At 48.5% G+C, this 112,528-nt stretch carries 125 protein-coding genes, 1 pseudogene and 1 riboswitch (2 of these 127 only partly in view); of the genes and pseudogenes, 22 read left to right on the plus strand and 104 right to left on the minus strand.

Features of this window, described 5'->3' with window-relative positions:
• From NSS95_RS08645 to NSS95_RS08740, 20 genes are all read right to left on the minus strand, one after another.
• A protein-coding gene (locus NSS95_RS08645) for a polyprenyl synthetase family protein (RefSeq protein WP_017550507.1) crosses the window boundary here: on the minus strand, positions 1-57 show its start. It extends 813 nt beyond the left edge of the window; only the first 57 of its 870 coding nucleotides appear in the window; it begins with the start codon at positions 55-57; its stop codon lies beyond the left edge, outside the window.
• A gap of 2 nt (positions 58-59) precedes the next feature.
• On the minus strand, positions 60-287 hold the full coding sequence (locus NSS95_RS08650) for an exodeoxyribonuclease VII small subunit (RefSeq protein ID WP_013859605.1): 228 nt from the start codon (positions 285-287) through the stop codon (positions 60-62).
• The gene (gene xseA, locus NSS95_RS08655; protein WP_340713854.1) at positions 265-1,620 is read right to left on the minus strand and encodes an exodeoxyribonuclease VII large subunit; all 1,356 of its coding nucleotides are present in this window, start codon (positions 1,618-1,620) and stop codon (positions 265-267) included. The genes NSS95_RS08650 and xseA overlap by 23 nt, the downstream gene beginning before the upstream one ends.
• Before the next feature lie 158 nt (positions 1,621-1,778).
• The gene (gene folD, locus NSS95_RS08660) at positions 1,779-2,630 is read right to left on the minus strand and encodes a bifunctional methylenetetrahydrofolate dehydrogenase/methenyltetrahydrofolate cyclohydrolase FolD (protein ID WP_340713855.1); all 852 of its coding nucleotides are present in this window, start codon (positions 2,628-2,630) and stop codon (positions 1,779-1,781) included.
• Between the two features lie 13 nt (positions 2,631-2,643).
• Entirely contained in the window at positions 2,644-3,039 is a 396-nt protein-coding gene (gene nusB, locus NSS95_RS08665) for a transcription antitermination factor NusB (RefSeq protein ID WP_026104520.1), read from the minus strand.
• A 106-nt stretch (positions 3,040-3,145) separates the two neighbouring features.
• Complete coding sequence (locus tag NSS95_RS08670) at positions 3,146-3,556, minus strand: Asp23/Gls24 family envelope stress response protein (protein WP_014098061.1); 411 nt, start codon at positions 3,554-3,556, stop codon at positions 3,146-3,148.
• Positions 3,557-3,581: 25 nt separating this feature from the next.
• Positions 3,582-4,931 (minus strand): acetyl-CoA carboxylase biotin carboxylase subunit, encoded by a 1,350-nt coding sequence (accC, locus tag NSS95_RS08675; protein WP_328229159.1) that lies wholly within the window; start codon positions 4,929-4,931, stop codon positions 3,582-3,584.
• 13 nt (positions 4,932-4,944) lie between these two features.
• On the minus strand, positions 4,945-5,427 hold the full coding sequence (gene accB, locus NSS95_RS08680) for an acetyl-CoA carboxylase biotin carboxyl carrier protein (protein WP_014098059.1): 483 nt from the start codon (positions 5,425-5,427) through the stop codon (positions 4,945-4,947).
• Between the two features lie 323 nt (positions 5,428-5,750).
• Positions 5,751-6,293, minus strand: coding sequence for a SpoIIIAH-like family protein (locus tag NSS95_RS08685; protein WP_013859613.1), 543 nt, complete (start codon positions 6,291-6,293; stop codon positions 5,751-5,753).
• 12 nt (positions 6,294-6,305) lie between these two features.
• Positions 6,306-6,959, minus strand: coding sequence for a stage III sporulation protein AG (gene spoIIIAG, locus NSS95_RS08690; protein WP_035188153.1), 654 nt, complete (start codon positions 6,957-6,959; stop codon positions 6,306-6,308).
• Positions 6,949-7,590 carry a stage III sporulation protein AF gene (gene spoIIIAF / locus NSS95_RS08695; protein ID WP_026683273.1) on the minus strand — a complete coding sequence of 214 codons (642 nt, stop codon included), beginning with the start codon at positions 7,588-7,590 and terminating at the stop codon, positions 6,949-6,951. Before spoIIIAF ends, spoIIIAG begins: the two co-directional genes overlap by 11 nt.
• Positions 7,591-7,602: 12 nt before the next feature.
• The gene (gene spoIIIAE / locus NSS95_RS08700; RefSeq protein WP_340713856.1) at positions 7,603-8,799 is read right to left on the minus strand and encodes a stage III sporulation protein AE; all 1,197 of its coding nucleotides are present in this window, start codon (positions 8,797-8,799) and stop codon (positions 7,603-7,605) included.
• A 4-nt stretch (positions 8,800-8,803) separates the two neighbouring features.
• Complete coding sequence (spoIIIAD, locus tag NSS95_RS08705) at positions 8,804-9,193, minus strand: stage III sporulation protein AD (RefSeq protein ID WP_014098055.1); 390 nt, start codon at positions 9,191-9,193, stop codon at positions 8,804-8,806.
• 34 nt (positions 9,194-9,227) lie between these two features.
• Positions 9,228-9,431 (minus strand): stage III sporulation protein AC, encoded by a 204-nt coding sequence (spoIIIAC, locus tag NSS95_RS08710; RefSeq protein ID WP_013859618.1) that lies wholly within the window; start codon positions 9,429-9,431, stop codon positions 9,228-9,230.
• Between the two features lie 31 nt (positions 9,432-9,462).
• Complete coding sequence (gene spoIIIAB, locus NSS95_RS08715; protein WP_014098054.1) at positions 9,463-9,978, minus strand: stage III sporulation protein SpoIIIAB; 516 nt, start codon at positions 9,976-9,978, stop codon at positions 9,463-9,465.
• Positions 9,971-10,897 carry a stage III sporulation protein AA gene (gene spoIIIAA, locus NSS95_RS08720; RefSeq protein WP_017550511.1) on the minus strand — a complete coding sequence of 309 codons (927 nt, stop codon included), beginning with the start codon at positions 10,895-10,897 and terminating at the stop codon, positions 9,971-9,973. Before spoIIIAA ends, spoIIIAB begins: the two co-directional genes overlap by 8 nt.
• A 209-nt stretch (positions 10,898-11,106) precedes the next feature.
• Positions 11,107-11,664 (minus strand): elongation factor P, encoded by a 558-nt coding sequence (gene efp, locus NSS95_RS08725; protein ID WP_017550512.1) that lies wholly within the window; start codon positions 11,662-11,664, stop codon positions 11,107-11,109.
• 49 nt (positions 11,665-11,713) lie between these two features.
• Positions 11,714-12,775 (minus strand): M24 family metallopeptidase, encoded by a 1,062-nt coding sequence (locus NSS95_RS08730; RefSeq protein WP_017550513.1) that lies wholly within the window; start codon positions 12,773-12,775, stop codon positions 11,714-11,716.
• Positions 12,769-13,224 (minus strand): type II 3-dehydroquinate dehydratase, encoded by a 456-nt coding sequence (gene aroQ, locus NSS95_RS08735; protein WP_017550514.1) that lies wholly within the window; start codon positions 13,222-13,224, stop codon positions 12,769-12,771. Before aroQ ends, NSS95_RS08730 begins: the two co-directional genes overlap by 7 nt.
• Positions 13,225-13,349: 125 nt before the next feature.
• Positions 13,350-13,868 carry a YqhR family membrane protein gene (locus NSS95_RS08740; RefSeq protein ID WP_035184604.1) on the minus strand — a complete coding sequence of 173 codons (519 nt, stop codon included), beginning with the start codon at positions 13,866-13,868 and terminating at the stop codon, positions 13,350-13,352.
• 177 nt (positions 13,869-14,045) lie between these two features.
• On the opposite strand from NSS95_RS08740, the gene NSS95_RS08745 reads away from it, so the two are divergent.
• Together NSS95_RS08745 and NSS95_RS08750 are read left to right on the plus strand one after the other, a co-directional pair.
• Positions 14,046-14,969, plus strand: coding sequence for a DUF1385 domain-containing protein (locus tag NSS95_RS08745; RefSeq protein ID WP_017550516.1), 924 nt, complete (start codon positions 14,046-14,048; stop codon positions 14,967-14,969).
• A gap of 158 nt (positions 14,970-15,127) precedes the next feature.
• Positions 15,128-15,493: an SA1362 family protein gene (locus tag NSS95_RS08750; protein ID WP_014098047.1), complete on the plus strand. Its 366-nt coding sequence runs from the start codon at positions 15,128-15,130 to the stop codon at positions 15,491-15,493.
• Positions 15,494-15,510: 17 nt separating this feature from the next.
• On the opposite strand, the gene NSS95_RS08755 is transcribed toward NSS95_RS08750, so the two are convergent.
• From NSS95_RS08755 to NSS95_RS08800, 10 genes and pseudogenes are all read right to left on the minus strand, one after another.
• Positions 15,511-16,395, minus strand: coding sequence for a patatin-like phospholipase family protein (locus tag NSS95_RS08755; RefSeq protein ID WP_017550518.1), 885 nt, complete (start codon positions 16,393-16,395; stop codon positions 15,511-15,513).
• A 158-nt stretch (positions 16,396-16,553) separates the two neighbouring features.
• Positions 16,554-17,504, minus strand: a complete 951-nt coding sequence (locus tag NSS95_RS08760; protein ID WP_328229160.1) for an NAD(P)H-dependent flavin oxidoreductase — start codon at positions 17,502-17,504, stop codon at positions 16,554-16,556.
• Between the two features lie 28 nt (positions 17,505-17,532).
• Complete coding sequence (gene paaX / locus NSS95_RS08765) at positions 17,533-18,426, minus strand: phenylacetic acid degradation operon negative regulatory protein PaaX (RefSeq protein WP_071451930.1); 894 nt, start codon at positions 18,424-18,426, stop codon at positions 17,533-17,535.
• Positions 18,427-18,468: 42 nt separating this feature from the next.
• Positions 18,469-19,668, minus strand: coding sequence for an acetyl-CoA C-acyltransferase (locus NSS95_RS08770; RefSeq protein ID WP_071451931.1), 1,200 nt, complete (start codon positions 19,666-19,668; stop codon positions 18,469-18,471).
• Positions 19,669-19,670: 2 nt separating this feature from the next.
• On the minus strand, positions 19,671-20,534 hold the full coding sequence (locus NSS95_RS08775; protein WP_026104521.1) for a 3-hydroxyacyl-CoA dehydrogenase: 864 nt from the start codon (positions 20,532-20,534) through the stop codon (positions 19,671-19,673).
• A gap of 161 nt (positions 20,535-20,695) precedes the next feature.
• The gene (locus NSS95_RS08780) at positions 20,696-22,213 is read right to left on the minus strand and encodes an aldehyde dehydrogenase family protein (RefSeq protein ID WP_035184602.1); all 1,518 of its coding nucleotides are present in this window, start codon (positions 22,211-22,213) and stop codon (positions 20,696-20,698) included.
• Positions 22,214-22,232: 19 nt separating this feature from the next.
• Positions 22,233-22,541 (minus strand): enoyl-CoA hydratase-related protein, encoded by a 309-nt coding sequence (locus tag NSS95_RS08785; protein WP_081092974.1) that lies wholly within the window; start codon positions 22,539-22,541, stop codon positions 22,233-22,235.
• Positions 22,471-22,974, minus strand: a pseudogene (locus NSS95_RS08790) (NAD(P)/FAD-dependent oxidoreductase); the annotation flags it as partial. The gene NSS95_RS08785 and the pseudogene NSS95_RS08790, both read right to left, overlap by 71 nt.
• Before the next feature lie 216 nt (positions 22,975-23,190).
• Entirely contained in the window at positions 23,191-25,749 is a 2,559-nt protein-coding gene (locus tag NSS95_RS08795; protein WP_046720743.1) for a vitamin B12-dependent ribonucleotide reductase, read from the minus strand.
• A gap of 346 nt (positions 25,750-26,095) precedes the next feature.
• On the minus strand, positions 26,096-26,932 hold the full coding sequence (locus NSS95_RS08800; protein ID WP_017550530.1) for a lipoate--protein ligase family protein: 837 nt from the start codon (positions 26,930-26,932) through the stop codon (positions 26,096-26,098).
• A gap of 246 nt (positions 26,933-27,178) precedes the next feature.
• On the opposite strand from NSS95_RS08800, the gene NSS95_RS08805 reads away from it, so the two are divergent.
• Positions 27,179-27,565: a rhodanese-like domain-containing protein gene (locus NSS95_RS08805; protein ID WP_014098035.1), complete on the plus strand. Its 387-nt coding sequence runs from the start codon at positions 27,179-27,181 to the stop codon at positions 27,563-27,565.
• Positions 27,566-27,599: 34 nt separating this feature from the next.
• Here the strand turns inward: NSS95_RS08805 and gcvPB are convergent, their stop codons facing one another.
• The 3 genes from gcvPB to gcvT are packed head-to-tail and all read right to left on the minus strand — an operon-like array spanning position 27,600 to position 31,520.
• Positions 27,600-29,060 (minus strand): aminomethyl-transferring glycine dehydrogenase subunit GcvPB, encoded by a 1,461-nt coding sequence (gene gcvPB / locus NSS95_RS08810; protein WP_014098034.1) that lies wholly within the window; start codon positions 29,058-29,060, stop codon positions 27,600-27,602.
• Positions 29,050-30,402 (minus strand): aminomethyl-transferring glycine dehydrogenase subunit GcvPA, encoded by a 1,353-nt coding sequence (gene gcvPA, locus NSS95_RS08815; protein ID WP_026104522.1) that lies wholly within the window; start codon positions 30,400-30,402, stop codon positions 29,050-29,052. The genes gcvPB and gcvPA overlap by 11 nt, the downstream gene beginning before the upstream one ends.
• Positions 30,399-31,520: a glycine cleavage system aminomethyltransferase GcvT gene (gene gcvT, locus NSS95_RS08820; protein WP_017550532.1), complete on the minus strand. Its 1,122-nt coding sequence runs from the start codon at positions 31,518-31,520 to the stop codon at positions 30,399-30,401. Before gcvT ends, gcvPA begins: the two co-directional genes overlap by 4 nt.
• Before the next feature lie 168 nt (positions 31,521-31,688).
• Positions 31,689-31,779, minus strand: a riboswitch (glycine riboswitch).
• A 218-nt stretch (positions 31,780-31,997) separates the two neighbouring features.
• Here gcvT and NSS95_RS08825 point away from each other — a divergent pair.
• Both NSS95_RS08825 and NSS95_RS08830 read left to right on the plus strand, forming a co-directional pair.
• A complete protein-coding gene (locus NSS95_RS08825; RefSeq protein ID WP_035184590.1) occupies positions 31,998-33,701 on the plus strand; it encodes a DEAD/DEAH box helicase in 1,704 nt (567 codons plus the stop codon).
• Positions 33,670-34,461, plus strand: coding sequence for a YqhG family protein (locus tag NSS95_RS08830; protein WP_014098030.1), 792 nt, complete (start codon positions 33,670-33,672; stop codon positions 34,459-34,461). The genes NSS95_RS08825 and NSS95_RS08830 overlap by 32 nt, the downstream gene beginning before the upstream one ends.
• 32 nt (positions 34,462-34,493) lie before the next feature.
• Here the strand turns inward: NSS95_RS08830 and NSS95_RS08835 are convergent, their stop codons facing one another.
• From NSS95_RS08835 to comGA, 9 genes are all read right to left on the minus strand, one after another.
• Positions 34,494-34,670: a YqzE family protein gene (locus tag NSS95_RS08835; RefSeq protein WP_014098029.1), complete on the minus strand. Its 177-nt coding sequence runs from the start codon at positions 34,668-34,670 to the stop codon at positions 34,494-34,496.
• The gene (locus tag NSS95_RS08840) at positions 34,657-35,214 is read right to left on the minus strand and encodes a shikimate kinase (protein ID WP_014098028.1); all 558 of its coding nucleotides are present in this window, start codon (positions 35,212-35,214) and stop codon (positions 34,657-34,659) included. Before NSS95_RS08840 ends, NSS95_RS08835 begins: the two co-directional genes overlap by 14 nt.
• Positions 35,211-35,579 (minus strand): competence type IV pilus minor pilin ComGG, encoded by a 369-nt coding sequence (gene comGG / locus NSS95_RS08845; protein ID WP_014098027.1) that lies wholly within the window; start codon positions 35,577-35,579, stop codon positions 35,211-35,213. Before comGG ends, NSS95_RS08840 begins: the two co-directional genes overlap by 4 nt.
• A complete protein-coding gene (gene comGF, locus NSS95_RS08850; protein ID WP_035184588.1) occupies positions 35,576-36,061 on the minus strand; it encodes a competence type IV pilus minor pilin ComGF in 486 nt (161 codons plus the stop codon). Before comGF ends, comGG begins: the two co-directional genes overlap by 4 nt.
• Positions 36,024-36,332, minus strand: coding sequence for a type II secretion system protein (locus NSS95_RS08855; RefSeq protein ID WP_014098025.1), 309 nt, complete (start codon positions 36,330-36,332; stop codon positions 36,024-36,026). Before NSS95_RS08855 ends, comGF begins: the two co-directional genes overlap by 38 nt.
• Positions 36,319-36,762, minus strand: a complete 444-nt coding sequence (gene comGD / locus NSS95_RS08860) for a competence type IV pilus minor pilin ComGD (RefSeq protein ID WP_014098024.1) — start codon at positions 36,760-36,762, stop codon at positions 36,319-36,321. The genes NSS95_RS08855 and comGD overlap by 14 nt, the downstream gene beginning before the upstream one ends.
• The gene (gene comGC / locus NSS95_RS08865) at positions 36,759-37,070 is read right to left on the minus strand and encodes a competence type IV pilus major pilin ComGC (protein ID WP_014098023.1); all 312 of its coding nucleotides are present in this window, start codon (positions 37,068-37,070) and stop codon (positions 36,759-36,761) included. The genes comGD and comGC overlap by 4 nt, the downstream gene beginning before the upstream one ends.
• Before the next feature lie 68 nt (positions 37,071-37,138).
• Positions 37,139-38,203 (minus strand): competence type IV pilus assembly protein ComGB, encoded by a 1,065-nt coding sequence (gene comGB, locus NSS95_RS08870; protein ID WP_230090458.1) that lies wholly within the window; start codon positions 38,201-38,203, stop codon positions 37,139-37,141.
• A complete protein-coding gene (comGA, locus tag NSS95_RS08875; protein WP_071451933.1) occupies positions 38,103-39,227 on the minus strand; it encodes a competence type IV pilus ATPase ComGA in 1,125 nt (374 codons plus the stop codon). The genes comGB and comGA overlap by 101 nt, the downstream gene beginning before the upstream one ends.
• Before the next feature lie 194 nt (positions 39,228-39,421).
• Between comGA and NSS95_RS08880 the strand changes: the two genes are divergently transcribed.
• Positions 39,422-40,129: a helix-turn-helix transcriptional regulator gene (locus tag NSS95_RS08880; protein ID WP_014098020.1), complete on the plus strand. Its 708-nt coding sequence runs from the start codon at positions 39,422-39,424 to the stop codon at positions 40,127-40,129.
• 77 nt (positions 40,130-40,206) lie between these two features.
• Positions 40,207-40,449 carry a DUF2626 domain-containing protein gene (locus NSS95_RS08885; protein ID WP_014098019.1) on the plus strand — a complete coding sequence of 81 codons (243 nt, stop codon included), beginning with the start codon at positions 40,207-40,209 and terminating at the stop codon, positions 40,447-40,449.
• 68 nt (positions 40,450-40,517) lie between these two features.
• On the opposite strand, the gene NSS95_RS08890 is transcribed toward NSS95_RS08885, so the two are convergent.
• Positions 40,518-41,147, minus strand: coding sequence for an MBL fold metallo-hydrolase (locus tag NSS95_RS08890; RefSeq protein ID WP_014098018.1), 630 nt, complete (start codon positions 41,145-41,147; stop codon positions 40,518-40,520).
• A 129-nt stretch (positions 41,148-41,276) separates the two neighbouring features.
• On the opposite strand from NSS95_RS08890, the gene NSS95_RS08895 reads away from it, so the two are divergent.
• Positions 41,277-41,450, plus strand: coding sequence for a DUF2759 domain-containing protein (locus NSS95_RS08895; RefSeq protein ID WP_014098017.1), 174 nt, complete (start codon positions 41,277-41,279; stop codon positions 41,448-41,450).
• Positions 41,451-41,754: 304 nt separating this feature from the next.
• Here NSS95_RS08895 and NSS95_RS08900 read toward each other — a convergent pair whose 3' ends face one another.
• From NSS95_RS08900 to rpmG, 5 genes are all read right to left on the minus strand, one after another.
• On the minus strand, positions 41,755-42,723 hold the full coding sequence (locus tag NSS95_RS08900) for an ROK family glucokinase (RefSeq protein WP_014098016.1): 969 nt from the start codon (positions 42,721-42,723) through the stop codon (positions 41,755-41,757).
• Positions 42,716-42,937 (minus strand): YqgQ family protein, encoded by a 222-nt coding sequence (locus NSS95_RS08905; RefSeq protein WP_013859652.1) that lies wholly within the window; start codon positions 42,935-42,937, stop codon positions 42,716-42,718. The genes NSS95_RS08900 and NSS95_RS08905 overlap by 8 nt, the downstream gene beginning before the upstream one ends.
• 281 nt (positions 42,938-43,218) lie before the next feature.
• Positions 43,219-44,373, minus strand: a complete 1,155-nt coding sequence (locus tag NSS95_RS08910) for a rhomboid family intramembrane serine protease (RefSeq protein WP_017550537.1) — start codon at positions 44,371-44,373, stop codon at positions 43,219-43,221.
• Positions 44,374-44,472: 99 nt separating this feature from the next.
• A complete protein-coding gene (locus NSS95_RS08915; RefSeq protein WP_168986044.1) occupies positions 44,473-44,649 on the minus strand; it encodes a hypothetical protein in 177 nt (58 codons plus the stop codon).
• Positions 44,650-44,869: 220 nt separating this feature from the next.
• Positions 44,870-45,019, minus strand: a complete 150-nt coding sequence (gene rpmG / locus NSS95_RS08920; protein ID WP_014098013.1) for a 50S ribosomal protein L33 — start codon at positions 45,017-45,019, stop codon at positions 44,870-44,872.
• A gap of 273 nt (positions 45,020-45,292) precedes the next feature.
• Here rpmG and NSS95_RS08925 point away from each other — a divergent pair, with 273 nt between their 5' ends.
• Positions 45,293-45,649, plus strand: coding sequence for a hypothetical protein (locus NSS95_RS08925; RefSeq protein WP_017550540.1), 357 nt, complete (start codon positions 45,293-45,295; stop codon positions 45,647-45,649).
• Positions 45,650-45,695: 46 nt separating this feature from the next.
• Here NSS95_RS08925 and NSS95_RS08930 read toward each other — a convergent pair whose 3' ends face one another.
• The 3 genes from NSS95_RS08930 to sodA form a co-directional block, all read right to left on the minus strand.
• A complete protein-coding gene (locus NSS95_RS08930; protein WP_340713857.1) occupies positions 45,696-47,873 on the minus strand; it encodes a peptidoglycan D,D-transpeptidase FtsI family protein in 2,178 nt (725 codons plus the stop codon).
• Between the two features lie 102 nt (positions 47,874-47,975).
• Entirely contained in the window at positions 47,976-49,190 is a 1,215-nt protein-coding gene (locus NSS95_RS08935; RefSeq protein ID WP_035187935.1) for an MFS transporter, read from the minus strand.
• Between the two features lie 122 nt (positions 49,191-49,312).
• A complete protein-coding gene (gene sodA / locus NSS95_RS08940; protein ID WP_014098009.1) occupies positions 49,313-49,921 on the minus strand; it encodes a superoxide dismutase SodA in 609 nt (202 codons plus the stop codon).
• A gap of 182 nt (positions 49,922-50,103) precedes the next feature.
• Between sodA and NSS95_RS08945 the strand changes: the two genes are divergently transcribed.
• The 3 genes from NSS95_RS08945 to NSS95_RS08955 all read left to right on the plus strand — a co-directional run bounded on the left by NSS95_RS08945 (position 50,104) and on the right by NSS95_RS08955 (position 52,361).
• Entirely contained in the window at positions 50,104-50,436 is a 333-nt protein-coding gene (locus tag NSS95_RS08945) for a hypothetical protein (protein WP_014098008.1), read from the plus strand.
• Between the two features lie 107 nt (positions 50,437-50,543).
• On the plus strand, positions 50,544-51,644 hold the full coding sequence (ispG, locus tag NSS95_RS08950) for a flavodoxin-dependent (E)-4-hydroxy-3-methylbut-2-enyl-diphosphate synthase (protein ID WP_128890997.1): 1,101 nt from the start codon (positions 50,544-50,546) through the stop codon (positions 51,642-51,644).
• 123 nt (positions 51,645-51,767) lie between these two features.
• On the plus strand, positions 51,768-52,361 hold the full coding sequence (locus NSS95_RS08955) for a 5' nucleotidase, NT5C type (RefSeq protein ID WP_014098006.1): 594 nt from the start codon (positions 51,768-51,770) through the stop codon (positions 52,359-52,361).
• A gap of 237 nt (positions 52,362-52,598) precedes the next feature.
• On the opposite strand, the gene NSS95_RS08960 is transcribed toward NSS95_RS08955, so the two are convergent.
• From NSS95_RS08960 to NSS95_RS08970, 3 genes are read right to left on the minus strand one after another with little or no spacing between them, the layout of a single operon-like run.
• Positions 52,599-53,030, minus strand: coding sequence for a Fur family transcriptional regulator (locus NSS95_RS08960; protein ID WP_014098005.1), 432 nt, complete (start codon positions 53,028-53,030; stop codon positions 52,599-52,601).
• Between the two features lie 2 nt (positions 53,031-53,032).
• Positions 53,033-53,890 carry a metal ABC transporter permease gene (locus NSS95_RS08965; protein WP_014098004.1) on the minus strand — a complete coding sequence of 286 codons (858 nt, stop codon included), beginning with the start codon at positions 53,888-53,890 and terminating at the stop codon, positions 53,033-53,035.
• A 14-nt stretch (positions 53,891-53,904) separates the two neighbouring features.
• Positions 53,905-54,663 carry a metal ABC transporter ATP-binding protein gene (locus NSS95_RS08970; RefSeq protein ID WP_026683238.1) on the minus strand — a complete coding sequence of 253 codons (759 nt, stop codon included), beginning with the start codon at positions 54,661-54,663 and terminating at the stop codon, positions 53,905-53,907.
• A gap of 208 nt (positions 54,664-54,871) precedes the next feature.
• Here NSS95_RS08970 and NSS95_RS08975 point away from each other — a divergent pair, with 208 nt between their 5' ends.
• A complete protein-coding gene (locus NSS95_RS08975) occupies positions 54,872-55,126 on the plus strand; it encodes a DUF2624 domain-containing protein (RefSeq protein WP_014098002.1) in 255 nt (84 codons plus the stop codon).
• A 41-nt stretch (positions 55,127-55,167) separates the two neighbouring features.
• Here NSS95_RS08975 and NSS95_RS08980 read toward each other — a convergent pair whose 3' ends face one another.
• The 3 genes from NSS95_RS08980 to NSS95_RS08990 all read right to left on the minus strand — a co-directional run bounded on the left by NSS95_RS08980 (position 55,168) and on the right by NSS95_RS08990 (position 59,027).
• Positions 55,168-56,538 carry a C40 family peptidase gene (locus NSS95_RS08980; protein ID WP_014098001.1) on the minus strand — a complete coding sequence of 457 codons (1,371 nt, stop codon included), beginning with the start codon at positions 56,536-56,538 and terminating at the stop codon, positions 55,168-55,170.
• Between the two features lie 263 nt (positions 56,539-56,801).
• Complete coding sequence (locus NSS95_RS08985; RefSeq protein WP_014098000.1) at positions 56,802-57,701, minus strand: deoxyribonuclease IV; 900 nt, start codon at positions 57,699-57,701, stop codon at positions 56,802-56,804.
• A gap of 15 nt (positions 57,702-57,716) precedes the next feature.
• Positions 57,717-59,027: a DEAD/DEAH box helicase gene (locus NSS95_RS08990; RefSeq protein ID WP_014097999.1), complete on the minus strand. Its 1,311-nt coding sequence runs from the start codon at positions 59,025-59,027 to the stop codon at positions 57,717-57,719.
• 211 nt (positions 59,028-59,238) lie between these two features.
• Between NSS95_RS08990 and vrrA the strand changes: the two genes are divergently transcribed.
• A complete protein-coding gene (gene vrrA / locus NSS95_RS08995; protein WP_017550547.1) occupies positions 59,239-59,877 on the plus strand; it encodes a VrrA/YqfQ family protein in 639 nt (212 codons plus the stop codon).
• A gap of 290 nt (positions 59,878-60,167) precedes the next feature.
• Positions 60,168-61,133, plus strand: a complete 966-nt coding sequence (locus tag NSS95_RS09000; protein ID WP_340713858.1) for a 4-hydroxy-3-methylbut-2-enyl diphosphate reductase — start codon at positions 60,168-60,170, stop codon at positions 61,131-61,133.
• 265 nt (positions 61,134-61,398) lie between these two features.
• Here the strand turns inward: NSS95_RS09000 and NSS95_RS09005 are convergent, their stop codons facing one another.
• The 19 genes from NSS95_RS09005 to rpsU form a co-directional block, all read right to left on the minus strand.
• Positions 61,399-62,517, minus strand: coding sequence for a Nif3-like dinuclear metal center hexameric protein (locus tag NSS95_RS09005; RefSeq protein WP_014097995.1), 1,119 nt, complete (start codon positions 62,515-62,517; stop codon positions 61,399-61,401).
• Positions 62,514-63,212: a tRNA (adenine(22)-N(1))-methyltransferase gene (locus tag NSS95_RS09010; RefSeq protein WP_340713859.1), complete on the minus strand. Its 699-nt coding sequence runs from the start codon at positions 63,210-63,212 to the stop codon at positions 62,514-62,516. The genes NSS95_RS09005 and NSS95_RS09010 overlap by 4 nt, the downstream gene beginning before the upstream one ends.
• Before the next feature lie 90 nt (positions 63,213-63,302).
• The gene (cccA, locus tag NSS95_RS09015) at positions 63,303-63,674 is read right to left on the minus strand and encodes a cytochrome c550 (protein ID WP_017550550.1); all 372 of its coding nucleotides are present in this window, start codon (positions 63,672-63,674) and stop codon (positions 63,303-63,305) included.
• A 218-nt stretch (positions 63,675-63,892) separates the two neighbouring features.
• Positions 63,893-64,429 (minus strand): hypothetical protein, encoded by a 537-nt coding sequence (locus tag NSS95_RS09020; RefSeq protein WP_026683231.1) that lies wholly within the window; start codon positions 64,427-64,429, stop codon positions 63,893-63,895.
• A 150-nt stretch (positions 64,430-64,579) separates the two neighbouring features.
• Entirely contained in the window at positions 64,580-65,713 is a 1,134-nt protein-coding gene (rpoD, locus tag NSS95_RS09025) for an RNA polymerase sigma factor RpoD (protein WP_340713860.1), read from the minus strand.
• Between the two features lie 77 nt (positions 65,714-65,790).
• A complete protein-coding gene (dnaG, locus tag NSS95_RS09030) occupies positions 65,791-67,596 on the minus strand; it encodes a DNA primase (RefSeq protein WP_014097990.1) in 1,806 nt (601 codons plus the stop codon).
• A 463-nt stretch (positions 67,597-68,059) separates the two neighbouring features.
• Positions 68,060-68,860, minus strand: coding sequence for a pyruvate, water dikinase regulatory protein (locus NSS95_RS09035; protein ID WP_328013669.1), 801 nt, complete (start codon positions 68,858-68,860; stop codon positions 68,060-68,062).
• Positions 68,861-68,877: 17 nt separating this feature from the next.
• On the minus strand, positions 68,878-69,519 hold the full coding sequence (locus tag NSS95_RS09040) for a helix-turn-helix transcriptional regulator (protein ID WP_013859681.1): 642 nt from the start codon (positions 69,517-69,519) through the stop codon (positions 68,878-68,880).
• A gap of 241 nt (positions 69,520-69,760) precedes the next feature.
• The gene (gene recO / locus NSS95_RS09045; protein WP_013859682.1) at positions 69,761-70,528 is read right to left on the minus strand and encodes a DNA repair protein RecO; all 768 of its coding nucleotides are present in this window, start codon (positions 70,526-70,528) and stop codon (positions 69,761-69,763) included.
• Between the two features lie 39 nt (positions 70,529-70,567).
• Entirely contained in the window at positions 70,568-70,711 is a 144-nt protein-coding gene (locus NSS95_RS09050; protein ID WP_064485115.1) for a YqzL family protein, read from the minus strand.
• Positions 70,712-70,829: 118 nt separating this feature from the next.
• Complete coding sequence (gene era / locus NSS95_RS09055; protein WP_013859684.1) at positions 70,830-71,738, minus strand: GTPase Era; 909 nt, start codon at positions 71,736-71,738, stop codon at positions 70,830-70,832.
• A gap of 360 nt (positions 71,739-72,098) precedes the next feature.
• The gene (locus tag NSS95_RS09060) at positions 72,099-72,494 is read right to left on the minus strand and encodes a diacylglycerol kinase family protein (RefSeq protein WP_340713861.1); all 396 of its coding nucleotides are present in this window, start codon (positions 72,492-72,494) and stop codon (positions 72,099-72,101) included.
• Entirely contained in the window at positions 72,478-72,948 is a 471-nt protein-coding gene (gene ybeY, locus NSS95_RS09065; RefSeq protein ID WP_340713862.1) for an rRNA maturation RNase YbeY, read from the minus strand. Before ybeY ends, NSS95_RS09060 begins: the two co-directional genes overlap by 17 nt.
• Positions 72,949-72,982: 34 nt before the next feature.
• Positions 72,983-75,046 (minus strand): HD family phosphohydrolase, encoded by a 2,064-nt coding sequence (locus tag NSS95_RS09070; RefSeq protein ID WP_340713863.1) that lies wholly within the window; start codon positions 75,044-75,046, stop codon positions 72,983-72,985.
• A gap of 136 nt (positions 75,047-75,182) precedes the next feature.
• Entirely contained in the window at positions 75,183-76,136 is a 954-nt protein-coding gene (locus tag NSS95_RS09075) for a PhoH family protein (RefSeq protein ID WP_026683228.1), read from the minus strand.
• The gene (yqfD, locus tag NSS95_RS09080) at positions 76,133-77,326 is read right to left on the minus strand and encodes a sporulation protein YqfD (RefSeq protein ID WP_014097980.1); all 1,194 of its coding nucleotides are present in this window, start codon (positions 77,324-77,326) and stop codon (positions 76,133-76,135) included. Before yqfD ends, NSS95_RS09075 begins: the two co-directional genes overlap by 4 nt.
• Positions 77,327-77,338: 12 nt before the next feature.
• On the minus strand, positions 77,339-77,623 hold the full coding sequence (yqfC, locus tag NSS95_RS09085) for a sporulation protein YqfC (protein WP_013859690.1): 285 nt from the start codon (positions 77,621-77,623) through the stop codon (positions 77,339-77,341).
• 192 nt (positions 77,624-77,815) lie between these two features.
• Entirely contained in the window at positions 77,816-78,262 is a 447-nt protein-coding gene (locus NSS95_RS09090; protein WP_026104524.1) for a GatB/YqeY domain-containing protein, read from the minus strand.
• A 14-nt stretch (positions 78,263-78,276) separates the two neighbouring features.
• Positions 78,277-78,462 carry a 30S ribosomal protein S21 gene (gene rpsU / locus NSS95_RS09095; RefSeq protein ID WP_014097977.1) on the minus strand — a complete coding sequence of 62 codons (186 nt, stop codon included), beginning with the start codon at positions 78,460-78,462 and terminating at the stop codon, positions 78,277-78,279.
• A 200-nt stretch (positions 78,463-78,662) separates the two neighbouring features.
• On the opposite strand from rpsU, the gene NSS95_RS09100 reads away from it, so the two are divergent.
• On the plus strand, positions 78,663-78,947 hold the full coding sequence (locus tag NSS95_RS09100; protein ID WP_017550558.1) for an acylphosphatase: 285 nt from the start codon (positions 78,663-78,665) through the stop codon (positions 78,945-78,947).
• A 66-nt stretch (positions 78,948-79,013) separates the two neighbouring features.
• On the plus strand, positions 79,014-79,937 hold the full coding sequence (locus NSS95_RS09105) for a Na/Pi symporter (protein WP_017550559.1): 924 nt from the start codon (positions 79,014-79,016) through the stop codon (positions 79,935-79,937).
• A 159-nt stretch (positions 79,938-80,096) separates the two neighbouring features.
• Here NSS95_RS09105 and mtaB read toward each other — a convergent pair whose 3' ends face one another.
• From mtaB to gpr, 11 genes are all read right to left on the minus strand, one after another.
• The gene (mtaB, locus tag NSS95_RS09110; protein ID WP_017550560.1) at positions 80,097-81,449 is read right to left on the minus strand and encodes a tRNA (N(6)-L-threonylcarbamoyladenosine(37)-C(2))-methylthiotransferase MtaB; all 1,353 of its coding nucleotides are present in this window, start codon (positions 81,447-81,449) and stop codon (positions 80,097-80,099) included.
• A 5-nt stretch (positions 81,450-81,454) separates the two neighbouring features.
• Positions 81,455-82,207, minus strand: coding sequence for a 16S rRNA (uracil(1498)-N(3))-methyltransferase (locus NSS95_RS09115; RefSeq protein ID WP_017550561.1), 753 nt, complete (start codon positions 82,205-82,207; stop codon positions 81,455-81,457).
• A 6-nt stretch (positions 82,208-82,213) separates the two neighbouring features.
• Positions 82,214-83,152, minus strand: coding sequence for a 50S ribosomal protein L11 methyltransferase (gene prmA, locus NSS95_RS09120; RefSeq protein WP_014097972.1), 939 nt, complete (start codon positions 83,150-83,152; stop codon positions 82,214-82,216).
• Positions 83,153-83,174: 22 nt separating this feature from the next.
• Positions 83,175-84,311: a molecular chaperone DnaJ gene (gene dnaJ, locus NSS95_RS09125; protein WP_014097971.1), complete on the minus strand. Its 1,137-nt coding sequence runs from the start codon at positions 84,309-84,311 to the stop codon at positions 83,175-83,177.
• Between the two features lie 132 nt (positions 84,312-84,443).
• Positions 84,444-86,270 (minus strand): molecular chaperone DnaK, encoded by a 1,827-nt coding sequence (gene dnaK, locus NSS95_RS09130; protein WP_014097970.1) that lies wholly within the window; start codon positions 86,268-86,270, stop codon positions 84,444-84,446.
• 34 nt (positions 86,271-86,304) lie between these two features.
• On the minus strand, positions 86,305-86,967 hold the full coding sequence (gene grpE, locus NSS95_RS09135) for a nucleotide exchange factor GrpE (RefSeq protein WP_017550562.1): 663 nt from the start codon (positions 86,965-86,967) through the stop codon (positions 86,305-86,307).
• Between the two features lie 110 nt (positions 86,968-87,077).
• Positions 87,078-88,106 carry a heat-inducible transcriptional repressor HrcA gene (gene hrcA / locus NSS95_RS09140; protein WP_014097968.1) on the minus strand — a complete coding sequence of 343 codons (1,029 nt, stop codon included), beginning with the start codon at positions 88,104-88,106 and terminating at the stop codon, positions 87,078-87,080.
• Positions 88,107-88,205: 99 nt separating this feature from the next.
• A complete protein-coding gene (hemW, locus tag NSS95_RS09145) occupies positions 88,206-89,339 on the minus strand; it encodes a radical SAM family heme chaperone HemW (protein ID WP_014097967.1) in 1,134 nt (377 codons plus the stop codon).
• A 92-nt stretch (positions 89,340-89,431) separates the two neighbouring features.
• Positions 89,432-91,264 (minus strand): translation elongation factor 4, encoded by a 1,833-nt coding sequence (lepA, locus tag NSS95_RS09150; RefSeq protein WP_035184611.1) that lies wholly within the window; start codon positions 91,262-91,264, stop codon positions 89,432-89,434.
• Positions 91,265-91,389: 125 nt separating this feature from the next.
• Positions 91,390-92,592, minus strand: coding sequence for a stage II sporulation protein P (locus tag NSS95_RS09155; protein WP_014097965.1), 1,203 nt, complete (start codon positions 92,590-92,592; stop codon positions 91,390-91,392).
• A 105-nt stretch (positions 92,593-92,697) separates the two neighbouring features.
• Positions 92,698-93,849: a GPR endopeptidase gene (gpr, locus tag NSS95_RS09160; RefSeq protein ID WP_043052562.1), complete on the minus strand. Its 1,152-nt coding sequence runs from the start codon at positions 93,847-93,849 to the stop codon at positions 92,698-92,700.
• A 135-nt stretch (positions 93,850-93,984) separates the two neighbouring features.
• On the opposite strand from gpr, the gene rpsT reads away from it, so the two are divergent.
• Positions 93,985-94,245 (plus strand): 30S ribosomal protein S20, encoded by a 261-nt coding sequence (gene rpsT / locus NSS95_RS09165; RefSeq protein ID WP_017550564.1) that lies wholly within the window; start codon positions 93,985-93,987, stop codon positions 94,243-94,245.
• Between the two features lie 38 nt (positions 94,246-94,283).
• Here the strand turns inward: rpsT and holA are convergent, their stop codons facing one another.
• On the minus strand, positions 94,284-95,309 hold the full coding sequence (gene holA / locus NSS95_RS09170; protein WP_014097962.1) for a DNA polymerase III subunit delta: 1,026 nt from the start codon (positions 95,307-95,309) through the stop codon (positions 94,284-94,286).
• Positions 95,310-95,577: 268 nt separating this feature from the next.
• Here holA and NSS95_RS09175 point away from each other — a divergent pair, with 268 nt between their 5' ends.
• Positions 95,578-95,712: a YqzM family protein gene (locus NSS95_RS09175; RefSeq protein ID WP_014097961.1), complete on the plus strand. Its 135-nt coding sequence runs from the start codon at positions 95,578-95,580 to the stop codon at positions 95,710-95,712.
• 54 nt (positions 95,713-95,766) lie between these two features.
• Here NSS95_RS09175 and NSS95_RS09180 read toward each other — a convergent pair whose 3' ends face one another.
• The 3 genes from NSS95_RS09180 to NSS95_RS09190 are packed head-to-tail and all read right to left on the minus strand — an operon-like array spanning position 95,767 to position 99,407.
• Positions 95,767-98,049 carry a DNA internalization-related competence protein ComEC/Rec2 gene (locus NSS95_RS09180; RefSeq protein WP_061577077.1) on the minus strand — a complete coding sequence of 761 codons (2,283 nt, stop codon included), beginning with the start codon at positions 98,047-98,049 and terminating at the stop codon, positions 95,767-95,769.
• 12 nt (positions 98,050-98,061) lie between these two features.
• Positions 98,062-98,664: a ComE operon protein 2 gene (locus NSS95_RS09185; protein ID WP_061577078.1), complete on the minus strand. Its 603-nt coding sequence runs from the start codon at positions 98,662-98,664 to the stop codon at positions 98,062-98,064.
• Between the two features lie 26 nt (positions 98,665-98,690).
• Positions 98,691-99,407 carry a helix-hairpin-helix domain-containing protein gene (locus NSS95_RS09190; protein ID WP_014097958.1) on the minus strand — a complete coding sequence of 239 codons (717 nt, stop codon included), beginning with the start codon at positions 99,405-99,407 and terminating at the stop codon, positions 98,691-98,693.
• Positions 99,408-99,518: 111 nt separating this feature from the next.
• Between NSS95_RS09190 and comER the strand changes: the two genes are divergently transcribed.
• On the plus strand, positions 99,519-100,340 hold the full coding sequence (comER, locus tag NSS95_RS09195) for a late competence protein ComER (protein ID WP_061577079.1): 822 nt from the start codon (positions 99,519-99,521) through the stop codon (positions 100,338-100,340).
• An 80-nt stretch (positions 100,341-100,420) separates the two neighbouring features.
• Here comER and NSS95_RS09200 read toward each other — a convergent pair whose 3' ends face one another.
• The 10 genes from NSS95_RS09200 to glcD all read right to left on the minus strand — a co-directional run bounded on the left by NSS95_RS09200 (position 100,421) and on the right by glcD (position 108,479).
• Positions 100,421-101,167: a class I SAM-dependent DNA methyltransferase gene (locus NSS95_RS09200; protein ID WP_014097956.1), complete on the minus strand. Its 747-nt coding sequence runs from the start codon at positions 101,165-101,167 to the stop codon at positions 100,421-100,423.
• Positions 101,164-101,517, minus strand: a complete 354-nt coding sequence (rsfS, locus tag NSS95_RS09205) for a ribosome silencing factor (RefSeq protein WP_014097955.1) — start codon at positions 101,515-101,517, stop codon at positions 101,164-101,166. Before rsfS ends, NSS95_RS09200 begins: the two co-directional genes overlap by 4 nt.
• A complete protein-coding gene (yqeK, locus tag NSS95_RS09210) occupies positions 101,518-102,087 on the minus strand; it encodes a bis(5'-nucleosyl)-tetraphosphatase (symmetrical) YqeK (RefSeq protein ID WP_035187915.1) in 570 nt (189 codons plus the stop codon). It abuts the gene before it with no gap.
• Complete coding sequence (locus tag NSS95_RS09215) at positions 102,077-102,646, minus strand: nicotinate-nucleotide adenylyltransferase (protein WP_017550570.1); 570 nt, start codon at positions 102,644-102,646, stop codon at positions 102,077-102,079. Before NSS95_RS09215 ends, yqeK begins: the two co-directional genes overlap by 11 nt.
• An 11-nt stretch (positions 102,647-102,657) precedes the next feature.
• Positions 102,658-102,948, minus strand: coding sequence for a ribosome assembly RNA-binding protein YhbY (yhbY, locus tag NSS95_RS09220; RefSeq protein WP_017550571.1), 291 nt, complete (start codon positions 102,946-102,948; stop codon positions 102,658-102,660).
• The gene (gene aroE / locus NSS95_RS09225) at positions 102,942-103,784 is read right to left on the minus strand and encodes a shikimate dehydrogenase (RefSeq protein WP_061577080.1); all 843 of its coding nucleotides are present in this window, start codon (positions 103,782-103,784) and stop codon (positions 102,942-102,944) included. Before aroE ends, yhbY begins: the two co-directional genes overlap by 7 nt.
• Positions 103,785-103,817: 33 nt before the next feature.
• Entirely contained in the window at positions 103,818-104,924 is a 1,107-nt protein-coding gene (gene yqeH / locus NSS95_RS09230) for a ribosome biogenesis GTPase YqeH (RefSeq protein WP_340713864.1), read from the minus strand.
• A 2-nt stretch (positions 104,925-104,926) separates the two neighbouring features.
• Positions 104,927-105,445: a YqeG family HAD IIIA-type phosphatase gene (locus NSS95_RS09235; protein ID WP_017550574.1), complete on the minus strand. Its 519-nt coding sequence runs from the start codon at positions 105,443-105,445 to the stop codon at positions 104,927-104,929.
• Between the two features lie 287 nt (positions 105,446-105,732).
• Positions 105,733-107,073 carry a (Fe-S)-binding protein gene (locus NSS95_RS09240; RefSeq protein WP_014097948.1) on the minus strand — a complete coding sequence of 447 codons (1,341 nt, stop codon included), beginning with the start codon at positions 107,071-107,073 and terminating at the stop codon, positions 105,733-105,735.
• Positions 107,070-108,479, minus strand: a complete 1,410-nt coding sequence (gene glcD, locus NSS95_RS09245) for a glycolate oxidase subunit GlcD (RefSeq protein ID WP_035184558.1) — start codon at positions 108,477-108,479, stop codon at positions 107,070-107,072. The genes NSS95_RS09240 and glcD overlap by 4 nt, the downstream gene beginning before the upstream one ends.
• A 162-nt stretch (positions 108,480-108,641) precedes the next feature.
• Between glcD and NSS95_RS09250 the strand changes: the two genes are divergently transcribed.
• Positions 108,642-109,751, plus strand: a complete 1,110-nt coding sequence (locus tag NSS95_RS09250; protein WP_035187909.1) for a CdaR family transcriptional regulator — start codon at positions 108,642-108,644, stop codon at positions 109,749-109,751.
• Between the two features lie 267 nt (positions 109,752-110,018).
• Here the strand turns inward: NSS95_RS09250 and NSS95_RS09255 are convergent, their stop codons facing one another.
• A complete protein-coding gene (locus NSS95_RS09255) occupies positions 110,019-111,443 on the minus strand; it encodes a multicopper oxidase family protein (RefSeq protein ID WP_035187907.1) in 1,425 nt (474 codons plus the stop codon).
• Positions 111,444-111,612: 169 nt separating this feature from the next.
• Between NSS95_RS09255 and NSS95_RS09260 the strand changes: the two genes are divergently transcribed.
• Positions 111,613-112,050, plus strand: coding sequence for an Hsp20/alpha crystallin family protein (locus NSS95_RS09260; RefSeq protein ID WP_035187904.1), 438 nt, complete (start codon positions 111,613-111,615; stop codon positions 112,048-112,050).
• 65 nt (positions 112,051-112,115) lie between these two features.
• On the opposite strand, the gene NSS95_RS09265 is transcribed toward NSS95_RS09260, so the two are convergent.
• Positions 112,116-112,352: an SHOCT domain-containing protein gene (locus tag NSS95_RS09265; protein ID WP_052123244.1), complete on the minus strand. Its 237-nt coding sequence runs from the start codon at positions 112,350-112,352 to the stop codon at positions 112,116-112,118.
• A 69-nt stretch (positions 112,353-112,421) separates the two neighbouring features.
• Positions 112,422-112,528, minus strand: partial view of a TlpA family protein disulfide reductase gene (locus tag NSS95_RS09270; protein WP_035187901.1) — the final stretch only. It continues 493 nt past the right edge of the window; 107 of the gene's 600 nt are visible here — the last part of the coding sequence; its start codon lies off the right edge, out of view — the gene reads right to left on this strand; its stop codon occupies positions 112,422-112,424.

Raw genomic sequence — 112,528 nt, forward strand, 5'->3', positions numbered from 1 at the left:
GATATATTGTGCCAGGTGTTTTTCAATTTCTTTCACATCATACGCAGGCTTCTGCACGGTTATTCCTCCTCCCGGATCTCAAAATCCTGCTCTTCGCCATCCTCCGACATGATTTTTGCCAGCTGTTCCTCTACATTTTTCAGTTTTCCGTGGAGTAATTTGGACAGCTCCATTCCCTGTTTGTAAATGGAAATGGCTTCTTCGAGGGGCACATCCCCTTCTTCCAGTTTCCGCACAATGTCTTCCAGTTGCACCATCGCTTCTTCAAAAGTTAATGAATCGGCCATCTTTTTTCCCCCTTTCAATTTCATCTACCGTGCACAAAAGGCCGCCGTCCGTCAACCGGACCCGGATCGTGTCACCCGTTTTGGCCTGGCTTGTTTTTTTCAGGATCGTTCCGTCTTCCGCCATAGCCAGACTGTAGCCCCTTTCCATTACTTTCAACGGGCTCAGCGCTTCAAGGGCAGAAATATTTTTGGCAAAACGATGCTGCTTCTCCCGCAAGACCGCTTGCATTTGCTTCACGAGGTTTGCTTCAAGGCTTGTGAAATTCTGCCGCGCCTGCAGCAGTTTCTGTTCAGGACGGTTGCGCAAAAGCCGGCCGTGCAGATTGCGGGTTTGTTCCTCCGCTGTACCGATTAAGCGCCCCGCTTCCCTGTGCAGGCGATCTGTAAGGCGATCAGCCTGCTCGATTTGCTGGCGGATGAGCCGGTAAGGATTTGTCAAAACGGGCGACCGTTCAAGGTAAGCAAGCCGGCTTTTTTCATAGCGTACTTTCTCCCGCATGTTTCGTATAAGCCGCGTCTTTAAATGCAAGATTTTTTCCCGTACGTCATCAATATGGGGAACAGCAAGTTCAGCTGCAGCAGTCGGCGTCGGTGCCCGTAAGTCTGCCGCAAAATCGGCGATCGTAAAATCCGTCTCATGCCCGACAGCAGAAATCACCGGAATATTTGACGCAAAGATCGCCCGGGCCGTTATTTCTTCATTAAAAGCCCACAGCTCTTCGATGGAACCGCCGCCCCTTCCGACGATCAGCACATCCGCTTTGCCGATCCGGTTTGCCTGTTCAATTGCCTTTACAATCGAAGGGGCTGCATTTTCCCCTTGGACAAGGGCCGGATGTAAAATGATTTCAGCAACCGGATATCTTCTCCTGATGGTGGTGATGATATCGCGGACAGCAGCCCCTGTCGGCGATGTGATCACCCCGATCACTTTCGGATAAGCCGGGATGGGCCGGCGGTTTTGAAACAGGCCCTCTTTCTCCAGTTTTTCTTTTAGCTGTTCAAAAGCAAGATAAAGTGCGCCGATTCCGTCAGGCTGCATGCTTTTCACATACAGCTGGTAACTGCCGCCTGCTTCATAAACAGATACGGAACCCGTAACGAGCACTTTCATACCGTTTTCCGGCATAAACTTCAACGTCCGGTTTGCAGAAGCAAACATGACCGAAAGCAGTCTCGCTTTTTCATCTTTTAATGTAAAGTACATATGGCCGCTTGAATGCCGTTTGAAATTGGAAATTTCCCCTTTTACATGGATATCGTTTAAATAAGGGTCCGCGTCAAATTTCCGTTTGATATATTTTGTCAGCGTGTGTACGGATAAATATTGCATCGCTTTCCACCACCTTTCTCATGCATGAAGAAAGCTGCCTTCCCGCCGGAAGTCAGCTTTCTTTTAATGCCGCCCGCTCCCAGCACAAATGTCTCCCGGCACACTTCCGGACGATAAGCGGTTTTCCGGAAAAATGCCGTGACGGCAGGGCAGCCTGTTTAACGGTACAAGCGTTTTGCGGCTTTTACTGTATTGGAAAGCAGCATGGTAATCGTCATTGGCCCTACGCCGCCCGGGACAGGGGTAATATAGGAAGCTTTCTCCTTTACTTCATCAAAGTCAACATCCCCGCACAGCTTCCCGGACGCGTCACGGTTCATCCCGACATCAATGACGGCAGCACCCGCTTTGACAAAATCCGCTTTGATGAATTTTGCTTTGCCGACAGCACTGACCAAAATATCCGCCTGGCGGGTGAAAGATTTTAAATTGGCCGTTTTCGAATGGCAGTATGTGACGGTCGCATTTTCATTGAGGAACAGCTGGCCGCATGGTTTGCCGACAATATTGCTGCGGCCGATTACGACAACATGCTTCCCTTCGATCCGGATGCCCTTTGACTTCACCATTTTTAAAATTCCGTGGGGGGTGCAGGGTAAAAAGGTATCCTGGCCCGTCATCATCCTCCCGATATTTATCGGATGGAAACCGTCCACATCTTTCTCCGGGCTGATCGCTTCCACGATTTTTTGCGCATTGATATGCGGCGGCAAAGGAAGCTGGACGAGAATCCCGTGAATGTCAGGATCTTCATTTAAGGTTGCGATATGTCCGAGCAGTGCCTGTTCCGACACGTCTTCGGGAAGCTCGATTAAAACGGATTTCATTCCGAGCGCGTGGCACGCTTTTTCTTTGTTTTTGACGTATGTACGTGAAGCCGGATCGTTTCCGACTAATATGACAGCAAGCCCCGGGATAATCCCCTGTTGCGTTAACTGCTCCGCTTCCGCCTTTATCTCTTTTCTGAGTGCTTCGGCCAGTTGTTTTCCGTCAATGATTTCCGCTCCCATTATCCATCCCCCGTTATTTAGATTCAATCGAGTCTTTCATTTGATTCAAAACGCCATTAATAAATTTGGCAGATTTTTCATCTGCAAACCGTTTGGCAATCTCGAGTGCTTCGTTGATCGCCACATTGGCGGGCACATCCTCTGCGTACATCAGTTCGTAAGCGGCAAGGCGCAAAATATTGAGTTCCACTTTTGCAAGCCTGTCAAGCGTCCAATTTTCAAGATGCTGGCTGATCATGGCGTCGATTTCCGCGAGATGTGTTGCCGTTCCGTTTACCAATTTCTCAAGATAATCATCACTTTCCTGCCCGTCCAGCGCATTCCGGATCGCATCTTCCGGGCTCGCTTCATTCATATCCATCTGGAATAAAGCCTGAAGCGCTTTTTCGCGGGCGGTTCTTCTTTTCATCATTCGGCAGTAACTCCTTTAAAAAGCTCAAATTCGCATGCTTTTATTGTAACAGAAAGGTGGGACCAAAAAAAGGCCAGGACGCTTTGCCCGGACCCTTTTTCTCTTACTCTTCCGCCTGAAATTCAGGCTCCGCTTTCTGCGTATCAAATTGAATGCCGACAATATGAATATTCACTTCCGACGCTTCCAGGGCAGTCATATTGAGCAAAGCCTGGCGGATATTATCCTGGACTTCCTGGGCAACTGCCGGAATGGAAACGCCAAAATTCATGGTGCAATAGACATCGACTTTAATGCCATCATCACTCAGTTCCACTTTTACGCCTTTCCCGTGGTTTTTCCTGCCAAGGCGCTCCACGACGCCGCTTGCGAAATTGCCACGCATTTGGGCAACCCCTTCGACTTCGGAAGCGGCAATGCCCGCAATCACTTCAATCACTTCAGGAGCAATTTCCACTTTTCCCAAGCCGTCTTCATCATGATGCATTTCCAACATTTGGTTGTCTTCTGCCATCTTCAACACCTCCTATAATTACACGTTATTTCATTACATCATATTTTTCAAGGAATTTCGTGTTGAAATCCCCTTCGACAAAAACTTCATGTTCGAGGAGGCGCTGATGGAACGGAATCGTCGTGTGGACGCCTTCCACGGCATATTCGCTGAGCGCGCGTCTCATGCGAGCAATCGCCTCATCGCGCGTCGCTCCGTAGGCAATGAGCTTGGCAATCATGGAATCATAATACGGCGGAATGCTGTAACCCGGATATACGGCCGATTCCACGCGGATGCCGATCCCGCCCGGCGGCAGGTAAAAGCTAATTTTGCCCGCAGACGGCATAAAATTCTTTTCCGGATTTTCGGCATTGATCCGGCATTCAATTGCCCAGCCGTTCCATGTGACTTCATCCTGCTTTAAGGATAACGGTTCCCCGGATGCCACAAGGATCTGTTCTTTGACAAGATCCACGCCAGTGACCATTTCTGTAACCGGGTGTTCCACCTGGATGCGGGTATTCATTTCCATAAAGTAAAACTTCTGGTTGCGGTGGTCAAAAATAAACTCGATGGTGCCGGCCCCCGTATAGTCAACCGCTTTTGCCGCTTTCACGGCAGCCTGCCCCATTTCTTCGCGCATTTCGCTCGATAGTGCCGGGGACGGGGATTCTTCAAGCAGTTTTTGCAGCCGCCGCTGGATGGTGCAATCCCGTTCGCCCAGGTGGATCACATTGCCGAATTTATCAGCCATGACCTGGATTTCAACATGGCGGAAGTCTTCAATGTATTTTTCAAGATAAACACCCGGGTTGCCGAAAGCAGTCGCGGCTTCCTGCTGGGTGATGTGGATGCCTTTTACAAGCTCTTCTTCATTCAAAGCTACGCGGATCCCTTTGCCACCGCCGCCGGCCGTTGCCTTAATAATCACCGGATAGCCGATTTTTTTTGCGACGACTTTTGCTTCTTCTGCGTCTTTTACAAGCCCGTCCGAACCCGGGACAATCGGCACGCCCGCTTTTTTCATCGTTTCGCGCGCCACATCTTTTGCGCCCATTTTCGCAATGGCTTCCGGGCTTGGCCCGATAAACTCAATATTGCATTCTCGGCAAAGCTCGGCAAAATCGGCATTTTCAGCAAGAAATCCGTAACCGGGATGGATCGCGTCACAGCCTGTTAAAGTTGCTGCGCTGATGATGTTGGCAAAATTTAAATAACTGTCTTTCGATGCTTTCGGGCCGATGCAGTACGCTTCATCCGCAAGCTGGACATGCAGTGCATCTTTGTCCGCTTCCGAATAAACGGCCACGGCTTCAATCCCGAGGTCGCGGCAGGCACGGATAATCCGAACCGCAATTTCGCCGCGGTTTGCAATCAAAACTTTTTTAATCATGAAAGTCCGCTCCTTACTTTGTCTTTACCAAAAATAATGGCTGGCCGAATTCAACAAGCTGGCCGTCTTTGACGAGGATATCTACAATTTCCCCTTCCACTTCCGCTTCGATTTCGTTAAACAGCTTCATCGCTTCAATCATGCATACAACCGTATTCGGGCTGACTTTGGAGCCGATTTGCACATACGGTTCTTCTTCCGGGGAACCCGCCTGGTAAAAGGTGCCAACCATCGGCGACACGATTTTATGCAGATTTTCGTCGGCTGCTTGCGCCGGAGCTTCAGGCTGCGGGTTTTCTGCAAGCTGGCGGGGCTGCGCAGGCATTTGCGGGGGTGCGGAAACCTGAGCCACTTCACGCACCGGGCGTTCAATGACTTGGACGCCGGTGTTTTTCTTCATTTTGATGACGGTCCCGTCGTTTTCAAATTCAAATTCATCGAGGTTTGAACGGTCCACAAGCTCGATCAAAGCCTGGATTTCCTCTACTTTCAGCATATATGACACTCCTTCGTTTTTTCAGCTTCTAAAATTGTTAACAATTTATGAATAAATAACTATCCATATCATACGATAACCGGAGGCGAAAATTCAATCATTTGTATAAAAAACGGATTCCCGGCACATTGCAAAAATGCCCTTCCCCGCTTGGCGCAAAAAGGAGGAAGCGTTTTACGGAAATTTAAAATCACGCGCAAATCTATTTTTCAATCATTTTTCAATCATTTTTTAAATATAGAAAAAAAGCCCGGCAAAAAAGCAATCTCCCTTGTTTTCCGCACAGAAAAAAGGGCTGTAACCGCCCCCTATTCTGGCTTTCCTTAATTTGTCTGGAATTCCACGGCCAGTTTTGGCGTATTGCCCAATTCCTGGTTCACAAGCTTGACGATTTCATTTGCAGCCGCTTTATCGTGCTTTTTCGATTTGACGGTCACGACCACTTCATCGCCGTCTGCCTGAACGAGCGCATCCTCATATCCTTTTGCTTTGATCAGGCTTTCTAAAACCTGTTCTTTATTCGCCGTCTCCGTTAATTTTTTCATTTCATCCATTGCCTTGCTTTTTTCATCCGGCGTCAGGTCGGTCGATGCGAGTTTATTGGTCAGTTCTTCCTGCTTTTTGCTCATTTCATCCTGCCGCTCAAGGCGGAGCGTCTCAAACACTTCATCACTGGCAGACTTTGTTGTCAATTTGATTTTTTGCGAACCGGAAGCCTTTTCCTTCGTTGCCGCAGATTCCTTTTCTTTTTCTTGCCGGGTAACCTGATTCGTCGTTTTTGGTTCCGCCGTCACATAGTACACGGACAAAACCACAACAAGGCTTAACATGGTCAACAGCCAGACCGTTTGTTTTTTCAAAAGCATACCCATTCCTCCTCATTCTTTTTTTGGCATGACGGAAACACGGTAACTTGCGATATCAAGGGCGCTTGCAACAGCTTCTTTTACCGATTTTTGGATGGAGACGTCGCCGCCGCCCTCGCAAACGACTAACACCCCTGTAATCTCCGGCTTCCTGGTTTCTGTTACAAGCGGCACTTCCTTGTCCCCGTTTTGGACGATGACGACTTTATCATCTTTTGAAATGCTGTCAATTTTCCGTTCCCCGCCGTTTTTATCTGTTTCGGTTGTCGTTTCATTCCGGATGGTGGCGTTTTTCTCATACACTTTACTTTCTGATGTGGCCACATTCACCTGTACGTTTACGGAGCCGACGCCCTTGATTTGTTCCAGAATGCTTTTCAGTTCTTTCTCATATTGGTTTTCGTACGTGGAGATCGATTTTGATTTTTTGGAAGTGCCTGCACCGAATGCGGCTGTCCCTTTTCCGCCTGCCGTTTTTACGGGTGAAGATGCAGTCAGCGCTTCGTTTTTTTCGCTTGAAGTCCCGAAAAGGTCGTTGATAAACATCATCCCGAGACCGGAAATCAATAGTAGGGTTAACAGCACAAGTTTTTTCTTTTTATCCGGCGGGCCGGATGGCAGCCATTTTTCTTTCAGTTTTTTGAACGGTCCCTGGTTACGATCCATTTTCGTTTTCAAGCCCCCCTTCGAAACGGAGATCAATTTTTTCTTTATTGATTTTCCAGCGGTTTGACAACATGGCAATGATCGATTGCTGCTCCCGTGTGCTTTGTTTTTCTGTTTGTTTATCCGTCCCGATTTCAACCGGTTTAATGGCAGCAACAGTCTCTTTTTCGTTTTGCGCTTCCAGATAGACATGGATTTTTTTTACATTTGACGCTTTTAAAGCGGTAAGATCCCCGCTTTTGGCCCCGTCTTTCCACTCGACCGTGATTTTTGAAATCGATTTTCCAAACGCTTCCTCTACCTCCCCTTCCGCATCCTGCTTCAGTTGGACAGCCATTTGTTGTAATGTATATTCCTGCTGCATGTCATTTATTTCTTTTTTCTTCGTTTCAAGCGCATTTTCTTCCGCAGACGGGCTTGAAGTACCGGAATCCCCGAATTTTTCTATCCATATGGCAGGATCTGTGGAAAAGAGCCGGAATACGGGTGTGACGATGATGGCAATGAGCAAAAGCCCGGTCACAAGCTTTGTATATTTCCGCATCCCGGAGTCAGGCAGAAGCATGTCCGTTATGGTCGCCAAAAGGATAAAAATGATGATATTCAGCACCCATTTTGTCAAAACGTCCACAGGTCTCCCCCCTTAACGCATCATCATCGTAAGATTGCCCGCCGTAACGATGATCGTAATGCTGAGAAAAAACATGATGGTCACAATCGCGAGGGCGGCAAATACGTACAGCATGTTTTTGCTGATGATATCAAGACAGCTGATGACCGCCCCCCCGCCGAGCGGCTGCAAAAGGGCGGAAGCGAGCTTGAACATGAACGACATGGCGAAAATTTTGATAGCCGGAAACGCCGCAATGAGCAGCACAATGGCGACACCTGCAATGCCGAGCGTATTTTTCAAAAGGACGGAAGCGCTGATCACCGTATCGGCGGCATCCGTCAGCATCCGCCCGACAACCGGGACAAAATTGCCGGTCACAAATTTTGCGGTCCTGACCGCAAGCCCATCCATCACCGCCGTTGCCGTCCCCTGAACGGACAAGACGCCTAAAAACACAGCCATAAAAGCGCCGAGTATGCCGATCCCGAGATTGCGCAACAGACCGGCCAGCTGTGTTGCTTTGTGCTGTTCCGAGAGGGTGCTGACGACGCCTAAGAGCGTTGAAAGCAGCAGAAGCGGCAGCACGATGATCTCGACCAGCATGCCGCTTGTGCCGGAGAGAAAAATAATGACCGGGTGAAAAAAGGCTGCCGATCCGGCGCCGCCCGATGTGGAAAGCAGCGCCAGCAAGAGCGGCATCAGCGCCAGGATAAAACCTTTCATTGTCCGGATCGCCTCAAGCGCATATTGAAGGGCGACATGAAAACTGTTCAGGGCAATAATGACGAGCACCATGAAAACAACCGCATACGCAATTTTGCTGATCGTCCCTTGCTGGAACGAATGATGCAGGTTTTCCAGCAGGATGCTCAGAATCGTAAGAATGATGAGGGAGCCTAATAGTTTTGCATTGATCAGCAGCTCCTGAAAAATATACGAAAGCAGCCCTTTCAGCCAGGCTTGCAAAGAAAAATGCTTTTCGCCTTTCATAAAATCCATAAGGCTCCCTTTCTGGCTTTCCGGCAAGTATCCGCCGTATTTGCTGACAATTTCATCCCAGTAGTTTTTCAGTTCTGATAAGTCCAATTGATTCAGTTGTTCATCGACCATTTTTTCCGGAATGTTCTCCTGTTTGTCCGTATTTTCCGAAGCGGCGGATGCCGGCTGTGCGAAGAAACAGAAGGCAAACAGAATGAAAAGCGCGATGCACATTTTTTTGCGCCCCATATTCTCAACTCCCTGCACGCGGAACGAGATTGACAATCGTTTCAATCAGCACGGTAAGAATGGGGATGGCCATTGTTAAAATTATGATTTTGCCGGCCAGCTCCACCTTTGCCGCAAGTGCCCCCTGCCCGGCATCTTTTGTAATATTGGATGCAAAATCGGCGATATAAGCGACGCCGATAATTTTCAGGATCGTTTCGATATACATCGTGTCGACATTCCCTTTTTGGGCAATTTTTTGCAGCAGGCGGATGATCTCATATATCTTGTCCACCAGAAATAGAAAGATAAAACAGCCGGCAAAAAGCGTCAGCAAAAAGGCAAAATTCGGTTTCTGCTCTTTTAATATGAGCGCAAGGAAAGTCGTGATGAGCGCCACACCCGCAATTTGCAAAATTTCAATGGGAAATCCCCCCTTTTTTCCCGGCTTACTGAAAAAGAAAGACCGTTTTGATTTTGGAAAACAAATCCCCTACGATGGATGCCACTAAAAACAAAATGTAAAGAAAACCGAGAAGCGTAACCCATTGCGCATATTCTTTTTTGCCAACCTGGTCAAGAATCGTGTGGAGAAATGCGACGACAATCCCGACCCCGGCAATTTTAAAAATGATATCCACATCAATGCCCATTGCTTTTCCCCCAATATGATCCGTGCATCTCTCAGATCAGTAAAATAGCGATCAGTAAACCCGTGAGGACGCCAAGGCTTTTTGCCATTTTTTCATAGCGGAGCTGCCTTTCGTGCGCTTCTTTTTCTTCCCGTTCCAAATGCGAAAGGGCCAGGAGCAGCTGCTTTTGCTCGGTATAGCGGTCATGTTTGCCCAGGTTTTCCCCGAGTTGCCGCAATACTTCATACTCATTTTCTTTCAGGGCCGTCAGTTCCCAAATCCCGTCAAGGCTTTTTTCCCATGCTTCTTTTACCGTTGTTTCCAATGTTGTCAACTGGCCGGCAAAGGAACGGAAGAAGGCGGCAGCCGGATCCGGAAGCTGGTCTGACAGTTTTCTTGCCGCTTCATGCAGCGGGGTATGCCCGTACATGATTTCCACCTCCAGTGCTTGAAGCGCGCTTTGAAAAATTCTTAGCTGGCGGGGGCGTTCGCTTAACCGTTTCGCTGCCTCAAAGCCGATGAAACTGGTGGCGAACACAATCAGTGCTGCTCCAAAAAGTTTAAGCACGGGAAACACCTTCACCGGTACGAATGATGTTCCCTTCCGCATCCCGGACTGCTGTTACCCTTCCCGGCCGGCTCCCCCGCGACAGTTCGAGAAAACGGTCAAACGCATACGATTCGAGGATTTTCTTTAAAATCGGGCGCTTATTTATATCCCGGAAGTTTTCCCCGTGCGTTGTCATGACGAGCGAAATGCCCGCATTTACCGCCTCCATAATTGCCGCCGCATCTTCTTCGCGGCCGATCTCATCCACGATGATGACATCCGGGCTCATCGACCGGATCAGCATCATCATCCCTTCCGCTTTCGGGCAGGCATCCAGCACATCGACCCTTGGCCCGAAATGGAGTTGCGGGATGCCGTGGACGCAGCCGGCAATTTCAGACCGTTCGTCGACAATTCCCACTTTGGCGGGCGAAATGCCGCGTTCCGGGATGCCGGTTGAAATCAGCCGTGCGATATCCCTTAAAAATGTCGTTTTCCCGGTCTGGGGCGCCCCGATGATCATCGCGGACAACCAGTGCCCGTTGTGAAGGGCAGAAAGATAAGGATCTGCAGTCCCGATTTTTTCCCGGGCAATCCGGATATTAAAAGATGAAAAATAGCGGATCGCCTTTACTTGTCCATTTTCAAGAATGACTTTCCCCGCGAATCCGACACGGTGCCCGCCGCTGATCGTGACATATCCCTTTTTCAGCTCTTCTTCAAGGGCGTAAAAGGAGAAATTCGCAAGCCGGCTGATCAGCTGCTCGGCATCGCTCTCCGTTGGCATGTAGCGCAAAAAATGCGGGATTCCTTTTGAAGTAATTTCAAGCGGGCGGTTTACGCGGATGCGGATTTCTTCCACATCTTCGAGTATATCCCCCAACTTTTCCAGCTGGTTGGATAAGGATTTCGGCAAAATGCCCAGCAAATCTTCCATTCTTCATCCCTGCTTTCAAAACATACAGTTTGGTTCATGGATAGTACAATCTATTCGCCGGGTTTGAAAACTATGACAAGGAAGCAGTGGCAGGCTCTGAAAGTTTAAGTTGTTTATAATATGATTATGTAAACTTATTTTTTTCCTATCTTGCCGGAAAAGCAAAAAAGCTTGACGCCGTTTGGGACGCCAAGCTTTTTTCAAAGCAATCAGGCACGGGACACGTATGAACCGTCCGTTGTATTGATGATCAATTTATCGCCTTCATTTACAAAGAAAGGCACTTGTACCGTCAGGCCGGTTTCAAGCGTGGCCGGTTTGGACCCGCCTGTTGCCGTATCGCCCTTTACCCCCGGTTCCGTATGGGTAACTGTCAGCGTGACCGTATTCGGGAGTTCAATGCCGAGCGTTTCTCCTTGGTACATGATCATTTGCACTTCCATGTTTTCCAGCAAGTATTGCAGCTCGTCTTTAATTTGGGCGCTGCTCAGCTCGATTTGTTCATACGTTTCCGTATCCATAAATACGTGCTGGTCGCCGTTTGCATATAAATACTGCATTCTCCGGTTGTCGATCTGTGCCCTTTCGACTTTTTCGCCGGCACGGAACGTTTTTTCCTGGATGGCGCCGGTACGCAAATTGCGAAGCTTCGAGCGCACAAAAGCGGCGCCCTTTCCCGGTTTAACATGCTGGAAATCGAGGACGCGCCAGATGCCGCCATCCACTTCAATCGTTAAGCCGGTGCGAAAATCGTTTACTGAAATCATATTTTTCCTCCTACATGTTCATTCGATCCCCTGTTAAGGGCTGTAACTATTATAATATAATCAGTTCTTTTGCGGAATGCGTCAGCAATTCATTCGAATTTTCGGTCATCACCGTATCGTCTTCAATCCGGACGCCGCCGACACCCGGCACATAAATACCCGGTTCGATGGTGACAACCATGCCCGGTTCCAAAGTATAAGCCGAGCGCATGGAAAGATTCGGGCCTTCGTGGATTTCAAGGCCGATCCCGTGCCCGAGGGAGTGGCCGAACGCTTCACCATAACCTTTCTGGGCAATATAATCGCGGGAAATGGCGTCTGCTTCAACACCGGACATGCCCGGTTTAATGTTTTCGACGGCAAGCAGCTGCGATTCCAGCACAATATTGTAAATTTCCTTCAATTGCTCGGAAGGCTCCCCGACGGCAACCGTCCTTGTTATATCCGAACAATAGCCTTTATAGAGCGCACCGTAATCCATCGTGACCAAATCGCCTTTTTCGATCACTTTGTCCGTCGCCACCCCGTGCGGCATGGCAGAGCGGAGGCCGGATGCGACGATGGTATCAAATGAAGAAGCGGTCGCGCCGCATTTCCTCATGAAAAATTCGAGTTCATTGGAAACTTCCAATTCCGTGACGCCCGGTTTTAAGAAGTCAAGGATATGTTTAAAAGCAGCATCTGCAATATCCGCAGCTTCTTTTAATATCTTAATTTCCGCATCTGTTTTGATCAAGCGCAAATTTTCAACAAGCCCGGAAACCGGAACCAGTTCTGCATCGAGCAGCCCTTCATACGTTTTAAAAAGCGCATAGCTCATATGGTCCTGCTCAAACCCGAGCCGTTTGATCCCCATTGCTTCTACCTGTTTGGCCACTTCCTGTTCCACCGGTCCCTGATGCTGGACGATTTCGTAGCCTTCACACTCTTTTGATGCCTGCTCGACATAACGGAAATCCGTAATAAATTTTGCCGCTTCCCCGGATATAAGGACAATCCCGGTCGTTCCCGTAAAATTGGACATATAGCGGCGGTTATACGGGCTTGTGATGAGCAAGCCGTCAATAGCGGCCTGCGGAAATGCTTCTCTCAGTTTCTCCAATTTTAACATCTTTCTTCCTCTCCCTTTTCTGCCTCAAGCAAGGCCATGAGGGCAAGCTCATAGCCGTACAGCCCAAGGCCTGCAATTTGCCCGCGCGCAACAGCCGCCGTTACAGAATGGTGGCGGAATTCCTCGCGGGCATGGATGTTCGAAATATGTACTTCAATCACCGGTAGGCGGATGGCACTGATCGCGTCCCGCAAAGCATAGCTGTAATGCGTGAACGCGCCTGGATTGAAAATAATCCCGGCAAAGCCTTCATCCCCGGCAGCATGGAGCTTGTCAATCAGGGCGCCTTCATGGTTGGATTGGAAAAAACCGATGGCAACGCCGTGCTCTCGGGCCGCCGCTTCCATGCGTGCCATCAGGGTTTTTATCGAATCTTTCCCGTAAATGCCGGGTTCCCTTTGCCCAAGCAAATTCAGATTCGGGCCGTTTAATACGAGGTATTTTTTCATTTCAAGCACCTTTTTCCCATATTTAACGTGCCCATTTTACCATAAATTGAAGAAAATTTCTATTTTTTACTTTCCGCCTGCTTGTATCTGCCTGAATCCTGGGCGTTCCTCCCGCCCGGATCGATTTACGGGAGCGGGTTCGACTGTCTCTCCAGTTTTCTCTTAAAAACCCGGCTTCTTTCATACTCAAACGAAATCGAATAACCGATAAACACCCCATAGAGAATGTAAATGCAACAGCAAGTGATAATCGTATTGGCATCGAGTTTTAAAAAAGGCTTCATGCCGGGAAAAATCGGATTCAGCACAATCAGGACGACCGCGCACAGGCAAAGCCCGTAGATCGCGCCCACCCACATCGATTTCAATTTTTTAAAGAAAAGATAATAGACAAGGGCACAGCCGGTAGAGAACAATCCGTATACCAGTATGGAAATGGTTTTTCCGATCCACATTTTGCGCCAGGATCCTACCGTAAATGGTTCAAGCAGGACATTCGGTTCAATTGCCGTAAAATGAAAAGAAAAGCATAAATAGGCAACCAGGCTCCAAATGATCCCGCCCGCAAATCCGGTCACAAGCACCATTTGAAAAAAGGTCATGGAATGCTCCTGGTTTTTCATTGCTTTGCTGTTATTTTCCATATTTTCCACCCCTTCACATGGACGGCGCGCATCTTTTCTTTCTTATCTTTCCCATAAGTCTTTCCCCTAGTCGTATTTAAAATGATTTAGTAAAATAAGCGTAAGTAACGTTTCGGAAATCCATTCCGTCTTAAACGGGAAAGAAACATTCGAAGTTTAGGTTTGGGGGAGAAGAAATTGACAAAACCAGCTTATGGCGGCCAGGCAGTCGTGGAAGGGGTCATGTTCGGCGGAAAGCGGCATTCGGTCACTGCCATCCGCCGCAAAAACAACCGGATCGACTTCTTTTATCTGCCGAAAGAGACGCGCCCGTTCATTCAAAAATTAAAAAAAATCCCGTTTTTGCGCGGGATCATTGCCATCATTGAATCATCCGCAAACGGGGCAAAGCATTTGAATTTTGCAAGCGAGCGGTATGATGTTGACCCGGAAGAAGACGAAAAAAGGAAGGAAGCAGCCCCGGCAAAAACAACGGTGGTGCTCGGCGTGGCTGCTGCCGGCGTCTTGTCCTTTTTGTTTGCCAAATTTTTCATGACGCTGATTCCCGTTTTTCTGGCAGAACTGACAAGGCCGTTTTTTTCCGGAGATACCGCGCAAATTCTCATTGAAGGCGCGTTTAAGCTGCTGCTCGTGCTTTCGTATATTTATTTGATTTCTTTAACGCCGTTTATCAAGCGGGTATTCCAATACCACGGGGCTGAACATAAAGTCATCAATACATTTGAAAACGGGCTTGCCCTGACCGTTGAAAACGTCCGCTCGCAATCGAGGCTGCATTACCGGTGCGGCAGCAGTTTTATTCTGTTTACCGTGATTGTGAGCGTCCTGATTTATACGCTTGTCCCGACAGATCCGCTCTGGCTTCGCATCATCGACCGGATTTTGCTGATTCCGGTCGTGCTCGGCACGTCGTTTGAAGTTCTTCAGCTGACCAATAAAGTCCGCCATATTCCGGTTCTGAAATATCTTGGCTATCCGGGCCTGTGGCTTCAGCTGTTAACGACAAAAGAGCCGGATGACAAGCAAATTGAAGTTGCGATTTCCTCCTTTCAGGCGCTGCTTGAACTGGAATCGGGTGATATGGCTTCTGCCGCCCGTTAAAAACGGCGTTTGAAGTTTCCAGTGCATGGGAATACATTTACTATCACAAGCTTGTTTGTGCGACGGGGTACCAACCTCAAAATAAAAACGGCCGGAACCGTATAAACTGATAGAATGATGGAAAAAATGGTTAGGAAAACATGAGGAGGTGGCTTTTGTTGAAGACGCGTCAATGGATCATCGCCGGCATTTTTCTTTTGGCCCTGCTTGGCCTGGGTTCCTCTTTGTTTCATGAGCCGGTTGTATTCTTAAAAAGGGTTTTGATAGCCTTCATTTTTGCGGCAGTGCTTTTGGCTGGCATGCGTTTCTTACTCAAGAGAAGCACAAATGTTTCCAACCAGGAACAAAAAGCATTTTTAAAAGCCGCCCGCAAATCCAGAAAAAGAATGAAAAAACGGAATATGAAGGTCCATACTGTCCACACGGTTAAATTTTCAAAACGGCCGCTGCGCAAAAAATCCAATGTCCAGTTAACCGTGATTGAAGGCAAAAAGGGCAAAAAGAAAAATCGAGCTGTCTACTAAGCTCGATTCTTTTTTAATTAATAGGACCACGTTTTCAGAAACGTTTCTGTTTTTTTCCGGCCCGCCTCGATTAAGGCTGCTTTTTGTTCGGCGGAAAGCTGAAAATCTGTGGCAGGTACGCCATCTGCAGCGATAAAAATAATGTCCTTTTCCAGTTTTCTTGAAATATAGCGGGCATCATGGGCGTCTTTCATCGTCTTGAACAAGGCATCGAACAGCTGGATCGCATTTTTTATCTCCGCATTTGGCTCTTCTGATTGTTTTGGGCTAAGCGTGATGCCGAGCACCGGCCGCGCCTTTTTTTCTTCCGGTTTGACAAACAGCCACATCGGAAAATTGCTTAAAACGCCACCGTCTGCAATAAGGCTCGTGCCTTCCAGCGAGCGCAGCCGTACCGGTTCGAAAAAATACGGGATGCTCGCGCTCATCCGGATGGCCTTTGCTACCGGAAAGGTTTGCCATGGCACCCCGTAACGCTCTAGGTCATCAGGCAATACAACAAGCCGGTTATGGGTAAGATCGGATGCCGTGAAATAAAGGGAGCCTTTTGGAACATCTTTGAACGTGTACACCCCTTTAGAGGCGAGTTTTTCTCCGATCCATTCCTCAAACGCGGCGCCCCTGTACAGCCCGAGCCGCCAATACAGCAGCAGCCATTTCGCAAACGGCACCGGCAGCAGCGTTTTCCGCTCGTCAAGGAACGCGGCCGTGTCTGTTTCCGCAAGCATTTGCTTCATTTCGCCGCTTGTATACCCTGCAGCCAACAGCCCTGCAAAAACGGAACCGACGCTTGTGCCGGCCAGCCGTTTAAACGTAAATCCCCTTTTTTCCAATACTTCCAATGCCCCGATGAGCGCAAGGCCTTTTATGCCTCCACCGGAAAAAACCGCATCAATTTCCATGGAAACCCACCCTTGGATTCGCATCGGGCGTTTCGGTTTGTTGGTCAGAAAAGATACGGAATGTTGGCAGGATGCCCTGCTTGAGCGAAAGATGAAAAATGCTTTTTTATTATTTTAGCGCACAAGGAGAGGAATTAGAACAAAGCGTTCATACGGGACTATAATCGCGCCATGCTCCTGGTTAGCACAGCCTGCGCTTCCTTTACCATTTCTTCTAATAATTGGGCAACAGACGGGCAGTCCTCAATAAGGCCGGCAATTTGGCCCCCGTTTATAAAACCGTGCTCCATATCGCCTTGAAGCGCTCCCCTTTCATGATGGGCTTCGCTTGTCAGCGCTTTAAAGCGGCCCGGATCCGCGCCGCTTTCTTCCAGTTCGCGGAGATAGCCTGCGTACGCATTTTTGAACACTCTGCGCATCATTTGGTATCGTCTGCCGATGATCATCGTCGCTTCATCTGTTGCTTCAATGACAGCCTTCTTATATACAGGGTGAAACTGCGCTTCTTTTGTTGCGATGAATCTCGTCCCCATTTGCACGCCGTATGCCCCGAGCGAAAGCGCCGCCGCCAAACCTTTGCCGTCCGCAATCCCTCCCGCTGCGACAACCGGAATGTTGACCGCTTTTACAATCTGCGGAACGAGCACCATTGTCGTGCTTTCATTGGCAGCATTGATTCCTGCTGCTTCGTATCCTTCGCATACAAGGACATCAGCCCCCGCTGCTTCCGCTTTTTTCGCCTGGCGGACAGTGGAGGAGACACAAATCACTTTTATGCCGTTTTGATGCAAAACTGGGATATATTTCGAAGGGTTGCCGGCAGATAGGGAAACAACTGGAATCTTCTTTTCAATCGCTAACCGGATGACTTCGTCCGCGTTTGGATGAACCGAAATGGCAATATTGACGCAGCAGGGGGAAGCGGCCAAGCTGCGCATTTTATCCATTCTTTTTTCGATTTCCGCTACGGGCAGCGTCCCGGCGCCAATCGTTCCCAGCCCGCCAGCGTTGGAAACACTTGCAGCAAGGGCAGGATCACTGATATTTCCCATCCCGCCCTGAAAAACCGGAAATTTGATGCCCAACATTTCAGTTACCGGATTTGCCACTTGATCGCTCCTTTCTGCGCCCGAATGATCATGCTTTTTCAGTTATAAGCGGATGGTCAAACACATCATAATGTTTGCTTTTCTGAAAAGTGTCGTATCCTTCAGAAAAAATGTCTTCAAAAAAATCATTTGCCGGTTTGGCAAGGATTCGGTAATAGTCCCGGAAAAGCGCGGCTGCTTCCTCCCCTTTCCATTTTTCCGGCAGCAGTTCTTCCGGCAAACCGGGATCCACAAACAATAGTTTCCGGTAATTATGGACAAGCATCGTCCGTTCGACAAAGCAGTCCTGATTCGTCATTTCCCCTCTTTTCATCTTTTCTTTGACGCTTTCATATTTTTCCCGGTAATGGGCCATAAAATCTTCATACCGGTCGTTCATATAATCAATATCCCATAATTCATGCACAAGTTCTTTATCGGATTTGCCCCATACATTTTCGGCAGTGAAGATTTTGACATATTCATTGATCCCATACTTGTCGATGATCCCTTTCATTTCATCCAGCAAATCATTCGGCGTAAGCCAGACACTGTTTAACAGGAGGCCGAAGCCGCTCCACATCAGTTCTTTTCTCAGTTCATCCCTGATGTTCCGCTTTTTTTCGGGTATCGTATACAGAAAAAACCGCCATTTGCCGTCCCATTTGCCCGGGTTCAGTTTAAAAATCCGCCCGGCAGCCTCATTCATCCGTTTTACACCGCGTTCAGTCAAAGAATAGTAACTGTTGTTTCCTTCTTTGCGGCTTTCCACCCAGCCTTGTTTGCTCATGCGGGAAATGGCAGCACGGACAGATTGCTCATGGTGGCCGAACGCTTCCAGCAATTTGATTAAACTGCCAATCCAAATTTCGCTTCCGTAATGGCGGATGTAATCGCCATAAAGCGTAAAAATCATCGAACGCGTATTTAACGTTTTTTCCATTTATAAACTCCTTGTCTCTGCCAAAGATCTCTTTCCCCCATTTTAAATTTTTTCGATAACGGTTGCAATCCCCTGGCCCACCCCGATGCACATCGTAGCGAGCCCCCGTTTTGCTTTTCGCTTTTGCATCTCGTGGACGAGCGTTGTTAAAATTCTCGCGCCGCTTGCTCCCAATGGATGTCCGAACGCAATCGCCCCTCCGTTTACATTGACAATCTCACTGTCCAGTTCCAGCTGCCGGATGCATGCAATAGACTGGGAAGCAAAGGCTTCGTTTAACTCGACAAGATCAATATCCGAAATAGTAAATCCGGCGCGCTTTAATGCTTTTCTCGTTGCGTACACCGGGCCGAGCCCCATGACCCTTGGTTCCAATCCTGCCGTTGCGCTGGCGACAAACCGGGCCATCGGTTTGATGCCCAATTGGCCGGCTTTTTCAGCGCTCATCAATAGCACGACAGACGCCCCGTCATTGATGCCCGATGAATTTCCGGCCGTCACCGTGCCTCCTGTAAAAAGCGGTTTTAGCCTTGCCAGTTTTTCCGGCGTAGTATCGGGGCGGGGATGTTCATCCTGGGTGACAGACACGGATTCCCCCTTTTGATTCGTATACACGACAGGCACGATTTCATCTTGAAAGCGGTTTGCTTCCATGGCCGCTTTCGCCCTCATTTGGCTCGTAAAAGCAAAGGCATCCTGCGCTTTCCGGCTGATATGAAATTGCTTTGCGACATTTTCCGCTGTTTCCGGCATGCTGTCTGTCCCGTACATTTTCTTTAATTTTTCATTGACAAATCTCCATCCGATCGTTGTATCAAACATTTCCAAATTGCCCCTCGGGTAGCCGTTTTCCGGCTTTGCCATGACAAACGGCGCCCTTGTCATGCTCTCCGTTCCGCCGGCAATATAAAGATCCCCGTCACCAACCATGATCGCTTTGGCTGCGATATTGACAGCATCGAGGCCCGATCCGCATAAGCGGTTAACGGTTGTGCCGGCGGTTTCGACCGGAAGTCCGGCGAGCAATGCAGCCATTCTTGCGACATTCCGGTTTTCTTCGCCCGCGCCGTTCGCATTTCCGAGAATGACCTCTTCGATTTCGTTCCAGGGAACTTCGGGATGGCGGCCGAGCAACGCCTTGATGGCGGTTGCCGCCAGATCGTCCGGCCTTACTGATTTTAACGCTCCTTTATATCGCCCAATCGGTGTTCTGACCGCATCAACGATGACGACGTCTCTCATCTTCATTCTCCTTCAACCGTTGTGTAATCATATACGCCCTTGCCTGTTTTCCGCCCAAGCCTGCCCGCTTTCACATACTTTTCCAGTAAAGGCGCCGGCCGGTACTTTTCGCCAAGCTTTTCATGCAAGTAGCGCAAATTGTTTAGCCTTGCATCCAAACCGACCAAATCCGCCAATTCAAACGGCCCCATCGGAAAATTCAAGCCGAGCTTGACGGCTTTATCGATTTCTTCCGCTGTCCCTACCCCTTCCTGCAGCATGTAGAACGCTTCATTTCCAACTAAACAGCTGATTCTGCTTGTAACAAAGCCGGGAAATTCATTCACGATCACCGTTTCTTTCCCCATTTTTTCAGCTGTTTTTTCAGCCCGTTGAACCGTTTCATCGCTTGTTTCAAGCCCCCTGATGATCTCGACAAGCGGCATTTTATGCACCGGATTGAAAAAATGCATGGCAATAACAGATGCGGGACGGGTAGTAAAAGAACCGATTTCAGTCGGGCTCATCGTTGATGTATTGGTCGCAAGGATGCAACCGGCAGGCGCAAACCTGTCCATTTTTTCAAACACTTCTTTTTTTATTTCCGTTTTTTCCGGCACTGCCTCGATGATCACATCTGCACAACCGGCTGCAGCCGGCAAATCAACGGTATATTCGATATTTGCCTTTATCCTTTCAGCATCTGCCCCGTTGATTTTCCCCCTCGAAAGCCCTTTTTCCATGACGGATTCAATCCTGTTTTCCGCTTGATGCAAGATGTCAGGCCGGACATCTACCAGTCTGACTTTGAAACCGCCGAGTGCGCCCGCATAAGCAATGCCGCACCCCATTACCCCTGAACCAATGACAACCAATGTTTCCGCCATCATACCACTTCCTCTTTACATTTTCTATCTTTTTAGACGATTTTTAAAAGAAGCGAACCCATCCCGAAAGAATGCGTTCGCTTCTTATTTGTCCATCTTGCCCTGCCGGATACCCGTTTCACTGCCAGTGCAGCAATGAGTGCCTTTATTCGACCGGAAGCTTATAACTGAAACGGGTTTAAAGGTTTTGCCCCTGCATAAGTGAGTACACTCTTGGTTTCACTGTATAAATCGAGGCATTCGAAGCTTAATTCGCGCCCGAAGCCGGATTGTTTATATCCGCCGAACGGTGTCCCCGGGAATGCGGAGAACGGGCTGTTGACCATGACAATGCCTGCCTGGATGCCGTCTGTGACCCGCTTAATTAGGCCCTGGTCCTTTGCCCAAATGCTTGAAGCCAGGCCGTACTTCGTCGCATTTGCAAGTTTTACGGCTTCCTTCTCCTCTTTAAAAGGCATCACCACCACGACCGGCCCAAAAATTTCTTCCTGGGCAATTTTGCTGTCATTGGTGACGTTTGTGATAATGGTCGGTTCATACCAGTAACCATTTTCAAACCCTTCCACTTTAGCCGGTTTTCCGCCTGTCACGATGGTTGCGCCGGCCTGCTTTGCTTCTTCGACATAGCGGTGGATGGTTTCCAGCTGCTCTTTGCTGATGATCGCCCCGATATGCGAGGCAGGTGAAAACGGATCACCGAGCACCAGTTTTTTCGTTTTGGCCACAAATTTTTCCATAAACGCATCGTAAATGTCTTCCTGCAGGAAAATACGGGATCTCGCTTCGCACGATTGCCCGGTATTATAGAAGATGCCGTACAGGGCACCATTGACGGCGGCATCGAGATCCGCATCCTGAAATACGAGATTCGGAGATTTTCCGCCAAGTTCCAGCGTGACTCTTTTCAATGTTTCCGAGGCGTTTGCCATGATCTCTTTTCCGGTGGAAGTTTCTCCGGTAAAGGCGATTTTATCGACCCCTTCATGCTTCGCCAAATAAGACCCGATTTTCGCCCCCGGCCCGGTAATCACGTTCACAACGCCTGCCGGAACACCGGCCTCATGGCAGATTTCAGCTAGTAAAATGGCTGTAATCGGCGTAAGGCTTGCCGGCTTTACCACAACAGAACATCCTGCTGCGATCGCCGGGGCAATTTTCCATGCAGCCATCATGAGCGGGTAATTCCATGGAATGATCTGGGCAGCGACCCCAACCGGTTCTTTTTGGGTATAGTTAAAGAACTGGCCGGGAACATGGTTCACAGCGCCGCGATGCCCGACAATTGCCCCCGCGAAAAACTCGAAATCTTCAATGGCCTGCATCACTTGCCCCTTAGCCGTTTCAATCGTCTTTCCGGTATTTAATATTTCCATTTCAACAAGCGCATCAAAACGGCTGCGCATAATGGAGGCAATTTTGTTCAGGACGCGCGCCCGTTTTCCAACCGGATAGCGCCTCCATTTTCCGTGTTCAAAAGCATGGCGCGCCGCCTCAACGGCCCGGTCGACATCCGCGTAATCCGCTTTCGGCACCGTGGCGATTGCTTCGCCGGTTGCAGGATTATAGACGTGAAACGTTTCGCCGCCGGCAGCATCCACCGGTTCTCCGTTGATGACCATTTTATACGCGCTCCGTTTCATTTCAGCAGGAAATACTGCTACTTCTTTTGTTATCGGCATGCATGTTCATCCTTTCTGTTTAATTGCCTTTGTATTCCGGTTTTCTTTTTTCAAAAAATGCCCGGACCCCTTCCTTGTGGTCGGCTGTTTGCCCTGCAATCCGCTGGGCGTATGCTTCATTTTCGAGCATTTCATCCAATGTGCTTTCAAAGCTTTTTTGCATATACCGCTTCACGAGGCCGATTGCTTTTGTCGGCATCGCAGCAAGCCTTTCAGCAAAATGCTGCGTTTCCTGTTCCAGGTGGCAGGCTGGAACCACTTTCGTTAATAGCCCGGACGCCATCGCTTCTGGTGCACTGATTTTCTCCCTTAAATTTGCGCATATCATTCACAAAATAATGGAGGTTTTTGTTTTCGTATTGCAATGCCTGTTCGTGTTCAATCCGGCGCGGCTGGCATGCCCCGATACCGGCTGTGATCAAGACCGTTTTTGAAAAATGGAGGCCTGATCCTGTTTCGATGCGAAAGGTGCCGCGGCCGGTTTTCTTCACATCCTGCACCGTTTCGTTCAGCACAATCGTTGGATGAAATTGCATGGCTTGTTCGATTAACCGGTCGGCCAATGATTGCGCTTTCACTTTTGGCATGCCGGCTACATCATAAATGTATTTTTCGGGGTAAAGCGCGGCAAGCTGCCCGCCAAGTTGCGGCATGCTTTCAATGATTTTAACTCTCATTTGCCGCAAGCCGCCGTAAAAAGCCGCAAATAAACCAACAGGCCCGCCGCCGATAATTGTCACATCATAAACGGTTTCGTCCATCAACCGCCCTCCTTTTTATCATTTTAATTTATATAACGTTTTTAACACGTTATATATTGTTTTTGATATATAAATAGTAGCATCGGACATTTTTGCTGTCAATATTCGAATTAAAATTTTTTAACCATTTTTCTGATGATTCTTTTAACCGGTGTTTTATAAGCGAAAAAAAAAACGGAGCATCACTTTGCTCCGTTTTTTTCTCCATTATTCCGTTTACAAGCCGCATTTTAATTGTGCGCCGCAGTTATCGCATGTATTGCAGCCGCCGATCTCTTTAACTTTCCCTTTCCGACAGATCGGGCAGGTATCGCCGATTTCGTTGCCGTATGTGACGTTTGTTGACCGGATATCCGGGATGGTATCAACCAGGACGACATGCTGTTTCGCGTGTTTCACTTCCGCTTTTTCCTGTTTTTCTTCCTGTGGTTCTTCTGCTTTCAATGTCAGGACTTGCGAATCCCGGCTCCCGTCCACATAAACGGTTCCGCCTTTCGCGCCGCCCTTATACAGGCGTTCGTACACTTTTTCCACCTGTTCAACCGTGTAGCCGCGCGGGGCGTTGACCGTTTTCGAAATCGAGCTGTCCACCCAGCGCTGGATAACGCATTGGACATCGGCATGGGCTTCCGGTGCAAGATCCATCGCGGTTACAAACCAGTTTGGCAGATGGTCTTTGTCCGTTTCCGGGTGCTTATCCAGATACTCCTGGACGATATCCGCATTGACCTCGATAAATTTGCCGAGGCGACCGCTGCGGAAATAGGAAAAGGAAAAATACGGTTCCAGCCCAGTGGAAACGCCAACCATGGTGCCGGTGGATCCGGTTGGTGCAACGGTTAGCAAATGGGAGTTCCGGATGCCGTGTGTTAAAATCGCCTTGCGGATGTCTTCCGGCATGTTTTTCATATAGCCGGTTTCCGTGAATGCATGGCGCAGGCGGTTTGTCTCTTCTTCGGTTTCACCCGTTAAAAACGGGAAACTCCCCTTTTCTTTTGCGATCTCAATGGATGCGCGGTATGCTTCGGTCGCGATCGTTTCAAACACTTTGTCGACAAGTTTATTGCCTTCTTCAGATCCGTATTCTTTTTCCATATAAATGAGAAGGTCGGCTAAGCCCATAACGCCAAGGCCGACACGCCGTTCCCCGAGCGCCTGTTTTTTGTTTTCTTTCAGGAAGTACGGGGTCGCGTCAATGACATTGTCCTGCATGCGGACGCCGGTATGGACGGTTTGTTTCAATTGGTCCCAGCGCACTTCTTTCGTTTCTTTGTCGACCATTTTTGCAAGATTGACTGCTGCCAGGTTGCAGACGGAATAGGGCGCAAGGGGTTGCTCTCCGCAAGGGTTTGTTGCGACGACTTTCTGGCCGTATGCTTTTGCGTTTGTCATGTCGTTGGCGTTGTCGATAAAGAAGACGCCCGGTTCCGCCGAGTAAGTCGCGCAGATGTTAATCAAATTCCAAAGTTCTTTTGCTTTGATTTTGCGATAGACGCGCACTTTGCGGCCAAGTTTTTCCCATTCGCGCACATCGCCGATCTTATGCCATTCTTCATTGTATATGCGCATTTCTTCTTCGCTGTAATTTTCCACATCCGGAAATTTCAGCTCGAATTCTGCGTCTTGCTCAACTGCTTCCATAAATTCTTTTGTGAGGCAGACGGAAATATTGGCGCCGGTTAAAAATTCCGGATTATGAACGGTGTAATGGCCGCCTGTTTCCAGTTTTTCTTCCGCCTCTTTCATGACTTCTTCCGTAAAGCCGCCTTGGCCCGGAATATGTTTGTAGTTCACAATCCCATGGTACATTTGCCTTTCCATTTCAGAGAGCGGCGTGAATTTCAATTTATCGTGGGCAAGCTTGCGGATCCATTCATCGTTCGTATTTTCGATCAGGAAACGCAAAATCCGCGGATTCTGCATTTTCGAAATGATAAATTCGACAATGTCCGGGTGCCAGACAGCCAGCATGATCATTTGCGCTCCCCTGCGACTGCCGCCCTGTTCGACCAGGTGCGTAAGTTTGGCGATGTCATCGAGCCATGAGACAGAGCCGCTTGATTTGCCGTTGACCCCTCTAGCCAGCGTATTGCGCGGGCGCAGCGTCGAACCGTTTGTCCCAACTCCGCCGCCGCGGCTCATAATTTCCATCACCTGTTTACGGTGTTCGGAAATGCCTTCCCTTGAATCCGGTACAAACGGCATCACATAACAATTAAAATAAGTCACTTCCGTTTCCGAGCCGGCGCCGTAGAGGACGCGGCCTGCCGGGATAAAGTTTAAGTTTACCAGTTCATTGTAAAACTTCTCAAACCATTCTTTCCGTTTCTCTTCTGTTTTTTCCACTGCCGCTAAGCCGGTTGCATTCCGTTTTGCGATTTGTTCGTAGTAGACTTCAAGAGGCTTTTCAATGATATCAAGCGACCTTTTGATGACCCCCGTTTCTCTTTCATCCGGGTGTTCCAGCGCCTGGCGGTAATCTTCTTCAATTAAGACTTCCGCTTCATTTTTTTCCCAGTCGATCCCTTTAATGACGCCGAGCCCCCTGGCCGGAAATTTCGGGTCTTCTTTAATCGTGAGGACAACAAAATCGCCCTTGCCCAATGTGACTTTTTCCGTGTCTTTAAACGCGTATCTGTCAATCATGACAAGCCTTGAAACGCCTTTGTACGTAATGTTCATATCCGGTGTAATCGGATGGACCTGCGGAAATAAGCGGATATCTTCGTTCAGCTTCTCCACATTCCATAATTTTTCTGTCGAAGCAACAGACATAACGACAACTCCTTCTCTATTTCTCCATGCAAATTCTCTGGTGGTTCTGCCTCCTTTAAAATAGCACACCGCAGGGAAAAATTGCAAGCAAAAATACTAGATATTGTATTGACATTTTGTTTTTATATACCATATATTGTGTTTAGGTCAAACCTCTTTCTTTTTGTCAAATGAAAAAAAGAATAAACCATGCCGAAAATCTGAGAAATCCCCCGAAAAAGCAGGCAAACCCGGGCATAACGAAAAAATTTGCCGCTTGCATCAAAAAAGCAGCCATAAAAAGCGCGGCACTAAAGGAAAAAGCGAAAAATCATACCTCTGGCCGCTAAAAAAAACAAATGTTCATTTATCTCTTAAAATTCCATTCATCCGACCGGTACCTTCTGTCTGCCAGTTCTTCGACATACGCCTGTTGCGCCGGCGTCAGCGTGTACGGTTCCAGCCGGATGCCGAGCCCTTCTTCAAACCCCTTATGGAAAGCCTCTTTTGCCTCCTCGTATGTGACGGGAACGTTGCGCAGCTCATTGATTGCAACCGCCTTTTTCTTAAAACTCCGCTGCATCCTTTCTCTCACTCTGTCATTCGGATATTTAAACAGGCTGAACAGCTTGTCCTCATCCATATCGAGCAAAATCGAGCCGTGCTGCAAAATGACGCCTTTCTGCCGCGTCTGTGCGCTGCCGGCGACTTTTCGCCCTTCCACGACCAGTTCGTACCAGCTCGGCGTATCAAAACAAACCGAAGAATGCGGAGACCTTAGTGCCTCCCGTTCTGCTTCCGTTCGCGGCACTGCAAAATACGCCTCCAGGCCGAGCGCACGAAATCCCCTGACAAGCCCCTCTGAAATGACACGGTAGGCTTCCGTGACCGTTTTCGGCATATCCGGATGCGCTTCCGACACGATCACGCTGTAGGTCAGCTCGTGCTCGTGCAAAACAGCCCTTCCCCCTGTCGGTCGCCGGACAAAACCGAGCCCGTATCGTTTTACCGCTTCGAGATCGATTTCCTGTTTTGCCCGCTGGAAATACCCGATTGAAAGGGTGGCCGGATCCCAGCCGTAAAAGCGGATGGCTGGCGGGATCTCCCCTTTGCTGTGCCAGTCAAGCAGGGCCTCATCCAGCGCCATGTTAAAAAACGGCGGACAGTGGCCTGAATCTACAAACAACCAGGTTTCTTTTCCCATATGTACCCCTCTTCTTTAAAATATCACTTTACCAGTTTACCAAAAAACGACGAAAAACGGCAAAGCCCCGCTCAAGTTTGTGCCGATTTTTCCGCTGGTGCTTAAAACAGAACGGTTACGGGCTTTTCAGACGGAAAAAACTGAAAAAATAGCGGTGACATGTTTCTTAAAAAAAGATTTTGATTCAGAAGCGCAACACGAATATAATAGTAGATAGCGCATCAGGTAAGAAAGGGGGCACGAAAGATGTCACAATCGTGGTACACACTCATCATTGTTATTGTTGCGGTAGTAGCATATACTCTCGCCAGATACTACCGGCAGAAAAAAATCCTGAAAAGCTTGACGGAAGAAGAATTCAAGGCGGGTTACCGCAAAGCGCAGCTCATTGATGTGCGCGAACCGAATGAATTTGCAAACGGACATATTTTAGGCGCACGCAATATTCCGCTGTCTCAGCTGAAAATGAGATTAAAAGAGATCCGGACCGATAAACCGGTTTATTTATATTGCCAGAACGGGACGCGCACCGGGCGCGCCGCTGAAATGCTTTATAAAAACGGCTGCCGCGACCTTTACCAGTTGAAAGGCGGCTTTAAAAACTGGACAGGCAAAATCAAATCAGGGAAATAAAAAATGCCGCGGCAATGCTGCGGCATTTTTCTTTTTATTTTTTCACATAACGCAAAACCGGTTTTCGTGCCGCCCGCGTTTCATCCAGGCGTTTGACAATGGTTGTATGCGGGGCTTCCTGGACGATTTCCGGATTTTCCTCCGCTTCTTTTGCGATTTGGATCATCGCGTCAATAAAGGCATCCAGCGTTTCCTTCGACTCTGTTTCCGTCGGCTCAATCATCATGCACTCTTCCACATTGAGCGGGAAATACACAGTTGGCGGATGGAAGCCGAAATCAAGCAGCCGCTTGGCAATATCAAACGTCCGCACCCCGAGTTTTTTCTGGCGCCTGCCGCTTAACACAAATTCATGTTTACAATGGCGGTCATACGGCAGGTCGTAATACGGCGCCAGTTTCCTCATCATATAATTGGCATTGATCACCGCATTCTCGGTCACTTCCCGCAAGCCATCCGGCCCCATTGAACGGATATACGTATAGGCCCGGACATTGATGCCGAAATTGCCGTAAAACGGCTTTACCCTGCCGATCGATTGCGGCCGGTCTTCATCCAGCACATAGCGGTCGCCTTTTTTCGCAACAACCGGCACCGGCAAAAACGGGATCAGCTCTTTTTTGACGCCGACCGGACCCGAACCCGGGCCACCGCCGCCGTGGGGGCCTGTGAACGTTTTATGAAGATTCAGGTGGACAACATCGAATCCCATATCGCCCGGGCGCGCCTTCGCAAGCACGGCATTCAAGTTGGCACCGTCATAATACAGTTTGCCGCCCGCGTCATGGATGATCTCCGCCATTTCAAGGATATGCGCTTCAAACAGCCCGAGCGTATTCGGATTGGTAAGCATGAGCGCCGCGGTATCTTCCCCGGCAATTTTTCTTAAGTCGTCGAGATCGACAAGCCCTTCTTCATTCGACTTCACAGTGACCGTTTCGAAGCCGGCAACGGACGCGGAAGCCGGGTTGGTGCCGTGGGCGGAGTCGGGAATGATCACTTTTGTCCGCTTTGTATCCCCGTTTGCTTCATGGAAAGCACGGATCAGCATCAGCCCGGTCCATTCCCCGTGGGCGCCGGCAGCAGGCTGCAAGGTCACCTCATCCATGCCGGTAATCTCTTTTAAATGTTCCTGCAAGTCATACATCAGCCCGAGCGCCCCCTGGACGGTGCTTTCATCTTGAAGCGGGTGGATATGGGCAAATCCCGGAAAGCGCGCAACCGTTTCATTGATTTTCGGATTGTATTTCATCGTGCAGGATCCGAGCGGGTAAAAGCCGGAATCGACGCCGTGGTTGTTTTCTGACAGCTTTGTGTAGTGCCGCATTAAATCCAGTTCCGACACTTCCGGCAGTTCCGCATCCTGTTTGCGGACGTATTCAGGCGGAAAAATGTCAAAAGCGTCCACTTCCGGCACGTCCATTTCCGGCAAGCTGTACGCGATCCGGCCCGATTTGGACCGTTCAAAAATGAGCGGCATTCCTTCATTCGCCATCACACACGACCCCCATTTCTTCAGCCAATTGGTCAATTTCTTCTTTTGACCGCAATTCCGTCACGGCAATGAGCATGCAACCGGCAAATTCCGGGTAATCCTTGCTCACATCATAACCGCCGATGATTTTTTTCTGCAATAAATGTTCATTTACTTCTTGAACACTTTTTGGCAATTTCACGGGAAACTCATTGAAAAAAGGAGACGAAAACGGAATTTCAAACCCTTTTTCCGCCAATTTCTTTTTTGCGTACTGTGCTTTTGCCATATTGGCCAGTGCCATTTCTTTTACGCCTTTTTTGCCGAGGGCGCTCATGGCCACCGATGCGGCAAGGGCATTGAGCGCCTGGTTAGAGCAAATATTGGACGTCGCTTTATTGCGGCGGATATGCTGTTCGCGCGCCTGGAGCGTAAGCACATACCCCCTTTTCCCGTTCTCGTCGACCGTTTCGCCGACGAGCCGGCCCGGCATTTTCCGCATTAGTTTTGACGTTGTAGCGAAGTAGCCGCAATGCGGGCCGCCGAATGCAGTTGGAATGCCGAAAACCTGGCAATCGCCGGTTGTAATATCGGCGCCGAAATCCCCCGGCGGCGCAAGCACCCCAAGGGCAAGCAGATTGGCGGATACAACAAACAAAGCTTTTTCGGCATGGGCCAGTTCGCCGATTTCTTTTAACCGTTCAAGCGAACCGAAAAAGTTCGGGTACTGGACGATGACAGCAGCTGTCCCGCCGTCTATTTGTTTTTTAGCTGCTTCCAGATCGGTGCAGCCGTCTGCGAGCGGTATTTCTTCCACGGTGATGCCTTTTCCCTTGGCATAAGTATGTAAAACGGCCCGGTACTCCGGATGGACAGCTTTTGAAATCAATATTTTCTTCCTCTTCGTCTGCCCGGCCGCAAGCATGGCCGCTTCAGCCATGGACGTGCCGCCGTCATACATCGAGGAATTGGCCACATCCATGCCGGTCAGCTCGCATATCATCGTCTGGAATTCAAAGATAGCCTGCAGTTCCCCTTGCGAGATTTCCGGCTGGTAAGGTGTATAGGCCGTATAAAATTCGGATCTTGAGATCACATGGTCCACGACCGTTGGAATATAGTGGTCGTAAACCCCCGCCCCCAAAAAAGAGGCATATTCTTTTAAATTGGCATTTTTTCCGGCAAGTTCTGACAGTTCTTTTAACAGCGCCGTTTCCGATTTTGCTTTTTTGATCCGGTAATCCCCTTTAAACCGCACTTTTTCGGGAATATCGGAAAACAGTTCCCCGACGCTTCGGACTCCGATCGCATCCAGCATCTCACGCTTATCTTCTTCCGTCATTGGCAGGTAGCGATGCATCACTTTTCCCCTCCCCCGTTTTTTGGCTTTTTATAGAACGGTGTTTGGACAACGACAGCTTTAATCTTTTTGGAACGGACGTCCACTTCTACTTCGGTGCCGGGTGCGTCCCACGGTATACGCAAAAGGGCAAGGCCGATATTTTTCTTTAAAGTCGGCGACTGTGTCCCGGTTGTCACCGTGCCAATCCGCTCATCCCCTGCATAAACGCTGTATCCGTGGCGCGGAATGCCACGGCCGATCATTTCGATACCGGCAAGGCGCCGTTTCAGACCTTCTGCTTTCTGTGCAAGGAGCGCCTGCTTCCCGATAAAATCCGCTTCTTTCTTAAGCTTTACAGCAAAACCGATGCCGGCTTCAAGCGGAGAAATGTCTTCCGTTAGCTCCTGGCCGTAAAGACAGAGCCCGGCTTCAAAGCGGAGCGTATCCCTTGCTCCGAGCCCGCACGGCAAAACGCCTTTTTCCCGGCCCTTCGCCAATATCTCATCCCATAGCTTCAGTGCATCTTCACTGCGGCAGTAAATTTCAAAGCCGTCTTCACCCGTGTAACCGGTTCTCGAAAGCAATACTTTACAACCGGCAGCCTTTGCGTTTTCAATAAATGAAAACGTTGGAATGGCAAAAACATCCGCTTCTGGCGCAAGTTTCTGCATCACTTCCGTAGCAAGCGGCCCCTGGAGCGCGAGCTGGGCAACCGATGCGCTGATGTCCGTTATGGAAACATCCTCCGTCCGGTGTGAAACAAGCCACTTGTAATCTTTTTCCGTATTGGCGGCATTCACCACGAGCCAATACCGGTTTTCGCCCAATTGGTAAACCAGCAAATCATCGACTGTGCCGCCGGCTTCATTGCACATGGCGGTATATTGGGCAGCACCCGGCTTCAATTTGGACACATCGTTCGTCATCATTTTTTGAAGAAAGCCAAGGCTTTGAGGCCCCTCCACCAGGATTTCGCCCATATGCGAAACATCAAACAGGCCTGCCCGCGTACGGACGGCTTCGTGTTCGGCTTTAATGCCCGAAAATTGCACCGGCAGTTCCCAGCCGCCGAAATCGGTCGTTTTTGCGCCGTATTTCCGGTATACATCATATAATGGCGTCCGTTTTAATTCCGGCATTCGTACCCCTCCATTTTGTTTTTTATCCGGACGTGGATCCGGGGGCAAAAAAACAGGGAATATTCCGCCTGCTTCACGAAATATTCCCTGTCCTTGCACCTGAAAGTTTACCGAAAAACGGTTTTCCCCTTTGGTGGCTTCCCGAAAAGAAGCGCTCTCCAGAGATGCGTCAAATTAAGAGTCTTTTTGCCTGAGAGATTCACGTTTCCGCTTGCTCCGTCGGCGCTGCAAAAAATGCAGTCTCTCCTCTTATTCTCATCCGCCAATATTCAGTTCAAAATCGGGCATACTAAAGTTAAAATGCCTGATGCAGGCTGTTCGATACGATTTTTCCCTGTATAACCTGTAAAAACTCTTGATCAGTTTCATCGTATCATGACACCATTCTGAAAATCAATTGAATTTTTTAAAATAAAAAGCGGCTGTAAGAAATCGAAAACGATGATCGGGGACGATTGGAAAAGGAGTGCAGGCAGCATGGAAGTCAACATTGAATTTGACCGCTCATGGGAAACGGGATTGATGGAACGCTATCAGGACGACGGGCCGTGGGGAAAATGGGAACTTTATAAGCTTGCAGTGGAAATGGAAAAACGGCTGGTCATTCCTGAATTTGAAGGATTGCAGGCGCCAAAGCATCTGGCCAATGTCAAACCGCTTGCGCACCAGCTGGAGGTTGCCCGCCAGGTCGTTGAAAAAATGAACGGCAAAGCCATTTTGGCGGATGAAGTCGGGCTTGGAAAAACGATTGAAGCCGGCCTTATTTTAAAAGAATATATGATTCGCGGGCTAGCAAAAAAAGTGCTCATTTTAGTTCCGGCGTCGCTCGTATCGCAATGGGTCGCGGAACTGAACAGCAAATTCCATATCCCCGCTGTCGGGCAAAAGAAAAGTTATATGTGGGAGCAGTATGACTGTGTTGTCTCTTCCATTGACACCGCAAAAAGAAGCCCGCACCGTGACATCATTTACAAGCAGCAGTATGACATGATTATTATTGACGAGGCGCATAAGTTAAAAAATCCGAATACAAAAAATTACGCCTTTGTTCAAGGCTTAAAGAAGAAATTCTGCCTGCTTTTGACGGCAACACCGATTCAAAACCGGATCGATGAAATCTTCCACCTTGTCTCCCTTTTAAAGCCAGGCCATTTAGGCAGCGAATCGAATTTCAGCAAAAAATATAAAAAAGGGGACAGGCAGGTGAAGGAAGACGAACATTTGCGGGAGCTGGTCAGCAAAGTGATGATCCGGAACCGGCGCACAAACACCGGGGTGGAATGGACAAAACGGCGCGTTGAAACGGTGCTGATTGACTTCAGTAAAGAAGAGCGCGAACTGTATGACGCGCTGCAAACGATCCGGCAAGGCAGCGAATCGTACAGCCGCGCCGGCTTTTCGCTGTTGACGCTGCAGCGCGAGGCGTGTTCGAGCCGGGAAGCCGTTTTTGTAACCTTAAAAAACCTGCTGAAAAAAACGGAGCAGCCCTCGCCCGTTTTAGAAGAAACCGTTGCTGCGCTGATCCAGAAAATTGAAGCGGTAAAAACCAATTCAAAAGCGGAAAAAGCGCTCGAGCTGATCCAAAACATTGATGATAAAGTGATTATTTTTACGGAATACCGGGCAACACAGCTTTACCTGCAATGGTTTTTAAAACAACACGGCATTTCATCCGTCCCGTTCCGCGGCGGCTTTAAGCGCGGCAAAAAAGACTGGATGCGGAAGCTGTTTGAAAACCACGCCCAGGTGCTCATTGCGACAGAAGCGGGCGGTGAAGGGATCAACCTGCAATTTTGCCACCATATGATCAATTTTGACCTGCCGTGGAACCCGATGCGGCTCGAGCAAAGGATCGGGCGCGTCCACCGCCTCGGCCAGGAAAAGGACGTGCATATTTACAACTTTGCGACCAAAAATACGGTTGAAGAACATATTCTGAAACTGTTGTACGAAAAAATCCATTTGTTTGAGCGGGTGATCGGGGAACTCGATGAAATTCTGACCCGGCTCGAATTCGGAAAACTGGAAGACCATCTGCTGGATGTCTTCCAAAACTCGCAATCAGAAGGCGAAATGAACATCAAAATGGAAAATCTCACCCAAATGATCGAATTTGCGGAAGCGATACGGAAAGAGGAGGGGCATGCGGATGCTGCAGGAAGAAATACATCAATATCTTGAACGCTTTTTTGAAGCAAACGGCGCTGTATTGGTTGAAAACCGCCCCGGCTGGATGACGGTGCAATTAACCATTGAACTCGATAAAGCGTTAATGAACCGGCCGTTTTACTGGTCCTATCTTGAAAAAACAGGCGGCATCCCGAATCCGATGACCGTCACGTTCATTACGGACCGGGAAAAAGCACCGGATACGGTGAAAGGAGAGCCGGTCCATTTTGGAAGCCCCCGCCTGAACCAGATTTTCGAGACGGCAAAGCAGTTTTCCCGCTATATCCGCCTGTTTGAAGACGTCCATCCCGGGCAGAAACAGGTGCCGCTTTACCCTTGGCTTGGGATGAATGTTAAAATTTCGTACCGCTGTGATTTAAAAAAAGATGTGTTCCGTTCGATCGGGTTGAATTTGATCCACGGCACAATGGCTGAAAATTTTCAGGACTTGTTGGAGCAGCGGACGCTGGCGCCGAAAATTCCGGATTATTGTTTTACCCTGACGCCGATCATCATGCTAAAAAGCGCCGTCAAAAGGATTGAACATTATATCCGGCAGGGCCTGGCGAAAGAGCCGCATCATTGGGCGGAAGAAGCGGTAAAACGGTGGCACCAGGATCTCGCGCTGTTGGACCATTTTTACGAAGATATGGAAGAGTGCCCGGAATCGTATGAAATTGAAAAACAGGCGCTAAAGGAACAGTATGAGCCGAAAATTACCGTTCATGTCCTAAACGGTGGCCTCTTTTATTTAAAAGATGCGTTTATATAAGCAGGCAGCCCGCAAAAAAGGCTGCCTGCTTTCTACTGTTTTCTTTTGAAAAAGAGGAAAAAATAAGGGAGGATACCGAACCATCTTTCGGCAAAAGGCGGCATCTCTTCCTTTTTCTCGTTCCGCTTTTTCTGCCGCTCGCTTTTTGGCGTGCTCACATGCTGCATCCATGTTTGTGTCAGCAATTTGACATAATCATTTGTCGACATTGGCGCCACCGTCCTTACAGGCGCCAGTATACCCGAAAGCTTCCGTTTTTATGCGGCCGGAAATTTCCGCAACAATTTCCGCCACCGATTTTCCCGTCGTATCAATAACCAAATCGGCACAAGAAAGGTAAAACGGCCGCCTTTTTTTATAAAGGGAGATTATCTCCTCCTTTGTCCTTCCTGCTGCAACAGGTCTTGAGGGGTCATTTTGAATGCGTGAAACCAATATTTCCGGATCGCAATCCAGAAAAACCGTCACGCCGTCTCGTTTTAATAGACAGACGTTTTCTTCCCGCATGACAATTCCCCCGCCTGTCATGATCACCCCTGCAAGCGATGTGGCCCGTTTCAGCATCTCTGTTTCTTTCCGGCGAAAATAGGCTTCTCCTTTTACAGCGAAAATGGCAGCGGGCGGCATTCCTTCCTCTTCTTCAATCCAGCGGTCCAAGTCCGTCGCCCTACTTCCCAAGAGCGAGGCGAGCGCATGGCCGACAGTCGTTTTTCCGGCACCCATAAACCCGGTCAAATAGATCCTTTTGTTCATCGTTCCTCCCATTGAAACACCTTTTTTTCTGTCTGATTATATCGTATCGTACTTTTAAACGGTTCACCACTCTCATTTTCCGCAGTTAAAGAAATCACTGCAGTATCTCCGTCCTGTTTGATACTGTAAGACACCTTTCCGTCTGAAAAACGGAGTTCCCCCGGGCTTTTGTCGCCTTTTTCCAATTTTTGCGCCGCCTCCCTAATGGCGAAAAGCGACATGGTATTCCGCAAATAATATTCCTTCACCAGCACGGCATATTTCTTTTCGCCGAGATAAATGTCCGTTCCCGAAATGACCATACTGCATGCGGCAAGCGCCAAAAACAGCACCACTGGCAAAATAAACCCTTTTTGCCTGTTCATCGGGCAACGCCTTCCGATTGGCCGGGATCAACCGCATGGCGGGAAAGAAAGGTCATTTCCGCTGTTCTTTCCGCGCCATTCGGATAAACGGCGGCCACTTTGACCCCGTTTCCTGTTGCCGCAAATTGGATGGACTGCACATTTTGAAGCACAATTTGATGCCCTTCACCGTCCACTCTCCGCCGCAGACTGTTCTGGTATGGTTCATACGTAACCGTCCTTCCTGCCTCGTTCAGTTTCAAAGTATTTTGGGCTGCCTGGCACGAGGTGCTTATCCGGATTTCTTTACGCAACTGCATGAGAAAAAGATTCCACTCTTCATCTTCTTCCGGCCGGAATGCTTCCCCGGCTGTCCCGAATGTTTTCACTGCCAGGGGAAAAAGTGAGAACAAGGAAGTGACGAGAAGCAGTACGCACACGCTTTCAAGCAGCGTAAAGCCTTTTTCATTGCTGGAGCGAAACGCAAGTCGTGTTTTGTTCATGTTTGACACATGCCTTTCTGCCATTGTCTTTGATTTGAAATGTCCATGTGGCCCCGCCCGCCTTTTTTTCTTTTTCAACGACTTTTCCGGTAAAAATCCATTCCTCCGTTTTTTCGTATAAAAAACGGGATGCCTCCATCTCCTGCTTTGTCTCTTTGATTTGACCAAGCATATGGAGAAACGGCGGGAATAAGCAGGCCGCCATCAGGCAAAATACGGCAAACGCAGCGATGACTTCCGGAAAAGTAAAGCCCCGTTCATTCTTCGACATAAAACCGCCCGCTTCCAATATGCGTAACCAGCTTGATTTGTTCTTGGCCGGACTGGAAATAGAGCGTGCCGAACTGGGTGACATTCCCGTCCGGCCCAATTGCATAGGAATGAAAGCTGCCGTTTTCGAACATTTTGATGCCTTCCGGAAGCCTTCTTTTTATAATCGTCGCATTTTTCCTCGCTTCGAAAATGGAGTACATATTGTTCTGGCGGAAAAATTGGACGTATACATTCGTCTGGCGGGAAATCGCGTCCGTTTGCGCCAGATACAAATCATTTTCAAGCTGGTTAATGAACATTTTTTTGACGATCGTATGTTTCACCGGCTTAAAACCGGCAAACGCAAGGGCGGTGATCACGGATACAATCAACAAAACAACGAGCATTTCCGGAAAGGTAAAACCGGCTTCATTTTTTGGCCGTTTCACTTTGCAACCTCCGTTACTTTCCCGTCCGCCCCGATGTTCACTCCGTTTCCATTCGGGCAGCTCGTTTTCGATACATAGCCGCCGTCTTTTAACTGGTTGATAGATGACGGATATTCATTGTGGTCCATTTCATACGCCTGCACCTGTCCCTGCACCATCGCAATGAACGCATCGCAGCCTTTATTATTGATCGCATCGGTATGCTTGGAAATGTTCGGAATCATCAAAAACAAGAGAACCGTAATGACGAGCAAAACAATCAGCATTTCGATCAGCGTAAACCCTTTTTCATTTTTGATAAAAGACATGGGCAATTTCTCCTTTCTTTTTTTAGGGGGAAGGCTTGAAGCCCCGCCATCCGGCACGCCTTCCCCGGTTAAACCGCGTCAATCATCTGGAACATCGGCAGCATGATCGACAAATAAATGGCGACCAAAAAGAAACCGATGAAAATAAACACAACCGGTTGAATCAGCCCGAACAGGCTTTGGATTTTCTCTTCCATTCTTTTCAAGCTAATTTGGCTGTAATAATAGAGCTCCTGATCAAGGCGCCCGTTTTTCTCCCCGTGGCGGACCAAAATGACCAGCTGTGGCTCGATAAACGGGACAGAAGCCAGGGCCCGGGAGAACGTCTCACCAGCAAGCAGTTTTTCGCGCAAATATTTTGCAGTATCGCGCCAAAGCGGCTTAAAATTTTGCGATTCCATGACATGCAAAATTTCATAGACGGAAAAACCGCTTTTCAGCATAAAGCTCCATTCTCTTGCCAAAAACTGGCTGTAATAGCTGGTATAGTAAAAGCGGGATACCGGCAGCCGCGAAAGCCACGCCGCCTGCCTCAGCGGTTTTTTTCGTTTAAAATAGAGAAAAAAGAGTGTGAAAAATAGGAAGAGAAAAATACTTGAAACCAGGATAACATGCGGGGCCTGTTCCATGATAGTAAGGAACAGCCGGAGATTTCGCGAAGGTTTGTAGTCCATTGCGACATACATATGTTCAAATTGCGGCAGCAGCACGTTTCTCACAAAAGCCGTGGCGATAAACAGCGCGGCTGCCAATATGAGCGGATAACGGATCAGTTTCCAAAAGGCAAGGGCATCCTCATGTTTTTTCAATAAGTAGGCGCCCGCCTCTTTAAGGGCAGCAACCATCTCCCCGTGCCGTCCGGCAAAATAAATTTGCATGCATGCATTGGCATCAAACCGGTGTTTCAGCAGCACGTCATGGAGCGGTGTTCCGTTTTGCAGCTGTTTGTTCATGGAACGCGCATCCAGTTCGCCGTCCACATGCCCGAGAAAATCGATAGCATCTGCAATTGGAAATCCGTTTTCGAGCATTTCACCGACCCGGGTAAGAAAGCGCCCCTGCAGTTTGAGGCTTATCCGCTTCTTCCTCTTCGGCAATCCAGCGGTGATACTCTTCTTCAGAAATGTATCCAAGCACAATCCCCTTTCTGAGCCATTCTTTCAGTGTCGGATAATGATAGTAGACCTGTTCCCCCTTTGCTTCTTTCAGCACTCGCTGCAAATTTTTCCCGTACAGCAGCTCATATACCGCGGTTTGCCGCTTTTCTCGGCTGCGTGGGCAATCTTGCGAATCATGCGGACAGCGGATCCCACCGCATACCGGGCATCGCAATGTAATCAGCCGCTGTGCGCTGACTGCGAGCAAAGTCTGCTCCATTTCGTGGATGCTCACCCCAAATTCCATCAGCCTGTAAATCGCGCCCTTTGCGTCACGCGTATGCAATGTCGTCAGCACGAGGTGGCCGGTGAGTGATGCGCGGATCGCAATTCTTGCTGTTTCGGCATCACGGATTTCCCCCACCAGAATAATATCCGGATCATGGCGCAAAATCGCTTTCAGCCCTGTGCTGTAAGTAAAACCTGCTTTTTCATTTACCTGCACCTGCAAAAACGAATCGCTTTGTTTTTCAACAGGATCTTCCAGTGTAATCACATTCCGTAAAAACCGTTTTGCGCAGTGCTCAACAAGCGTATACATCGTCGTAGACTTGCCGCTGCCGGTTGGGCCGCTGAAAATCAGCATGCCATGCGAATGGTTGAGCAGCGCCATTAATTTTTTTGTGCTCGATGGAAAAAGTGAAATTTGGCTGAGCTGGAATTTTTCTTCATGGGGCAAGATCCGAATGACGAGGCTCTCTTTGGAAAGAGAGGTTGGCAGCGTCGAAATCCTTAAGGAGATCGTCTGCTGCAAAACGTTCATGGCGAACGACCCGCTTTGGGGTTTCCGTTTTTCACTGATATCCATGGAAGACATAAATTTCAAATGGGATATCAGCCTTTCCCCGGCTTTCGCGGAAAGGTTGCGGTGGGGGTACAGCCTTCCGTACTGCCGGAACTGGACATGGTAATACTTTTCTTTCGGAACGATATGGACATCGGTCACATTGTTTTTTACCGCCTGTCCGATCAAAAGTTCCGCAATTTTTTCAACTGACATAATCCATCACATACCACCTTTCTTTTTGGGATATTCTCTCATTTCGACACGGCTTTCAAAATTCCTGCTTTAAAACAAAAATTTTTTCGCTATTTTTTCTCTTAGCGACAAAAAAGTGTGTGATTTTTGTCACAAATTTTGGCGTTGTTATCATTTATAATATAAATAGGATAAAAAATATAGAGGTGTTTCATATGGAACCAACATTAAAAGTGATCAATGCCCTTTCTGACCCGACCCGCTACTCGATTTACCAATTTGTACTGAAGAAACGGAGCGAAGTATCCGTCCAGGAAGTGGCCAATGAATTTCATATTCATCCGAATGTGGCAAGGCTCCATTTGTCCAAGCTCGAAGATGTTAAGGTGATTTCATCTGAACTGAACAAAACCGGGAAAGGCGGGCGCCCGGCAAGGCTGTATAAAAGCTCTGAACAAGTGGTAGAACTCTCCTTCCCGCACCGTGAATACAAATTGCTGTCCAACATTTTGCTTGAAGCAATCAACAAAATGAAACTGGCAGATGCAGGCCTTTTGAAAGATATCGGCCGGGAGTACGGAAAACGGATCATCGAAAACATCTTAAAAAACATGAATAAAACAAAAGACCAGCTGACATTTAACGAAAAATTATCTGTGCTCGCAAGCGTGTCCACCGTGGACGGATATTGCATCGAAACGCTGGAAACAACAGACAAGAACGAACTCGATTACCATGTATACAACTGTCCGTTCCGGGAATTAATCCATCACTCGGCGGATGTTTGCGAGATGCATGTCGCCTATATTCACGGGTTGTTTGAGGCACTGTTTGACGATTTCGACATCAACCAGCAGGAAACGATGCTCCATGATTGCAGCGAATGCATTTATCATGTGAAAGTTGCTAAAGTTGCGAATTAAGCACCGGTTGTGTTTACACCCCTTCTTTATTCCTTTATAATAAAACTTGATGGACATAAAAAGAAGGGGTGGTTCATTTGGATCGTATGTACCGCGTACTGGGTTTCTGGACTGGTGTAATGGCCGTCATGTTTTTTCTCGGCGGCATGAAAGAAACCGCTTTATTGTTTCTGGCCCAGACCGGTTTCTTTGTGCTTGTCAGCTACTTGAAACTGTCCGAACGCATGTATATGTACATCTTTGGGGCATATTTAACGATTTTCTTCGCCGGCTTTACGTACTACACCACGTTTATACTCACACCCGGCTTCGGCGAATAACCTGTTCCTCTTAAAATCTGCTTGCTTTTTTCTTGCACTAAAAAAACCGGCAGCGCATGCCGGTTTTTTTATCCCTCCAAAAACGGGTTGGAGTCTTTTTCCGCCCCGATCGTTGTCTGCGGCCCGTGTCCCGGGAGCACGATCGTGTCCGGATGCAAAACCAATAATTTTGTATGAATGCTTTCCAGCAAAACGCCGTGATTCCCACCCGGTAGATCAGTCCGTCCGATGCTGCCGGAAAAAAGGGCGTCCCCTGAAAAAACAATGTTGTGTTCAGGCAGCCAGTACGAAACACTGCCCGGTGAATGGCCCGGTGTTTCCAGCACGTGAAGCGAAAAAGCGCCGATTTTCAATATGTCTTCCCCGGTGATCAGCTTTTCCGCCCCGCGCGCGCTGATTTCTCCCATCCCGAAAAAATAGGACCCGTTTTGCCCGGGATCCCCAAGCCACATCTCTTCCTTTTGATGGACATAGGCCGGGATCTTGTACGCATCCCGCACTGCATCAAGAGCACCAATATGGTCAAAATGGGCATGCGTTAAAAGCACCGCGTGCGGTTTCAGCCCATTTTCCCCGATAAAAGCATGAAGTCTGTGAAATTCAGCGCCGGGGTCAAAAATCAAACAGTCTTTTTCGTCATTCCACAGGATATAGCAATTCGTCTGAATGGGCCCGACCGGCAATTGTTTCCATTTCATTCGTATCCCTCCTGTCCTATTGTATCATGTTTTCATCCGCAAAAAATGCCTGTTCATTTACTCGACAAATCACCAGACTGGTTGTAAAATAAAGATAATTGAATGCCTTTTCATTATAAGGGGGATGTCATGGGTACAGTCATTATTTTCAGTCTCGTCTCCATTCTGTCACTGATTGGTTTCATTACTGCGGCCAAAAACAAAAATATCCTCGGATTTATTTTCGGTATCATTTCTTTTGCCCTTTTCGGCTGGTTTGCCATCATGACCGTCATCCATTCGGGCTACCCGACCTTTACTTAATGCTTAAAAAAGCGGCGCCATGCCGCTTTTTTGCATCTTTGCATCACCAAAAACCGAAGCAAGTTCCCGTAATTCAATTTGTCTTAAAGCTTAGTGCGCGCTAGCACACAAGTTTGCAACAGGCTGCCCGTCTCTAGATGATTCAGTCCAAAAAAACCATTTCTTTTTCTCTGCAGCATAAAGACTTGCGCAAAACGGCCATACCGCCCTTGTAGTACGGAGGCTGGAAAAAAACTCCTCTTTTCAGATATCGCTGTTTCTCGTATGGCAAAATCAGCGAGTATCATGAAAGAGGGAGCTTTCCTTATATTTTATTTAACGCCAACCACGCTGCCCCGAGCACGCCAGCATCGTTTCCCAATGTGGCAAGTTCCAGTTTTGTCGATTTGCCGACCGTGTTGAACGCGTATTTCAAAAAATAAGCGCGCACTGGGTTTAAGAGCGTTTCGCCTGCTTTTGACACCCCGCCCCCTAACACGATTTTTTCCGGATTTAACGTATTTGCCACACTTGCCAGCGCAAGCCCGAGGTATTTTGCCGTTTCGTCCACAATTTCACAGGAAAGGGCATCGCCCGCTTTCGCAAAATCAAACACATCTTTAGCGGTTACCGAGCCGCTTTGGGCATACAAATCTTTTAACGGAGACGCGCTGCTAAATGCAGCCAGTTTCGCCATGGCTGTCCTGACCACGCCTGTTGCAGAAGCGACCGTTTCAAGGCAGCCGGTTTTCCCGCAGTTACACTTTGCCCCGCCTTCCGGAATAACGGTAATATGGCCAATTTCGCCTGCCGCCCCTTTTACACCGTGGACGATGTCGCCGCCTGTAATGATGCCGCCGCCGACACCGGTGCCAAGCGTAACGAAGACCATTTCCCCGGAACCTTTCCCGGCACCCTTCCACATTTCACCGAGTGCCGCAACGTTTGCATCATTATCGATCACCACTTTTAACCCCGTCCATTTTTGCAATGTCCCGGCAGCCGGATAATGCTGTGCCCAGCCGATATTGACGGTTTCATAGATCACGCCGGCTTCCATATCAACCGGTCCCGGTACGCCGAGGCCGATCCCTGTGATATCTTTTTTCTCCCGCTTTACCCGGGCCAATTCGTCCTCAATCGATTTTGCGATATTCGGAAGGATCGCTTCCCCCTGGTTAGCCGTCACAGTCGGGATCTCCCATCTGTGTAAAATATCGCCTGCTTCATTCACAAATGCCAGTTTTGTGGTGGTGCCCCCCAAATCAATGCCAATGATCCATTTCTCAGCCATTTCGCTCACCCTCAATTTTTTTCTCTTTTTCCAACCGTTTTTCCTGCCTGATGATCAACAGGGCGGTTTCGTATTCGCGGTTTTCCAGCACCCTTGCCTGGTACAATTGTCTCAGTTCCAATTCCATCAGCTCGAGATCGGCAAGCCGGTCCCCGATATAGACAATAATGCCGAATTTTTTCAAAAGCTGCTGCACATCATAAAGCGTTCTCATTTCGACCCAGCTTTCGTTTGATAAAAATCTGTTCCAAAGAAAAGTATAGTCGATTGTGCAGCTTCTAACAAGCATCAAATTGCGGCAATTTGCCGGATCATTTGGCCGCTCGGCATGGAAGTGCGCTGTGAAACCATGCCCGGAGCATTTTTTGAAGAATGGCCGTGACAACCCGCGGTCTCAAAGAGGGAATTTTTTATCCCGGCAGAATTCGTCCCCCGAAAGGCCCGCGCTTGCACGCCAAAGAAGCGGGCCGGAACCGAAACGGGGGGCATACTTTATTAGACGCCGCGCAGGCCCATATAAACGAGGAAAGCGGCAAGAAGAAGAGCCGGAAGCTGTACACCGATGCGCTTCCGTTTCGGAAAGTGGACGATGCATGCTGCGAGAAAACCGCCGAAAAGCCCGCCAAGATGCCCGAAATTGTCAATGCCGGAAACGGAGAAGCCGAAAACGAGATTAATGATGATGAGCGTAATGACACTCGATCCCATTGTCCGGAAAAAAAGATCGCGGTAAGCCGTCCCGATGTAAAGCAAAGCGCCAAACAAGCCAAAAATCGCACCGCTTGCGCCGGCAGAAAGGCTTGGCGAAAACAGGAAGCTGGCCAGGCAGCCTGTAAACCCGGCGAACAAATAAATCAGGGCAAAACGCGCCTTACCGTAAATCCGTTCGACAAGCGGCCCGATGTAATATAAAGAGAGCGAATTCATAAAAAGGTGCATGATCCCGATGTGAATAAAAACCGGCGTAATCAGCCGCCAATATTGCCCTTCCATAATCAGCGGGTTGTACTTGGCGCCGAAACGAATCAGGTTTTGCGTATTCTGCGTCCCGCCGGTAAGCGACATGATAATAAACACGGCAATCTGTACGGCCAGAAAGACGTATGTAAAAAACGGCCTGCCCGCATCAAACAGCTGCCGTTCCTCCTCTTCCCGTTGCGCCTCGGCTGCGAACACCATCCGCTGTAATGCATAGGGGTCCCCACCCATGGTTTCGGGCGCAATCGCAAGCCGGCCTTCCGTAAACTGACGCAGCTTGCTGATCCCGGGATCAGGATTCTCCCCTTCAATCAATACGCTGTGGAGTTCCGTTTTTCCGCCATTAATATGCATCGGTTCATCCAAATAAATTTCATAATCGTCAACCGGCGCATACGCACTCACATAAATATTGAGTACGCGCGGAGCAAGCCGTCTTATTTGTTTGCATAAATCTTCAGCCTGTGCGCAACAATCACGGATGTCGCGGTACAACCAGTTGCCCCAGTCGATGTCATACCGCAAAAGGCGCACAAGCGGCAAATTCTTCTTTTTTGGATTGGCAAGCCACATTTCATCCCGGTTTTCACTCAAAAACATGATCCGGTACTCATTTTCCACGACAAAATGGCGGCTGATTGCCCAAAACAAAACATCTGCCCTGCTGTTCACGATTTCCCCTGCCTTTTTCCATCCATTTTATCCTAACTATATCGAAAAAAAGAGCGGAGTGTAAAGCGTTTGGCCTTTTACACCCGCCCTTTTTCGCCGTTATTGAAAAATCTGGCCCATGACGCGTGACCGCAATCCGGGAATCCGCATTGCTGCCGTGACCGCCAATTTTCTCGCAGGGCCGTACCCAAATACAGTGTTTAATACTCGGTAACGGTTCCGGTAAGCTGCTGAAAACAGAAGCAGTACCGCCATCCACTTCAGCCATCTGTTCATGGCGATTCCTCCCCCAAAAAAATTTTCCGCAACTCATTTCTATTTTTCCTGCCGGGAGAAAAATTATCCGCTATATAAAATGAACGAAACATCGCTACTTTGTTGCCGGCTGCAAAAAGAAACCTATGCAAATGGATGACCTTGTTTCAATGTAAAAACTTCAATTCATTTTATATGTAAGTCCCGGCAAAAGAAAAAACAGCAGGAAAACGCCTGCTGTTTACTTTGTTTCGCGATGTACGGTTGCACGTTTGTCCCGCGGGCAATATTTTTTCAATTCAATACGGTCCGGGGTCGTACGTTTATTTTTCGTTGTAATATAGTTACGCTCACCGCATTCCGTGCAAGCCAGTGTAATGTTTACACGCATGTTTCATCCCTCCATCTTTCTCAATCGATCGTGCATACGACTTATCTATCATAGCATTTTTCACGGACGATTGCCAGTATGTTTTTTCGGGCAAAACCGTTCTTCCCGCCGGCTGCCGGTATAGGTGAAATTTTCACTTGAATGGGGGCAAGTCCGCCGCTCCCCCTTTTCTTGCACGATTTCGCCCCCTCTTGCCAGAAAGGCGGTACACTTCACCGGAAAATCGTGATATAACTAACAATAGTACTTTGCAATGAAAAAGGAGAGAAATGGATGGTTATGACGCTGATGGTGTTACTGGCGCTTTCTGTGGTATTGTTTCTTATTTCGTTTTTCCGCCAGGACCGCGTGCATCTGGTAGAACAGGAACTGGAAGATTTGTCTTTAAAATTTTTCCAGGAAACGTACCAGATCAAAAAAAGATTACAGACGCTCGAAGAAGAATTCATGGCGCCTGGAGCCGACCCGCTTCTTCCGGATTCGTCCGGCGAAAGGATGCCGGTCAATGAAATTGTAAAAAACCAGGTGCTCGCTTTGTTCCGGCAAGGTCTTTCATTCGAACAGATTGCAAGGCAGTCCGCCCTCCCTGTAAACGAGGTGAAACGCATCATTACGGGTGCCATGGAATAGAAAACGGATAGCGGGAAACCCCGTTATCCGTTTTTGATCGCAGCCATTAGTTCGAACCGCCTGCCCCGTTTTCGGCTGTTGGTACGGCCGTGTTGGCAGCATGGCTTTCTTCTTTTTTCTTCAGGTTAAAATAAGCTTTAAACACACGGTTCGCAATCTTTAAATTTGTGTGCGGGTCGGATGCGCCTCCCATGTAAGACCATGGCACAACAACCGAAATGGCAATTTCCGGGTGATTGTAAGGCGCATAACCGACAAAGGTGGAATTCCATGCATCTGACCAAATGGAAGGATGTGCCCTTCCGGCCGCATCGTATTTTTCCACCAGTTCACCGCCATAAACAGCCTGTGCCGTCCCGGTTTTCCCTGCCACTTTCAGACTGGAATCAATCCGCCCGTAAGCTGTTCCGTGGGGAACGTTCACCACGTTATAAAAACCTTGTTTGACGCGGTTGATGTATGACTCCTTCATATCCACACGGTTTAAGACCGTCGTGCCGATTTCTTTTTCGACAGGCCCGAGTGTCTTGCCGTCCGGGCTCGGTTCACGGATTTCCTTCGCAATATGCGGCTGCACGCGATAACCGCCGTTTGCAATCGTGGAAACATACTGGCAGAGCTGAAGCGCAGTATACGTGTCAAACTGCCCGATCCCAAAGTCGAGCACGTTCCCGCTGTTCGGCGGGACTTCCGTTTGATAGCCGCCGACTTCACCCGGAAGGTCGATACCGGTTTTAACACCTAGCCCGAATTGGGCAAAATATTTGCGCAATGTCCGGATCGTTTTCATTTTGTCAATATTAAGCGAGCCATTCGGTACATAATTATGCTGCCCGCCGATCGCCATGACCGTCCGGAACATATATACGTTCGATGAAACCTGCAGGGCCCTTAAGTCGTTAATCGCACCAAAACCAGACGTCACCCACGATTTTTTCACAGGGGTGCTGGCGAAATGGAGCGGCTGGTCGACAAATACACTCCCGGGCGAAATGGCCCCGGTCTGGTACCCGGTCAAAACAGTCGCACCTTTCACTGCAGAACCCGAAGGATAAGCAGTTGTCATATTCCCGAGTGCAAAGTCCTTGATTTTCGCAGCCCCGTTTTTTGTGACCACCTGTTTGCCGGCCATTGTCAGCACTTCGCCGGTATTCGGGTTCATAACGGTGACAAAGGCACGGTCAACAAGCGGATTGCTTGCGCGGGCCGCTTTGATTTCATCGGTAATAATTTTTTCAACTTCTCTTTGCAGGTCAATGTCAACAGACAAAACAAGGTCGCTGCCCGGCTTCCCTTTGCTGATTACTTTTGAAGAGATGACATTTCCTTTTTTATCCTGCTTCGCTTCCACTTTTTCTTTTTCGCCGTTTAAGACATCTTCATACTGCTGTTCAATGTAACTTTTCCCGACGCGGTCATTGCGGCTGTATCCGCGGGCCGTGTAGTACTGTTCCTTATCGGCAGGCAGGCCTTCTTTTTCGGTTGTCACATCGCCAAGGATTGACCCCAAAACCGAATCGTTGCTGTTTGCCTCTTTGAACACATAGTTCCGCTCCCAGTCGGTTGTAATATCCACGCCCGGCAGCGCTGAAAGATTCTCGCTCACAGTCGCATACTCTTTATTCGTCACGTCCGTGTTTTTGATAATTTGCGGGGACAGCACATAGCCGGCCGACATTTTGCTGTAGATCGCGAGCACATTGAGATCATCCCGCGACAGTGAATCCAGATCCTGTTTCGTAATCCGATTCAGCTGCAACTTGTATATTTTGTCGCTGTCGTTGTCGAGCTTTGCCTGTTCCGCTTTGGAAACGAGCTGTTTTGCCGCTTTCGGATGGGTCAGGATCCAAAAGTCTTTTTTATCCCGGTCCGTTAGCCGTTTCACATCCGCATCCGGCACTTTGATGATTTCCCCGAGTTTCCTTGCCACTTTCAGCATTTTCCCGTTGTCATCCGCCTGGGTTCTCGTATATGTGATCGCCTTCAGCGCTTTATTGCCCACAATCACTTTATAGTTCCGGTCAAGAATTCTTCCTCTTGGAACAGAAGTATGGATCGTCTTGTCTTCCGTCTGTTCAAGTTCTTTTTTGTAATCCTGGCCGTAGACAATCTGCACGATGCCCAGACGCACGACTAAGACCGAAAAAAGCACAAAAACAGCAAAGAACAGCATATTCATTCTAAATGGAATATGCGACCGCTTTTTTCGCTTCTTTTTCTTCAACCTTTTTCTGCTCCTCCCTTCGCCATCGGCTATACATTTCATTTTAGCGAAAAAGTGCGGACATGGCTATAAAAAATACCGCCATTTTTGGAAACGGCGGCCCTACATATTCCCAATCCGAATATTCCTTGTAAAAAGCGAAATGCATAAATGTCCTGCCCCAATCACAAGCATCAGCACGCGGATGCTTATCTGGCTGTTGAAAAAAGTGACAGCCGCAATGAAAAGCAAAATCGAAACGACTCTGCCAGCATTGGTAAATATTTCAAGCACGACAACATATTCAATCCGCGCTTCCGCTGCTTTCCATGCCCTGCCGATCACATCGTATGTCATCGAATTATACGGGACAAGCAGAAGCGGGTAAGCAATCGCAATCGTTGCGGCATAAAGCAGCATTCTCGGATAGGTGACTTCAAAAATAAACAAAAACACGGCCGCATACAGAAGCAGCCCGCCCAAAAAAATGGAGCGCTGGCGATGCTTGATTTTAATATAACGGGCAACGAGCGTGTACCCGAGAAACTGCAGGCAGGAATTGATCAGCCCGAACGTGCCAAGAGAAAGCTCGCTCCCCGTGGAAAGGAACACAAAAACGGAAATCATAAACACAAACGTGCCATCCCTTAAACCTTGGACAAAATGGGCGCTTGTAATCCGTTTCCAATTCGGGTTGCGATGCCGTTCCTTTACGATTTGCTTAAACAAATAACGGCCGTGTGCAGGTCGTGGTGCAATAAAAAAACTGAGGACGACGGCAAGGGCAAACAGGATGAGAGAGAGCGCAAAAACGACCGTATAGCCGCTTTTCCCAATCGCTGAAATGATCAGACCGGCGGCAAACGGCCCGGCCATGCCGCCGATGGATCCGAATGCCCCCATAAAGCCGTTAAAAAAATCCCTCGTCTCGGGCTCCGTAATTTCAAACGTCAGCACGTTATAGGCGAGCCAATAAAAGCCATAGCCGATCCCGAGCAGCCCGCCAAGCAAAACGATAAAATCGCCGGCATGCCCCCGCGAAAACAGCACGCTTAAATAAAACAGTGCCAAAAAGGCAACCCCGATCCTGAACACCATGACCCTGTCCACTTTTTTCGCCCATCTTCCCGCGATGATAAAAGTAAGCGGCTGCAGGATAACAACCGATAAATTATATACCGCCAGATCTATGTACTTCCCTGTCTGCTTCCATAAATATATGTTAACGAAAGAATTGGACAGCGAAACGCTTAGAGAATAAAGCCCGCCGATCGCAAGTAGCAGCAGCAGATCTTTTGACAGTTCTATATCTCCGAACCATTTTTGCACACGTTTCATAAATCAAAACTCCCCCCATTCCCCTATATTGTTTTGAAAAACGGGGGCGTTTATGCACGAGCGCATGCAAAAAGGGCGTGCACGCAAATGGCGCGGCACGCCCTTTTTTAAATGGATCGCGATTATTTCGCTGCTTCGTACAGTTTTTCCACTTCGTCCCAGTTCACGACATTCCAGAATGCAGAAATGTATTCCGGACGGCGGTTTTGGTATTTCAAGTAGTAAGCATGTTCCCAAACATCAAGGCCAAGAATTGGTTTTTTGCCTTCGGAAAGCGGGTTGTCTTGGTTCGGGGTGCTTGTAATTTCAAGCTCGCCATTATTGACAACAAGCCATGCCCAGCCGGAACCGAAACGACCCGCTGCAGCCGCTGCAAATTGTTCTTTGAATTTTTCAAAGCTGCCGAATTTGCTGTTGATCGCGTCAAGCAGTGCGCCTTTCGGTTCGCCACCGCCATTTGGCGAAAGCAACGTCCAGAACAACGAGTGGTTGGCATGTCCCCCGCCATTGTTGCGAACCGCTGTACGGATTTCTTCCGGAACCGCATTCAAATCCGAAATTAAGTCCTCAACGGATTTGGAAGCAAGGTCGTCATGGCCTTCCAACGCTTTGTTCAAATTGGTGACATAAGTATTATGGTGCTTCGTATGGTGGATGTTCATCGTTTCCTTGTCAATATAAGGCTCCAGGGCATCATACGCATACGGCAATTGCGGTAAAGTGTACGTCATATCTTTATTCCTCCTTTATGTAGTGTTTTGAACCGAAAAGATTCAAAGATTTGTCATATTTAATGTACCAAAACCGATTGATAAATGGCAAATTTTTCGCCTGCATTTTTGAGAATCATCCCGGGTTCTAATTACAGCATACCGGCATATACTGGTAGCACTCATAAAAGGAGGGAATGTCCATGTTGAAAAAAATATTTGCGCTCTTTATCGTTGCCCTTATCTCTTACAGCATCTACTACGATCTCCACGCAGGCACAATCCCGACGAATGCTAAAGAAACAACCGAAAAAAACGTTGCCATACAACCTGAAACAACCCACGGTCCGTATGTCACAGCCAAGGTCCATTCCGGTGACACGGTGCTTACGATTGTCAAAAAAATATCAGGCGGGACGGCGCCTTCGATTGAAAAAGTGATCCGCGATTTCAGCAAACTAAACGGCGGAATTGCACCGGAAGACATCCAAATTGGACAAACGTACCGGTTTCCCATTTACGGCGAATCCCGGTAAAAACCGGAGTATGTCTTGTCAATCGGGGCAGTAAATTGGTAAAATGTAAGTTGGTAAAATGTTTATGGACTGATAGATCATTAAAGGAGCGAATATCCTTGGGTGAGATCATACACCGTACAAAAACGCGCCCTGTCAAGGTAGGTAACTTGACGATCGGGGGCAGCAATGAATTATTCATTCAAAGTATGACGACGACGAAAACACATGATGTCGATGCAACTGTCCGCCAGATTGAGCGGCTTGAAGAAGCAGGCTGCCAGATCGTGCGCGTTGCCGTCCCGGATGAACGGGCGGCAAGGGCTATTCCCGACATAAAAAAAAGAATCCATATCCCGCTTGTCGCGGATATCCACTTTGATTACCGGCTTGCGTTAATCGCAATTGAAGGCGGCGTCGATAAAATCCGGATTAACCCGGGTAATATCGGCAAGCGCGAAAAAGTCGAAGCGGTCGTGAAAGCGGCAAAAGAGCGCGGCATTCCGATCCGGATCGGCGTCAATGCTGGAAGCCTTGAAAAACCAATTTTGCAAAAATACGGATACCCGACAGCAGACGGCATGGTCGAAAGCGCCCTGCACCATATCCGGATTCTGGAAGACCTGGATTTTCACGACATTATCGTTTCGATGAAAGCCTCGGATGTCCGCCTTGCCATCGAAGCGTACGAGAAAGCGGCCCGGACATTTGACTACCCGCTCCATCTCGGTATTACTGAATCCGGGACGCTGTTTTCCGGCACCATCAAAAGTGCCGCCGGGATTGGGACGCTTTTAAATATGGGAATCGGCAACACGCTCCGCATTTCTTTAAGCGCCGACCCGGTGGAAGAAGTGAAAGTCGCGCGTGAACTGCTGAAAATATTCGGGCTTTCCTCCAATGCCCCGACGCTCGTTTCATGCCCGACTTGCGGCCGGATTGCGATCGATTTAATCAGCATTGCAAACGAAGTCGAAGAATATTTACAGACCATAAAAGCGCCGATTAAAGTTTCCGTCCTCGGCTGCGCCGTTAACGGCCCCGGTGAAGCAAGAGAAGCGGATATTGGGATCGCCGGTGCACGCGGGGAAGGCCTCCTGTTCCGCAAAGGGAAAATCATACGGAAAGTGCCGGAAGATAAAATGGTAGAAGAATTGAAAAAAGAAATCGACATGCTTGCCGAAGCGTATTACCAAAAACAGGCCGCGCAAAACGTGAACCCCGTCTGACCGAAACACCGGCGTAAAACAAGCCGGTGTTTCTTCATGCGCGGCAACTTTTATCTTCCAGGCCTGGCCCGGACAACAGGCGGCACGACCGCTTCACATTCAAAACGGAAAAGGAGGCGCACCATGGTGAAAAAATACCGTTTCGGCATTGACATTGACGGGACTGTGACAGATCCTGAAACGCTTATTCCGTTCATTAACGATGCCTTTCACATTGACCTGAAATATGAAGACTTAACGAAGTATGAGATCACAGATGTCGTCGATATTCCTGCCGGGACATTTGCCGACTGGTTTATCCGCTCGGAGCCTGTGATCTATGCAAAATCCCCGGTTGCAAAAGGGGCAAAAGAAGTGTTAAACAAATGGGCAGACCGGTTTGAGCTGTATTTTATCAGCGCACGCGCATCCTATCTCCTTGATGTGACCAAAAACTGGTTTACAAAACAACAGCTGAAATACCATCATATCGAGCTGATCGGCACGCATCACAAAGTGGAAACCGCAAAAAAGTACAACGTTGATTTGTTTTTGGAAGACAAACATGACAATGCGGCCGCCATTGCGCAAACGCTCGGCATCCCCGTCCTTCTGTTTGACACCCCATACAACCGGGATCCCGTCCCGGACAATGTATACCGGGTGAAAAATTGGAAAGAAGCGGATGACTGGGTCAGACGCTGGATCACCCAGTCCAGCCGCTCCGCACGCGATTAAGGGCTTATCCGGGTTTCTGTAAGGGACAGGCTGGGTTGCGGATAGCTTTTTGCGGTGACCCGCATGCCTGCGCCCGGGTTATTTTTCCCGGAAGGCGTCTTGAAAAATATCCAAAATCATAAAATGAACTTCAGTTTTTCGCGCCAACATCTACTACGATCAGGATCGATATGGATTCTGGCAACACATTCGTTCAACTTATATAGCAAAAACAAACCCTGCCGGAAGCAGGGTTTGTTAAATATTTTGCCGCGTTTCATCTGCCATGCATTCCGGGCACGTGCCGTAAATTTCAAACTTATGGCCGGAAATGGCATACCCTTCCAAACCGCTCACCATTGGCATCGGGCAATCCGGGATTTCTTTCGTCTTCCCGCACGCCAGGCAAATAAAATGGTGATGGTGGTGGTTTGTCGAGCATTTGAAACGGAAATGCTTTTCACCGGACAGCTCTGTCACTTCCAGTATGCCAAGTTCAGCAAAAAGCGATAAATTCCTGTAGATCGTATCAAAACTGAGGCCCGGATACGCATCTTTCATCCATTCGAGCACGTCTTTTGCCGTCAAATACTTATTGCTCTCCGAAAACAAATCGAGCATTTTTTCCCTTTTTCCTGTATGCTTATAGCCGTTTTCCTTCAAGATTTCAATTGCCTCATCCAAAAGCATGTTCACACCTTCTTTTTGTTCAAACCGGCACCGGGCCGGAATCGTTTCATATAAACCGCCAAAAGCAAAATGACGATGGAAATCACCACAATTGTACCACCGGGCGGCAAATTCAGATAAAATGCCGTAACCAGCCCGCCCAAAACGGAAATTTCGCCAAAAAGAACGGAAAACAAAATGGTCTGTTTAAATCCCCGGCTGATGCGGATGCTGGCCGCTACCGGGAGCGTAATCAGCGCGGATACAAGCATAATCCCCACGATCCGCATCGCAGCCGAAATCACAAGCGCAATCAGCACCATAAACAGCAAATGGATCGTTTTCGCAGGAATACCGGACACTTTTGCATATTCTTCATCAAAAGAAAGCAGGAAAAGTTCCTTATACAGCAAAAGGATCACAGCCGCCACAATGACGGCAATCCCCAGAATGAGCCAAAGATCAGCCTGGCTTACCGCGCTTACGCTGCCGAACAGGTAATTCATCAAATCTACATTATACCCTCCGGCCACAGAAATAAAGATCAGCCCGATGCCAATCCCGCCCGACATGATAATCGGAATCGCAAGTTCTTCATAATGCCGGTAAACCCCGCGCAACCGCTCGATCAGCACGGATCCGAGCACGGAAAAGCCGGTGCCAATATAAAGCGGGTTCAACCCGGCAAGAATAGAAAGCTTGCTGCTTAAAAACAGGCTGATCGCAATCCCGGACAATGTGACATGGCTGAGCGCATCCGCAATCAGCGACAAACGGCGTACGACAATAAAACTACCGATCAAAGGGGCAATCAGGCCGATTAAAATGCCGGCCAAAAATGTATTTTGTAAAAAATGATAATGAAAAAGTGCAGCAATCATTCGGTTTCTCCTTCTCACCCATGTTCATGCGCCAGCAACCGGACATCGTGGGCATACCAGGATGAACGTTTTTCTTTATCCAACTGCTGAAACGCGTGGATGTCTCCATGGAAATATAAATGCTGGTTCAAGCATGCAACATGCGTCACTTTGTCGGAAACGGCGCCGATATCATGTGTGACAAGAATCAGGGTAATGCCCCATTCCCTGTTCAGCTGCTCCAGCATTTCGTAAAAAGACCGGACATGGCGCTGGTCCACACCAACTGTCGGCTCATCCAGCATCAAAATCTCCGGCTTGCTGACAATGGCCCGCGCGATAAACACACGCTGCTGCTGGCCGCCACTTAGCTCGCCAATATTTTGATGGGCGTACGCCTCCATCCCGACTGAGCGGATCGCTTCCATTGCTTCTTTTCTGGCGCCGGGGCCAAGGAAACGGAACAGGCCGGTTTTTTTCACCAGGCCGCTTTCGACCACTTCTAAAACGGTCGCAGGATAACCAGTATTAAATGCATTGGCTTTTTGCGAGACAAAACCGATCCGGCTCCAGTCTTTAAAGCGGCTGAGCGGCGTGCCGAAAAGGCGGATTTCCCCTTCCTGCGGTTTTAACAGCCCGAGCATGAGCTTTAGCAGGGTTGATTTTCCGGAACCGTTCGGGCCAATGATGCCGAGAAACGCTCCCTTTGGTATGTTTAAATCGATCTGTTCCAGCACATTCTGCCGGTCATAACGGAAAGAGAGGCCAGAAACTTCTACAACATATTCTTCCATACGCAAACTCCTCAATCAGAATCATTCCGATTTAAACATTATACCTTCTTTCCGAAAGATTGTAAAGCGCGGAGGGGTTCACGTGGAAATGCCGGTAATTGCCGCCTTCTTATCGCTTTTCTTCCTCCGCGGCAATATCCCCTTCCATAAGCATCTGAAACATTTCTTCCCGGCCCGCATATACATGAAGCGGGGAGAGTGATGGATATTGAAACTGATTCAAAATATGGTCAATTATAAGGTGAATATCATTACCGGCGCGGAACTTTTTAAATACGCGCGGCAGTTTAACGTGAAAATCAGCCGCGAAGATGCGGAAAAAATCGCGGATTATGTGCGGGGAAAACAGTTGGACATCTTTGATGACGAGGCCCGCAGCAAAGCACTGAAAGACATTGCAAAAATTACAAGCCCGCTCACCGCAAAAGAAATCAACCGGGTGTTTGTCTTATTGGCAAAATAGAAAAAGAACCGGCCGGAAAAAGCTTTTCGGCCGGTTCTTCCTTATTTCACTACGCGCCTGACAACGCCATTAAAGCACTGTTTCCAGTAACCGCTGCTCATGGTGTCGATGGAAACGCCATCTGAACTATTGCAATCGAGAAATTTGCCGCCGCCCAGGTAAATGCCCACATGGCCGTTGTACTTATAAGTATTGAAAAAGACCAGGTCTCCCCGTTTCATATGCGAAGCACTGACCGCTTGCCCAAGCCCTGCAAGCGTATCCGTATTCGCACCGGAGCCACCCAGGTTCACGCCTGCCTGTGCGTAGGCCCAATGAACAAATGAGGAGCAGTCAAAAAGCCCGTTTGCAATGTCGCTTTTCGTTCTTCCGCCGCCCATTTTATAGGAAGTGTGCCCGATTAAAGCTGAACCGGCGCTGATCGCTTTTTCAACCGTTCCGGAACCGTTGTTTGAAGCGCTGCCGTCATCAGAAAAGGAAGGTACGCGCGCCACATGTTTTGCGCGGGATCCGGACTTTGTCTTTTCCTTCTGTGTATGTGCCGCAGTTTCTCCATTTGAATCGTCTCTTCCGGTGCTCGTGCCGGTAGAAGCGGAATCATCCTGCTTCGATTCCTGAGGCGCGGAAGATTTTGCAGCAGTAGCAGATGGTGCGGTCTCGGTCTCTTTGCTTTCCAGTTCAGCGAGCGCTGCTTTTTCCTGCGCGTTTAAGGAAGCTTCCTTGTCTTTCAGCTTCGCCAATTCAGCTGCAGCAGCTTGTTTTTGCTCCTTCAGCGCCGCTTCTAAGCTTTTCTGGTCCGCAAGCTGGTATTTGTTTGCTTCTTTCAACTCCTCAAGCTCAGCTAAATCCGACTGCACTTTCTGAAGCTTCTTTTCCACTTCAGCTTTTGCTGTATTTAATGTTTTGTTGTCTTTTTCCTGCGCTTTTAAAATGGCGCGGTCTGCTTGGACAAACGTTGTTAACGCTTGCGCTCGGCTGACAAAATCGCTCAGGCTGCTGGATTCAAGCAGCACATTCAGATAACTATCCGCTCCGCCTTTTTGTTGAATGTCACGCGCACGCCGGGCAAGCACGTTGTTGCGCTCTTCTATTCTTTTTTGCGTTTCTTTCATTTTTTCATTTAACGATGCGACCTCGTCTTTCGTCTCTGACACTTCTTGCGTTTTTTCACTGATTTTCTGATTGGTTTGGCGGATCTTAGCCGAAATTTTTTCCATATCCGACTGAAGCTGCTTCGCGTTTTCTGCGATCTTCGCAATCTCGTTTTGCTTGCCGGAAATGCTTTCCTTAACGGCCGACTCCTCGTTTTGAATGCTCTTGACAGCGGTTTCTGCATTTGCTTTGCTAAGCGGGACGAAAGCGCTGCCTGCGATCACTGCAGCAGCGGTTAACGACAAAAACTTCCTATTCACCTTAACGCCTCCATTGCTATGTATCGGCTTTTTCTCATTATGTGTAGATTCCGTTCTATTAATCTATTGATATTTCTGATTATAGCATTGATGGTTTGATAAATAGATTACAGTTATATTTCATTTTGCAAATGGAGGTTTATTTTTAAAAAATCCCGGCCAAACGAAAACCACTGAAACTGTCCAGATGCAAAAAACGATGAGACACTAAGAATGTAGTGTCTCACCGTTTTGTTTCAGCGGCTTTAAAACCTGACCAGGATTCAAGCGGGCTGCTCCACAATTTTGGCCAGCAGATTTTCGTCAAATTTCCTGTTTCTAAGCATGGCAATTTCGTATTTGTACGGCGGCTTGCGGTTCTTTTTGTCTTCGCCGACATAAGGGGTTTCCAAAATTTTCGGGATGTCAGAAAGCGCCGGGTGATGCACGATATAGTCAAGGGCTTCAAATCCGATATGGCCAAACCCGATATTCTCATGCCGGTCTTTGTGCGAGCCGGCTTCATTTTTGCTGTCATTGACATGCAATACTTTCAGGCGGCCAATGCCGATGATCCGGTCAAATTCATCCAGCACTTCATCAAACCGGTTTTTCACATCATAGCCGGCATCATGGGTATGGCAAGTATCAAAGCAAACGGAAAGCTTGTCATTGTATTTGACGCCGTCTATAATTTCCGCCAGTTCCTCAAACGTCCTGCCGCATTCGGATCCTTTGCCGGCCATCGTTTCAAGCGCAATCTGGACGGTTTGCTCCGGAACAAGCACCTCATTCAGCCCTTCAATGATTTTCTTGATCGCTTTTTCCGGCCCTGCACCAACATGGGCGCCCGGGTGCAAAACGATCTGCTTCGCTCCGATCGCCTCCGTCCGCTCAATTTCCGACCGCAAAAAACGGACACCGAGTTCAAATGTCGCAGGATTTGTTGTGTTGCCGATATTGATGATATACGGCGCATGGACGACAATCTCCTCTATGCCATGTTCTTTCATATGGGCAAGGCCGGCTTCAATGTTCAAGTCCTCAATTTTCTTCCGCCTTGTATTTTGCGGTGCGCCCGTATAAATCATGAATGTGTTGGCGCCGTATGAAACCGCCTCTTCACTTGACGCAAGCAGCATTTTTTTGCCGCTCATCGAGACATGTGAACCAATTTTAAGCATGCTGTTTCTCCCCTTTTATTTCCGTTTTTGCAATTTCCTTTGCCGTTTTTTCAGCATTTCGATCTGCCGTTCCATTTTCTTTTTGTAGCCCGGCTTCACTTTTTTCGGCCTGCCGATTGCCTTTCTCGCCGCAGTCTCCGTTTGATCCGCCTTTTTTACCCGCTTTTTGCGGCGGTTCCGATCGCCCAGTTCCACCCATTCGCCGCGGCGCACATCGCGGTAGAGAAATGCAATCCCCATTTTCTCAAGCTGGGTGAGGGCAAACTCATCGGAAGGTTCGTAAATGGTCGCGCATATGCCCGACAGATCGGCGCGGGCCGTTCTGCCGGCGCGATGGACGTAAAACGTTAAATCTTTTGGCAGCTCGTAGTTTACAACATGGCTGACCCCTTCGATATCAATCCCGCGCGCGGCCAAATCAGTGGCAATGATGTACCGGTATTCCAGGTTTTTGATTTGTTTCATCGTTTTCGCCCGTTCCCGCGGCGAGAGGTCTCCGTGGATGCGGGCCGTTTTCATCCCTTTTGCTGAGAGCCCTGCTGCAATTTCATCCACCATCGCTTTTGTGTTTGCAAATACAATCGCCAAGTACGGGTTAAACGCCTCGAGGACATCATGCAACACGTCCATTTTCTCCCGCGCGCGTTTTGGGATCAAAATATGTTCAATTTTTTTCGCTGCGATTTGGCGCGGCGCTACCTGCTCGAATTTCGGATTTTCCATGTACTTTTTTAAAAACGGCTTTAATTTTTCGGGAATGGTTGCCGAAAACACGAGCATTTGCAGTTTTTCAGACATCCTCCCCGCGATTTGGTCGACATCCACGATAAAGCCCATATCGAGCATAATATCCGCTTCATCGACAACAAACGTTTTCGCTGTATGGACAAATAACGCCTGTTCTTTCACAAGATCATTTACCCTGCCCGGTGTGCCAACTACAATTTGCGGTTGTTTTTTCAGTTTGCTGATATCCCGCTGCTTGTCCGTCCCGCCGATAAATAGTTTAGCGGTAAGACGGCCTGTTTCTTCCCATTTTAAAATTTCCTGGATTTCATGGTATATCTGTGCCGCCAGTTCCCGCGTCGGGGCCGTAATCACCGCCTGGACTTCCGCAAGAGACGGGTCTGCTTTTTGCAAAAGCGGCAACACATAAGCATGTGTTTTCCCCGTTCCCGTCTGCGACTGTCCGATAGCGCTTTCCCCCCGCAAAACAAGCGGAATCATTTTTCGCTGTATTTCCGTCGGTTCGGCAAAGCCTTTATGTTCGATCGCTTTTTCGATAAATGATTTAAAACCGAAATCTTCCCATTTTGTTCCGTTCATGTTTCCACTCCTTCTCTCATGCAGCAGAACGTCTTGTTATTATAATCGACATCCGCGAAAAATGCCAATTTCCGCATGCCCCCGTATGCAAATGGAAATTTTTGTGCCGTTTACAGGCAGAAAGAAACTTTTTTTGCATGCCAGACGTTTCCGTTTGGCCTGCATATTGTAATATTGAACGAAAAAGCCAAACAGAAAGGGGGTCAAATGGATGCCGCCAAGAAATATGTCGCCCTTTTTCGGCCGGCAAAGTCCGTCCCCGTTCGGCGGAATGCAGCGAAATCCGTTTGCCGGGAACCGCCTGGGCGGGCCGGGCATGCCCGGGCAATTCAGAGCCGGAGGGCAAATGCCGGGATTTCCGGGTAGAGCAGGCGCAACTGCAGGACGGGGCGGAGGGCTTTTATCCAGACTGTTCCAAAGGGGCGGACAAAGCGCAGCCGCCAACCCGGCAGCTGCCTTCCAGCGGGGTGCCGCCGGGGGAGGCGGATCGCTTTTCAAATCCATCGCAAATCCTTCTTCGATCAGTTCGTTTTTAAACAATACACAAAATGTCTTAAAAACCGCGCAGCAGGTCGGCCCGATGATCCAGCAGATTCAGCAGGTCGGCCCGCTCGTCAAAAATCTGCCAGCGATGTGGAAACTGTACCGCGGCCTGAAAAATGCCCCGAATGAGGATGAGCAGGATGAGCAGGAAAATCGCGAATTAAGCAGCAAAGACAAAAAACCTGCGCCAGCAAAAGAGAAAAAAAGCAACCGGCAAGCGGAGCGTCCCGCATCTCAAGCCGCAGAAAGCAAAAATGACGAAAAACGCCCGGAAAAAGGAGTCTCCGTGCCGAAATTGTTTATTTAAGGCGCCAAAACCGTTTGTACCCGTGTGCAGACGGTTTTTTCTGTGGCCGGGAACCATTCGGTATCTGGCGCACCAAAAGTTTGCACCCGCGTATAGACGGTTCGTTCTATTAAAAGCTGGCATTAGCCTCTGCTTTTCCATCCTTCCGGGAGCGCGCCATATTTCGGGCACGGCCGGCTGTGCAAAAACCCGTTTTGTATTCTTTGCCGCATTCCGATATAATACAAATGTAATAGACTCATTTCCCAGCCCGGATGCCGGTGTTCCGGCACCCTGTTAGGAGGATCGCGATGGAAGTGCTGAAAATTTCCCCCCGGGGTTACTGCTACGGCGTTGTTGACGCAATGGTCATTGCCCGCAACGCCGCAATGGATAAAACTTTGCCGCGTCCCATCTATATTCTTGGCATGATCGTCCACAACCAGCATGTGACTGATGCCTTTAAAGAAGACGGGATCCTTACGCTCGACGGCAAAAACCGCAAAGAAATTCTCGAAAAGGTGGAGAAAGGCACCGTTATATTTACCGCGCACGGCGTCTCCCCCGAAGTGCGCGAACTTGCCCGGAAAAAAGGCTTGACGGCCATTGATGCCACATGCCCGGATGTAACGAAAACCCATGATTTAATCCGTGAAAAAGAAAAAGAAGGCTATGATGTGATTTATATCGGTAAAAAAGGCCATCCGGAACCCGAGGGGGCAGCCGGTGTCGCACCTGCGATTGTCCATCTCGTCGAAACGGAAGCAGACGTTAAAGCCCTCGATATCCGCAATGATAAAATCATTGTAACAAACCAGACGACGATGAGCCAATGGGACGTGGCGGATTTAATGGAACTTATCCAAAAGAAATATCCGCATGCAGAAACGTACAATGAAATTTGCCATGCGACGCAAATTCGCCAGGAAGCCGTTGCCAGGCAGGCCGGGGAGGCTGATTTGCTGCTTGTAGTCGGCGACCCGCGCAGCAACAATTCAAACCGCCTCGCCCAAGTATCAGAAGAAATTGCCGGCACGAAAGCATACCGGATTGCCGATGTCGAAGAAATTGAGCTGGCGTGGCTTGAAGGTGTACAAAAAGTTGCCGTAACGGCAGGGGCATCAACACCGACGCCGATCGTGCGTGAAGTCATAGCATTTCTTGAAAAATTTGACCCGACAGACGAATCAACCTGGGAACGAAAGCGGAACGTACCGTTAACCAAAATTTTACCGAAAGTGAAAGCGTCGCACCGTTCTTCCGGCCAAAAAGCTTGAAACCTGGTTGAAACGCTACCGGCCGGAAAGGAATATAAGCAAAAGGGCGGATCCCCACCGGATTCTGCCCTTTTGCCTTTCATCATCCATGCTGGAAAAAATGCAGCATCATGAAAATCAATTGGTGTGTATTTTTAGTCCATACGAGATGCAACGGGGCCCCGTCCAAAAGAAGGAAAATGAGCTATCGCAATCTTTTTAGGATAACGGGACCCGGGTTAAAAAAGGCCGTCTTTTTCCCTACTTCGAGCGGCCCGGGCGTTTTTTAAAGAAACTGAAACGGGTCTGTGTTCACTTCGGATGCAATAAAGCGGACATCGAGCTGATGCTCCCTGCATGCTTTCTGCATATAAGCCGCGACCCCTTTTTTCATCACCTTCTCCACGTTATGTCCGGGGTCTACAACATTCAGCCCGAGCGCCAGTGCATCGTGGGCGTTATGGTAATAAAAATCCCCGGTGACGAACACATCGGCCCCCGCCTTTTTTGCCTCAGCAAAATATTTGTTGCCGTCTCCGCCGAGAACAGCTACTTTTTTCACTTTTTCGTCGAGATTTCCGACGACGCGCAATGCCGGAACTTCGAGCGCTTTTTTAACATGTTCCGCAAATTCCCGCAGTGCCATTTCCCGTTCGATTTCGCCGATCCGGCCGAGCCCATACTTCCGGCCTTCATTTAAGACCCGATAAATATCATAGGCAACCTCTTCATACGGGTGCGCCTCAAGCATCGCAGAAAGCACCTGTTTTTCAATCGACACGGGATAAATCGTTTCAATCCTTGTTTCATCTGCTGCTTCGAGCTTTCCCGCTTCCCCGAGGAACGGGTTTGTCCCTTCCCCCGGCAGAAAACGGCCGGTACCGCGGGCAGAGAAAGAACAATGGCTATAATTCCCGATCGCCCCCGCACCGGCATTTCCAAGCGCCGTTCTTACGGCTTCTTCATGGGATACCGGGACAAAAACAACCAGTTTCCTCAATTTGTCTTCATAAAGAGGCGATAATACTTCCGTATCGCGTAGCCCGAGCGCCTCCGCCAGCAAATCGTTTACACCCCCTTCTGCGATATCAAGGTTCGTATGGGCGGCATAGACAGCAATCCCGTGGCGGATGCATTTTTCAATCAGCCGGCCCTGGGGGGTATCTGTCGCCATGTTTTTTAACGGCCGGTAAACGGAAGGATGGTGGGCGATAATCAGCTGGACATCCTTTTCGATCGCTTCGTCCACCACATCTTCCAACACATCAAGCGCCACCAGCACATTTTTCACCGGCCCGTTTAACTGCCCGATTTGGAGCCCGACCGGATCCCCGTCCATTGCAAACTTTTTCGGTGCGAACTGCTCAAATAGCTGGATGACATCATGCCCGTTCGCATGCTTCATGTTAAAACCTCCTCTGCCAAAGCAATCAAATGGCGATATACACGCTTTTTTTCTTCAATTTCCGGGCTTGCGTCTGCCTGCTCCAGATGGCTGAGCACGGATTGCCATTTTTTGATTTCATTACGCCATTTTTTCCGGAAAGCTTCATTTTGGTTTTTGATTAAAACCGGGCCCATCAGGCGTTCCGCTTCCGTGAGCGCGATACGGCGGCCCGCGTACTCTGCCGCGATAATTTCGTATATTTTCCCGTCTTCCTCGAGAATGTCTTCTCCTGTGACGGCCCATCCGTTTTCCGCCAGCCATCCGCGGACAATGTGCGACCCGGTATTCGGCTGCAGGATGAGCGTTTCTTTGCCGTTTAGTTTTGCTTTTCCGCGATCGAGGATAGAGGCGATTAATGCGCCGCCCATCCCGGCAATCGTAATGCATCCCGCTTCGCCCGGAGCCAAGATCTCAAGCCCGTCTCCTTTCCGGACGCTGATTTTTTCAGTCAGCCCTGCTTTTTCCACTTGCTTTTGCGCCGAATGGTACGGCCCTTCCGCCACTTCTCCGGCCACCGCCGCTGTTACGCTACCGTCCTTCACGCAGAAAACGGGCAAATAAGCGTGGTCAGACCCGATATCTGCCAATACAGTGCCGGCCGGAATAAAAGCCGCCACCGATTCAAGCCTTCTTGAAAGTTTCCCGCTGTTCATTTCTTCACCACTTTACATGTGATACCTCTATTGTAGCCACTTTTTGCCATAAAAAAAAGGGGGATGCCCCCCGTACGGTGAACCTGCCCTTTATTTTAGCTTTGATACCCAGTCCGCCATTTCATCAATATGGTCTTCTTCGACAAGTCCGGCTGGCATACCGCCGCTCGTGCCGTTCCTGAGTACATCTTTAATCTTATCTTTGGACAATTTCTTGCCGATGCCGTGGAGATTCGGCCCGGCCCCGCCTTGCAAATTATTTCCGTGGCAGGTCACGCAAGTCTTTTTGGCAAAGCTCTCCGGATCAAACTTTTCCGAGGAGGCGGTTTCGGTTTGCTTCGGATGCTCCTTTTCTTTGGCCACTTCTTTCGCATCCCCGATCCCTTTCACGGAAAGAAAAAAGATAAGGGCAAGCCCGAATACCATAATCAGCACATATGGGATTACAGGATTTCTTTTCAATGCATTCCCCCCTTGTTTTTCCGCTTTTCCAGCGTATTTACCGTGCCCATCTCCTCCATTTTAACTGAAAATTCTTTTGAAAGAAAGCCTTTCCACTTAAAAATAACGGTTGAATGCGCTTTCATCTTGTATTATAATAAAAGCAGCAAAAAATTCAATAAAGTGATACAATTGCAGGCGGGCCGGAAAAGGGCAACAGGAAAACTGAAAATTATACATTATATTACTATAGAGACCAGCAAGATGACGAGGCCGAGAAACCCCGATAAGGTAAAATACAGCAGCTTGTATGCCTTTCCGGCGATAAGCCACAACCCGCAGTTGACAAAAAGCAGCAAATATAAAGTATAGCGGTGATTTCCAAACACCTTTTCATTCAAAAACACACTGAGAAGCAGCAAAATAATCGCGGCGCCAACAAAGAAAACCGGGTAAAAAATTTCTTTATTAGCATAATGAATTCCCAGAAAAAGTAAGCATCCGACAAAAGCTGTCAAAATCATCGTTTGCAAAATAAAATGTAATTCAGTAAAATAAATGACAAATACAGCGATTGCAATGAGGGCAAGAATAAAAACAGAAACCGCGGCTTGTTTTTTAACGGATTTCCCTGCGCCGTTTTGTTTGCGGGTATTGGCCTCATTTCCCTCCGTATAGATCGCGAGTAGAAAATCGCAGTATTCTTGTGGAATCATTTTGGTCTCTTTCCACATTTTAATTTCGTTGACAATGATTTGTTTTCTCTTATCGTCCATTTTTCAACACATCCTGTGTAACCTATTCGACAAGCGGGCGGAAAATCCTTTTTTTTGCAAGAAAAAAGTTTACTTCCCGAGGAAGTAAACTAAAAACAAGGCGCCTGTAAAAACAGATGCACAAGCGCCATGTCTGTTTCTTTTTCCGGCTTATTCAAGAAAATCTTTCAGGCGTTTGCTCCTGCTTGGATGGCGGAGTTTCCGCAAAGCCTTTGCTTCAATTTGCCGGATTCGTTCCCTTGTGACACCGAATACTTTGCCGACTTCTTCAAGTGTCCGAGTGCGCCCGTCATCAAGCCCGAACCGGAGGCGGAGCACATTTTCTTCCCTGTCGGTCAATGTATCAAGCACATCTTCCAGCTGTTCTTTCAGCAGCTCATAAGCGGCATGGTCAGAAGGTGATGTGGCATCCTGGTCTTCAATAAAGTCTCCAAGATGCGAATCATCTTCTTCGCCAATCGGCGTTTCAAGTGAAACCGGTTCCTGGGCAATTTTAATGATTTCCCGAACTTTATCCGGAGAAATATCCATTTCTTCAGCAATTTCTTCCGGTGTTGGTTCCCTGCCCAAATCCTGGAGCAGTGACCGTTGCACACGGATGAGTTTATTGATCGTTTCCACCATATGGACCGGTATCCGGATCGTCCGTGCCTGGTCTGCAATCGCGCGCGTGATGGCCTGGCGGATCCACCATGTGGCATAGGTGCTGAATTTGTAGCCTTTTTTGTAATCGAATTTTTCAACCGCCTTGATGAGGCCCATATTGCCTTCCTGGATCAAATCCAGAAACTGCATGCCACGGCCGACATACCGTTTTGCAATGCTGACAACAAGGCGCAAGTTGGCTTCAGCGAGCCGGCGTTTTGCTTCTTCATCGCCCTGCTCGATTCTTTTGGCCAGTTGGATTTCTTCGTCTGCGGAAAGAAGGTCGACCCGCCCGATTTCTTTCAAGTACATGCGTACCGGATCATTGATTTTCACACCCGGGGGAACACTCAAATCATTCAGGTCAAACTCTTCGTCATTCTCTTTTTCCAGTTCGAGATGGGAAGGGGCATCCTCGTCGCTGGTGTCATCTGTCACATCGATTCCTTGTTCACCGAGCGATTCATAAAATTCATCCATCTGATCGGATGTTAAATCAAAATGGCCGAGTTTTTCGGAAATGGTATCATAAGTGAGAAACCCCCGCTTTTTCCCGCGTTCAACGAGTTGCTCTTTTGCTTTTTCTACTGTAAACTCACTTTCTTCTACTTCTTTGGAACGTGCTGACTTTTCAGCCATATGTTCCCCTCCTTCCGACAATTTCAACACTTTCAATGATCCAACAGCAACTTGATCATTTATAAAAAGCAGAGATTTCAAGTCATAGACTTTCTCAGTGCCACAATTTCACCCGCCAATTGCAGCGCTTTTTGGAAATCATTCTGCCGTTCGGCATCTTTTTGTGCCCTCAGTTTTTCCTGAATGCGCAGCAACTTCTGGTGTTTTAGCACATATTGCACATAATCTTCCAATTCCTCATCCGTCAGCTCCCCGCCTACCGTCATCATTTCGATTTCGGCAGCAATCCGCTGCAGTTTTGCATCGGGCAAATAAGACAGGAAAGCGCTCGTATCAGGCGGATTCCCTTCTTCGTACCAGCCAAGCAGGTAAGTAAAAATTGCCTGGTGTTCATCCCCGTAAAAGCTGTTTTCGCCAAGGAAATCTTTCACTTTATAGGCAATTTCCCCGTCCCGCAGCATATGCCAAAGCAGCCTTCTCTCTGCGGTCATATTGGCAGGGAGCATCCGGGCTTCCTCATGTGCAGGCACCGGATTCTCTGCAGGGCGGCTTCTCTTCCGGGTCCCGGTTTCACGGGAACCGTATTGCCTTTCCTGCTCTTTCAGGGCGTCCAAAGACAACGAAAATTCTTCGGACAGCTGGCGCAAGTAAAGGTCTTTCTCCACCGGATTCTCCAGTTTGGCAATTTCCTGAATGACTTCTTCTATATACGCCAGCTTTTCTCCTTCATTTTGGAGATTTTTATTCATGCGGAAATATTGCATTTTAAAAGCCATAAAAGTCAGGCTGGCCCCTATTACATCCATGCGGAACTTTTCTCCGCCATGCTGGTTTATGTAGTCATCAGGGTCCAGCCCATCCGGCATTTGCGCAACCCGCACTTCACAGCCGTTTTCACTGAGCATTTTCCCCGCACGGAAAGCAGCAGTGAGGCCGGCCTGGTCCGAATCGTAGCAAATGACAACGCCGTCCGTGAGCCTTTTTATCATCCGGACGTGTTCCGGTGTAATCGAAGTGCCCATTGTGGCAATACCGTTTTCAACGCCAGCCCGGTCGGCGGAGATCACGTCCGCATAGCCTTCGAAAATGACTGCCTGCTGTTTTTTGCGGATCGGCCCTCTTGCCCGGTTCAGGTTAAAAAGCAGCTTGCTTTTATTAAAAAGCGGCGTCTCAGGGCTGTTTAAATATTTCGGGTGTTCCTGTTTCCGGACCGCTCTTCCGGCAAATGCGACCATGTTTCCCTTTTCATCCATGATCGGAAACATAATCCGGTCCCTGAAACGGTCGAAATATTTGCCGTCCTTTTCATTGCGGATGACAAGCCCGCTTTCTTCCAGCACGGAAAGGGGAAAACCGCGCTTTTGTAGCATATTGGCGGCAAAATCCCAGGCAGGCAGCGCATATCCGATCCCGAACTTTTCGATTGCTTCGTCTGTAAATCCACGCCCGCGCAGGTACTTTAGCGCAGGTTCTCCTTCTTTTGTATGCAAAAGCAAATGGTGGTATAATTTTTGCAGCAGTTCGTGCGCTTCCAGCATCTGCCGGCGCTTCGGATCGATGTTTTTCTGCTCTTCGTGCCGTAAAACGACGCCAAGCTCGATATGCGCTTTTTGTGCCAGTTTCTCTGCCGCTTCCTGAAAAGAGATGCCTTCGATATCCATGAGAAAAGTAAATACATTGCCGCCTGCGCCGCATCCAAAGCAGTGAAAAATCTGCTTATCTGGGGATACGGAAAATGACGGCGTATGCTCACCGTGGAACGGGCACAGGCCGAAATAATTGCGGCCCTGCTTTTTGAGCTGTACATATTCGCTCACGACCTCTACAATATCGGAAGACCGGCGGATCTCATCAATTTTTTCATTTGGAATCATCCCTGTCATCAAACAATCCCTTCTGCTCCACCTTTATTCAACAGCATTTCATCCGGGATACGGCAATGCTTATTCGTTTGCTGTTTTTCTTTTCATCCTAAAATATTCTACATTGCTCCGCAGAATCCTGCATGTTTTGCGCTTCTTCCCATAATTTTTTTGGCCCTGTCGAAATTTATTCAAATTCAGACTTGACATTTACTCATAAATAGTTTATTCCTTAAAAGCTTACTCTAAACCCGTATCATACATTTTTATCACAATTTTTTATTATAGTACACTTGCTCCATTTTGACTATAAATAAATACTGAAAAACAGAAAAAAATATGCCTCGTTTTTTTCAAAAGAAAAATTTTAAAAAAACGGGTGGAAGCAAAGACCGTTTCAGCCTGCTTCCCCCGTTTCAATTGGATTTATTTTCATCCGGCCGATGCCGCAAAAAGGCATGCGCTTCTCGAACCTTGACCGCTTTTACTTTCTCATTTCATCCATAATAATATTTGCCGTTTCTTCGACCGCTTTGTTGGTGACATCGATCACTTTGCAGCCAAGCCGCTCCGCTACCTGATTAAAATAATCCAGTTCGTATTTGATGCGTTCAATGGTCGCATAACTTGCCGAACCATCAAGCCCGAGTGTTTTCAGCCGTTCTTTCCGGATATGATTTAATGTATCAGGATCAATTTTTAAACCGATACATTTTTTGGAAGGAATACGAAAAAGTTCTTCCGGCGGATCCACTTCCGGCACAATCGGCACATTCGCAACTTTATAGCGGTGATGCGCCAGGTATTGTGAAAGCGGCGTTTTGGACGTACGGGAAACACCGATGAGGACAATATCCGCCCGGACAATGCCGCGCGGATCCCGGCCGTCATCATATTTCACCGCAAATTCGATCGCTTCCACCTTTTTAAAATAAGCTTCGTCCAATTTTCTGACGAGCCCCGGTTCATAGAGCGGCTTGGATTCATACAATTCGAGCAGCCGGTCCATGAGAGGTCCCATTAAATCGACAGCAGCAAGGCCGTGTTTTACGGCTTGGTCGTTCATGTATTTCCGCATTTCCGGCTTCACAAGCGTATAAACGATCATGCCGTAATTCATGGATGCAAGCGAAACCACTTCGTCAATGTGGATCGTATCTTCCACATATGGGAAGCGTTTTAATTCTGCGTCCTGGTTTTCAAACTGGCTGATGGCCGCCTTTGTGACGAGCTCCGCCGTCTCTCCGACCGAGTCTGAAACAATGTAAATATGGGGTTTTGCCAAAAGTGATCACTTCCTTTTTAATCGCCGTCTGCAAGTTCAACGAATGCTTTCGTGATATTCGTTTTCGTTATCCGTCCGGTCACTTCAAGCCCGGTTTCTGTTTCTTTCACAACCGGCACCGAGTCAATTTGTTTTTCAATCAGCTTTTTTGCCACATCAATCAGAAGATCATCTTTTTTGCAGCAGGTAATATTCGGCATTCTTGTCATAATGATATGCACCGGCAATGCGGATAAGTCTTTGTTTCCAAGGCTTGCCCGCAACAAATCTTTCCGCGACAGAACACCGGTCAGATGGGATGCATTGTCGACGACATAAAGCGTGCCGACATCTTCAAGAAAAACCGTTACGATGGCATCGTACACGGACATATTCTCGTTAACCACGACCGGCAGAGACTGGTAATCTTTTACGTAAATATGTTTTAAATTTTCCGTAAGAAGCTGCGTGCTCGTTTTTCCGGTATAAAAATAGCCGACGCGCGGGCGTGCATCCAAATAACCTGCCATTGTCAAAATAGCAAGATCCGGCCGGAGCGTTGCCCGCGTTAAATTCAGCTTTTCGGCGATGTGCTCGCCTGTAATCGGCCCGTTCGTTTTGACGATCTCGAGAATCTGTTCCTGCCTTTTCGTTAATTCGATCGTAATCACCGCCTTCATTCACACAACCATGCAAGACAATAGTATAACACATTTACAGGAATCTGTCCTTATCTGCCATCATTATACATCAAAATGCCATTGATATTTCGGAAGACAGCTGCGTATACTCCAATAGCGGGTCATGCATTTTACGGCCAGGCAAAAACAGTTTGAAACCAAACCGCGGGCCGTGCATGATGCATCATCCAGCCCTAGGCAGAAAGGAGAGCCCTCCTTTTCCCTTCTATACGGGGAAGCCTTATGCATTGTCCGGCCCAAGCTTTTTTTCAAGCGCCTCTATCTGGCTGAGAAACCGGCCGGCTTTCAATTGCAGGCCGGTATATTCATCATAATACATGGAAATGGCCGTTCTCAGTTCTTTTTTTGTCGAGTCTTTGACAGAAATGCTGCCGAGCCGGTTGATGTCCAGAAAATAAAAAAGCCGGAGCAGGCGGATAACCGGCTGTGGCAACGGAAGCCGGTACGGGTCGCGCGCAAAACAGCGGTGGCAAAGAAGGCCATTTTCCCGGATGGAAAACGCAAAGGGCCCTTCCGTGTTTCCGCATACCGCACATCGGTCCATCACCGGGTACATGCCGAGCACATTCAGCATCTTCATTTCAAAGATGTCCCTGATAATTTCCGGGTCATAGCCTTCATCAATATATTCGAGTGTCCGGAGCAAAAGTTCGAACAAAAACGGATTCTTTTTTCTATCTTCAACCGCCCGGCCTAAAAGTTCCACCACATAGGCAGCATACGCCGTTTTAAAAATATCTTCGCGGATATGGCGCATCGGTGAGACGGCCTCTCCCTGCTGAAGGGTGGCAAGGCCGCGCGACGGCTGAAAAAGGAAATTCCCATATGTAAAAACCTGGGAAACCGCAGCCAGCCGGCTGTTCGGCTTTTTGGCTCCGCGCGCCATAAAGCCCAGCTTCCCAAATTCTCTCGTGTAAATATGCAGGATTTTATTGGATTCGCCGTAGTCGGTATTTTTAATGACGATCCCTTCACATTTTTCAAACAACCTCTCCACCTCTTGCCCGGCAGGCAGTGCGGCATATCCTTAAGTAATGGAAAAATCCGCATCTGCCGGATCTTCGTCACGTTCATACTGGTCCTGGCGCCGGTCCCTTTCCAGTTCCTTAAAAAGCAGGTACGTATCAATATTGCCGGTATCCGCAAAGACTTTCCAGGTAAATTCTAACATATTCACCACGCCTTTCATGTTGTAGGTCATGAAATTTCATTAAAAGTCTTTAATAGCTTCACCAGGGGACACGCAAACATTCGGGGTAAAAATTTACAACCAAAAGCGGGCGCCAAAATCAATATTCGTCTTCCCGGAAACCGAAATCGCGCAGCTGGCTGATTTTATTCCGCCAATCTTTCTGCACTTTTACCCATAATTCCAAATAAACTTGCGACCCGAGCAAATTTTCAATATCAGCCCTTGCTCTTTTGCCGATCTCTTTCAGCATACTTCCCTGCCTGCCGATGATAATCCCCTTTTGGGACGGCCGTTCGACAACGATCGTCGCCATCACGCGGATGACATCCTTGTTCTCCGCCTGCTCCATTTTCTCAATGACAACTGCAATCGAATGCGGCACTTCTTCTCTTGTAAGCTGCAATGCTTTTTCGCGGATCAGTTCCGAAATGATGAACCGTTCCGGATGGTCCGTCACCTGGTCCGCCGGATAATACTGCGGCCCTTCCGGCAAATATTCCTTGATGGCACCGAGCAGCCGGCCGACGTTATTTCCTCCGAGCGCGGAAATCGGGACCACTTCACGGAACGGGTATAAATCTTTGTACTGTTCAATAAAGGCAAGCAAATCATCCGGATGGACGAGGTCAATTTTGTTGATGACCAAAAAAACAGGCGTGCGCACGTGTTTAAGCAGGTCGATAATGTACTCGTCGCCGCGGCCGCGTTTTTCTTCCGCATTGACCATAAATAAAATCAGGTCCACTTCTTTTAATGTGTCCGTGGCTGATTTTACCATGAAGTCGCCAAGCTTATGCTTCGGTTTATGGATGCCAGGTGTATCAATAAAAATCATCTGTGCATCATCAGCTGTGTAAACGCCCTGTATCTTATTCCTTGTGGTCTGCGGCTTATCGCTCATGATGGCGATTTTTTGCCCGACCACCTGGTTGATGAAAGTGGACTTCCCGACATTCGGGCGTCCAATGATAGAAATAAAGCCTGATTTATATGTTGGTTGTTCCATGCAAATCCTCCGTTGAATAAGCGCCCGAAAGCAGCTTTACCATTGTTTCCATATCTTTTCCCCTTACCTATATTTTACTACAAATATGCCCGAAAGTTAAAATGTATTTTTCATTACTTTTGAATATTTTAAAGGTTCGTGAAAATATTGTCGACTCGTGGCGTGTTTGCACTGATTTTAGCGTCACTTGCATGCCATGGCCGTTTTCAAGCAATGCGATTACCTTTATTTTAGCGCAACGGCCTGCGCCTTTCAAATTGCGGCAGATCCCGTTGGCGCCCCTAACTGTACGGCAGCCCGGCCGGATCCGCCATCTGCTTTTTCAGGCGGGGAGAAGCGGGCCATAAAAAAGAAGCCGCATTAAAAAGCCGCTCCCTGGAATACATGCCATAATTTTGGAAGAAATACGATGCAGCCGATAATGGCCGCAAGCACGGCCCACATCAGGACCGCCGCCGCCGCTGCATCTTTCGCAAGCTTGGCAAGCGGGTGGTATTTATGCCCCACGGTAAGGTCAACCGCCCGCTCAATTGCTGTGTTCATCAGCTCCATTGCGATCACGCCGAAAATGGAAATTAAAATGGCGATCCATTCTGTTTTGGAAAGGGAGAAGAAAAAGCCGAGCAAACAAGCGCAAAACGCCGCCAGAAGATGAAAACGGAAATTCCGTTCCTGCCGGATGGTTGCAAACAGCCCCTCCACAGCCGGCCGGAAAGGGGTGCGGTATTTCGGGATTTTTTTATCGTTTAAGTCCATAGCGATCGAGGATCTCGTTTTGGCGCCCGAACATTTCCGTTTCATCTTCTTTTGTCATATGGTCATAGCCGAGCAGGTGAAGAAATCCGTGAACCGCCAAAAAGCCGAGTTCCCTTTCAAACGAATGCCCGTACTCTCCTGCCTGCTCCCTTGCCCGCGGCACGGAAATGATAATATCCCCGAGCACGCGTGGCATTTCTGCACCGGTAATTTCGATCTCCCCTTCCCCCATTTCTTCAAGCGCGAACGAAATGACATCGGTCGGCTGGTCTTTGCCGCGGTAATCGCGATTGATTTCGCGGATCCCTTCATTATCCGTAAACGTTACCGACAACTCGGTGCCGTCCTCCACCCCTTCCTGACGGGCAGCATAATCGAGCAATGTCCGGACAAGCTCGAGATGCTCCGCTTCAAGCTCATTTGTTTCATCCATCATATCGAGTGATAATGTCATGTCAGCCATCCTTTTTCTTATTTTTACGGGATCCTTATTTCGGATACTGGATCCTTGAATGAAAGATGCCGTTAAGCGTCTCGCAAAGCGTGCGTTTAACGGTCTCCAGTTCTTTCAAAGTAATGTCACATTCATTAAATTGCCCATCCATGATCCGCCCTTGCACAATATTGCCGACTAAATTTTGAATATCATCGGGCGTCGGATGGTTCATGGACCGGACAGCCGCTTCTTTCGTCTGCGGCTTTGGACCTGGGTAACGGAACGCTTCTTCTTTTACATCCGGGTTTTGCGCTTTTGCCTTATGGTAAAAATACTGCAGCAAAGTCGTGCCGTGATGTTGTTCGGCAATATCCGAAAAGGCTTTCGGCAGCTTATATTTTTTCAATGTTTCCGACCCGTCTTTCGCATGGGCAATAATAATGTCCCTGCTTGTTTCAGGCGAAAGGCGGTCATGCGGATTCGGGACGTTCAGCTGGTTTTCGATAAAAAATGCGGGCCGTTTTGTTTTCCCGATATCATGATAATAACTGCCGACCCTGGCAAGGAGGCCGTTCGCCCCGATCGCTTCACAAGCCGCTTCGGCAAGATTGGCAACCATCAGGCTATGGTGATACGTGCCCGGTGCTTCCGTTAAAATCTTTTTCAAAAGCGGGTGGTTCGGATTGGACAGCTCCACAAGGCGGATCGGCGACAAAATGCCGAACGCTGCTTCAAAAAACGGCTGCAGCCCCATCACGAACACAGCGGACAAAATGCCGGAAAGAAACGCAAATAAAAGGGTATATAAAAAGTCCGCTTTTACGATTTGGCCGGCATTCAAAAAATAGATGACACAGACGGCAAGCACATTCAATAGCGCTGCAAAAATCCCGGTTTGAAACAACCGGGTGCGCTCCGGCCGTTTCGGTAAAAGCAAAATGCCCCCTGTCCCTGTAATAAGCGCGTATACAACCATCTCGGCGTTAAATGTATCTGCAATGTCGCCATGAAATTCGATGCTCGCACAAGCGGCAAGCAGGGCTGAAAGCAAAAATGCGGAACGGTCCCTGAGCAAAATCCGAGCGAGCAGCGGCGCCATTGCGGCCGGATAAGCGTATTCGATACCCGGAATCTCAAGATGGGTTAAAATACCCGCCAGCTTCATCAATGCCAGGGCGATGACAAGAATCAGCCCGGCCATGACAAGCCGGTTTTGCTTTTCTTCTTCCGTTGCGCGCATCCGGCTCGTATAGAGGTACAAAACGCCAGATGCAAAAAAGGCAAATAAAGCCAATCCGATATACGGCTTAACCGATCCGCTGCTTTTTAACAGCCCGAGCAGCTGGAGTTCGCGGTAAGTTTCCCGGTCGATCAGATGCCCTTCCTGGACGATAACCTGTCCCTGCAGGATTTTCACCGGTTCAACGTTATCCCTCGCCTGCTGCCTTCTTTTTTCCGTCAGCTTTGCATCGTACACATAATTGGGCACGATCGCATATTGACCAAGCTCGGACGCAGCATTCCGGATACCCGCTTTTAACCCCGACCTTTCGATTTGCGAGGCCACCCGGCTTTTGGCTTCAGCCGCATTGTTTTCTGTCACTTTTTGGCTAAGTGCCTCATTGACATTCGTTTCGACAATGTTTCTTGCCGCTTTCAATTCATCCGGGGTAGCGGACAAAAGCGCGCGAAAACTTGTGTCGGAAATCGAACCGGTCACATTGCCGGACACATTTTCAGACAATATTTCCTTCAATTTTGCCAGCTTCTCTTCCTGCAGCCCGCTGCTGTTTTTTCCGCCGTGTTTTTTATTTTTATATTCCGCGTTCACTTCTTCTGCAACGTCAAAAATCGAATCCATCAGCGAAACCCGGTTTTGTGCCAGGCCGCTGTCAAACGTATAGACTTTCGCAACACTGGCGGCCGCCAGCTGTTTTTCTTCTTTTGTTTTTTCATCATCGACGATCGTTTTTGGAGAACGGATCGTATTGTTCGCAACTGAAAATAACTTAATATCATACGTCTGTGGCCTGATGTTCGGATAAAAAATGCCGAATAAAATAAGGGCCAGTAAAAACAGGATCACGAATGTAAACCATTTAAAGCTTAACATCATCCGCAACCTGCCCATTTGCCCGGGAATTTTCATTTGCTTTTCGTACACCGCCTTTTGCAATCGCTCTTAACGGTACCATCATATCAGTTTTCTGGAAAAAATGCATGGCAAAACAACCCGGGTGCCACGGCCCGGGTTATGCGTTTTGATAAGCTTCGATAATTTTCGCAACAAGCGGGTGGCGAACGACATCACTTTCTTCCAGATAGACGAATGAAATGCCGCGGACTTTCTCCAGTACTCTTTCAGCCGTCAAAAGGCCGGATTCCGCGCCTTTTGGCAGGTCAATCTGCGTTCTGTCCCCTGTAATCACCATTTTAGAGTGAAAACCGAGGCGCGTTAGAAACATTTTCATTTGTGCCTGTGTCGTATTCTGCGCTTCATCGAGAATGACGAACGCATCATCAAGCGTGCGCCCGCGCATATAGGCAAGCGGGGCAATTTCGATTGTTTCCCTTTCAATCAGGCGCTGTGTATGCTCCGCGCCGAGCACATCGTTTAATGCATCATAGAGCGGGCGCAAATACGGATCGACTTTTTCCTTCAAATCCCCCGGCAAAAACCCGAGGCTTTCCCCCGCTTCAACAGCTGGGCGGGTTAAAATAATCCGTTTTACCTCGCCGCTTTTTAAAGCATTCACCGCCATGACAACAGCCAAATACGTTTTCCCCGTTCCGGCCGGGCCGATGCCGAACACAAGGTCATGATGGCGGATTGCCTGGATATAGTCGCGCTGCCCGAATGTCTTGATCCGGATCGCTTTCCCTTTCGCATTCCGGGCAATTTCTTCTTCGTACAGGCTTGCCAAATATTCAAGATGGCCCTTTTTTTCCATTTCGACAGCGTAAAGCACATCGCGCCCGCTGATCGGGATGCCTTTTTTAATCAAACCAAGCAGTTCGGACATGACGGCGATCACCCTTTGTGCCGCATCTTCTTTGCCGCTTGCCTGGATCGTTTCGCCGCGGGTGAGGATGTGGACCCCGTAGGCATCCTCAAGCATTTTCAAATGATGGTCGGAAATGCCGAATAAAAGCACTGCTTCGTTTGTATTCTCCAATTGAAGTTTTGCCGTACTTTCTTCTGTCATTCTAAGTCTCCTTGAGCAATTGGTTTTGCGATTGCGATATTTTCTACTACTTCATAATAAATCATCATTTTTAATGTACCATTGCGGACATGTTCTTGCAAAACATATTCATCCGTAACGGTTGCTTCTTTTGGCAGTTTTTTGTGCAAATCCTGCCTTGCTAATTTTTTTGCTTCTGCTTCGGCCTCTTTTTTGGTATAATTTCTGTCCCGCTCTTCTTTCTCACGGACCGTTTCCCTGATAAAGCGGATCGGCAATGTCCATTTTAAAAACTTGACTTTTTCTGCTTCTTCCGATGTCCGGTACTGTTTAAAACGGGGGTTCCGGAAGCCCCATACGTGCAGCTTCATCGACCCGATTCCAATATAATATTTTTGGGCTGCATTGCCGGTGTAGACTTGAAAACGAGAGGAAAGCGGAAGTTCAACCGCCGTTTTATACCACGTTTTTCCGTATACTTTCCCTTTGGCTGCCACAGGGTATTTTTCTTTATCATTCCCAATGACACCGGAAACAAGCAGCTGGCCTTTTTTCACATACTGGTTAATTTTTACAACCGGCTTACCTTTTTCAACAAACATATTTTCCACCACTGCTTTCTGTGAAGCGACAAGATGCTGTGGGCCCGGATGTTTCACCGGTTCCGGCATGTTTTTCTCCACAACGGTAAAATGATAGGTTGTCCCGCGCAGCTCCACGCCGACCCATGTCACGTCCGGAAGATTGTTTGTCAGCTTGCGCTGGATGGTTTCAATATCATCGAGAAAAAACTGTGAATGCCCTGTTTGAATACCCAGTTTGTCCAATTGTTTGCGGATTTCGTGCTCGGTTTTTGGTGTTGCACCTTTGATCTCCACGCCCCAAACCATGTTGGAAAGCACCGTGATCACGGCAAGAAAGAGAAAAAAACCGAACAGGAATCCGGCGTTTTTCAGCGTCCTTTTCCATAAAAAAGGAACGCCGCGCCCCCTTAAAAAGCGGACATGCAAATCTTGTCCCCTTACTGCTTTTCTGAGCTGGTGAATGTCTGAAAGGCGCAATTCGAACGTGACGGCCATAGTGCCCTGCCGCCTGACATTCCAAACAGCGAGGCCGGCCCTTGTCAGCTGGTTGATAAAACGTTCGATCCCTTTTCCCTCAATTTTTACAGCCACCGACCCCTGTAAAAAAGTTACCCAATGATTTTTCAACCATAGCCACCCCTATCCGTTCAAATACAACACTTCATCTATTTTGCCTTCCAGTAAAATTTCTTCGGGCAAGATCGTTTTGATGACAAAAGACCGGCCTTTGATTAACAGCTGCCCGTTTTTTAAAAGCAGCCGGACTTCTTTATCGGAAAAAGTCAAAAGGCCGCGGTGGTTCTCAACATAAATATGGATTTGACCGATCATCGTGATTCTCGGAAGGTCCATCATGACATCCTGCGGAAGGTCCATTTTTTGTGACATCCAGTTTTGCAAATGCTGCCGCCATTTTTTTGCCATAAAAAGAACCCCCTTTCATCTCATATTTATGAAACAAAAAAGGGGTTCATCACTTTATTTGCAGTTTTTTTGTCCGAAACGTCCAGGGCCGTTTGGAAACCCTCGTTTCCTGCTCAAGGATACGGCAAAGAGGCGCAAAAAACATAGCGAAAAGCCGGAAATCATAATGATTTCCGGCTTATATGAGAAAGGTCAGGATAATTGCTGCTGCACAATATTTCTCACAACCGTACCGTCAGCTCTGCCTTTTACTTTTGGCATGACGGCTCCCATGACTTTTCCGAAATCAGCTTTTGACCCGGCATGCACTTCTTCAATGGTCTGCCGGACAATTTCACGCACTTCGTCTTCAGAAAGCTGCTCCGGCAAATATGCGTTCACATATGCCAATTCGTTTTGGACTTTTTCAACAAGGTCACTGCGACCTGCATTTTTAAATTCTTGGAGGGAGTCTTTCCGTTGCTTTACTTCGCGAGAAAGGACTGTTAACTCTTCATCATTCGTCAAACCGTCTTTTCCGAGCCTGATCGCTTCGTTTTGAACAGCTGCCTTAAGCATACGAATTACGGAGAGTCTTTCTTTATCTTTGTTCTTCATCGCTTGCTTCATATCGCTATTTAAACGCTCGAGAAGACTCATCATTCCACCCTCTCTTACCACTTACGTTTTTTAGCAGCTTTTCTAGCAGCTTCTGATTTCTTTTTGCGTCTTACGCTTGGTTTTTCGTAAAATTCGCGCTTTCTATATTCCTGTAAAGTTCCGGTTTTCGAAACAGTACGTTTAAAGCGGCGAAGCGCATCATCAAGCGACTCGTTTTTTCGAACGACAGTTTTAGACATTTCTTTCCCTCCCTCCGAACACAAACGGTTACATGTCAGGTTGAGCAACCCGTGCACTTTATTATTATATAATATCCTCCATAACCGGTCAACATTTGCGCCTTGTCTTTCGTGATTTGGCTTTTGCTTATTTGCCCCGCCTGTTCCTCCTTTTGGTATAATAGAGATCAAAGATGGATGGAAACGATTGGAGGGAGACGATGAATCAACAGGAGACGCTACATATCATTGTTTCAGGAAGGGTGCAGGGCGTCGGCTTCCGCTACCACACCCAATTTTTGGCAAAACAATACAATATATGCGGGTGGGTCCGCAACAAAGACGATGGCACTGTCGAAGTGATGGCGCAAGGCGAGAAAAAAGAGATGGAACAATTTATCCGCGGGCTGAAAAAAGGGCCGTCGCGCTTTGCAAAAGTAACCGGAATGGATATTGACTATTTACAGCAACAAGAACAGTACCGTGATTTTCGTGTGTTGTATTAAATGAATTCCCAAATAAAAAGGCATGTTCCTTCTCCCCTTTCCATATGATCATACGGGGGGAAGGACATGCTTTATTTACTTTCATTTCTTTTGTTAACGGTGACGTTTTTATTCGGCATTCACCGGCTGCGGACCGGGCTGTTTGCCTTATCCGGCGGCCATGCCGGAAACATGCTGAAAAAACTGGCAGGCCGGCCGCTGTCCGCGATGCTGTTCGGGATGGTTTTGACGGCGCTTTTACAAAGCAGCTCCGCCGTGATGGTCATCACTGTCGGGCTCGTTTCTGCCGGAATGCTGACGTTTTCGCAATCGATCGGAATCATTTTGGGCACAAATATTGGCACGACTTTCACACTTGAATTGCTGACATTTGACTTCTCCTCTTTGAGCCTGCCTTTTTTGGGGGCAGGGGCAGTTTTCTATTTTTTCGGAAAAGGCCGCGTCAAAAGCGCCGGGATGATTCTGTTCGGCCTCTCGCTTGTGTTCGGGGCGATGCGCGGATTTGAGCAGCTTGCCGTGCCGGTATCAAAAACCGCTTTTGTCCAGCATTTGTTTACCGTTTTAAATACCCACCTCTTGTCCGCTTTCTTACTCGGAATCTTGCTTTCTGCAGCGATCCAGTCTAGCACCGTGACGATCGGGATGGCGATGGGTTTTCTTGCAGCCGGGGTATTCCCGCTTGAAACCGGGATTAGCATCATGCTCGGGGCCAATATTGGGACATGTATCACCGGTCTTCTGGCAAGCATCGGGGCCGGAGAGGAAGCAAGGCTGACGGCATTTACCCATGTCTGGCTGAATGCCGGAGGGGCGCTTGTGTTTTTGCCTTTCCTCCATGTGCTCGCGGACACCTGCCGGATGCTGTCGGCTAATCCGGAACAGCAGCTTGCCCATGCAAGCCTATTGTTTAATCTTCTATCCTCACTGGCTGTTTTGCCCTTTTCCGAAAGATTTGGCCGGTTTATCATCGCTTTTCATGGAAAAAAATAAACAACCGGGCCCAAAGCCCGGTTGTTTTTGCCATATGCTTTAAAGGATGGGCATTTTATCCGAAAGCTGCCCCGGCCTCTTAAACGCCATTCTGTTTGTGGGGGGCTGCCTTTATATCGGGCACGCCTTTTCGGGCAAACAGGCCCATCTTGTTTTTCGTTACATGGCTTCGTTTACGGCCGGCATGACATCGTCCATCACTCTGACGAACTGTGCTTCATTATAAGGATACCCGGCTTTTGTAATTTTCACTTTGACGAGTTTTCCAACCATATCCGGGGTGGCCGGGAAAACGACTTTCAGGTAATTATCTGTATAGCCTTCGTACAGCCCGCTTTCCGGATCTTCTTTGAACGGCTCTTCCGGAATGACTTCAAGCACCTCGTTTTCAAATTGGGATGCATATTCTTTTGCCAGCTGGTCGCTTAATGCAATCATGCGATGGACACGTTCATTTTTGATTTCTTCATCAATCTGGTCCTTCATTCTGGCAGCAGGCGTGCCTGTCCTAGGCGAGTACGGGAAAACATGGAGTTCCGCAAACCGGTGTTCTTTTATGAAATTGTATGTTTCCATAAACTCTTCTTCCGTTTCACCCGGGAAGCCGACGATGACATCAGAAGTCAGTGCAAGACCCGGCAATGCTTCTTTCAATTTGGTAATCCGTTCCGCGAACTGGTCCATCGTATATTTTCGGCGCATTCTTTTCAGCACCGTGTCAGAACCGGACTGGATCGGAACATGCATATGGCGGACAACGACTTTCGAATGTTTAATCACGTCAATCACTTCATCCGTCAGCTGGCTGGCTTCAATGGACGAAATGCGGACGCGTTTCAGCCCCTGCACTTTTTCCTCCAGGTCCTTTAGCAGCATTGCAAGATTGTAATCTTTTAAGTCCTGGCCGTAGCCGCCCGTATGAATGCCGGTTAAAACCAGTTCTTTATAGCCTGCATTGACAAGCTTTTGGGCTTGCGCGATGACCTTTTCGGGATCTCTTGACCGCATCAGGCCGCGTGCCCACGGGATGATGCAAAATGTGCAGAAATTGTTGCAGCCTTCCTGGATTTTCAAGGAAGCCCGGTGCCGGTCGGTAAAATACGGCACTTCCATTTCTTCATACACACGGTTTTTCATAATATTTTTCACAGCATTGACCGGTTTGCGCTCTTTCAGGTACTGTTCAATATACCCAAGCATTTTGGTACGGTCCTGTGTGCCGACAACGACATCGACACCGGGAATTTCGAGGATCTCGCCCGGCGAGGTTTGCGCATAACAGCCGGTCACGCAAACGACGGCGTCCGGGTTTTGTCGGACTGCCCGGCGGATGATCTGACGGCTCTTTTTGTCTCCTGTATTGGTGACCGTACAGGTATTGATCACGTAGACATCGGCATTCGTTTCAAAGTCGGTTCTTTCATAGCCCGCTTTTTTAAACAGCTGCCACATGGCTTCCGTCTCATAATGGTTCACTTTGCATCCTAATGTATGGAATGCTACGGTTGACATCCTCTTCACCTCATTAATTCAAAATGGTAACTTATGGCAGAAAGTACATATAAAGGCGCCGTCTCCGCCCGCAAAATGCGCGGACCTAAGCCGCAGGATACAAATCCGGCTGCTTCAAGCTTTTTGATTTCATCAAGGGACAGGCCCCCTTCCGGCCCGAAAACGGCCAGTACATTGCCGCCTTCCGACATGTTTGACAACATTTCCGCAAACCGGTGCTGTTCCCCTTCTTTTGCATTTTCTTCAAAAGCAACCAGCTTATATTGATATGTATGGCTTTCTTCGATCAGCTGCTGGAAAGAAACAGGGGGGCTGACTTTAGGCAAGTGGCTGCGGTGCGACTGTTCTGCGGCTTCCCGGGCAATCTTTTGCCAGCGTTCGCGTTTTTTTGCTTCTTTCTTTGTGTCCCATTTTACAACGGATCTTTCTGCAAGGAAAGGCAAAAATTGAAAGGCGCCGAGCTCTGTTCCCTTTTGGATGATCCATTCCAGTTTATCCGCTTTCGGGAGTCCGCATGATACCGTCACATGGACCGGAAGCTCTTTTACAGCGGTTTCCCATCCGGTAATCCGGGCCACAACGGCATCACCTGTAATCTCCCCGATTTCACAAATGCACACCTTTTCATCTGAAAATACACCATAGAAGCGGCTTCCGACGGACATTCTCATGACGCGCGCGATATGATGGTAATTTTCGCCACTCAGGCGGATTTCCTGCTCACCGCGATACGGCCGATCCAAAAAATAACGCTGCATGGCCAATCACCCGCGCTTTGCGATGAGCGCAACCCAGTCTTCCATGACCATCGTTTCTTCAATGATGAAGCCGGCAGAAGTGAGTGCGTCCACGACAAGGTCCTTTTTTTGCCGGATAATTCCGGAAGCAATAAAATGGCCGCCCGGTTTGACATGTCCGAATGCGTCTTCAGCAAAACGGGCGATCACTTCAGCAAGAATATTGGCCACCATCACATCGGCTTGTTCGTTTACGCCCTTCAACAGATCATTTTGTTTGACGGTTACCCGGTTTTGGACTTTATTGAGTTTCACATTGAGCGTAGCCGCCCGAACCGCCACCTCGTCCAGATCAAGTGCAAGCACCCGCTCTGCTCCAAGCATGGCGCTGGCAATGCTTAACACGCCGGAACCGGTGCCGACATCCATCACCGAGTCGCCCGGTTTTACCGTTCGTTCCAATGCCTGAATGCACATGACCGTGGTCGGATGGGTGCCGGTGCCGAACGCCATGCCGGGGTCCAGTTCAATGATCAGCTCATCGCTTGATACCGGCTCATAATTTTCCCACGTCGGCACAATCGTAAATTTTTCGGATATTTTCACGGGATTGTAGTATTTTTTCCATGCCGTTGCCCATTCTTCTTCATGCACTTCGCTGATCGTCACCTTGTTCGGGCCGATATCAATATCAAAAGTGGTCAGATTGGTAATCGCCTGTTTAATTTCCTCGACAGTTTCACCTAAAAAGCTGTTCACAGGCAGATAGGCTTTAATGATGACCCCTTCTTCCGGAAAATCGTCCGGATCCAGTTCATAAATTTCACCGTACTGGTCGTCGTGCTCTTTCAGCAGCTCATCCGAGTCCTCGATCACAATCCCGCCGGCGCCCGCTTCATATAAAATATTCGAAATCGGCTCCACCGCTTCATTCGTGGTGTGAATCATAATTTCCGACCATTTCATGAACGCCTCACTCCATTCCTGTTTAGTCCCCTTTAAATGCCCGTTTCATTTTGTCAAAAAAATTGCTGCTTTGTTCATCCGGGACCTCTCCGCTCACTTCGGCGAATTCACGCAATAGTTGTTTTTGCCGTTCGGTGAGCTTCGTCGGGGTGACAATTCTCGTGATGACATGCTGGTCGCCGGTGCCGTGCCCATGGACGTTTGGCACGCCTTTCCCGCGCAGCCTGAATTTCGTGCCGGATTGTGTGCCGGCCGGAATTTTTAATTTAACTTTCCCGTGCAACGTCGGCACTTCGATTTCGTCGCCTAAAGCAGCCTGGGTAAAAGCAATCGGGATTTCGCAGTAGATGTCATCGCCGTCCCGTTCGAACAGTTCATGCGGCCGGACATGGAAAATAATGTACAGGTCGCCGGCCGGTCCGCCGTTTATGCCCGGTTCACCCTGGCCTGCAACGCGGAGCTGCTGCCCGTCATCGATGCCGGCCGGAATTTTGACATGAATTTTGCGGCGCTTTTTCACTCTTCCGGTACCACCGCAAGTTTTGCATTTGTCTGTAATGATCTTGCCTGTACCGCCGCAGTAATGGCATACCCTGCGGTTTACAATCCGACCGAATGGTGTCGATTGCTCGGTATTGAGCTGGCCGGTTCCGTGACAGTGCGGGCATTCTTTCGGATGCGTTCCCGGTTTTGCCCCGGTTCCGTGGCAGGTGTCACAAGTTTCCTCGCGCGGAATCCGGATGTCCGTCTCTTTCCCGAACACCGCTTCCTCAAATTCAAGCGTCATCGTATATTGCAAATCAGCCCCCTGCCTTGGCGCATTCGGGTCATTTCTTCTGCCACCGCCAAAGAAAGTGCTGAAAATATCTTCAAAACCGAAACTGTCAAAATCCGAGCTGCTGAATCCGCCAAAACCGTTTCCGCCCCCGAAGCCCTGGTTCGGCCCTGCATGCCCAAACTGGTCATATTGAGCGCGTTTCTGGTCATCGCTCAACACTTCGTACGCTTCCTGGATTTCCTTGAATTTTTCTGCAGCATCAGGCGCTTTGTTAATATCCGGGTGGTATTTTTTGGAAAGCTTGCGGTACGCTTTTTTTATCTCGTCTTTCGATGCATCTTTCGCGACGCCCAACACTTCATAGTAATCCCGTTTACTCATTTCTTCTCACTCCCGAAACGTTCACATAAAGGTAATTGTAGCATTCGCATAAGAAAAAAGTCAAAGCCGAGAATAGACCAGACTTTGACTTTTTTCCTGACTCATGCTGAAATGGGCCGTATTGTTTTATCGTTATTTTTTATTATCATCGACTTCTTCAAAATCAGCGTCGACAACATTGTCATCTTTTTTTCCGTCTCCCCCGGCATCCGTGTTTTGCTGCTGTTGTGCCGCCTGCTGATACAGCTTGACGGACAAGTCTTGGACGATTTCCTGCAGCGCATCTTTTTTCTGCCTGATTTCATTGAGATCGTTCTTCTCAATGGCCGCTTTTAATTCGTCTTTTGCTTTTTCGGCTTTGGAAATTTCAGATGCGTCCACTTTTCCTTCCAGTTCTTTCAATGTTTTTTCAGCAGTGAATACAAGCTGGTCGGCTTCATTGCGGAGTTCCGCTTCTTCTTTGCGCTTCTTGTCTTTTTCGGCGTTCGCTTCCGCTTCTTTTACCATCCGTTCGATTTCTTCATCGGACAAAGTGGTGGACGATTTGATCGTAATCTTTTGCTGTTTGCCAGTGCCAAGGTCTTTTGCGCTGACATTGACAATCCCGTTTTTATCAATATCAAACGTAACTTCGATTTGCGGAATGCCGCGCGGTGCCGGCGGAATATCGGTCAATTGGAAACGGCCGAGCGTTTTGTTGTCGGCAGCCATCGGGCGTTCGCCCTGCAGGACATGAATGTCAACGGCTGTCTGGTTATCCGCTGCAGTTGAAAAGATTTGCGATTTTGAAGTCGGGATCGTTGTGTTGCGCTCAATCAATTTCGTGAACACGCCGCCCATTGTTTCAATTCCGAGCGACAGCGGCGTAACGTCGAGAAGCACGACGTCTTTCACATCCCCGGTCAATACGCCGCCTTGGATTGCGGCACCCATCGCCACGACTTCATCCGGGTTGACACCCTTATGCGGTTCTTTCCCGATTTCTTTGCGGATCGCTTCCTGAACGGCCGGAATCCGGGTTGAGCCACCGACTAAGATGACTTTATCGATGTCATTCGCCGTGAGCCCTGCATCCTGCAACGCCTGGCGTGTCGGGCCCATTGTCCGTTCAACAAGGTCTGCCGTCAGTTCGTCGAATTTCGCACGGGTTAACGTCATTTCCAGGTGGAGCGGGCCTGATTCCCCTGCTGTAATAAACGGCAGCGAGATTTGGGTGGAAGTGACCCCTGACAAATCTTTTTTCGCTTTTTCAGCCGCATCTTTTAAACGCTGGAGCGCCATTTTGTCTTTCGACAGGTCGATGCCGTGTTCTTTCTTAAATTCACTGACAAGGTAATCGATGATGGCCTGGTCGAAGTCGTCGCCGCCGAGATGGTTGTCACCGGCTGTCGCGTGCACTTCAAAGACGCCGTCGCCGAGTTCAAGGATGGAGACGTCAAATGTACCACCGCCAAGGTCAAATACAAGGATGGTCTGGTCTTCATCCGTTTTATCAAGGCCGTATGCCAGCGCTGCGGCAGTCGGTTCGTTGATAATCCGTTCGACTTCAAGCCCGGCAATTTTCCCGGCGTCTTTCGTTGCTTGGCGCTGGGCATCATTGAAATAAGCAGGGACCGTAATGACCGCTTTTTCGACTTTTTCGCCCAGATAATCTTCCGCATACGATTTCAAGTATTGCAGAATCATGGCGGAAATTTCCTGTGGCGTATATTCTTTTCCTTCCGCCGTGACTTTGTGTGTCGTGCCCATATGGCGTTTGATCGAGATAATCGTATTCGGATTTGTGATCGCCTGGCGTTTGGCGACTTCCCCTACCTGGCGTTCCCCGTTTTTAAAAGCGACAACAGACGGTGTTGTCCTGCCTCCTTCCGGGTTCGGAATGACTTTCGGTTCGCCGCCTTCCAAAACTGCGACACATGAGTTCGTCGTACCTAAGTCAATGCCGATAATTTTGCTCATGATAATGCCTCCCTTAAAAATTATGTAAAGCGCGTTACTCGTTCACTTTCACCATGGACGGGCGGATCACCCTGTCTTTTAACATGTACCCTTTTTGGAATTCCTCGATCACAACATTGGACGCAGTGCCTTCTTCCTGCCCCTGCATGATCGCCTGGTGATAGTGCGGGTCGAATTCTTTCCCGAGTGCTTCAATCGGTTCTGCGCCTTCTTTTTTCAGCGCCTCCAAAATGCTGCGGTAGACCATTTCCATCCCGTCCAGCAACTGGGCCGTATGTTCATTTTTTTCAGCCATGGACAGCGCGCGTTCAAAATTGTCAAGCGCCGGCAGCAGGTTCACAATCAGATCCTGTGCCCTGTATTTCTCGGCTGCTTCGCGGTCCAGATTTACGCGGCGCCTGTAATTGTCAAAATCTGCGCGCAGGCGGAGATAACGGTTTTCAGCCTGATCGAGCTCATTCCGCAATTTCTCAATCTCCTCTTTTGCTTTATTCAGTTCTTCAGCGGCATTTTCGGTTTCAGGCTTCTCCGCCTTTTCCGCTCCATTACCTTCGCCCTCTGGCGGCGCCTGCTGATTTTCCGTATCTTTTTCTTCCGCAAAAACGGATTCAATTTGTCCTTCTTTCACTTCATCCGAAGCCCGTTTTTGTTCGTCTTTCACTTCTTCTGAAGCACGTTTGTTTTGTTCGTCTGCCATGAGCGTTCACCCCCTTTAAAATGAGACGGGCATAAAAAAGTCCAGTAAGAAAGGACTTAAAGCATGTGCTTTTGCGCTTTAAGCCTCCCTACCCAATATGCCCGTATTGCCTATCCGTCATACAGTTTCGTCAAGGCGTTGGTCATATCATTACTCAAGAAATCCACTATGCTGATGACGCGTGAATATTCCATGCGCGTAGGGCCCAAAATTGCAATTTTGCCGACCGGCTGGTTACCGATCGAATAGGTGGCTGTAATCATGCTGCAATCTGCCATCTCGGAAATCTGGTTTTCTTTCCCGATTTTTACGTGAATGCCGCTCGGCACGCGTTTGACCAGGTCATAAAAACTGTCTTCCCGTTCTATCATATCAAGAAGGGGACGGACTTTCTCAAGGTCATGGAACTCCGGCTGGTTCAAAATATTGGCTTTCCCGCCGACAAAAATTTTATCATGCCGGTTTTCGTTGAACATGCTGATTACGGTCTTCAGGATCGATTCATAGTTTTCAGTATGGCTGCGCAAAATGTCAGCGACTTCTTTATATATTTTATCCCTTAAATCCGGAATCGGCACATTGGCCAGCCGCTCGTTAAAAATATTGACCATTTTTTCAAGTTCGCCCGGGCGGAATCCTTCCGGCAGCGAAATCGTCTTGTTCTCCACGCGGCCGGTATCGGTAATCATAATGGCAACCGCCGTTTTTTCATTCAGCGGGACGATCTGCATATTTTTCAGTTTCGTATCTTTGACTTCCGGGCCAAGCAGAATCGCCGTGTAGTTCGTCATTTCGGAAAGGATTTGGGCAGACTTTTTCACAAGCTCTTCCATTTCGTCTATTTTTTCGGCAAAAATCGAATGAAGCTGCGATATGTCTGCCGGTCCCAGTTTTTGTGGCGACAGAAGATGATCGACGTAATAACGGTACCCTTTTTCAGAAGGTACCCTGCCGGATGACGTATGTGTTTTTTCAATAAACCCAAGTTCCTCAAGATCTGCCATTTCATTCCGGATCGTAGCGGAACTGAAGGAAATGCCGTTTTTCTTGGAAAGCGTCCTGGAACCTACCGGCTGGGCGGAACGAATAAAGTCATCAATGATCACTTGCAAAATCAACAGCTGACGATCAGTTAACAACTTCCATCACCCCTGTTAGCACTCCGTATAAACGAGTGCTAATTTATATAAATAAATTAACAAAATCCCCTGTTGTTGTCAATATATTTACATCAAGCGTCAACTGAGGAGAAAAGCTTCAAAGACTTCATTGCCGAGAAAACGCCCTTCCCTTGTCAGCCGGAGAGAACCGCCCTTTTCTTCAAGAAGCCCGCGTTCTGTCATTTCTTTGATCGCGCCTGCAAAAACTTCTTTCATATCCACTCCAAATTTTTCACGGAAATGGCGGAAACGGACGCCTTCGTTTTTTCTGAGCCCGAGAAACATTTCTTCTTCCATTTTTTCTTTTTTTGTCTCTGTATGTGTTTCCATAACAGGGAGGCACCCGTCCCGGAGCATGCCGATATATTTTTTCAATGCGCCGTAATTGGACAGGCGGACACCTTTTTCATACCCATGGGCGCCGGCGCCGAAACCGAAATATTCTTCATTATTCCAATAGACGAGATTGTGGCGGCTTTCATAGCCGGGTGTGGCAAAATTGCTGATCTCATACTGCTTTAGGCCGTGCTTTTCCATCTCGTCCATTAACATGCTGTACATATCCGCTTCCGCATCTTGTGACGGCAGGCGGAGTTTTCCTTTCCGCAGCAGATTGTAAAAAATCGTCTTCGGCTCAATGATCAGCGAATAACTTGAATAATGCGGCAGCCCCATCGACAAGGCTTCGTCAAGCGTTTCGCGGAAATCTTCAAGCGTCTGCCCGGGAAGCGCGAACATCAAATCCATGCTGATATTGGAAAAACCGATCTTTCTCGCATGGCTGATCGTCCGGTAGACATCTTCCCGGCGGTGGGTCCGTCCGATTTTCTCAAGCAGCCGGTCATTGAACGACTGGACGCCGAAACTCAGCCGGTTGACACCGTAGTCATGCAGAAGGCGTAGCTTCTCTTCTGACGTTTCCCCGGGATTGGCTTCAAATGTAAACTCCCCGTCCCCGTCATAAGGCAGGATCGTGCGGATTGCGGCAAGCAGTTTTTCAAGCTGCCGCTCATTCAGCGCGGTCGGCGTGCCACCTCCGACAAAGACCGTGCTCAGCTTTTCACAAGGGGCTTCAGCCGTTTTGATCCGCATTTCTTCCAGCAGCATCTCAATGTATTCATCCACCGGCTGGCCTTTTAACAAAAATTTATTGAAATCGCAGTAATAACAAATATGTTCACAAAATGGAACATGAATATATGCGGCTTTCATTGCATCACAACCTTATTTGTTTTCATCACGGGCATGCCCCGGGGAAAAGGAGCGCGCGGACAGCCGCCAATCCGCTCCCTACCCGCCCCCGGTTATTTTTTCGGGGTCTCGTCCATTTTCAGCACAGCCATAAACGCTTCCTGCGGGATTTCAACAGAACCGACCTGCTTCATCCTTTTCTTACCTTCTTTTTGCTTTTCAAGCAGTTTCCGTTTCCGGGAAATGTCCCCGCCGTAACATTTTGAAAGCACGTTTTTGCGCAATGCTTTAATATTGGAACGCGCAATAATTTTCTGGCCGACTGCCGCCTGTACTGGCACTTCAAACTGCTGACGCGGGATGAGTTCTTTTAATCTTTCGACAATCGTCTTGCCGCGCTCGTACGCAAAGTCGCGGTGGACGATGAAACTAAGGGCGTCCACTTTTTCCCCATTCAGTAAAATATCCATTTTTACGAGATTGGACTGTTTGTAGCCGATCAATTCGTAATCAAAGGAAGCATACCCTTTTGTACTCGATTTCAGCTGGTCAAAAAAGTCGTATACAATCTCAGAGAGCGGGATTTCATAAATGACATTGACACGGATATCATCGAGGTACTGCATATCGATAAAATTGCCGCGTTTTGCCTGGGCAATTTCCATCACTGCGCCGACATAATCGTTCGGAACCATAATGGACGCGCGCACGTACGGCTCTTCGATATATTCGATTTTCTGCGGTTCCGGCAAATTCGCCGGATTATCAACTGTCACTTCACTGCCGTCCGTCAGTTTAGTTTTATAAATGACGCTTGGCGCGGTCGTAATCAGTTCAATGTTGAATTCGCGTTCAAGCCGTTCTTGGATGATTTCCATATGCAGGAGCCCGAGAAAACCGCAACGGAAACCAAAACCGAGCGCCTGCGATGTTTCCGGCTCATATTGCAGCGACGAATCATTTAACTCCAGCTTTTCAAGGGCATCCCGCAAATCATTGAATTTCGCGCTGTCTACCGGGTACAGGCCGCAGTAAACCATCGGATTCATCCGCCGGTAACCGGGAAGCGCCTCTTTTGCAGGATTTTCAGCGCTTGTAATCGTATCGCCGACGCGCGTGTCTTTTACATTTTTAATCGATGCCGTTAAAAATCCGACATCGCCGACAGTTAATTCGTCTATGTACAACGGTTTCGGGGTGCTTACGCCAAGCGCTGTCACTTCAAATTCCTTGCCGGTTGACATCAGTTTAATCTTATCCCCGACTTTGACAGAGCCTTCCATTACACGGATATAGGCAATCACGCCGCGGTACGAATCATACAGCGAGTCAAAAATAAGCGCCTTCAGCGGGGCATCCGGATCCCCCTCAGGCGCCGGTACTTTTTCGACAACCTGTTCAAGAATATCTTCAATCCCGATCCCGGCTTTAGCGGAAGCAAGAACGGCTTCCGATGCATCAAGGCCGATCACATCCTCTATTTCCTGCTGGACGCGTTCCGGATCGGCGGAAGGCAGGTCAATTTTATTGATGACCGGGATAATTTCAAGATTGTTATCCAATGCAAGATAAACATTTGCAAGCGTTTGCGCCTCGACCCCTTGCGCGGCATCGACAACGAGCACCGCTCCTTCACAGGCGGCAAGGCTGCGTGACACTTCGTATGTAAAGTCTACATGTCCCGGGGTATCAATCAAATGGAAAATGTATTCTTCCCCGTCATTTGCTTTATAGTTCAGCCGGACGGCATTTAATTTGATCGTAATTCCGCGTTCCCGTTCCAGTTCCATCGAATCGAGGAGCTGGTCCTTCATTTCGCGCTCGCTCAGCGCATGGGTCTTTTCCAGAATGCGGTCGGCCAAAGTCGATTTGCCATGGTCGATATGGGCAATAATGGAAAAGTTGCGGATCCTCCTCTGCCTGTCTAATTTTTCTTCACGGTTCATCATTTACCTTCACTCCTGTATTCGGCACATGTACACTATTTCTGATTATATCAGCAGGAAAGCGCGACTTCAACGAAAAATGATCAGCCGCGCCTCGCCAAAAAAAGAACCGCCTGTTCAGACGGCTAACGGTTTCCTGATTGTCCGCTCCCGGCGCCGTTTACACTGTCCGCCTGCCAGTAATACCCAGCGAACACATCGGCAAAAACATCCATCGTCCGGTACATTTCTTCAAAAGTATTATCCACGCCGCCGACTTCAATGAGAAAAGCATTTCCCGATAAATCCTGGTTGAATTTTCCGTTGGTTGACGCCCCTTTCTTCAAAATGACACCCCTTGACAGGTTTTTATACTTCTTTTTGATCAAGTTATGCAAATCCTCAGCCAGCTTTGCATTCTTTTCCCAGTTCGGGTTTTCCCCGCCGATCACAAAAGCAATTTTTGCATACGATTTTCCATTGATGGTAACGGTCGTATCTTTTTTTCTTCTCGAATCGCGGTGGATGTCAATAAAATATTGAAGGTCGCGGTCGTTTTTCATCGCCGATTCGACGACGGTGCGCGATCCTTGGTAAGACTGGTAATACTGCATATGGTTTTTCTCAAGTAGCTTCAACACATCAGTCGTATTCGCCTCTGCGCCAATTCCCTTGTCCTCGAGATCCTGCGCGAGCCTCGCCCCGACTTTTGTTACGTTGATCTTCGAATGCTGGGCAAGGTCGGGATTCGTGACGCCTTTTAAATACGGCAGATAGGATTCATGTGTATGGGTAAAATAAATCAACACCCGTTTCTTGCCGCCCGTTGTCCGCCCGGGCCGCTGTTTTGCATCGTCCGATCCGCCATTTTCCTCGATTTTTTCCGTATTTTGTGTGGCCGGATCTTTCGATTGCAAGGCGCTGTCAGGCGGGACGGATTCAATCGGCATATTCGTATAGTCAGCGCCGTCTCCGGCAACAAGGATTTTGCTGTCAAAGATTTCAAATCCCGGCAGTTCACGCCCGAGAAAGCTGCGCGGGTCTTCAAAGCGGATGTTGGTGAGCATTTCAAACACGAGATTTCCGACCGGCCGCTCGTCCGTATCCGGAAAATGGTGTACAAGCAGCTGGCTGTCCGACAGCAGGTACTTGTACAATGTTTTGCTTGAAAGATGCTTTGCGGCTTCATTGACAGCCGAAGAGGAAACCCGGTATCCCGGCTTCAACGACGTCAATGTGCCAATTAAGATGACAACAAGCACGAGGGACAGGATGATTATAGAGATTAGGCGTATCACACTGGTCAGATTCAATATAAAAAAATGGCTGGAATGCCTGCCGCTTTTCATCGTCCCACCCTTTCCAATCGATTCTATTACATTCTATGAATCTCATGGAAGAATAGAACACCGAAAAGCGGGGGCGCCCTCGGGCTATGGCGGAGCGCCTGCAACTTACCTCGTCTTAAAACCGGTATTTTCCTGGTTCACATGGGGGTGGAGCGCCGCATTTAGCCCGCTCGCCAGAAGATTTGCCATATCTTCCATAAAAATGTCCACTTCTTTTGGCGTCACCATTAAGTTATGGCCGAGCGGCGCGAGCACTTCGTGAATCAGTTTCCGCTTTTCCTGTTCATCCAGATTGCCGACAATTCCCATAAACATTTTCCGTGCTTCACTTCCCGGCAGATCTTCTTCCGTTAGCCTCCGCTTTTCCCCGAACGAAAGCCCTGCCGGTGCAAGCGCCCGTGAAGGCCGGCCTGATTCTTTCATTTCTTTGCCAAAATGTTTTAAAAGAAAATCGATCGCGTCGCTCGTAATCGTCACGGCGTCCACCACTGTCGGAACGCCGATCGCAATTACCGGCACACCGAGCGTTTCTTTCGACAATTCTTTCCGCTTGTTGCCGACACCGGATCCCGGTTGAATGCCTGTATCCGAGATCTGGATCGTGGCATTCACCCTTTCCAGCGAACGGGATGCGAGTGCATCGACGACAATAATAAAATCCGGTTTCGATTTTTCACTGACGCCGAATATAATATCGCTCGTTTCGATTCCGGTCAGCCCCATAACCCCCGGGGCAAGCGCACTCACCGGCCTGTAGCGCGATTCAACATTTTCCGGCTCGATTTTAAACAGATGGCGGGTGACGAGCACTTTTTCGCAAACAAGCGGGCCGAGCGCATCAGGCGTCACATTCCAGTTGCCGAGCCCGACAACAAGGCAGCTCGCCTCCGGACCAATATTTAAATGTTTCAAATATTGATTAAACTCAAGTGCAAACAATTCTTCCACCTTTTGCTGGATGTCCATATCCCCGCTGCGGATGCCCTGCATTTCAATCGTCAAATAATTCCCGGCCTTTTTTCCGATGACTTTTTCCCCTTTTTTGGAAATTTGAACCGTCGTCACCTTTATATCGTTTACGGTCCGTTCTTCCACCGTTACGCCTTCCAGTTCTTCGCTTTCCCGGTTCTTCACTTTCTCTTCCACTGCAAGATCACGCGCTTCAATCGCTAAATCTGTGCGGACGGAATAAACACTGAGATCCATTTGTTCTTCTTCCTCCTTTTGGCCGTTTCCTTTATCCTTGTTTTTCCCCATTCCAGCCAGACCATTCGTTTTGTGCAAATTCCGGCTGTATGTATTGCAATCTTGTCTTCCATTTGTTACAATATCATTTGTTCTAAAGTGAAAGTGGACGAGCCAAACTAAGTTTGCTCGTAGGAGGTGAAACGGGTGCCAAACATTAAATCTGCGATTAAACGCGTAAAAGTGAACGAAAAAAACTATGCTCAAAATACAGCGGCAAAATCCGCCATGCGTACGGCAGTGAAAAAGTTTGAAGCGGCGGTTGAAAACAACGACGAAAACGCAAAAGCACTTTTAGTCGATGCGGTGAAACGCCTTGATAAAGCTGCATCTAAAGGCCTTATCCATAAAAATGCGGCAAGCCGCCAAAAATCACGCCTGATGAAAAAATTATCCGAACAGGCGTAACGCACCAAAATAAAAAAGACGCGCAATCCGCGTCTTTTTTATTTTGCCTTCATTTCATGCAGTTGAAACAAAAACATTTCAATGATCATTTCTTTTTTCAGCCCGCCCGATTTCATCTGGTAGTCGCTATCGGCAAGCAGCGCCATGATCCGGTTCAGTTCATCCGCGGAAAAAAGCCCCGCCTGCCCCGCCGCCAGTTTTACTCTGTATGGATGCACTTTTAAATAAGACGCGATTTGCTGCTGGCCGTAGCCGCGCCTTGCCAACTCTTTCGTCTGGTAGATGAGCCGGAACTGGCCGGCAAGGAGCGCCAATATTTTAATCGGCTCTTCATTGAGCTTTAAAAGGTCATAATAGATCCGGAGCGCCTCATCAATGCGGCGGTGAACCACTTTTTCGACAAGTTCAAATACATTTTGCTCAAGCGACCGTGCCGTCAGCAATTCCACCATTCCATCTGTAATTTCATTACCGCTTCCGGCATACAGGGCCAGCTTGTTTATTTCATGATCGAGCGCAATCATATTGGTTCCGGCAAGCGAAATCAAGTGTTCCGCAGCCTTCCTGTCAATCCGGCAGCCTTCTTCAGCGGCGCGGGAAACAAGCCACCCTTCAAGCTCCCTTTCATTTAATTTTTTTGCCTGGAAAGTTGCGGCCTGCTTTTTGATCAATTTCACCAGTTTTTTCCGTTCATCCAGTTTTTCATAAGGCGCAACCAGCACAAAAACCGTGTAAGGGGCGGGAGATTTCACGTATGCTTCCAGCTTGTCCAGCTGGTGTTCCACTTTCTGTTTTTGCTTTTCAGCAGTCAAAAAAAACGGATGGTGCGCAATCACGAGCCGCCTCTCCCCCATAAAAGGGAATGTCTCCGCATCTTCGACCGCTGTCTCGACCGGCACTTCCTCCAGGTCATACGAAGCATAATTAAAATCTGCCTCTTCCGGAGTGAGCGCATGATCCAGCAACTTTTGTTTCGTTTTTTGAATGAAATAATCTTCTGCGCCGTACAATAAATAAAGCGGGGAAAATTGCCCGCGTTCAATCTTTTTCCATAATTCATCCATTCTGTTCCGCTCCCAAACCTTTCTTACTCCCTATGTTAAGAGAACGGGCGCATGGTTGCAAGTAGAAAACAAATGGAAAAGGGGATCCGTAAAATCCCCTTTATCTATATAAACGTTAACGGAACAGTCCCGGGAAGCTTTTCCGTTAACGGTGGACCCGTACCCTTATTGTCACACGCAGCCGGATATCTATGAATGACAACTCCATCCAAAACGGTGGAAATCGTTCTGAAATTATCATATAATCAAAAAACAGGGAGGGATTTGGATGAATGAATTCGAGCAGGATGTCCAGTCAAAAACGAACGATGTTGCCGATGCCGGAGCAGGTTTTCTGATCTCTTTTTTGTTTTTTGCGCTGATATTTATCATTGCCACCGCAGCAGACATCATTGGCAGATAGCCCCGCTCCGGGCAGTGCCGGAGCCATTCCGGACGGTTCCTTAATTAATGTATATTATGGGAGGACGGTAGAAAAGGTTCCCTTTTCTTTGAAAAAGCGGTATTGCACCGCCCCGTCCTCATCCGTCCGGAATATGAATACCCCGTTTTCGCTGAGCCGTTTGACCACTTCCGGAGATGGATGCCCGAAACGGTTATGCTTTCCGACAGAAATGACGGCGATCCGCGGATGATACTTTTGGATGAGCGTTTCGCTTGTCGAAGTTTTGCTGCCGTGATGCCCGGCTTTTAGTACGTCAATGTGGATATCCGGATAAGCCGCCACGAGTTTTTCTTCTCCTTCCTGCTCAAGGTCTCCGGTAAACAGCCACGTCTTTCCCCCTGTTTTCGCATAAAGGACAAGCGAGTCATTATTCCCCTCATACGTTTCGTCAAACGGCGAAAGATATTGAAATACGCCCGATTTGTTTTGCCATCCGTTCCCACTTTTCATTTCATATACCGGGATTTTTTTCTGTCGGGCACAAGCGAGCACCTTCTGCATCAGCGGTTTTTCCCATGAATGAGGCGAGATATCGATTTCTTTGACGCGGAGAGACGTGATCACCGCCGTTGCGCCGCCAATATGGTCCTCGTCGCTGTGCGTTAAAATCAGCTTATCAATCGTTGTAATCCCCTGGCTTTTTAGAAATGGCACCACAATATCTTTGCCGGTTTCAAACGGATGCTCCCTTTTTTTCCATGCCGGTTTCGGAAACTGGACGGTCCCTCCTGTGTCAATCAAATACGTCCCCCTTGAAAGCGGCAGCCGGATTAAAATACTATCCCCCTGCCCGACGTCAATAAAGGTGATTTTACCGAAAAGCGGATATCTGTTTGCCGCAAGGAGGAGCAAAAGCACAGAAAAAAGTGGCAGGACAGCCCGGATCGTTTTCTTGCCGTTTTCCATCGCCACCAAACCATAAAATCCCGCACCTGTCATCAGGATCAATCCCCAGTATGGCGGCCTCCCGGTAACGAGCGTGGACCAGCGGCCGTCGAACGCTTCCCCCGTTTTTTCCGACAGCGTTACAAGCCCGTCAAAACACGTGGCAAAGATGGAAAACAGCGGCGGCGCCCATTCTGAAACAAAGGCAAGCGCAGCAAGCGGGAGCAAAACATACGTATAAAGCGGCACATAAAAAAGATTGGCAACAAGCCCCGCAATAGAAAACGCGTAAAATGAATAAGAAAGGATGGGGAGGGCCGCAAGCTGGGAAATGAACGAGATTGCGAGCCCTTTTTGCAACGGGCCCCGGAACCGCTCTAAAAGAGGCCCTGAAAGAAGCAGTGCGGCGCAAACGGCAAAAGAGAGCTGGAATCCGATATTATACACAATATTTGCATTTTTTAACCCATACAAAATGAAACAGATGGACAAAGCATCGAGCGGCCCGATTGGCAGTTTTTTTTGCCCAGCCAGCACAAGCAGCATCGTCATCGCCGCCGACCGGACAACTGGCGGGTTCATGCCGCATAATACCGCATAAACCGGCATCACCCCCAGTAAACAAACGGCGGCACGTTCCCTTGTCATCCCGAGCCGGATGAACAAATAGTAGCAAAACCCGGCAACGAGCTGCACGTGAAGCCCGGAAATGGCAAGCAGATGGACGACGCCAAGCCGCTGGTACAGCTGGTAAACATCGTCATCAAAGTCTGTTTGCTCGCCAAACAAAAGCGCTTCTGCATACGGTACGGATTTTTCCGGAAATGTTTTTTGAATTTGAAGCAGGAAGTGGTGGCGGATTTTTTTCAAGAAACCGAGCAGATGCTGGGGCGGGCTGTTGCACGCGGAAAGCCGGTCCGCTTTTAAAATCCAGCGGATATGCTGATGAGCCAAATAGGTGCGGTAGTTAAATGTAGACGGGTTGCGGTTTGGCTCAGGGGCTTCCAGTTCCCCTTGAGCCATGCAAACCGTTCCGGGGGATAAGATTTGTTTCAAAGATTCCAGTTCTGCTTCGTTCCCAGCGTAATACGTTAACATAAACGTTTCTTTCCCGGTTTCCGCCTTTCCCTTGATCGCGTTCCCGTCGATACGCGGATAATCGCTGAAGCGGACGGGCGTCCGGGCACTGCCGGCATGAAACTTTGTATCATACGCAACTGTCTGAAAGGTACCGCTCAAAAACCCCAACCCGTAAAAAACAGCGGACAAAAGGAGCAAAGGCCGGTTTCGGGCCAGGAAAATCCGGATCCAAACCAAATGGGCCGAAAGAACCAGAAGCAGCGGCGCGTGAAGGCCAATCAGGATGCCGCTTAACGTGGCGAGCGCGGCGAACAGCCAGTTGCCTTTCACACCATCACCGTGTTACGCTTTCGGAACGGATCCCGTTTCCATTTCTTGATAAGTGCCTGCAAATAATGCCGCCGCCATTTGCTGCAATTCCTCCAGTTCTGCCGCTTCCGCCCCGTGGTCCTTTGCAATCATGAATAATTTCTCCACCAGTTTGGCTTTTTCTTTCGCCCGGATATCGAGCGTTTCCGGATGGAACGGGACATGTTCGACATGCACCCCCGCTTTTTCAAAAAGCTCCTTTGCATACGGATGTACCCGGTAATCTTGGGCATAGTACACGTTTTGAATCCCTGCCTGAATAATTGCTTTCGTACAGTGCAGGCACGGGTAATGAGTCACATAAAGATCCGCGCCGTTTGTTGCCACCCCGAACTTTGCACATTGCAAAATCGCATTCATCTCCGCGTGGATGGTCCGCACGCAATGTCCATCAATCACGTAGCAGCCTTTGTCAATGCAGTGTTCGTCCCCCGCGATCGATCCGTTGTAGCCGCCTGCGATAATTCTTTTATCCCTGACGATCGTCGCCCCAACCGCAAGCCTTGAACAAGTGCTCCGCCAGGATAATAAATGGCTTTGCGCCAAAAAATACTGGTTCCAGGAAATCCGGTCCATTTTTCTCTTCCTTTCTGCTCATGTGATTACTGTAAAGTGATGGAATTTTCGATTTTCGCAAAAGTCTGGTCCCCAATCCCCGACACATTTTTCAAATCTTCCGGTTTTTGAAAAGGGCCGTTTTTCTCCCGGTATTCGATAATGGCCGCAGCTTTTGACGGCCCGATGCCCGGAAGCGTTTCAAGCTGGGTCTGGTCGGCCGTATTGATATTGACCTGTGCGGCCGCTTCACCGCTTGCCGCCGTCCCGGAAGAAGAGGAAGCGGGCGCAGAAATTCCGGCAGCCGCCGTGGCAGTTTGGGCAGAAGCCGCTTTTTCGCCTTTTTTCGGCACCTCAATCACCATTTCATCTTTTACTTTCTGCGCGAGATTGACCTGATTCCGGTCGGCGTTTTCATTAAAGCCCCCTGCTTCCTGAATGAGGTCATAGACCCGGTCATCCGCTTCTGCTTTGTAGATGCCGGGATGCTTCACCGCGCCTTTTACATCCACGTAAACTTCGGCAGCGTTCTGCGTTTGGGCCGGGGCTTGCGTTTGTGCGGTATTTTGGGTCCCGTTTTGATTTTGCACATCTGTCCCGCCCTCCGCAGGCTGTCCGGACTGCACGGCCGTTTCGGGTTGCTGGTAAGCCCCGGAAGCAGTGTCCATACCTCCATTTTGGCTAAAATAGTAAAAGATTGCAATCGTAATGGCTGCCACAGCCGCAGCTGCATGCCAGCGGTATTTGAGAAACAACGTTTTCAAAGACGTTCACCTCTTTTTTTCCATTTTGTTTTTGGATACATAATCGCCTGAATTTGTACATATATTGTACCGGGCGCTGAAAGATCGGCGGCTTGAGGAGGGGAAGCCAGCATGAACATTGGCGTGATCGGAACGGGAAATATGGGTAGCATGTTAATTGAAGCTTTGATAGAAACAAAAGCCGTTACGCCTGCACAATTCCGGATCACAAATCGCACACCTGAAAAAGCCGCAAAACTTGCAAACAAGTATCCCGGGATGCAGGTTAAAAATATAGAAAATACTATTTTGGAGAGCGACTTAATTTTGCTGTGTGTAAAACCGCTTGAGATGCACGGCATTCTAGAGAAGGCTGGGGGCGCCTTCCGGAATGATCAGTGCCTTGTCAGCATTACAAGCCCGGTTACAGTCGGGCAGCTCGCCACAATGGTTCCCTGCTCGTGCGCAAGAGCCATCCCGAGCATTACAAACAGGGCAGCTGCCGGTGCGGTGTTGCTGACATTTGGCAGCCAGTGCACAAGCGAGTGGCAGGGAAAATTAAAAACATTGTTCTCCAAAATATCCACCCCGGTTGAAGTTGACCAGCAAATCACGAGAGTGGCATCGGATTTGGTCAGCTGCGGTCCTGCTTTTTTCAGTTTTTTGGCACAAAAAATGATAGAAGGAGCCGTCAACAAAACAAAGATTGACAGCGACACCGCTTGCATATTAACGGCTGAGATGTTGATCGGCCTGGGGGAACTGCTGAAGCAGCAAATTTATACGCTACCTGCCCTGCAGGAAAAAGTGACGGTAAAAGGCGGTATCACCGGCGAAGGATTAAAGGTGCTTGAAAAAGGGACGGATGGCTTATTCGAAAAACTGTTTGAAGCGACGCATGAGAAATTTAAGGAGGATACGGACGCGGTGGCCGGGCAATTCGGCACACCATGATATTTCGACATCTTTCTGTTTATTCCTGCTTCTTTTTTAAATTTTTTTCAAAAAAAGCATTCTGCGTAGGCAGAATGCTTTTATCGTTTGATGCACGTAAAAAATATCCTTTCACTTTTTGGGCCGGGCGCTTCTTCTGTAAAATCAGCAGCGGGCGGCATAACATGGAAGCCCGATTCCGTAAGCCAGTTTTCATAATCAGCAACCGGAAACGTCCGCTGTTTATGTAATTCATCAAAACGTTCATACAAGCCGGATTTCTCATCATATACGAAAAAACTGAGATCATGTTCAACGGCATGCGGGCGCTCACCCGGAAAGCAGTTCCAGATATAGGAAACCTCATCCCCGTTATCGGCAAAAGTGTGATGAGGGAATAACACATCTGTTTTATAAACGGAATGCACGTCAAACAAAAACATTCCCCCGGCCTTCAGGGCTGCATGCACATGCCGGAACGTTTCTTTGACCTCTGTTTCCGTTTCCAAATAGTTCAGAGAATCACAAAAAATCGTGACCATATCAAAATCATGCAGGCCGCAAAGCGCGCGCATATCCTGCTGCAGGAAAGTGAGGTGTGCCCCTTCAGCCAGTGCTTTTCCGCTCGCGACTGTAAGCATGTCTTCCGATAAATCAACGCCCGTTACTTCAAAACCTTCCCGTGCAAGCAGCAGTGACAGTTCACCGGTACCGCAGGCAAGATCGAGCATGCGCCTTCCTTTGACACCATGCCGCTCCCTTTGCTGCTTCACCCACTGCAGCCATTGCGGATAGGGGGCATCTTCCATCAACGCATCATATACGTAGGCGAAATTTTCGTAGCTCATTGCAAGACGCTCTCCGCACTAACAGTCGGTGCGTCTCCCCAAAGCCTTTCCAAATTATAGTAATTCCGTTCATCACGGTTAAAAATATGGGCGACAATATCCCCAAGGTCAATCAGCACCCATTTTCCCTCTTCAAACCCTTCCATGCGCCTGACCGCAGTTCCTGCTTCTTCCGCTTTTTCTTTCACTTCACGGGCGATCGCCTGAATTTGTTTATCGGAATTCCCATTGCAGATCAGGAAATAATCCGCAATCAATGAAATCCCGCGCATATCGAGGACGACGATGTCTTCCGCACGTTTATCATCGCAAGCTTTTACGACTGTTTTTAATAACGTCTGATTGTCCATTTACTCCCCTTCTTTCTTCATCACTAAATCATTGTATAACGCAATCGTATCCGGAAAAACGGGCTGATTCCGGCCAATTAAAAATGTAATGGTATGCCCGGCTGCATACAATACTGCTTCATCGAGATCTTTGGCCGCAAGCCGCCTTGCTTCTTCGACACCCGGAAAATTCCGGCCGGGTTCAATATAATCAGCCAGATATACAATTTTTTCAAGCAACGCCATTCCAGCCCTGCCTGATGTATGGTACTTGATGGCATCGAGCACTTCCCGGTCCGTGACGCCGGCTTCTTTTTCCACCAAATAAGCGCCAACAGGGGCATGCCATAATTCATGATGAAAAGAAAGCAGCCGTTCGTCCATTTTCTGGTCGAGGATGATTTGTTTCATTTCCTCTTTCGGGCGGAATTTTGCATAATCATGAAAAATCGCCGCAAGTTCGGCTTTTTTCTGATCAGCATGATATTTTTTCGCCAGCCGGACGGCGCTTTCAGCAACACCGAGCGTATGGATGTAACGGCGCTCCGTCAGCTGTGCTTTGACAAGTTCCAATGCTTTCTCACGTTCCATATAAATGATGCTCCTTTATATATTCCCACACTGCATCCGGAATTAAATATTTTACCGACCGATTTTTTTGCAGACGTTCACGGATCAGTGACGAGGAAATATGAATTTCCGGAATTTCAACAAATTGGACAGGATACTTGGTCTGGTGCGAATATGCCGGCCGGTTGACGCCGACAAAGCGGACGAGCCGAACGAGTTGGTCGATATTCCGCCATTTCGGCAAGTATTCGATCATATCCGCGCCAATGATAAAATAAAAGTCCGTATCAGGTTCCCGCTTTTTAAGCAGCACCATTGTGTCATAGGTGTAGGAGCGGCCGGGCCTCTCCATCTCTATTCCCTCAATCGAAAATGCCGGCTGCCCCGAAATGGCAAGCGTGAGCATTTTGATTCGGTCATGGCCAGTGATGCCGGCCGTTTTTTCTTTATGGGGCGGGTCCTGGTTTGGCATAAAACGGACTTCGTCAAGTTTCAGATCCTGCAAAATTTCGTTCGCGATAATCAAATGACCAATATGCGGAGGGTCGAACGTCCCCCCTAAAATACCCACTCTTTTCATGCCGCCCACCCTTAAGGCAAAACAATCTCTTTATGGTTTTTCGATTCTTTATAAAGGACAATCGTATTGCCGATGATTTGCACGAGTTCCGCACGCGCCCCTTCTGCAAGCGCTGCGGCAACAGTATCTTTATCTTCATCGCAGTTTTGCAGGACGCTGATTTTGATCAGTTCCCGCGCTTCAAGCGCCTCCTGCACCTGTTTGACCATATTTTCATTGACCCCGCCTTTTCCGACCTGAAAAATCGGGCTCAAATGGTGGGCTTTTGCCCGCAAAAAACGTTTTTGTTTACCTGTTAACATGAGTTTCCTCCTAGAATGCTTTCAACGACGTTTTTCATTTTCCTGGTATCCGGCTTCACACCGGTCCATTTTTCAAACGCAATAGCCCCCTGGTAAATAAACATGCCGAGGCCGTTTTGCACCCGGGCGCCGCGTTTTTTTGCTTCGTTTAAAAATTTCGTTTCAAACGGATTGTATATAATATCAGATACAAACGCATCTGGATTTAAATTGCGGACGGAAAGCGGCTGTGCGTCTGTATTTGGATGCATGCCGATCGATGTCGTCTGCACAATCAGCGTATATTCTCCCAGCTGTTCTTCCGCTTCTTTAAGCGTAAGCACCTTTGACGGGCACGGAAAAGGGCTTTCGTCCCGCATTTCTTCCGCTTTTTTTACCGTGCGGTTGCACAGATCAACGGTTACTGCCCCTTCCCGGCATAGCGTATAATAAATCGCTCTTGCCGCACCGCCCGCGCCGATGACAAGCACTTTTTCCCCGGAAATCACCCGACCGCTTTCTTCTTTCAGCGCCTGCATAAACCCCGGGCCGTCTGTATTATACCCGGCCCATCCGTGTGGAGTGCGGACAACGGTATTCACCGCACCGATCGTTTCCGCAAGCAAGTCAATCTCATCCAAATAGGGCATGATCGCCTGCTTATGCGGAATGGTCACATTAAATCCGGCCACGCCGATTGCTTTCATGCCGTTTACGGCGGCTTCCAGATTTTCCGGCGTGACATGGAAAGCATGATAGTCTGCATCAATCCCGAGTGCCCGGAATACTTCATTGTGCATCGCAGGCGACAGCGAATGGGCAATCGGGTCACCGATCACCCCATATAAATCGCGCACATTTCTCACTCCCCGTTAAAAACAGAACCTTTTTCAGATCAACGACTGGCGCAGCATGACCTGAACACCCTTTGGCACATAGGCCGCGACAACGGCGCCCGGTTCGTTGACCGTCACCCAGCCAAGCCCGGAAAAAATAATATCCGTCTTTCCTTCTTTAATGGAAAATTCATGGCGAACGAGCGCCGGGAAATCCGCGGCTTCCGCTTTTCCCGGCGGCTGGAGCAGTTCCCCGAGCTGGCGCGCATACAAATCATCCGCATTTTCAAGTTTTGTACGGTGAATCTTTAAAGCATTTGAAACATAGCAGACAAATGAACGTCTGCCGCCCTTTATATAATCAAGCCGTGCAAGACCGCCGAAAAACAGCGTCTGCTGCTCGTTCAGCTGGAATACGGTCGGCTTGATTTCTTTTTTCGGCGTAATCACCTTTAATTCGTTCTTCCCGACGAAATGCGCCATCTGGTGGTGGTTGATGATCCCCGGCGTGTCATAAAGAGAGGTCCCGTCATCAAGCGGGATGCCGATCATATCCAGCGTCGTCCCCGGAAAATAAGATGTAGTGATGACATCTTTTTCCCCTGTTGCCTGCCGTATAATGCGATTGATAAAAGTGGATTTCCCAACATTCGTACAGCCGGCAACATACACATCTTTCCCGTTCCGGTACTGTTCGATGGCAACCATCGCTTCATCCATGCCGTGCCCCTTTGCTGCGCTCACAAGCAGCACATCAACCGGACGGAGCCCGAGTTCTTTCGCCTGCTGCTTCATCCAGTTGGCCATTTTCGCTCTTTTCACCGATTTTGGCAGGAGATCCTCTTTATTGCCGATTAAAAGAACCGGGTTTTTGCCCGCGAAACGGTGAAATCCCGGCAGCCAGGACCCGTTGAAATCAAAAATATCGACAATTTTTACAACAAGCGCATCCACTTGCCCGAGCCGGTTTAAAATTTTTAAAAAATCATCGTCTGTAAGCGGCACGTCCTGCACTTCATTGTAATGTTTCAATCTGAAACAGCGCTGGCAAATGACCTGCTCTTTTTCCAGCGCAGATTTTGGCGCGTAACCTGCCTCATCCGGATCTTCCGTCTGGATGAGTGCCCCGCAGCCGATACAATGGACAGCTTGTTTTTCCAAATTCAATCCTCCCAAGTCAAATAACCTTTTTTCCTGAACCAACCCATAATCCGGCGTTCAATCATCCGGTTGAGTTTTGTCGCAAATCCGTCTGATTGCGCAACCGGAACGACGAGAATCGTATAAAAACCGCTTCTATTGCCACCGAGCACATCGGTCAAAAGCTGGTCGCCGATCACGACAGTTTCTTCCTTTTTCACGTTCATGATGGCAAGCGCCTTACGAAACGCTTTGCCAAGCGGTTTTCTCGCTCTGAAAAGAAACGGGATGCCAAGCGGGTCCGCGAATGTTTTGACCCTCATTTCATTATTATTGGAAACAATCGTGATTTTGATATGATGTTCCTGCATGTCTTGGAACCATTGGACCAGTTTTGGCGGCGCACTCGGCCTGTCCCATTCGACCAATGTATTGTCCAAATCGGTGATGATGGCTCTAATGCCATGCTTTTTTAATTCTTCCGGCCTGATTGACAACACCGATTTCACTTGCCGATCCGGCAAAAAATTTTTCAAGATCAATCCGTGACACTCCATTCATTTTACCGTTCTGTCCACAAGATGCAAGCTTATCCGCCCGTTTATGCGTATATTGTCCCGAATATGCTTCATTCAAGTTTCTTTTATCATAACAATTTTTGCAAAAGATTCAACTGATAGCAATACCCAGTTCCCCGAAAGCCGGAAAAACAGGAAAAACCGCCGGGCAGGGTACGCTCAGCGGTTTTGATTGCTTTCTAACAGTTCGGTTCGACTCCATGGGTAAATCGCAAGGTCGCTATGCCCGGTCCGCTAAAAAACTTTGCGCTTTATACCGGCACTTTTTCCCCAATCGCTTCGATCAGCAAGTCGGCGATATGGACAGCGCGGACTTTTCCGCTTAAACCAGCCCGTTCGATCCCGAGTTTCATTTGCAGCAGGCAGCCCGGATTGGCGGTCACAATGGTTGTGGCATGTGTTGCTTTTGCGTTTTCCATTTTATGATCCAAAATTTGCATGGACATCTCCGACTCGACAATATTGTAAATGCCGGCCGACCCGCAGCAATGGTCCGCTTCCTTCATTTCCCGGAATTCCACATTTTCGATCGCGTCAAGGAGCAGGCGCGGGGCAGAAGAGGTCTTCATCACATTGCGCAAATGGCATGAATCCTGGTACGTCACCACTTGTTCCGGGAGGCTGAGTTTCCGTTTATGGAAGCCCAGTTCTACGAGGATAGCAGAGATATCTTTTATTTTGCTTGAAAATGCCGCGGCCCGTTCCGCCCATTCCGGATCGTCTTTTAACAAATGGCCATAATCGATTAAATAGGCGCCGCAACCACCGGCATTCGTAATAATATAATCGGCGTGCAAATCTTCAAAAGCCTTGATATTGCGGCGGGCAAGGTCTTTTGCCATCTCTTTTTCGCCGCCGTGGCCGTGCAGCGCCCCGCAGCATACCTGGTCCTGCGGAATGACAACCTCACAGCCGGCAAGCTGCAATAGTTTCATTGTCGCATCATTGGTCTCCATGAACATCGTATCCATCAGGCAGCCGGTAAAAAAGGCAACGCGTTTTTTTACTTCTGCTTTTGGCATCAGATGTTCCGGGCGCTGTTTCATTTCCTTCCATTTTGGGATGTTTGGCAGCACTTTTTCCATAGACGATAGATTTTTTGGCAAAAGTTTTAAAGCGCCTGTCGCATGCGCCGCTTTTTGCAAGCCGCTTCGCTGGTAAAAGCCGATCAGGCCTGTTAAAGCACGCATCCGGTTCTGGTGCGGAAACAATTCTTCAAAGACCGCTTTTCGGATCACTTTTACCGGCAGAGACTGCTTCTTTTTCTTCGATTGCTGAATAATATCGCGCGCTTCTTCCAAAAGATGCCCGTATTGGACGCCGGGCGGGCATACCGCTTCGCAAGCCCGGCAACCGAGGCACAGGTCCAAAGAGCGCTCCACATCTTCATCCGGTTCGATAACGCCGTCCACAACGGCTTTCATCAATGCAATCCGGCCGCGCGGCGAGTGCGATTCTTTGAACCCCGATTCAATATAGGTCGGGCAAGACGGTAAGCAAAAGCCGCAGCGCATGCAGTTTAAAAGCTGGTCTTCGTCCATTCTATCCCTGAATTTCTGCTGGATTTCTTTTTGCTGTTCTTGTGTTATCATTTTTCCATCACCACTCGATCCGTTTCTTTGGCAAAGACTTTGCCGGGATTTAAAATATGGTTCGGGTCCAGCGCATTTTTGATCGCATTCATGACGCTAATGCCCGGTTTCCCGAGTTTCCATTCAAGGTACGGCGCTTTAGCCATCCCGACGCCATGTTCGCCGGTAATCGTGCCGCCCAGTTCAATCGCTTTTTGAAAAATTTCCGCAAACGCTTTTTCAACCCGCTCCATTTCGTCCTGATCGCGGATATCAGCAAGACAGGTCGGGTGCAGATTCCCGTCCCCCGCATGGCCGAATGTTCCGATATGAAGCCCGTATTTTTCAGCGATTTCATTGATCGCCACTACCATCTTTGCGACTTCAGAACGCGGCACGGTCGCATCTTCCAAAATTGTTGTCGGCTTCAGACGGGCGAGTGCGCTTAATGCGCTCCGTCTTGCCGTCATGAGCGCTTCCGCATGCTCCGGGGAAGCTGCCACCTTTACATCGACTGCATGCTGCTTGCGGCAAATGTCCGCAATCTTTTCAATGTCGCGTTCCACCACTTCCTGCGGGCCGTCCTGCTCGATCAAAAGCACTGCCTTGACATTAGTCGGCAGCCCGATATGCGCAAAAGCTTCGACTGCCTGCAGTGTCGGCTGGTCCAAAAATTCAAGCGTTGCCGGGATGATCCGGTTCGCAATAATATCGGAGACCGTTTGTGCGCACGCTTCAATATCCTGGTAAAGCGCAAGCATCGTCTTTTTCGCTTCCGGCATCGGCACAAGTTTCAATGTCGCTTCCGTAATGACAGCGAGCGTCCCTTCCGAACCGACCAAAAGCCGCGTCAAATCGTAGCCGGCTACATCTTTTGCCAGTTTTCCGCCGGTGCGGATGACCTCGCCATTTGCAAGCACGGCTTCAAGCGCCAGCACATAATCGCGGGTCACCCCGTATTTCAATCCGCGCAACCCACCGGAATTTTCGTTGATATTGCCACCAATGGTCGAAATCTTCATCGAACTCGGGTCCGGCGGGTAAAACAGCCCCTTTGCTTCCACCGCTTTGATCATATCGAGCGTGATCACACCGGGCTCAACCGTCACCGTCAGATTCTCTTCGTCAATCTCGAGGATGCGGTTCATATGCTTGAAAAGGAGCACAATCCCCCCTTCCACCGGGCATGTGCCGGCGCAAAGGTTGGAGCCGGATCCGCGCGGGACGACCGGAATCCGGTATTCATTGCAAAGCTTCACAACCGCCTGCACTTCTGCTTTATTGCGCGGCGCGACAACCGCATCCGGCATCACCTGGAATTGCGGGCTGGCGTCATATGAATATACAAGCCGGCCCGCCTGCGTGTCGTCGTAATTTTCCCGGCCGACGACTTGAATCAGTTTTTCTTTGGCCCCGGTTTCGATCATGAAACATTCCCCCGTTCTTTTTGATCATTGATACCGTCAATAGATTGTTTTCTGTTTCTTTTTATGATAAATCTAAATCATGGAGAATGATATAGAGAAAGATACAAAGTTTACCGGTTTCTTTTGCTTGTTTTTTAGATTTTTATACAAAGGTGGGTCAAAATGCTTTTATACCCAAAACTTGCTGAAAATATCGTAAACGAAGTGCAGTCGGTCATGGATGAGGATATCATCGTTGTAGATGAAAGCGGGGTGATCATTGCCTCGACGCAAAAAGAACGGATCGGGCATGTCCATAGGGGGGCGCGCAAAGTTTTTCAAACGAGCCGGAAGCTGTACATTGATGAAAAAATGGTGGCGCAGATGAAAGGCGTGCGGACGGGGATCAACATGCCGATCCGGTTTGAAGGCCGGACCATCGGAGTGATCGGGGTGACGGGAAACCCGGAAAAAGTCGAACATTATGCGGAATTGATCCGGCGACTGACGGAACTTATCATCCAGGAAACCGTCCGGACAGAACAAATTCAGTCGAAAACAAGGGGGCTTGAGGCTTACTTTTACGAATGGGTGAATCTTGAAGCCTATGACCAGCATTTTGCCGAACGCGGAATGATGCTCGGGATTCCAGTGCAGAATCCGCATATTTGCTGCTTATTAAAAGCGGAAATCCCGCAAGCGGTGGAAACAGATGCTTTTCGCTTGCTCCAGTCCGAATTTGAAAACAACCGGGATGTGATTGTCCGCTGGGGACCCGGGCTTTTTCTGCTGCTGATTAGTGCAGAAACACCGTTTAGCGGCTGCGGTCTCCGGAGCCGTTTCGAAGCCGTCCAGCATGAATTTGTGCGGAAATACGGCACCCCGTGTGCGGTTGGTGCCGGGAAAACAGCCGGCACGTCAGTCATCCGCCAATCATTTAAAGAAGCGCAAAAAGCCTTGGCATCCGCTGAGAAAACGGGCAGCATCGTCTTTTACGAAGACTTGCTGCTTGATCTTTTGGTCCAGGAAGTGCAGGACGATACACGGAATGCGTTTGTACAAAGAACGATCGGAAAACTGTATAGCCATGCTTGCCTGCTTGAAACATTGCAGGCCTTTCTCGCTCATGACCTGTCCCTGAAAAAAACGGCCGCTGCCCTGCATGTGCATATCAATACGCTCCATTACAGGCTGAAACAGATCCGCGATGTAACCGGCATTGACCCGAAAAAAGCGGACGGCATTGCATTGTTTTCCCTCGCCCTTCACTTGGCAGGACAGGAAAACGAGTAACCTGTTCGAGCGAGATGGGGAGATGTAAAAGGCAGGAATGCTGTTTTCAATAAAAATCAAACCCGCACAGAAAGCATCCACGGGTTTTCCCACTGTACAGGCGCTCCAGCATATATGTTTCTTGCAGAGATGCGGATTCCTAATCAAATAATCGAATATCGCTTGTCCGCCTTTCTTTCTTACGTTTTTCCAACCTGTTTGTGCAGTTTTCCTGCGTCTTCTCATCATATCAAAAAAGAGAGGGACACATTCCCCGCCCTTTTTCGGTTATTTCACTTCATACTGCCCCATCATGCCCAAGTCTTCATGTTCGAGGATATGGCAGTGGTACATGTAAATCCCTTTAAACGGAAACCGCATGATGACTTTCACGGTATCGCCCGGATTGACAAGCACGGTATCTTTCCAGCCCTGTTCATTGGCAGGCGGCGTTTTGCCGTTGATGCTCAAAATTTGAAACTGGACACCGTGAATATGGAACGGATGCACCATTTTTTTCGTGCCCATGGAAGTCGATTGATTCTGGATCTCCCATATTTCAACCGTGTTTAAGTGAACGGTCTCATCGATCCGGTCCATTTTCATTTGCTTGCCGTTAATGCGGACGTTTGGGCCCATTCCGGACATGACAAATTTCCGCGTTTTCACCGCTTCCTGCACCGGTATTTTTTCAATCACAGCCAGGTTTTGCGGAACTTTGTACGTCTTTTTAGCCTTTCCTTTTGCTTTAAAATACATGAGCGTTTCTTTCCCGTTTTGGAGCCGGAGCGTACTGCCGTTTTTCATCTTTGAAAAATCAACCAGAATTTCCGCACGTTCCCCGGGGGAAAGCGTTAGTTTTTTCATTTGCACAGGCGTCTTGAGGAATCCCCCGTCGGATGCAATTTGCGCAAATGTCTTGTTGCCGCTCAGATGAAGATTGTACGTCCTGCCGTTTGCCCCGTTTAAAATCCGGAAACGGACGAGGCCGCGCCTGACCGTTAACTGCGGCTTAACCGCGCCGTTTACCAGTTCGGTTGTGCCCTGGAAGCCGTACATTTCATCAGTCATATTTAATTTGTACACGAGCTGGCCGTTTTTGTTAAAGCGGCGGTCCTGCAGCACAAGTGGAAAATCATTTTTGCCGTAGTCTTTCGGAATATCGAGGCTTTCCGCATGTTTGTCATCGACATAAATGAGACCGGCCAGACCTTTGTATACCTGTTCGCCCGTTTTTCCCATCGGATGGGGATGGTACCAGAGCGTGGCAGCCTCTTGGCTCACCGTAAACTTTGCTTTCCATGTTTTGCCCGGCTGGATGGCAGCATGCGGGCCGCCGTCAGCCGAACCGGGGACAAGGAGGCCGTGCCAATGGACCGTCGTTGCTTCCGGCAATGTATTTTTTACGGTGATATTTACTTTTTCGCCCGTTTTCAACCGGATGACCGGCCCCAAATAGTCGCCGTTATACCCGTACGTTGCCGCTGTTTTCCCGGATATAAATGCCTTTTTCCCCTGCTGTGCGGTTAAAGTAAAATCTGCCGTGTAGGGATCCGGGTTCGTATCTTTTAAAACGGCCGGAATGGGCAGATCCGGATGCTGTGTCGCTTTATGATTTGTGTTGTTTTTCACATAACCATTATAAAAGAAAACACCGCCAATCCCTATAATGGCCACGATTAAAATTAAAGCCCATAATTTTGTCTTGTTCATCCTACCCCTGCTTTTTCTTTTTTATGTTCAGTACCATTGTAATGTTTTTTAACACCGGAAATCCATCGTTATGGATTGACGATTTTGTGAACATCTTTTGTGCATTGGCATCTTTGTTTTCATCTTTTTCGCAGTGGGGTATAATAATAGTGTAAAGGAGGGATTGAATATGTTTGATTTAATGCCGTTTAGAAGAAACGACGATGTTTTCGAACGTATGATGAAGACCTTCAACGAGATGTTTGATCCGAATGCGTTGGCGCCTTTTGCGAACGCAAACTCGTTCCGTACTGACATTACGGAAAAAGAAGATGCTTATCTTGTGGAGGCCGAACTGCCGGGCTTCTCAAAAGAGGACATTACCATTGATGTCCACAATAATGAGCTGACCATCCGTGCAAAACGCGACCAAACGGAAGAAAGCAAAGATGAAAAACACAAATTCATCCGGCAGGAACGCCGCTATGGCGAATTCGTCCGGAAGTTTTATGTAGATAATATTAAAGAAGACGAAATCAGTGCCACCCTTGATAACGGCGTCCTGAAAATTCATATCCCGAAGAAAACAAAAGAAGGCCCGTCCGGAAAACGGATTCAAATCCAGTAATATAAAACGGAGGCTTGGAATACAAGCCCCCGCTTTTTTGTATAAAAAAGAAGACGGATACTCCCTTAATCCATTAAATCTTTCTTCATTTTTTTAAATTCTTCTTCTGTGATTTCCCCTTTTGCATACCGTTCCCGCAAAATGTCGAGGCTTCTGTCTTCCCTTTGATGCGGCCGGAATTCGCTCACTTTTTTGATGCCCGCTACAATCAAAAAAATCACGAGCACAAAGATGACGAGCTGGGCAATCATGCCGATTAAGCCGAATACGCCCATCATGCCATAGCCACCGTACATCATCATAGTCAGCACCTTTCCTTTTTACATTCCCTTACTGTAACTGTACCACTTTTTTCTTAAAAAATCTTTGCTCTATTCCGGCTTCCCTTTTCCCCCTTTTTGCATCTCTGCCACAAATCCGGCCATCGTTTTCTCATCCATCGGGCCGATGACTTTACGGGTGATGGTCCCTTCTGCAT

This window comes from Weizmannia sp. FSL K6-3076 (assembly GCF_038007245.1).
GTDB lineage: Bacteria > Bacillota > Bacilli > Bacillales > Bacillaceae_C > Weizmannia > Weizmannia faecalis.

Bases quoted from the DNA above. Each gene is read 5' to 3' on its own strand.
- NSS95_RS09040 (WP_013859681.1), bottom strand. From the start codon at position 69,519: ATGAAGGCGGTGATTACGATCGAATTAACGAAAAGGCAGGAACAGATT.
- rpmG (WP_014098013.1), bottom strand. From the start codon at position 45,019: ATGCGTGTAAACATTACACTGGCTTGCACGGAATGCGGTGAGCGTAAC.
- yhbY (WP_017550571.1), bottom strand. From the start codon at position 102,948: ATGTTAACAGGTAAACAAAAACGTTTTTTGCGGGCAAAAGCCCACCAT.
- spoIIIAA (WP_017550511.1), bottom strand. From the start codon at position 10,897: ATGGAAGATTTGCTGGGCATTTTGCCGAAATCCTTATCCAACCAGCTG.
- hemW (WP_014097967.1), bottom strand. From the start codon at position 89,339: ATGAAAGCCGCATATATTCATGTTCCATTTTGTGAACATATTTGTTAT.
- NSS95_RS08685 (WP_013859613.1), bottom strand. From the start codon at position 6,293: ATGCTTTTGAAAAAACAAACGGTCTGGCTGTTGACCATGTTAAGCCTT.
- spoIIIAG (WP_035188153.1), bottom strand. From the start codon at position 6,959: ATGGATCGTAACCAGGGACCGTTCAAAAAACTGAAAGAAAAATGGCTG.
- NSS95_RS09090 (WP_026104524.1), bottom strand. From the start codon at position 78,262: ATGAGTCTTCTCGAGCGTTTAAATAGCGATATGAAGCAAGCGATGAAG.
- NSS95_RS09175 (WP_014097961.1), top strand. From the start codon at position 95,578: ATGAATGAATTCGAGCAGGATGTCCAGTCAAAAACGAACGATGTTGCC.
- NSS95_RS08835 (WP_014098029.1), bottom strand. From the start codon at position 34,670: ATGTCGACAAATGATTATGTCAAATTGCTGACACAAACATGGATGCAG.
- NSS95_RS08780 (WP_035184602.1), bottom strand. From the start codon at position 22,213: ATGCCGATAACAAAAGAAGTAGCAGTATTTCCTGCTGAAATGAAACGG.
- NSS95_RS09200 (WP_014097956.1), bottom strand. From the start codon at position 101,167: ATGAGCTACGAAAATTTCGCCTACGTATATGATGCGTTGATGGAAGAT.
- NSS95_RS08855 (WP_014098025.1), bottom strand. From the start codon at position 36,332: ATGTCGAAGAATGAACGGGGCTTTACTTTTCCGGAAGTCATCGCTGCG.
- NSS95_RS08755 (WP_017550518.1), bottom strand. From the start codon at position 16,395: ATGGAAATTGATGCGGTTTTTTCCGGTGGAGGCATAAAAGGCCTTGCG.
- comGG (WP_014098027.1), bottom strand. From the start codon at position 35,579: ATGAACAGGCAAAAAGGGTTTATTTTGCCAGTGGTGCTGTTTTTGGCG.
- NSS95_RS09260 (WP_035187904.1), top strand. From the start codon at position 111,613: ATGTTTGATTTAATGCCGTTTAGAAGAAACGACGATGTTTTCGAACGT.
- yqeK (WP_035187915.1), bottom strand. From the start codon at position 102,087: ATGGAACGTGAGAAAGCATTGGAACTTGTCAAAGCACAGCTGACGGAG.
- NSS95_RS08805 (WP_014098035.1), top strand. From the start codon at position 27,179: ATGTCACAATCGTGGTACACACTCATCATTGTTATTGTTGCGGTAGTA.
- era (WP_013859684.1), bottom strand. From the start codon at position 71,738: ATGGAACAACCAACATATAAATCAGGCTTTATTTCTATCATTGGACGC.
- NSS95_RS08915 (WP_168986044.1), bottom strand. From the start codon at position 44,649: ATGAACAGATGGCTGAAGTGGATGGCGGTACTGCTTCTGTTTTCAGCA.
- comGF (WP_035184588.1), bottom strand. From the start codon at position 36,061: ATGAACAAAACACGACTTGCGTTTCGCTCCAGCAATGAAAAAGGCTTT.
- NSS95_RS08740 (WP_035184604.1), bottom strand. From the start codon at position 13,868: ATGGAAAATAACAGCAAAGCAATGAAAAACCAGGAGCATTCCATGACC.
- NSS95_RS08970 (WP_026683238.1), bottom strand. From the start codon at position 54,663: ATGGAAGAATATGTTGTAGAAGTTTCTGGCCTCTCTTTCCGTTATGAC.
- NSS95_RS08900 (WP_014098016.1), bottom strand. From the start codon at position 42,723: ATGGCTGAGAAATGGATCATTGGCATTGATTTGGGGGGCACCACCACA.
- dnaG (WP_014097990.1), bottom strand. From the start codon at position 67,596: ATGACAGGGATGATTCCAAATGAAAAAATTGATGAGATCCGCCGGTCT.
- NSS95_RS08825 (WP_035184590.1), top strand. From the start codon at position 31,998: ATGGAAGTCAACATTGAATTTGACCGCTCATGGGAAACGGGATTGATG.
- NSS95_RS09255 (WP_035187907.1), bottom strand. From the start codon at position 111,443: ATGAACAAGACAAAATTATGGGCTTTAATTTTAATCGTGGCCATTATA.
- rsfS (WP_014097955.1), bottom strand. From the start codon at position 101,517: ATGGACAATCAGACGTTATTAAAAACAGTCGTAAAAGCTTGCGATGAT.
- NSS95_RS09115 (WP_017550561.1), bottom strand. From the start codon at position 82,207: ATGCAGCGTTATTTTTTGGATCGGCCGTATCGCGGTGAGCAGGAAATC.
- xseA (WP_340713854.1), bottom strand. From the start codon at position 1,620: ATGCAATATTTATCCGTACACACGCTGACAAAATATATCAAACGGAAA.
- NSS95_RS08650 (WP_013859605.1), bottom strand. From the start codon at position 287: ATGGCCGATTCATTAACTTTTGAAGAAGCGATGGTGCAACTGGAAGAC.
- gpr (WP_043052562.1), bottom strand. From the start codon at position 93,849: ATGGGGAAAAACAAGGATAAAGGAAACGGCCAAAAGGAGGAAGAAGAA.
- nusB (WP_026104520.1), bottom strand. From the start codon at position 3,039: ATGAAAAGAAGAACCGCCCGCGAAAAAGCGCTTCAGGCTTTATTCCAG.
- spoIIIAE (WP_340713856.1), bottom strand. From the start codon at position 8,799: ATGGGGCGCAAAAAAATGTGCATCGCGCTTTTCATTCTGTTTGCCTTC.
- grpE (WP_017550562.1), bottom strand. From the start codon at position 86,967: ATGGCAGACGAACAAAACAAACGTGCTTCAGAAGAAGTGAAAGACGAA.
- NSS95_RS08795 (WP_046720743.1), bottom strand. From the start codon at position 25,749: ATGTCTGTTGCTTCGACAGAAAAATTATGGAATGTGGAGAAGCTGAAC.
- NSS95_RS09240 (WP_014097948.1), bottom strand. From the start codon at position 107,073: ATGATAACACAAGAACAGCAAAAAGAAATCCAGCAGAAATTCAGGGAT.
- sodA (WP_014098009.1), bottom strand. From the start codon at position 49,921: ATGACGTACACTTTACCGCAATTGCCGTATGCGTATGATGCCCTGGAG.
- NSS95_RS09185 (WP_061577078.1), bottom strand. From the start codon at position 98,664: ATGGACCGGATTTCCTGGAACCAGTATTTTTTGGCGCAAAGCCATTTA.
- comER (WP_061577079.1), top strand. From the start codon at position 99,519: ATGAACATTGGCGTGATCGGAACGGGAAATATGGGTAGCATGTTAATT.
- gcvT (WP_017550532.1), bottom strand. From the start codon at position 31,520: ATGCCGGAATTAAAACGGACGCCATTATATGATGTATACCGGAAATAC.
- NSS95_RS08890 (WP_014098018.1), bottom strand. From the start codon at position 41,147: ATGAAATGGAAACAATTGCCGGTCGGGCCCATTCAGACGAATTGCTAT.
- NSS95_RS08965 (WP_014098004.1), bottom strand. From the start codon at position 53,890: ATGATTGCTGCACTTTTTCATTATCATTTTTTACAAAATACATTTTTG.
- NSS95_RS08785 (WP_081092974.1), bottom strand. From the start codon at position 22,541: ATGATATGCGCAAATTTAAGGGAGAAAATCAGTGCACCAGAAGCGATG.
- vrrA (WP_017550547.1), top strand. From the start codon at position 59,239: ATGCCGCCAAGAAATATGTCGCCCTTTTTCGGCCGGCAAAGTCCGTCC.
- NSS95_RS08830 (WP_014098030.1), top strand. From the start codon at position 33,670: ATGCTGCAGGAAGAAATACATCAATATCTTGAACGCTTTTTTGAAGCA.
- gcvPB (WP_014098034.1), bottom strand. From the start codon at position 29,060: ATGGCGAATGAAGGAATGCCGCTCATTTTTGAACGGTCCAAATCGGGC.
- NSS95_RS09050 (WP_064485115.1), bottom strand. From the start codon at position 70,711: ATGTTAGAATTTACCTGGAAAGTCTTTGCGGATACCGGCAATATTGAT.
- NSS95_RS08775 (WP_026104521.1), bottom strand. From the start codon at position 20,534: ATGGCGGAAACATTGGTTGTCATTGGTTCAGGGGTAATGGGGTGCGGC.
- holA (WP_014097962.1), bottom strand. From the start codon at position 95,309: ATGGATGAATTATGGAAAAAGATTGAACGCGGGCAATTTTCCCCGCTT.
- mtaB (WP_017550560.1), bottom strand. From the start codon at position 81,449: ATGTCAACCGTAGCATTCCATACATTAGGATGCAAAGTGAACCATTAT.
- aroQ (WP_017550514.1), bottom strand. From the start codon at position 13,224: ATGAAAAAATACCTCGTATTAAACGGCCCGAATCTGAATTTGCTTGGG.
- spoIIIAC (WP_013859618.1), bottom strand. From the start codon at position 9,431: ATGGGCATTGATGTGGATATCATTTTTAAAATTGCCGGGGTCGGGATT.
- NSS95_RS09010 (WP_340713859.1), bottom strand. From the start codon at position 63,212: ATGAACAGCGGGAAACTTTCAAGAAGGCTTGAATCGGTGGCGGCTTTT.
- accC (WP_328229159.1), bottom strand. From the start codon at position 4,931: ATGATTAAAAAAGTTTTGATTGCAAACCGCGGCGAAATTGCGGTTCGG.
- glcD (WP_035184558.1), bottom strand. From the start codon at position 108,479: ATGATCGAAACCGGGGCCAAAGAAAAACTGATTCAAGTCGTCGGCCGG.
- NSS95_RS09265 (WP_052123244.1), bottom strand. From the start codon at position 112,352: ATGATGATGTACGGTGGCTATGGCATGATGGGCGTATTCGGCTTAATC.
- NSS95_RS09215 (WP_017550570.1), bottom strand. From the start codon at position 102,646: ATGAAAAGAGTGGGTATTTTAGGGGGGACGTTCGACCCTCCGCATATT.
- comGA (WP_071451933.1), bottom strand. From the start codon at position 39,227: ATGTCAGTTGAAAAAATTGCGGAACTTTTGATCGGACAGGCGGTAAAA.
- NSS95_RS08770 (WP_071451931.1), bottom strand. From the start codon at position 19,668: ATGAGAGACGTCGTCATCGTTGATGCGGTCAGAACACCGATTGGGCGA.
- paaX (WP_071451930.1), bottom strand. From the start codon at position 18,426: ATGGAAAAAACGTTAAATACGCGTTCGATGATTTTTACGCTTTATGGC.
- NSS95_RS08985 (WP_014098000.1), bottom strand. From the start codon at position 57,701: ATGCTTAAAATTGGTTCACATGTCTCGATGAGCGGCAAAAAAATGCTG.
- lepA (WP_035184611.1), bottom strand. From the start codon at position 91,264: ATGAACCGTGAAGAAAAATTAGACAGGCAGAGGAGGATCCGCAACTTT.
- NSS95_RS08800 (WP_017550530.1), bottom strand. From the start codon at position 26,932: ATGGGAAAAGAAACCTGGTTGTTTGTAGATTCAGGCCACTGTCCGCCG.
- NSS95_RS08945 (WP_014098008.1), top strand. From the start codon at position 50,104: ATGTTGAAAAAAATATTTGCGCTCTTTATCGTTGCCCTTATCTCTTAC.
- NSS95_RS08955 (WP_014098006.1), top strand. From the start codon at position 51,768: ATGGTGAAAAAATACCGTTTCGGCATTGACATTGACGGGACTGTGACA.
- NSS95_RS08925 (WP_017550540.1), top strand. From the start codon at position 45,293: ATGGTTATGACGCTGATGGTGTTACTGGCGCTTTCTGTGGTATTGTTT.
- NSS95_RS08935 (WP_035187935.1), bottom strand. From the start codon at position 49,190: ATGAAACGTGTGCAAAAATGGTTCGGAGATATAGAACTGTCAAAAGAT.
- efp (WP_017550512.1), bottom strand. From the start codon at position 11,664: ATGATTTCAGTAAACGATTTTCGCACCGGCTTAACGATTGAAGTGGAT.
- ybeY (WP_340713862.1), bottom strand. From the start codon at position 72,948: ATGACATTATCACTCGATATGATGGATGAAACAAATGAGCTTGAAGCG.
- rpsU (WP_014097977.1), bottom strand. From the start codon at position 78,462: ATGTCTAAAACTGTCGTTCGAAAAAACGAGTCGCTTGATGATGCGCTT.
- NSS95_RS09070 (WP_340713863.1), bottom strand. From the start codon at position 75,046: ATGATGTTAAGCTTTAAATGGTTTACATTCGTGATCCTGTTTTTACTG.
- NSS95_RS08880 (WP_014098020.1), top strand. From the start codon at position 39,422: ATGGAACCAACATTAAAAGTGATCAATGCCCTTTCTGACCCGACCCGC.
- NSS95_RS08670 (WP_014098061.1), bottom strand. From the start codon at position 3,556: ATGGCAGAAGACAACCAAATGTTGGAAATGCATCATGATGAAGACGGC.
- NSS95_RS09000 (WP_340713858.1), top strand. From the start codon at position 60,168: ATGGAAGTGCTGAAAATTTCCCCCCGGGGTTACTGCTACGGCGTTGTT.
- NSS95_RS08840 (WP_014098028.1), bottom strand. From the start codon at position 35,214: ATGAACAAAAGGATCTATTTGACCGGGTTTATGGGTGCCGGAAAAACG.
- dnaJ (WP_014097971.1), bottom strand. From the start codon at position 84,311: ATGAGTAAACGGGATTACTATGAAGTGTTGGGCGTCGCGAAAGATGCA.
- NSS95_RS09105 (WP_017550559.1), top strand. From the start codon at position 79,014: ATGCTTTATTTACTTTCATTTCTTTTGTTAACGGTGACGTTTTTATTC.
- rpoD (WP_340713860.1), bottom strand. From the start codon at position 65,713: ATGGCTGAAAAGTCAGCACGTTCCAAAGAAGTAGAAGAAAGTGAGTTT.
- NSS95_RS09250 (WP_035187909.1), top strand. From the start codon at position 108,642: ATGCTTTTATACCCAAAACTTGCTGAAAATATCGTAAACGAAGTGCAG.
- comGC (WP_014098023.1), bottom strand. From the start codon at position 37,070: ATGTCTTTTATCAAAAATGAAAAAGGGTTTACGCTGATCGAAATGCTG.
- yqfC (WP_013859690.1), bottom strand. From the start codon at position 77,623: ATGGCAAAAAAATGGCGGCAGCATTTGCAAAACTGGATGTCACAAAAA.
- NSS95_RS08990 (WP_014097999.1), bottom strand. From the start codon at position 59,027: ATGAACGGAACAAAATGGGAAGATTTCGGTTTTAAATCATTTATCGAA.
- NSS95_RS08895 (WP_014098017.1), top strand. From the start codon at position 41,277: ATGGGTACAGTCATTATTTTCAGTCTCGTCTCCATTCTGTCACTGATT.
- NSS95_RS09100 (WP_017550558.1), top strand. From the start codon at position 78,663: ATGAATCAACAGGAGACGCTACATATCATTGTTTCAGGAAGGGTGCAG.
- dnaK (WP_014097970.1), bottom strand. From the start codon at position 86,270: ATGAGCAAAATTATCGGCATTGACTTAGGTACGACGAACTCATGTGTC.
- NSS95_RS08730 (WP_017550513.1), bottom strand. From the start codon at position 12,775: ATGTTAAAATTGGAGAAACTGAGAGAAGCATTTCCGCAGGCCGCTATT.
- accB (WP_014098059.1), bottom strand. From the start codon at position 5,427: ATGCTGAAAGTAGAGGAAATCCAGGCTTTGATCGAGCTTGTGGACCGT.
- NSS95_RS09155 (WP_014097965.1), bottom strand. From the start codon at position 92,592: ATGAAAAGCGGCAGGCATTCCAGCCATTTTTTTATATTGAATCTGACC.
- NSS95_RS09060 (WP_340713861.1), bottom strand. From the start codon at position 72,494: ATGGACTTAAACGATAAAAAAATCCCGAAATACCGCACCCCTTTCCGG.
- NSS95_RS09075 (WP_026683228.1), bottom strand. From the start codon at position 76,136: ATGACAGAAGAAAGTACGGCAAAACTTCAATTGGAGAATACAAACGAA.
- NSS95_RS09005 (WP_014097995.1), bottom strand. From the start codon at position 62,517: ATGAAGCATGCGAACGGGCATGATGTCATCCAGCTATTTGAGCAGTTC.
- prmA (WP_014097972.1), bottom strand. From the start codon at position 83,152: ATGAAATGGTCGGAAATTATGATTCACACCACGAATGAAGCGGTGGAG.
- NSS95_RS08960 (WP_014098005.1), bottom strand. From the start codon at position 53,030: ATGCTTTTGGATGAGGCAATTGAAATCTTGAAGGAAAACGGCTATAAG.
- NSS95_RS08905 (WP_013859652.1), bottom strand. From the start codon at position 42,937: ATGAGAACGCTTTATGATGTGCAGCAGCTTTTGAAAAAATTCGGCATT.
- NSS95_RS09020 (WP_026683231.1), bottom strand. From the start codon at position 64,429: ATGGACGATAAGAGAAAACAAATCATTGTCAACGAAATTAAAATGTGG.
- folD (WP_340713855.1), bottom strand. From the start codon at position 2,630: ATGGGAGCGGAAATCATTGACGGAAAACAACTGGCCGAAGCACTCAGA.